We start from the raw sequence: 113,037 nt of genomic DNA, 5'->3' as shown, positions 1-113,037 counted from the left end.
GTACCTTCCGCTTCACCGCCATGGTGAACCAGCTCGATCGGGTCGGCTTCCGGGCCGTGCCGATCATCATGCTCATCACCTTCCTCATCGGCTGCATCCTGGCGCAACAGGGCATCTTCAATTTCCGGCGCTTCGGCGCGGAAATCTATGTGGTCGACATGGTGGGCGTGCTGGTGCTGCGCGAACTGGGCGTGCTCATCGTCGCCATCATGATCGCCGGCCGCTCCGGCAGCGCCTACACCGCCGAGCTCGGTTCCATGCGCATGCGCGAGGAGATGGACGCCCTGCGCGTGATGGGCTTCGACCCCATCGAGGTGCTGGTGGTGCCGCGCATCATGGCGCTGGTCATCGCCCTGCCGCTGCTCACCTTCATCGGCTCCATGGCGGCCATCTTCGGGGCCGGGCTGGTGTCGTGGGGCTATGGCGGCATCACGCCGGAAATCTTCATGCAGCGGCTGAAGAGTGCCATCGACCTCGACCAGTTCAATGTCGGCATGATTAAGGCGCCGTTCATGGCCGCCACCATCGGCATCGTCGCGTGCCTGGAAGGCATGCGCGTGGGTGGCAGCGCGGAATCCCTCGGCGCGCACACCACCGCATCCGTGGTGAAGGCGATCTTCCTGGTGATCGTGATGGACGGCGTGTTCGCCATGTTCTTCGCCGCGATCAATATGTGAGGCGGGGATGGATACGCAGCCCACTCCCGCCGCAGCCCCGCTCGCCAATGGCAAGGAGGCCATCATCAAGGTCCGCGACATCGTCGTGGGTTTCGGCGATCGCATCATTCTCAACCATCTGGATCTCGACGTGTACCGCGGCGAGATCCTCGGCTTCGTCGGCACCTCCGGTGGCGGCAAGTCGGTGCTCACCCGCACCATCCTCGGCCTGGTGCCCAAGCGCTCCGGCATGGTGGAGGTGTTCGGAGAGAACCTGGACGACCTCAACGAGAGCCAGCGCTCCGCCGTGGAGCGGCGCTGGGGCGTGCTGTTTCAGCAGGGCGCGCTGTTCTCGTCGCTCACGGTCAAGCAGAACATCCAGTTTCCGCTGCGGGAAAACCTGAAGCTCTCCCAGCGCCTGATGGACGATATCGCCTTCGCGAAGATCGAGATGGTGGGCCTGAAGCCGGATGTGGCGGAAAAGCTGCCCTCGGAGCTTTCCGGCGGCATGATCAAGCGCGCGGCGCTGGCGCGCTCGCTGGCGCTCGATCCGGAAATCCTGTTTCTGGACGAGCCCACATCGGGCCTTGATCCCATTGGCGCGGGCGATTTCGACGAGCTTATCCGCACACTGCAGCAAACTTTGGGACTTACCGTTTTCATGGTAACGCACGATCTGGATAGTCTGCACTCGGTCTGCGATCGCATAGCGGCCCTGGCAGAGGGGAAAGTGATCGCGCAGGGCACAATCGAAACCATGATGCAGGCGACGCATCCGTGGCTGCGGGCCTATTTTCACGGCTCGCGGGCGCGGGCGGTGCAGCGGGGACGTGGCTGATCTCGGCGCCAGGCGGCGGGCGAGCAAGGTCGGGGGCAGGGCAACCGAGAGCAAGGCATGGAAACACGGGCCAATTACACCATCATCGGAGCCTTCACGCTCGCCGTCATCGTGGCGGCGTTCGGCTTCGTGTACTGGTTCGCCGGGCCACAGGATTCCAGTGCCCGCAAGGTTTACGAGATCGTCTTCGACAATTCCGTCGCGGGCCTGCGGCAGGGCAATGCGGTGCTGTTCAACGGCATCCCGGTGGGTCAGGTGCAAAGCCTGCACTTGGTGCCCGACCAGCCGGGGCAGGTGCTGGTGCGCGTGAGCGTCGACAAGACTGTGCCGGTGCTGTCCGATGCGCGGGCCGGGCTGGAATCCCAGGGCATCACGGGCATCGTGGCCGTGGGCATCCGTGGCGGCAAGCCCGATGCGCCGCCTCTGCCCATCGGACCCGACGGCTATCCGCGCATCCCGGCGGACGGGGGCTCGGGCATTTCCGGCCTCGTGAACTCCGCGCAGGGCGTGGCCCGCAAGATCGAAGTGGTGCTCCAGGCCATCAATCCCGATGAGATCGCCTCCATCATCAAGAATGTGGATGTGTTTTCCAAGGCCGTGGCCGACCGTTCCAATGATGTCGGGGTGCTGATCGACCAGTCCAAGGCCCTGGTGACGCAGCTGAACGACGTCGCCACGAAGGCGGACGCCGTGGTGGCGAACCTGAAGAGCGCGACCGAGGACAAGAACGGCCTGCTGGCCCAGGCCACGGATGCCGCCTCTTCGGTGCGGCAGCTGGCCGATAATCTGGACCAGCGCACGGCTCTCCTGACCAGCGAGATCAGCCGCTTCACCGGTCCCGGCCTGCGCCAGTACGAGGCGCTCGCCGTGGACGGGCGCAGGACGCTTTCCGAGATCGAGCGCGTTCTGCGGAGCATCGAGCGCAATCCGCAGCAATTCATAACGGGCGGGGGCACTTCGGTGCCGACCTATAGGCGATGAGCAGGGCCATGACCGACGCGCGCGGGAACAGTTTCGCTTTTCTGAGCCGCCTTTTTGGGGGGCGCGGAAGGGCCTGGACCGCACAAGCGGGGGCGCTGGCGCTCGCGCTGCTGGTGTCCGCCTGTGGCTCGACGCCGACGCCCACCTTCAACCTTTCCGCGCCGCAGGGCTTCTCCGCCGGCGGCAGCGGCAACAGCCAGCTGGTGGTGGCGGCGCCCTATGCGCTCGCGGCGCTCAACACCGACAAGATTTTCGTGGAGCCCAGCCCGGGGCAGATCGCCTATCTCGGCGACGCCCAATGGGGCGACAATCTGCCCTCCCTGCTGCAGGCGCGCATCATCCAAGCCTTCGAGAATGGCAGCAAGCTGAAGCGCGTGGCGCGCCCCGGCGAGGGCGTGGTGGCAGAGTATCAGCTCACCACTGAAATCCGGGTGTTTGGCCTGCGCATCACGCCGGAGGGGCCGGTGGCCGTGGTTGAGCTGTCGGCGAAGCTGATCGGCAATCAGAGCGGACGCATTCTGGCGGCTCAGGTGTTCAAGGGGCAGGCGCGGGCCGCCGACTCCTCCGGTCCCGCTGCCACCGCCGCGCTGGATGAGGCCTCCAACCAGGTGCTAACCGCACTCGTGCGCTGGGCTTCCGGGAAGATGTGAGAGGCTCGATCGCCTTCGGGCGATGGCGGTGCTGCGGTCCCACGCGCTGAGGTGTGGGTATTGCACTCTTGTATGGTCGTGGAAGGAGCCCCGTTTTGGCGGCCTTCCGCCTTTTGAGGCGACGGCGGCCTGAATTGGCTCGGAAGTTTCCCGGCTACGGGAGCGGTGTGGCGAAAACGCTCAACACCGCGCTGGGAGCAAAGCCCGGATCACGTGCGAAACTGCTGTCGGGTGCCGTGGCAGCGGCAAAGGCCCCTTCCCGGAGGGAGACCGCCGCCTAATCCTCAGCGCGAAAGCTCCTTGGAGTAGGGACGGCATCTTCCGACGCTTGGCCGAGATATCGACGCGCGATGCGAGGGTGTTTCGCGGAACGGGCGGCTTTATGCTGGAGCCCCCGGAGTGCGTTGACCCGGCCGCTCACCCACCGGCTCCACGAGGGGACGAGCGTTCCGCACGCTATGTCTTCAACGGGGCTGCGGGAAGTCTTTGCTCCGATCTTCCCTGGTCAAGAAATCGCAGGGCCCGAGAAACCACAAGGCCGAGGATGCGCGGCCTCCAAGGCGATCTTTCCCCTGATGGAGAAAAAAGCACGCACAGGCGGACTCAGCGCGGGCCGGCAGTCCCTGCGCGTGCCCGCGAGAGACGGAGCAGAAAGCCGAGGGGCGGGCGCGGCTGCACCTGCCGGACGGCTTTTTTGCTGGGCGACATAAGGCCCATGACGGGCCGAGCGGCCCCGGCCCCACTCCGGACAGAAGGAAATCCAGCCACTGGCGGCAGAAGGCTGCCCTCGGCGCCGGGCGTCACACGGCAGGCAGTGCGGCCCGAAAACAGAAGGCCCCGCTGGAGCCAGCTCCGGCGGGGCCTCTGGAAAAGCGAGGCGCCGTTGGCGCCCCTGGTAAGGGCAGGCGGATCAGATGCCGACCTTGTTCAGCTCGCCATAGACCTCGTCGGCCCAGGTGCGCAGATCCATCAGGCCCGCATAGGCCGACCAGATCTCAATGCCGAACTTTTCCGCCAGCTCGTTCTCGGTGGAGGCGAGGGCCTCTTCAACGGGCGTGTAGGTGCGCTCCAGATGCGGCCACAGCTCGGAGGTGCAGCGGGGCATCTCGATGAAGTGGAGATTGCGGCCCGCGCCGGCCTTCTCGATGCGTGCGAAGGCCTGGCTGTCGAAGGTGCCGCCCACCGCATTGCGCACCACGATGATGTTGGAGACGGGAAGGGCCCCGCCCAGCACCACGTCCTCGATGAGGGTCGCGACATTGTCGATGGAGTGCGATTCCGGCTTGGTGATCACCAGCAGGTCGATTTCCGGCGAATTGCGCTGCTGCATGATGTGCGCGACGCGGCGGTGATGCGCCCACTGCACCAGCTGCGGCACCACGTTGGCGCCCAGGTCCAGCACCGCGCCGCCGGTGAGCAGCAGGCCGCCGAAGCGATCCCAATAGCGCAACGGCGCATTGGCGTCATTCTCGGTCTTGGAGGAGGCGAGGGAGGAGCCGATGCCCAGCTCGAGCACCTTGGTGGGGAAGAACTTGCCGATCTTGGAATGGCCGGTGCCGTCGGTGAAGTCCGCGGCCACGAGCTTGTAGGTTAGCTCGCGCTTGGTGAGGGCGGAATACACCATCTGAGCAAGGGTGGTCTTGCCCTGGCCGCCGGCATAAGCGGCACAAATATAGGTCTTCATGAGTGGAAGGCTCCCTGGCAGGCCTGTGCGGAATTCGCCTGGATGGGCCGGCGGCCAAGTGCACCGAAGGCCCGCTGCAAGTTCTACTCAGTGCCACCCGGCGGGCAGGATTGCCGCCGGGCAGCGGAGGGGGCCTCAATCGAGGCGCCCGGCCACATGGGCGAGCAGGGTATAAACCTTGCCCGTGTCAGAGGTGAGATAGGTGCGGGTCAGCGTCTCGCCCTGCTCTCCGGCGGCCACCTGCTCCAGCAGCCGGTCGAATTCGGAGATGTAACGGTCCACCTCCCCGTGGAAGGCGGCGTCATCGTGGTAACGCCGGCGTAGGGCCTCGAAGGTGCTGAGACCCTGGAGGGTGTAGATGCGGCGGGTGAAGGCGCCGTTCTGTCCCTTCAGCTTGCGATCCCAGCAGTCGGCGAGCGCGGTGCCATCCACCAGGCGGCCGATGTCGGCGGTCAGCGCGTCCAGCGTCTCGGGCACCTGGCGGGCGGCGGGGCGGGGCGCCGGCCGGCGCGGCGGCACCAGGCTTTCCGCACGGCGGCGGGGCGCCGCCTCCTGCTTGAGATCGTCGGAGGCGACGGCCAGCAGCTCGCTCAGCAGATCCTCGTGACTTGCCGTGTCGGCGGCGAGCACCGCAGGTTGCGCCTCCACTTCGGGAGCCGCGGTCGCGGCGGCGATGGGAGCGCTCTCGATTTCCGCTGCGCGCGGCGCGGGGGCCGGGCGTCGGGGTTCGGCCGGGGTGGCCAGCTCGCGAGCCACCGAGGCGCGGGCGATGTCCTGCGCCGCGGCGCGGGCGCCGGCTTCCACCACGTCGAAGGACTGGCCCTGGCGGGCGACGATCTCGTTCAGCTCCGCCAGCGCCTTGATCTGCTCGGCCACCGCGCGCCGCATGGTGGCGGCGCTGGCCTCGGTTTCCACCGGCAGGTCGAGAATGCCGCGCTTCATCTCGGCGCGGGCAAGCTCGATGGCCTGCTGCACGTCCTCGGTGGTGCGCTTCAGCTCGCGGGCGGCTTCGGTGAACTGGGCACCGGTCTCGCCGAACATGCGGTGCACGTCCTGCAGGGCGGCCTCGTAGGTCTGCCGCAGGGCGGCGGCCACCCGCTCGCGCTCCTGGTCGGCGGCGCCGCGCATGAGCTCGAACTGGGTTTCGATGACCTTGGTTGAACCGGAGGTGGCTTCGGCGACCACGCCGGCAATCTCCCGGGCGCGGCCCTGGGCGGCCTTGAAGGCATCCTCGAGCATGGCGTGGAAGTGCTGCATGCGGCCGTCCATGTCGGCCACGCGGGTGCTCATGGCGCCCGTCAGCTCCTCCAGGGCGGCGCGGCGGGCATTGAGGGTGGCCTCAACGCGCTCCTCGGTGGTGCCCAGGGCCTGCGAGGCGTCGGACAGGGCGCGGCTCTGCTGCTCGAGGCGGTCGGTGAGGGTGGTGATTTCCGACAGGGTGGTGCCGGAGAAGCCCTTCAGCGCCTTGATCTGGGCGTCGAAGCGCTCGGCCGTGGCACCGGCGGTCTCGCCGATGGTGCTGACGGTGGCGCTGAAGTCTTCCACCTGGCGCGCGAATGTGCCGGAGAAGTCGCCAAGATTGCTCACGGCGCTGGCCATGGCGCTCTGGAACGTCGAGTTGGCATCGCCCAGGCGCTCGATGATGGCCTGAACGTCGCCCTTCAGCGAGGTATTGGTGGCCGTGATCTCCGAGACCGCCCGCTGGCTGGTGCGCTCCAGCGCCACCAGGAAGGCGCCGTTCTTGTCGTCCATGAGATGGGCGATTTCGTTGAGGCGGGTGCCGAGTGCGTCGGCGACCTTCTCGGCATGGCCGGTGAGGGCCTGGCCCACATTGAGCGACAGGGCCGTGAGCGAACGCTCAACCTCGGTGGCATTGGCGCGCAGCGTGCCGGAGACCGCTTCCACGCGGCCGGTGAGGCTGTCGGCGATGGCACCGCTGCGGGCTTCCAGATCGGAGGCGACACCGTCCAGCCGGCCGAGCACAAGCTCCTCGATCCGGTGCACGCGGCCGTCCAGCAGGTTGGCGATTTCCTGGGCCCGGGTGCCGAGGGCGCGATGCACCACCTCGGCACGCTCCATGAGCACCTCGCCCAGGGCCTTGTTGCGGCTGGTGAAGAAGCCGTCCAGGGTCTCCACCGACTTGTCGAGGGCGGCGGTGGCGCTGGCCGTGCCATCGGCCAGGGTGCGGGCCAGATTGACGGTGCGGCTCGCCAGGGTCTCGGTCAGGCTCTGGGCGCGCTGGTCCAGGGTCTGCTCGATGCGGGCGATGCGCTGATCCAGCGTGCCGGCCACGTTGGAGGTGGTGGAGGCGAGGCGCTCGTCGAGATTGTCCACCGCGAGGCGGAGATTCTCGTTCACCTCGTTCACCCGCAGGTTGATCTGGTCGATCAGCTCGGGCGCCTGCACCTTCACGGTGTTGTCGAAGGCCTTCACGCCGTCATTGACCGCGCGGGCGAAGGTGGTGCCATCGTGGTGCAGGCGTTCGGCCAGCTCGGCACCCTGCACGGAGAAGGCCTCGTCGATGGCCTTGAGGCGGGTGTTGAGCATGTCCTTGATGGCGTCGCCCTTGGTGCCGATGCTGGCAACCAGGGTGTCGGCGGTCTCGCGGAAGGCCTCGGTGACCTTGCTGCCGCGCGCGCCGATGGCCTTGGTGACCTGGTTGCCGGCCACGGAGAGCCGGTCGGTGATGTCCGAGGTGGCGGCGGTGAGGGAGGTGGCGATCTCCTCGCCCTTGTCGGCGAGGGTGGCGCTGACCTGGGCCGCGGCGCGGTCGAGCGAGGCGGCGATGCGCTCGCTGGTTTCCGCCAGACGCTGGGGCAGGGCCTCGCCGCGCACGGCGATGGCGTCCACGATGCGGTCGCTGCTGGCCTCAATGCGGTCGGCAAGGTCGGCGCCCTGGCGGGCCACCGTATCGCTGATGATCTCGCCGCTCTTCTCAAGCTGCTGCACGAGGGTCGAGCCGCGCGTGTCGAAGTCGGAGATGGCGGCCTCGGCGGTGGCGCGGAAGGCGTCGGAGACGATGCCGATGCGGTCGGTCAGTTCGGCGCCGCGGCGCTCCATGGTCTCGCGCAGGGCGTCGCCGCTCTTCTCGAGCTGCTGCACCAGGGTCGTGCCGCGGGTCCCAAAGTCCGAGATGGCGGCTTCGGCCGTGGCGCGGAAGGTGTCGGAGGCGATGCCGATGCGGTCGGTGAACTCGGCACCGCGGCTGTCCATGGTTTCGCGCAGGGTGTCGCCGCTCTTCTCGAGCTGCTGCACCAGCGTCTCGCCACGGGTGCCGAAATCCGCGATGGCGGCTTCGGCCGTGCTGCGGAAGGCGTCGGCGGCGTCGGCGATGCGGTCGGTGAACTCTGCGCCACGGTTGCCCATGGTCTCGCCGATGGCCTCGCCGGTCTTTTCGAGATGGGCGACCAGCTCGGTGCCGCGGCTACCGAAGTCGGCGACGATGGACTCGGTGGCGGCGCGGATGGCGTCGCTGGCGGCCGCGATGCGGGCGGCGATCTCGGCGGTGAGGTTGCCGCCGTTCTCGGCCAGGGTGTCGTCGATATTCTTCTTCAGCCGGTCGATGTTGACGTTGACGTCCTCGCCCCAGCGATCGATCAGCACCGCCACGTCCGAGGTGGTGGACAGAAGGTTGGTGGCCAGATCGTCGGTGCGCGACTTCAGGGTCTGCACCAGGGTATCGGCGGAGTTGGAGAGGTCCTCGCGGATCTCGGCGCCGGTCACCTGCAGGCGGTCGATCAGCTCGGTGCCCTTGGCGGTGAGGCCGTCGATCATGGAGTCGCCCACGCGGGCGAGGGCGGAGGTGATGTGCTCACCCTTCTCGCCCAGGATCTCGGTGACGCGCTCGCTGGCGATGAGCATGGTCTCGTGGATGCGCGCGGAGGAGTCGCGCACCTCGTTGGAGAGCACGGTCTCGGCCCCGGCGATGCCCTCGCGCAGGCGCTCGGTTTCCAGCTGGATGTTGTGGCGTTCGGCCTGCAGCTCGTCGATCAGGGTGCGGATGCGGACTTCATTGTCCTCATAGGCGCGCTCCAGCAGCGAAACCTCGGTGCGCACCATGGCTTCCAGCTCGCCGGCGCGGGCGACCGCGCGGTCCAGGCCGTCACCCATGGCGGCGACTTCGCGGCGCACGGCCTGGCCCACATTCACCACCGTGTCGGTGGCGAGGGCTTCGGGCTCGGCAAGTCGCATCGCCACCTCGGTCATGGACCGGGCGATGCCCTGGAGCTCCTGGGAGCGACGGATCAGCACCGCCATGCCGAAGAAGGCGAAGGGCGGAACGAGGATGGAGGCGAACACGCCCAGCAGGGCCGGGGAGCTGGCCAGGGACTGGAGCCCCTCGGAATTCGCCATCAGGCCGCGATGATAGGTGTAAGCGAGGGCGACGCCCACGGCCACCCAGGCCAGCGAGATGGCCGCGGCCCACCAGTACGGCGCGCTCGAGGGCGGCCGGCGCAGCTGGTTCACCATCTGGCCGACGCCCTGGCGGTCATCATTGGCGGCACGCCGCTCGCCGGCGCGGCGGGCACCTTCGCGACGGCTCTCGGTCGCGCCATCCGTGCCGCGCGGGGCGCGGCGGCCGATGGGGCGGGCGCCCGGAGTGGGAAGGGGTCGATCGGGCGGCGGGACGGGGCGCTCCGCGATGGGGGAGGGCTCCGCGCCGGTCGCCTCGTCCAGCTCGGGCTCGACGGGCAGCGTGGGTTCGGGCGCCGCGGCCTGGGCTTCCTTTGCCTCCTGCGCCTGCTGGGCGTTGTCCAGCTCCAGCGTCAGGGCCTCCTGAATCGCCGAGAGGGCGACCTCGGTCGGATCCTGGACTTTCATCGGAGTCTTCATGTCGCCGTCGCCTTTGCCATCGGAGCAACACCCGGCAGGTGCTGCCGGCTCGCCGAAACCTTCGCCCCTGCGAAGCCGAGGCCGCCGCCGGCCACGCACTCAGGGCAATGGTTTACTCTTCCTTATCCTATCCAGGGATGCGAAGGCTTTGAACCGGTCGCGGCGCGAGAATGAAGATATCGTTAATTCGCTTCGCGCTTCAGCCCTGGCCTCAGCGGGATGTTGGAGCTATAGGGCGCAGCAGCCCCTCCCTGGAGGGCCTCCAATCCATTCGGCGCGGTTACGGCAGATCTATGGTCGCGATCACTTTCATTGAATTCAACGGAACCTCCCACCAGGTGGATGCCCCGGAAGGGGCCACCGCCATGGAAGCCGCCGTGCGCAACGGCGTGCCCGGCATTGTTGCCGAATGCGGCGGCGCCTGTGCCTGCGCCACCTGCCACGTCTACGTGGATGACGCGTGGAGGGAAAAGGTGGGCGAGCCTTCCGAAATGGAAGAGGGCATGCTCGATTTTGCGAGCGACGTGCAGCCCAATTCCCGGCTCTCCTGCCAGATCAAGCTGACGGCGGAGCTCGACGGCTTGGTGCTGCGCCTGCCCGAGAACCAGGGCTGAGCAGACCCCCGGCGGCAGGGGCGCTCATGTTTCCTTTACGGCGCGGCGCCACAATGTCGCCCGCGCCGTTGGGGATAAGCCATGACGTCCGTCACAGCTTCTGCCGAGAGATTTCAAGCCGTGCTGCCCGCATCCCATCCGGCGCCGACGATCCTCGTGTTCGATTCCGGTGTCGGCGGCCTGTCCGTGTTCCGCGAGGTGGCCCGTGCCCGTCCGGATGCACATTTCATCTATGCCGCCGATGATGCCGGCTTCCCCTATGGTGATTTGAGCGATCAGGCGCTGGTCGCGCGGGTAAACGAGGTGGTGGGGCGCCTCATCGCCCTCACCGCGCCGGCCCTGGTGGTGATCGCCTGCAACACGGCGTCGACTGTCGTTCTGCCGAGCCTCAGGGCGCGCTATCCCATTCCATTCGTGGGCACCGTTCCGGCGGTGAAGCCGGCCTGCGCCGCCTCCCTCAGCGGCCGCGTGAGCATCCTGGCGACGCCCGGCACCGTGCGGCGGGACTATACGGCCGGGCTCATCCAGCAATTCGCGGCCCAATGCGACGTGACCCTGGTGCCGAGCGTGCGCCTCGCGGCGCTGGCCGAGGCGGCCCTGGCCGGCGAGGATGTGCCCGATGCCGCCATCAGCGCCGAGATCGCGCCCTGCTTCGTGTCCGCCCAGGGGCGGCGCACCGACACCGTGGTGCTCGCCTGCACCCATTACCCGCTGCTGCTGGAGCGCCTGGAGCGGATCGCGCCCTGGCCGGTGTCGTGGGTTGATCCCGCGCCCGCCATCGCGCGGCGCGTGGTCCAGCTTCTTGGGCCCGCTCCGCAGAGCGGTGATCGCGAGGTGCCGGTGCAGGTCTACTCTACCGCGCGGGCTCTGGATGTCCGCCGCATCGCCGTCGTCATGGGCCGCCCGGTGGCGCGGCCGGAAGTTCTGGCGGCGCCGCTGGCCGTCGCCAGCTGACTAAAAGGGGAGGTGTCAATGGCCGTTCGGGTCGACCGTCGTGCCGTCTCGTTCGGCCTTTTGAGCAGCGCCCTGGTGGGTGCGGTCCCGGGGCTTCTGGGTGCCGGCCCCGCCTGGGCGCAGAAGGCGGCCAAGCCGTTTCCCGCATGGGTGGAGCAGTTCCGCGCCAAGGCCCGCGCCCGCGGCATCAATGATGCCACCTATGACGCGGTGTTTCGTGGCCTGAAGCCCGACACCAGCGTCTATGCTCAGGATCGGTCGCAGCCGGAATTCACAGAGCAGACCTGGCAATATCTCAACCGCCGCGTTTCCGACTGGCGCATTGCCACGGGCCAGGAGCGCGCACGCCAATATGCCGGCCTGTTCAGCCGCATCGAGGAGGCCTTCGGCGTCGATCGGCGGGTGATGCTGGGCTATTGGGGCATGGAGAGCGCGTTTGGCGACGTGCTGGACAATCCCAAGCACATGAAGCCCATCTTCCCCTCCCTCGCCGCGCTGGCCTGGGGCGATCCCCGGCGCCGCAGCTATTGGGAAGCCGAGCTTCTGAACGCGCTGGTCATCGTCCAGCGCGGCTGGGGCACGCCGCAGGAGATGACCGGCTCCTGGGCCGGCGCCATGGGCCACACCCAATGGATGCCCGAGGTCTGGCTCAACATGGGGGTGGACTTCGACGGCGATGGCCGCATCTCCCCCTTCGGCCGCCCCGACGATGCGCTGGCGGGCACCGCGAACTATCTGGTGAAGCGCGGCAAGTATCGCCGCGGCGAGCCCTGGGGCGTGGAGGCCAAGCTGCCTGCCGGCTTCAACACCGCCTTCGCCGACAACAAGTCACGCCGGCCGCTCTCTCAATGGGGCGACCTGGGGGTGACGACCGTGGATGGCCGCTCACTCTCCAGCTATGACGAGCCCGCGCGCTTGTGGCTGCCCGGTGGGCCCGGCGGGCCGGCCCTGCTGCTGTTCCACAATTTCTATGCGGTCCGCTCCTACAACCCCTCGTCCAATTACGCCCTAGCCGTAGTGCATCTGGGCGATCGGATCATGGGGGAGGGGGCATTCGTGACGCCCTGGCCCGGCGGCGAGCGGGCGCTGAGCTTGGCCGAGGTGCAGGAAGTGCAGCAGCGCCTCACGGCCGCCGGCTTCAGCACCGGCGGCACCGACGGCCGCGTGGGCACCGCCACGATGCGCGCGGTGCGGGCCTTCCAGCAGAAGGCCGGCATCAACCCCGCCGATGGCTATGCCTCGCTGGAAGTGCTCGCCGCCCTGCGGCAGGGGCGATAAAGCTCGCCCCTGCCGCCAAGGGCACCGTCAGCTCGCGATCACGGCCTTGAAGTTCGCGTAGAGCTGCTTCGCCGCGGCTTGGAACACGGACATCTTCTCCCGGGTCGCCGCCTCCAGCGTCGCCTGGCCTCCGGGGCCGGTGATGGCTTCCAGGGCGCAGCGGTATTCGGGAATAGCGCCCCATTCGGGCACCGTCGCGTCGGTCAGCTCCACATGGTACTGGATGCCGAAGGCCCGGCGGCCCACCTGGATGGACTGAACGGGGCAGTGGCCGTTTTCCGCCAGCACACGTGCACCCGCCGGCAGCTCCAGCACCGCGGCGCCGTGCCACTGCAAGGTGGGGAAGGTGGGGGCGAGCCCCTGGAACAGCGGCGCCGCCTGGCCCGCCTGGGTCAGCGAAACCTCGGTCACGCCCACTTCCGGCTTCGCCATGAGGCCGACCTTGCCCCCCAGGGCATCCGCCAGCAGCTGGTGGCCGAGGCACACGCCGAGATAGGGGCGATCCTTCGCGACCCATTCGCGAATGGCCGCCTTTTCCGGGACCAGCCATGGATGCTCGGCCTCCTGCCACACATCCATGGGGCCGCCGAACACCATCAGCGCGTCGAAGCCGTCCAGGGGCGGGATGGGCTCCCCCTCATCGAGCTCCACGGGGTGCCAGCTGATTCCGTCCGCCTTCATGAGATCGCGGAAGCTGCCGGGGTGCTCTGCGGCGACGTGCTGAAACACGAGAATCTTCATGGGGTGCAGCTCCGGTGAGGACGGGTGCAAGCTAAAAGGTGGCCGTGCGCCCGCAAGGCCAAATGAAGGGCAGGGCGGCCGCATTCCTGACCGCAAAGGCGGCAAACATTGACTTCCCCCGCGCGAGCCCTTATGAGGCGCGGACCTTTCGGGCCCAAAGTGGCCCGTTTGGCGTTTCACGCACCCGTGGCGTCTTGCGGCAGCGCGCTGCAAGAGCCTGTCGGCGGCGATACCGATTTTCGAATCGGCGTTTCCGCAGAGGAGGGGCGCGATCCCAACGCAAACTAGAACTTCAAGGATCCGCGTTACATGAGCAAGCGCATTGCGGCCAAGCACAAGATCGATCGCCGTATGGGCGAGAACATCTGGGGCCGCTCCAAGAGCCCTGTGAACCGCCGCGAGTATGGCCCGGGCCAGCACGGCCAGCGCCGTAAGGGCAAGCTGTCGGACTTCGGCGTGCAGCTGCGCGCCAAGCAGAAGCTGAAGGGCTATTACGGCTCCATCGGCGAGAAGCAGTTCCACGCCGTCTACGTGGAAGCCTCCCGCATGAAGGGCGACACCGGCGCCAACCTGATCGGCCTCCTCGAGCGCCGCCTGGATGCCGTGGTGTATCGCGCCAAGTTCGTGCCCACCATCTTCGCCGCCCGCCAGTTCGTGTCCCACGGTCACGTGAAGGTGAACGGCAAGCGCGTCAACATCCCCTCCTACCAGGTGAAGGTGGGTGATGTGGTCGAGGTGAAGGAAGCCTCCCGCCAGATGACCCTGGTGCTGGAAGCCCAGCAGCTTGGCGAGCGCGACGTGCCCGATTACATCGAGGCCGACGCCGGCAAGCTCGCGGTGCGTTTCGCCCGCGTGCCCGAGCTGAACGAGGTGCCGTATCCGGTTCAGATGGAACCGAATCTGGTGGTCGAGTTCTACTCGCGCTGAGCAATCGGCGACGAAAAAGAAAAAGGCCGCCTCTGGCGGCCTTTTTTATTGGCGCGGTCCACAGGGGCCGGCCGGGAGCGGGCCTGCGGCCCGTCCCGCGATGCCCGCGCTCAGCCCGCTTTCACCTCAAGGGTCGCGGCGGCGAGAAACTCTTCCATGTTCCGGCGAATCTGGTGGTCGGACACGACAACGCCCTTGGCGTCGAAATCTCCGCGCAGCTTACGGAACACATCTTCGTCGCCGGCTTCCTGGATATCGGCGATAACCACTTCCTTGGCGTAAGCCTCCGCTGCCTCTCCGGAGAGGCCGAGCATTTGTGCGGCCCAAAGGCCGAGCTTCTTGTTGCGACGGGCGAGCGCTTTGAAGTGGGTCTCCTCGTCCAGCGCGAAGCGCTTTTCAAACCCTTCTTCGCGCTTGTCGAACGTGGTCATGGCAGCCCTCTTCGTGACGATTTGGTGACCGGTTTGGGACCGGGATTGGTTAGCACGGTGCGCAAACGCAAGGTGTCGCCCGCGCGCGTGCCTTGAATATAGGGCACTTCTCCCTAGATCAACGGCAGTTAAGCGCTGCCCCATGTCGCGGCTACAAGGTGCGCCGCACCATTGTAACTGGCGAAGGATCTGCCTGGACGCCGCAAGGAACGGCACTTGGCCCGCGCAATTCGAGGCGGGGGCAGCGGCATACCGTTTGCTCCGACATCGCTGCGACATTTGCATGATTGACGCAGTCGCGTTGTATCCGGGCTCGTGATCGGCTAGTGTCCACACGGGTTCGGTGTGAACTGCACAACAGCCACCCGCGCCCCGCCGAGGAGCGTCACCAGAACGGAGCCTTGGCACACCCATGGATTTCCTCAATCGACGGTATACACCCATGTCGCGCCGCCGCCGCATTTACGAAGGCAAGGCGAAGGTCCTCTATGAAGGTCCGGAGCCCGGCACTCTCATCCAGCACTTCAAGGATGACGCGACCGCCTTCAACGCCAAAAAGCACGATGTCATCGATGGCAAGGGCGTGCTGAACAACCGGATTTCGGAGTATGTCTTCTCCCGGTTGAACGATATCGGCGTGCCGACTCACTTCATCCGACGGCTGAACATGCGCGAGCAGCTCATCCGCGAGGTGGAGATCATCCCGCTCGAGATCGTCGTGCGCAATGTCGCGGCCGGCTCGCTGTCCACCCGACTCGGCATCGAGGAGGGGACCCAGCTCCCCCGCTCGATCATCGAGTTTTATTACAAGAACGACGCGCTCAACGACCCGATGGTGTCGGAAGAGCACATCACGGCGTTCGGCTGGGCCACCACCCAGGAAATCGACGACATCATCGCGCTTGCGATCCGCGTCAACGACTTCCTGTCCGGCCTGTTCCTCGGCGTCGGCATCCGTCTTGTGGACTTCAAGATGGAATGCGGCCGCCTGTGGGAAAACGACATGATGCGGATCGTCGTGGCCGACGAGATCAGCCCCGATTCGTGCCGGCTGTGGGACATCAAGTCCAACGACAAGCTGGACAAGGACCGTTTCCGTCGCGACATGGGCGGGCTGGTCGAGGCGTACACGGAAGTGGCGCGTCGGCTCGGCATCCTCATGGAGAACGAGAACACCCAGGGCAAGGGCCCCGTCCTCGTCAAGTGAGGCATGCGCCGTGAGGCGCCCCGGCGCCTTGAGCACCGGCGGCAAATGATGCTAGGCGGGGGCCGTGAAGGCCCCCGTTTGCGTTCCGCGCAGGCGCTGGAGCCAGAGGCCCACGGGGCGCGACGAGAACAAACGCGCTGAGCGCGCGAAACGAGAGAAGGTCTCATGAAGGCACGCGTGATCGTCACACTGAAGTCGGCGGTGCTGGATCCGCAGGGCAAGGCCATCGAGGGCGCGCTGCGCTCCCTGGGTGTCAACGGGGTGCAGAGCGTGCGCCAGGGCAAGGTCTTCGACGTCGAGCTCGCCGGCAACGACCGTGACGCGGCCGAAGCGGCGCTGAAGGAAGCCTGTGAAAAGCTCCTGGCCAATACGGTGATCGAGACCTACCGAATCGAGTTTGCCTGAGTTGTGGTAAGCTTGCGCCCGGTGCCGCCGAGAGGACGCCATGGCTGACGTCACGAGCGAACTGAGCCAAAGCCGGATCCCGGTTCCGGTCTGCTTTGAGATTCCGGGCCTTTCCGATGGCGCGCGCCGCGGACAGAGTGAGTCGCGTGCGCAGCCATCCTTGCTCCGCCCGATCCGAGCCAGCCTCGAGCCGGCTGCAAATCCCCTCCACGGCGTCCCGGTCCGCCCCCGTGCGTGCCCCGCCCGTGGCGATGCCCCTTGGCCGACGCCCATTGAGAGATCATGAAACCTGCCGTCATCCTCTTTCCCGGCTCCAATCGTGAGCGGGATGCCGCGCGTGCCCTGAAGCTCGTCGCTGGCGCCAAGCCGAACATCGTCTGGCACGCGGAGCACGAGCTGCCGGCGGGCACCGATCTCGTGGTGCTGCCGGGCGGCTTCTCCTACGGTGACTATCTGCGCTGCGGCGCCATCGCCGCCCGTGCCAACATCATGAATGCAGTGCGCGCCCATGCCGCCAAGGGCGGGCTGGTGCTGGGCATCTGCAACGGCTTCCAGATCCTGTGCGAGGCGGGCCTGCTGCCGGGGGTGCTGGTGCGCAATGCGCGCCTGCGTTTCGTCTGCCGCGAGGTACTGCTGCGGGTGGAGCGCGCCGACACCGCCTTCACCAAGGCCTATCGCAAGAGCGACCTCATCCGCATCCCGGTCGCCCACGGCGAAGGCAATTATACTGCCGACGAGGACACCATCACCGAGCTGGAGAAGGAAGGCCGCGTTGCCTTCCGCTATGCCCGCCCCGATGGCCAGATCGACGAGACCGATGGGCCCAACGGCTCCATCAACGGCATTGCCGGCATTTATTCCGAGAAGTTCAACGTGCTCGGCATGATGCCGCATCCTGAAAACTACATCGAGCCGGAGATCGGCCCGACCGACGGGCGCGGCTTGTTCGAAAGCCTCGCCGGCGCCCTCAAAGCGGCGTGACGCCCGCCCCAATTCGGATCGACTCGCTGTGACCCTTCCCAACACGCCCCGCATCACTCCGGAACTGGTGGCCGAGCATGGCCTGAAGCCGGAGGAGTATGATCACTTCCTGAAGCTCATCGGCCGCGAGCCGAGCATCACCGAGCTCGGCATCGTTTCCGCCATGTGGAACGAGCATTGCTCGTACAAGTCCTCCAAGGTCTGGCTGCGCACCCTGCCCACGCAGGGACCGCGCGTGATCCAGGGGCCCGGCGAGAATGCGGGCGTGGTGGACATCGGCGACGGCCAGGCGGTCGTGTTCAAGATGGAGAGCCACAACCACCCCTCCTTCATCGAGCCCTATCAGGGCGCGGGCACGGGCGTGGGCGGCATTCTGCGCGACGTGTTCACCATGGGCGCGCGCCCCATCGCGGCGCTGAACCTGCTGCGCTTTGGCGATTGCCACAATGCCAAGACGCGTCGCCTGCTGGCGGGCGTGGTGGCCGGCATCGGCGGCTATGGCAACTCCTTCGGCGTGCCCACGGTGGGCGGCTCGGTGGGCTTCCACAAGCGCTATAATGGCAACATCCTCGTCAATGCCATGGCCGTGGGCCTCGCCAAGACCGATGAGATTTTCTACGCGGCGGCCACGGGCGTCGGGCGCGCCATCGTCTATCTCGGCTCCAAGACCGGCCGCGACGGCATTCACGGCGCCACCATGGCCTCGGCCGAGTTCGGCGCCGACGCGGAGGAGAAGCGCCCGACCGTGCAGGTGGGTGACCCCTTCGCCGAAAAGCTGCTGCTGGAAGCCTGCCTCGAAATCATGAAGGCGGGCTGCGTGGTTTCGATCCAGGACATGGGTGCCGCCGGCCTCACCAGCTCCGCAGTCGAGATGGGCGCCAAGGGCGGCCTGGGCGTGGAACTGGATCTTGATGCGGTGCCCTGCCGTGAAGAGGGCATGAACGCCTATGAAATGATGCTGTCGGAGAGCCAGGAGCGCATGCTCATGGTGATCGCCGACGGCAAGGAGGCCGAGGCCGAGGCTATTTTCCGCAAGTGGGGCTTGGATTTCGCCATTGTCGGCCACACCACCGACACCCTGCGCTTCGTGGTGAAGCACAAGGGGCGCGTGGAAGCCGACCTGCCCATCAAGGAGCTGGGCGACGAGGCGCCGGAATATCACCGGCCGTACGCGGAGCCGGCAGATCGGCCCATGATTTCTCCGTCCGAAGTGCGCACCTCGGCATCCGTGGCGGACGCGCTGGAACGGCTCATCGCTTCTCCCGACCTGTGCTCCAAGCGCTGGGTGTGGGAGCAGTATGACCACCTGATTCTCGGCAACACCGTGCAGCAGCCCGGTGGCGACGCCGCCGTGGTGCGGGTGGACGATGGGCCCAAGGCGCTCGCCTTCACCACCGACGTGACGCCGCGTTATTGCGAGGCCGGCCCCTTCGAGGGCGGCAAGCAGGCCGTGGCCGAGGCGTGGCGCAACCTGACCGCCGTGGGCGCCACCCCCATCGCCGCCACCGATAACCTCAATTTCGGCAATCCCGAAAAGCCGGAAATCATGGGTCAGTTCGTGGCCTGCGTGAAGGGTATCGGGGCGGCCTGCGAGGCGCTCGACTTCCCCATCGTTTCGGGCAATGTGAGCCTCTATAACGAGACCAATGGCCAGGCCATCCTGCCCACGCCGTCCATCGGCGGGGTGGGGCTTATCGACAATCTGGCCGAGTCCATGACTCTGGACTTCAAGGCCTCCGGCGAGCTGATCCTGCTGATCGGCAAGACCGTGGGCTGGCTCGGTGCGTCCGCCTTCCTCGCCACGGTGTGCGAGCGGGAGGAGGGGGCGCCGCCGCCGGTGGACCTGGTGGCGGAAAAGCGCAATGGCGACTTCGTGCGCGCGCTGATCCGCGACGGTGTCGCGACCGCGGTGCATGATATCTCCGATGGTGGCCTCCTCGTCGCCATCGCGGAAATGGCCATGGCGGGCCACATGGGCGCCTCGCTGGAAGCCCCGCCCGAGGGCATGGATGCCAATGCGTGGTGGTTCGGCGAGGATCAGGCCCGTTATGTTGTGACCGTGCCGCCGAGCCAGGCCGGCGAGGTCGTTCGCCACGCCCAGGCGGCCGGCGTGCCGGTAACGAAGCTTGGGAAGACCGGCGGTGACCGCTTGATCGTGCCCGACGACCGTTCGATCATTGTGGAATCGCTCCGGGACCGCCACGAGACGTGGCTGCCCATTTATATGGGCGCGTCCTGACAGCCCTTTTCCGGAGGATCGAACTGCCATGCCGATGCAGGCCCGCGACATCGAAGCGCTCATCAAGTCCGCTCTTCCCGACGCCTCGGTCATGATCGAGGACCTGGCGGGGGACGGGGATCACTATGCCGCCCGCATCGTCTCGGAGGCCTTCCGGGGCAAGAGCCGGCTGCAGCAGCACCAGATGGTCTACGCGGCCTTGAAGGGCTCCATGGGCGGAGAGCTGCACGCTCTGGCCCTGCACACGGCGGCGCCCGCGCAAAAGTGACAGGCGCGTCCTGACCGCCGCATTGGCGACGAATTGATGCCCGGGCTTGTCCCGGGCATTTTCGTTGGGGTGTGCAGATGCGAGAGCAGAGCCGGCGCGGACCTTGAACTTTGTGCCCGAAGCGCCGATCTTTAGCCGAGAGGGCCGGATGTTTCGGCCCGCCAGCTTGGATTCGATCTCATGGGCATTCGCGAAGACATCGATGGCATCGTCAAGTCGGGCGACGTGGTCCTCTTCATGAAGGGCACTCCGCAGTTCCCGCAGTGCGGCTTCTCCGGCCAGGTGGTGCAGATTCTCGACCACGTGGGTGTTCCCTTCAAGGGCGTGAACGTGCTCGAGAATGACGCGATCCGCCAGGGCATCAAGGACTATGCGAACTGGCCGACCATTCCCCAGCTCTACATCAAGGGCGAGTTCATCGGCGGCTGCGACATCGTCCGCGAGATGTTCCAGTCAGGCGAGCTGATTCCGCTCCTGCAGGAAAAGGGCGTCGCCATCCGCGACAAGGCCATCGGCTGATCGCGTGACACAGAATGTGGCTCAGGCGCCGGGGCCGGCTGCTCCGCTCGCGCTGAAGGTGGCCATCGCCCTCGGCCTTCTGGCCGATGCGGCTCTGGTCGTGCTGTTGCTTGGAATCTCAGGCTTCGTGTTCGGCGGCCCGGAAGGAGCGCAGGGCGCGGGGGCAGCTATCGCCGGGTGGGGGATGACGCTCGCGGTGTGCATCCTCTCGCCCTTGCTCGCGTGGCCCATGTGGCGGCGCGGGCGCCGGGATCTCGCTTTGGCGATGATCTGGCTTCCCGTCATCGCGCTGCTCCTCGGCCTGATCATCGGCACCCTATAGCCGCCCATAGATCGCCGAGCGCTGATGCGCACGCGCCCAAACAAAAAAGGCCCGCTTCGAAGCGGGCCTTTTCTTTTACGCGCGCTTCACCTCACAGGTGGCCGAACACCCGCTTGAAGATGGTGTCCACATTCTTCAGGTGATAGCCGAGGTCGAACTTCTCGTTGATGTCCTCTTCGGACAGATACTTGCGCACATCCGCGTCGCCCAGCAGGAAGGTGCGGAAATCGCCTTCGCCGCGCCAGACCTTCATGGCGTTGCGCTGCACGAGGCGATAGGCGTCCTCGCGGCTCGCGCCCTTCTGGGTGAGCGCCAGGAGCACGCGCTGGGAGTGGATGAGGCCCCCCAGCTTGTCCATGTTCTTCTGCATATTGTCGGTGTGCACCACCAGCTTGTCCATCACGCTGGTGAGGCGCGCCAGAGCGAAGTCCAGGGTCACCGTCGCGTCGGGGCCGATCATGCGTTCGACGGACGAGTGGGAGATGTCGCGCTCGTGCCAGAGGGCCACATTCTCCAGCGCCGGCGTCACGTAGGCGCGCACCATGCGGGCCAGGCCGGTGAGGTTCTCGGTGAGCACCGGGTTGCGCTTGTGCGGCATGGCCGAGGAGCCCTTCTGCGCCTCGGAGAAATACTCTTCCGCTTCCAGCACCTCGGTCCGCTGCAGATGGCGCACCTCGACGGCAAGCCGCTCCACGGAGGAGGCGACGACGCCCAGGGTGGCGAAGAACATGGCATGCCGATCGCGCGGGATCACCTGGGTGGAAACGGGCTCCACCGTGAGACCCATCTTGGCGGCCACATGCTCCTCAACCCGCGGGTCGATGTGGGCGAAGGTGCCGACCGCGCCGGAAATGGCGCAGGTGGAGATCTCCGCGCGGGCGGCCACCAGCCGGGCGCGGGCACGCTGGAACTCGGCACTTGCGATAGCGAGCTTCACGCCGAAGGTGGTGGGCTCGGCATGGATGCCGTGGGAGCGGCCCACCGTGGGGGTGAGCTTGAACTCGAACGCGCGGCGCTCCAGCACCTTCAGCAGAGCATCCACATCCGCGATCAGCAGATCGGCGGCGCGGGTGAGCTGCACGGCAAGGCAGGTGTCCAGCACGTCGGACGAGGTCATGCCCTGGTGCACAAAGCGCGACTCAGGGCCGATGAACTCGGCGAGATGGGTCAGGAAGGCGATGACATCGTGCTTCACTTCCCGCTCGATCTCGTCGATGCGGTCAATGTTGAACTCGGCCTTGCCGCCCAGCTCCCAAATCTTGGCAGCGGCCTCCTTGGGCACGATGCCGAGATCAGCCAGCGCATCGGCGGCGTGGGCCTCGATCTCGAACCAGATGCGGAAGCGGGCTTCCGGCGACCAGATGTCGGCCATCTGCGGCCGGCTATAACGGGGGATCATCGCATCACTCGTGAAATCTCAGGCGAGGGTGCGATCTAGCAGATCGTGACGGGAAAGAGTAGCGCCCGCCGCGGATGGGGGGCAAACGCATTGCTCAACCCGGCGCTCAACGCCCCTTGCGCCGGCCGCCATGGTCGGAGCCCAGCATCAGCCCGCGCGAGACCACGCCACGGCCGAACTTGGCCGTCAGGGCATCCATGGCGCTCTCGGTCGCCTTCAGGCGCTCCGTTCCGGTGTCGACCAGGTCGGCAGGATCGGCCTCGCTGGCCGGACACAGCTCGGAAACGCCCACGCCGATCAGGCGGAAGCGCGTGCCGTCAGCCTCCTTTTGCAGCAGCTCATGGGCCTGGGCATAGATGCGGCCGGCCAGGCAGGTGGCGCTGTCCAGCGTGCGGGAGCGGGTGCGCAGGCGGAAATCCGCCGTCTTCAGCTTCAGTGTCACGGTGCGGCCGGCGATCTCCCCCTTCTTCAAGCGCGAGCTGACTTCCTCGGCGAGGCCGTAAAGCGTCTGCTCCAGCGGTCGCAGCCCGCCGATATCGGTGTCGAAGGTGGTTTCCGCCGAAACGCTCTTGGCCTCCCGGTCGGGCTCCACCACCCGGGTGTCGATTCCCCGCGCCAGCCGCGCCAGTCGCAGGCCTTCGGCGCCATACCTCCGGGCAAGATCGGTGGCGTCGGCGCGCTGCAGGTCGGCAATGGTGTGGAACCCGTCGCGATTGAGCCGCGAGCCGAAGGCGGCGCCCACGCCCCAGATGAAGGTGACCGGCCGCGGGGCCAGGAACGCGGCGGCCTCCAGAGAACCCAGAACGGAGAAGCCGCGGGGCTTGTCGAGGTCAGATGCGGTCTTGGCCAGGAACTTGTTGGGCGCGAGACCGACGGAAACGCTGATCCCCACCTGCCGTTCAACGTCCTGCGCGAAGCGGGCAAGGGTGCGCGCGGGGCTGAGGCCGTGCAGGGCCTGCGTGCCCGAGAGGTCGAGGAAGGCCTCATCGATGGAGAGCGGCTCCACGAGAGGTGTCAGCGCCTGCATCATGGCGCGGACCTGGCGGCCGGCGATGCGGTATTTCTCCATGTTCGGCGGCAGCACCACGGCATCGGGGCACAGGGCCTTGGCCTTGAACATGGGCATGGCCGAGCGCACCCCCGCGATGCGGGCAATGTAGCAGGCGGTGGAAACCACGCCGCGCTTGCCGCCGCCGATGATGAGCGGCACATCCGCCAGCGCCGGATTGTCCCGCTTCTCCACGGCCGCGAAGAACGCGTCGCAATCCACATGGGCAATGGCGAGTTCGTCGATCTGTGGATGTCGGGCCAGGCGCGGGCTGCCGCAGGCGACGCAGCGCGGGCCTGCGCCGGAATCGGTGAGACAGTCGCGGCAGAAGCCTGGGGGAGGGGAGGCCATGGCACGATTCTGCCGCCGGCAGCGCCCCGGCGCAATGGCGCGCGGGGGCTTAGGGCGCGCTCCTCAGAGGGTATGGCGCACGTTCGAATCGGGGTCGTCGTGCGGGGTGAGGATGGCGCAGGCGCTCACCACATGCTTCGGCGTCAGCTGCTGCGACTCGGCAAAGGCGATCAGAAGCGGCTCATCGGAGAGCACATAGGCCAGCACGCCGGCGCCGAAATCGGCCTTGCTCGCGGCCTCGCGCAAATTGGCGGGGGAAAGGCCGGTTTCCGCAAGGAATCGCACCAATCGCTCACCATCGGCTGCGATGAAGGACAAGGCGGCCACGGCAACTTCCTGGGCTGCTGCACGCTGGGCTTGAAGGCCCTTGGGTTTCTCTTGAATTGGCATTTGCGCTTCCGCAACGAATGGGCTCTAGCTGTTGCCCATTCCAGCACGTTCGCGGCGGGCTGCGAAGCGCCAAGCGGGGATGGGCCCTATGACGAAGACAGTCATGATCGTGGAGGACAACGAGCTCAACATGAAGCTCTTCCACGACTTGCTGGAGGCACATGGCTACCGCACCGTGGAGACGCGCACAGGCGTCGAGGCGGTGGATCTTGCCCGCGCCCACCGGCCAGACCTCATCATCATGGATATCCAGCTGCCCGAGATTTCGGGCCTCGACGTGACGCGAAAGCTGAAGGCGGACCCCGAGCTGCGCGCCATCCCCGTGGTCGCGGTCACCGCCTTCGCCATGAAGGGCGACGAGGAGCGGATTCGCGCTGGCGGCTGCGAGGCCTATCTTTCCAAGCCCATATCCGTGGCCAAATTTCTGGAAACGGTGAAACAGTTTACCGGTGGTTGAAAACCTCTCCTGCTGCGCGAGCTGGATTCGAGAGCTTTCGCTTTGGTGGGCGTTACGCTAAGATTTAACGCAAAGGTAGCTATGGGCTACCGCCCGAGTCGCAACATATGCGCAGCGCTTCAAAATGCGGCAGAAGCGCTTGCCCACGGCGACAAAGGTCATCGGCGATACAGGTCCATCTGGGACAACCCTACGGAGTGCTCAGGTCCGCCGCATCTCCTGGGTCCGTGGGGTTTGGCCGGTGGGTGAGCGCTGACGGGAGGCCTCCCCGCGCGTTCCCCACCGGCCACCTATTCCCGTTCCCACTCGCCAATTCAGGCCTTTCAAGCAAGCCATGAAGCCCGTGCACCACTCTGTGCGCGCTTTCGTGTGCCTCTCGGCCACAGCGCCCTGCAGGCAGCGCGGCGCCGCAAGTCTGGCATTGGGCTCGAAGCGATCGACATCCAAGCAACATCGGCATCCCAGAGACGGGAAGAGGGGCGCGCTCTCTGCCTCTTGCGGAGCGTGACTGCGGCAACGCCGCTTCGGGTGTGTCCGGATCGGCACCCAAGCGCCAGCGGTGTTGACGCTTCCCGACGCGTTGTCCTTCACGTCCCTGCTGGACTTCATCCCCAGCGCCTAATCCTCCCAACGCGGCCCTAGCGGGCGCGAGAGGCAGCGCGGATGGGGGATTTGCTGGTCCAGAAACGGCCGCGCCGCATGGGCTACAGGTTCGATTGGTTGTGGCACTGCGACCGAGCGCTCACATCGATCGATTCTATAGGGCCCTGCGCGGCCTTCTCGCTTGGGACACGGGAGCGCGCGGCAGCCATCGCCTGGCGCGCTTCAAACCCTTGCCGTGAGCAGCATCGGAGCGGTCGTCCAGGCATTACGGCGCCGAAGACCAGTGAGAGAGGGTCGGGGCAAAAGAAAAGGGCGCCGAAGCGGCGCCCTTTCCTTCATGAAAGCACTGCGGGGCGGGGCCCCGCGCGCATCACTTGATCTTGGTCTCGCGGAACTCGACGTGCTTGCGGGCGACCGGGTCATACTTCTTCAGCACGATCTTGTCGGTCTTGGTACGGGAGTTCTTCTTGGTGACGTAGAAGGAGCCCGTGTCCGCGCTGGACAGGAGCTTGATCTTGATGGTTGCAGCCTTGGCCATATCTTGATCCCTGGTGCCGCTGGTGGCGCGCAATTCCTGGCGCGCAAGCCGAATGCCGGCAAAAAGAAACACGCACGCGCTGCCGGACCGGCGGCTCGTATACGCCGAAATGCCCTTAACAGCCCTTCATTGTCAAGGCCCGCGCGGCTTCAGCGCCTCATTGCCGACCATCAGGCGCACCGCCACCAGCAGCGCATAGCCGCCCAGCATGGCCGCGATGACATAGGCGAAGCCATAGGGGTTGTAGAGGTCCATGCCCTGGCCTGCGACGGGCGGCCCGACGATGAGGCCGAGCGAGTAGAACATCACGAAGGCGGCATTGGCGGACGCGAGGTTGGCGCCGTGGAATCGCGCGCCCAGATGCGCCAGCCCCACCGTATAAAGCGAGCCCACCACGCCCGTGGCCAGGAACACCGCCGCAAGGAAGGGCACGCCATCCACCGGCAGCTGTGGCAGAATCGCCGCGCCGATGGTGCCGACCAGCGAGCAGATGAACAGCAATACCCGCCGGTCCACGCGGTCCGAGATCAGGCCAAGAGGAATCTGGAACGCCACATTGCCCAGTACCGCCACCGTCAGCAGCAAGGTGGCGTCGCTGTCGCCCATGCCCAGGCGCACGCCATAGACGGGCAGGAAGCTCATCACCGAGGTTTCCATGGCGCCGAAGACCAGCGCGGCCATGAGGGCCGTGGGCGACTTGCGCAGGAAGGAGAGCACCCCGTGGTGCTCGCCATCATGGATGCTCGGCGTCATGCCGCGCGCCATTAGGATGGGGATGGCGCCCAGGCAAAGCACCACCGCGCCCGCGAGGTAAGGCGGCCAGCCCACGGTGCCGGTGACGCTGAGGATCACCGGGCCAAGGGCCGCGCCAACCGAGAGGGCTGTGGCGTAGATGCCCATGATGAGGCCGCGCCGGTGCTGCGGGGCCACCGCATTGATCCAGAACTCGCTGACCGCGAACAGCACGCACAGGGCCGCGCCCAGCACGAATCGCAGCGGAAACCACAGGACGAACGATTCGACAGCCTTGAAGGCCAGAAGGCTCGCCGCGCATAGCGCGATGGAGACCACCAGCAGCGCCCGCACCCCAAGCCACCGCACCAATTGGGGGATGAAGGGCGCCGTGGCGACGGTGGCGATGCCCGCCACCGCCGTGTTCACCCCGATGAGGGTGCCGGACACGCCCCGCGATTCCAGTTCCAGCGCCAAGAGGGGGATGGAGAGGCTGATCCCCACCCCGACCACCGTGATGGCGGAGATGGCGGCGGCGATCGAGGCCCTCCAGCTCGTCTTTTGAGCGGGGACCGCATTTGGGGCGTGCATCAGGAAAAAAGTCCGGTCAGTCGAGAAGCGTGCGTACGAATTGGCCGTGCCGCATGGCGTAGGAGGGAACGGGAAGGCGATGATGGAAGCCCGCCTCGATGCGGGCCGCCAATTCCTCCAGCACCACGCGGGTAACGGTGGGCAGGTCCTCGGCCTTCGTCTCGTCGAAGGTGAGCCACTTCAGGTCCACCAGCTCGGAGTTTTCACCGACCTTGCCCGGCTCCTCGTCGCACACCGCGCCGGCATCGGCAACGAAGAAGCGCGTGTCGAAGCGTCTCGGCCGCCGCGGCGGGGTGATGGCCCGGGCCACGAAGGTGAGGGCTTCCAGGTTGGGGAACACCTCGTGCGATTCGAAGGCCCGCCAGTCATCGCAGGGCGCTTCGGGGGCGCCGAGGTCCTTGGTGCCGACCATGAGGCCGGTTTCCTCATACATCTCGCGGATGGCGGCGGCCGCCAGCCCGCGCACCCGGCCGAGGGTGGGCCGCTGCACGCTTTGCATCAGGCGCCGCTCGCTGTCCGGATCGACGATGCCGTAGACGGGCATGGCCTTGTCGAATTTCTCCAGCCGGCCGCCGGGGAACACAAACATGTTCGGCATGAACTTGAGGCTGGGGTTGCGCCGGCCCATGAGCACGCGCGGCGCCTTGCCCGCGCGGTCCACGAGAATCAGCGTCGCGGCATCCTTGGGCCGCACGTTGGGGGAGTTCTGGTTCCGCTCGGCGGCGGTGAGACGGGTGGCGAAATCGGTCATGGTGCGAAAGAGGCCGCTGCGGAAGAGGGAAGGGGGCGCTCAGCGCCGTCGGGCGGAAGCTCGCGTTCCGGGCTGGTGGCGTCGAAGCCATGCATGCGCAAGGCCCATTGCAGGTTCACCAGCATGCCCTTCACGGGCGGCAGCAGAACCAGGCTCAACACCAGCGTGAGCGGCAGCCAGAGCGCCAGATGGGCCCATACGGGCGGCTGGAACAGCTCTTCCACCACCACCAGCAGCGGCACCACGATGTGGCCCACCGCCAGGATGACGGCGTAAGGCGGGGCATCGTCCGCCCTGTGATGGTAAAGCTCCTCGCCGCATTGCCCGCAGAAGGGCGAGATCTTCAGGTAGCGGGCATAGAGGCGGCCGGTGCCGCAGGCCGGGCACAGGCCGCGCGCGCCGCGCAGCAGAGAGGGCGTGACCGCGCGTGGCGGCAGCTGGGGCGGGGCCTGTGGCCCCAGAGGGGCGGGCGGCATGGCCCGCGTCGTCACTGTCAGTGTCATGGACGGGTTCGCCCTATCCTTTCCGGCTTCCGCCGGGTTTCCTCCCGCCCGTCTTGCCCCCAGGTCCGCCGGCGCGGGGCGCCGCACGGCCAGGGCCTTTTTTCATTCCTGCGGAACGGCGCAACGGTCCGGGCCGCCCGCGCGCACCCTTTACATACGTCCCTTCGGACAACAGCTCAAACCGAAGCGCGCCCGCGACCGGCGCAGCCTCCACCAGGCGCACCTCCACCCGGTCGCCGATGCGGTGCATTTCCCCGGTGCGCTCGCCCACCAGCGCCTGGCGCGCCTCGTCGAAGCGGTAATAATCGGCGCCGATGGTCGCGGCCGGCACAAAGCCGTCCGCCCCCGTCTCGTCGAGGGAGACGAACAGGCCGGCTTTGGTGGCGCCATTGATGCGCCCCTTGAACACCGCGCCAATCTGGTTGGCGAGATGATGGGCAATGAGCCGGTCGATGGTTTCCCGCTCCGCCGCCATGGCCCGCCGCTCGGTGACGGAGATGGCGGCGGCCACCTCGCCCAGGCTCTCCGCCGTCGCGTCCTCCGGCAGGCCGTCCTTGCCGAAGCCCATGGCGCGGATGAGCCCGCGATGCACCACAAGGTCCGCATAGCGGCGGATGGGCGAGGTGAAGTGGGCGTAGCGGCGCAGGTTGAGGCCGAAATGGCCGTAATTCTCGGAGGAATATTCGGCCTGGCACTGGCTGCGCAAAATCACCTGGTTCACCAGCGGCGCCGCGTCCGTGTCCTTCACCAGCGCGAGGATGCGGTTGAGGTGGGAGGGACGCACGGTATCGATTTTCGGCAAGGCGATGTCGAGCGTCTTCAGGAAGTCGCGCAGGGCCGAGAGCTTTTCCAGCGAGGGGGTGTCATGCACGCGGTAGATCAGCGGCGTGCGCTTGTCCTCCAGCGTCTCGGCGGCGGCCACGTTGGCCAGGATCATGAATTCCTCGATGAGCCGGTGCGCATCCAGCCGATCCGGCACCACCACCTTGTCCACCGTGCCGTCGGGATTGAGCAGGATCTTGCGCTCGGGAAGGTCCAGATCGAGGGGCTGGCGGTTGTCGCGCGCCCGCTTCACGCACTCATAGGCCGCGTAAAGGGGCTTCAGCACCTTTTCCAGCAATGGGTCCGTGGTGTCGTCGCCCCGCCCCTCGATGGCGGCCTGGGCCTGGGCATAAGCGAGCTTGCCGGCCGAGCGCATCATGATGCGGTGGAAGGCGTGGCTCTTCTTGCGCCCATCCTTGCCGATGACCATGCGCACCGCCAGGGCCGGCCGGTCTTCGTCGGGCCGCAGGGAGCACAGATCGTTGGAGATCCGCTCCGGCAGCATGGGCACAACACGGTCCGGGAAATAGACCGAATTGCCGCGAATGAGGGCCTCCCGGTCCAGCGCGGAGGCGGGCTGCACATAAGTGGACACGTCGGCGATGGCGACGGTGACGATGAAGCCGCCGGCATTGTCCGGGTCTTCGTCCGCGACCGCGTGCACCGCGTCGTCATGGTCCTTCGCGTCGGGCGGGTCGATGGTGACGAGGGGCAGCTTGCGCCAGTCCTCCCGGCCGCGGGCGGTGACCTTCTTGGCCGCTTCCGCCTCGCGCGTGACCGCATCGGGAAACTGGTGGGGAATGCCGTGGGCGTGCAGGGCGATGAGGCTCACCGCCTTCTCGCTCTTGAGCGAGCCGAGCCGTTCCTTCACCCGCGCCGTGGGCAGGCCAAACACCCGCTGGCGCATGAGCTCCACCGCCACGAGGTCGCCATCCTCGGCCTCGTGCTCGGCGCCCGGCGGGATCTGCAGCTCGCGGCCATGGGCCTTCTTGTCGATGGGCACGATGCGCCCGCCGCCTTGGGGCAGCGCATGGAAAATGCCCAGGGTCTGCTTGCGGGCCTTCTCCAGCACCTTGATGACCCGGCCCACATAGGTCTCGCCGGAGCCTTCCACGATGCGCACCAGGGCGCGGTCTGAAAGGCCGGGCGCGGGGCCACGGTTTCGGGCGGTGTGGCGCGGCGCCTGGAGGATGATGCGGGGCGCGTCCCCGTGCTCCTCGCTGTCCCACTCCACCGGCACGGCGACCAGCTCGCCATCGGCATCGCGGGTCACGATGTCCGCCAGCACCACGCCGGGCAGGGCGCCGGGCACGTGCAGCTTGCGGCTGCGCCGTTCCACCGTGCCCTCGTCCGACAGGTCGCGCAGCAGCTCCTTCAGCTCCACCTTCTGGGCGGCCGAAAGGCCGAAGGCACGGGCGATCTCACGCTTGCCGACGGTGCCGCTCTGGCTGGCGATGAAGGCCAGCACCTCCTTCTTAGTGGGCATTTCCCCCGTGGCGCGCGGGGCGAACACCAAGGCGTCGGCGCCCAGATGAGCATCGGCGGCGCGCTTGCGGCCGGCGCGGGTTTTGCCGGCGCGCGAGGGGGCGGGGCGCGATGAGGTTTTCGTGGGGCGTTTCGGCAAGGCTCAGCTTCCGTGGGGATGGCCGACGCTATCCGGAACGCCCGCGCGGAGCCAGAGCATTTTCAGACGATGCGGGAAACCCCGCCGCGTGCGGAAAACGCGTCCGCGCAGGTGCTTGGAAGGCGTCGTCGGCATGTGGCGCCAGGCTCAGGATAGGCGCCGCATATGTCGTTGAAACGAAAAGGACCGTGCCGACCCGCGGCGCGCGGCCTCACGGCTGGGTGTCCGGCGTCGGCGCGGGGGCGGAGAGTTCCGCCTGGAGGGCCGAAAGGTGCTGGCTGGCGGCCTCGGTCGCCGCCTGCTCGATAGCGCGGTAGCGCGTGACCACCGCGAGCCCCAGCGGGGTGAGGGCCGTGCCGCCACCGTGCTTGCCGCCGGTGCGGGCGGAAACCAGCGGCGTGGGGAAGAGCTTGTTCATCTCCTCCACCAGCTCCCACGCCCGCCGGTAGGACATGTTCATGGCCCGCCCGGCCGCGGAAATGGAGCCGAAAGCCGCAATCTTCTCCAACAGCTCGATCTTTCCCGGGCCGATGCGACTGCCGGGCCGCAGGTCAATTCTCACGCTCAGCGAAGCCATCGTGCCTTCCCGCCCGCCGGGCTCACCACCGGTGGCGGGCCCGGCGCCAGTCTATCAAATGCCGATGACGCTTGTCGCTATTCCCATGCTGGCATGGCGTGATGCCGGAGGCGCGTCGCGGCGAAGCCTCGCGTTCTGTGCCGGGCACGGTGCCCCGCGCCCGGCACTTTTTCGTCGAGTACTCCCACCACGGAGTTCATTCCGCTCCGCCATCCGCGCGACCAGAAGCCGGGCTGCGTGCGGGGCGTGTTGAATGTCACGCGATATATTCATTGAGATATAACGATGGTCAAGTGCGCGTTTGCGGGGCCGCCCGGGGCAGGAGCTGTAACAAGGGGCTGCGACAAGGGGCTGCGACCGCTCGCCATTGCGGCCCCACCTTCCCTCCGGACCGCAGGCGCTCTAGAACGTCTCTCATGCCGCTTCTCGACCTTGCCAACCCGGTCCGCTTCCTGAGCTTCTCAGCCCGTCTGCTGCCGTATCTGGCGGCGGCGACGCTGCTTGTGCTCGCCGCCGGCTTCTGGCTGGCCTTCCAGGCCCCGCCGGATTACCAGCAGGGCGAAACGGTGAAGATCATGTACATCCACGTGCCGTTCGCGTGGCTGGGCATGTTCGGCTACACGATGATGGCATTGTCCTCCATCGGCATCCTGGTGTGGCGCCATCCACTGGCGGATGTGGCCCACAAGGCGGCCGCGCCCATCGGCGCCACCTTCACTGCGCTGTGTCTCATCACCGGCTCGCTCTGGGGCCGGCCCATGTGGGGCACCTACTGGGTTTGGGACGCGCGGCTCACCTCCATGCTGGTGCTGCTGCTGCTCTATCTGGGCCTGATGGCCCTGCGGGCCGCCATCGAGGATCCGAATCGTGCCGGTCGCGCCGCTGCCGTGCTCACGCTGGTGGGCTTCATCAACGTGCCCATCGTGAAATTCTCCGTGGACTGGTGGAACACGCTGCATCAGCCCGCATCGGTGTTCCGCATGGGCGGGTCGACCATTGATTCGAGCCTGCTGTGGCCGCTGCTGACCTGCGCCGCGGGCTTCACATTGATGTTCGTGACGCTCCACATGGTGGGCATGCGCACCGAAATCCTGCATCGCCGGGTGCAGGCGCTGGAAGCGCGCGCCGCGGCCGAAGCCCTGGCCTAAGCTCGCCCGCAGGACCGCCCATGAGCCATCTTCTCTTCATCGCCGCATCCTACGGCGTCTCTCTTCTGGGTCTCGGCCTGCTGACCGGCTGGATCCTTCTTTCCTATCGGCGCGAGCAGCGCATGCTGCGCGAGCTGGAAGCGCGCGGCCTGCGCCGGCGGGCGCGTGCCGCAGCCCCCGCGCGGACCGCGACTGAGGGCGACACCGTGGTGAGAGTGAAATGAGCGAACGGTCTGCCCCCTCTTCCGCGCCCCGTCCGCCGGCCGCGCCAAAGCGGCGGCTGTGGCTGGTGGCCTTGCCGCTGGTGCTGTTCCTGGCGCTGGCCTCCCTGTTCTTTTCCCGCCTGGAGACCGGTGGCGACCCCTCGCGGGTGCCCTCCGCTTTGGTGGGGCGGGCGGCGCCGGAAGTGGTGCTGGAACCTCTCGCCGGCCTCAACCGGGCCGGCGTGCCCGTCCCTGGCTTCGACGTGGCCGACCTGAAGGGCAAGCCGACCCTGGTGAACGTCTGGGCCTCCTGGTGCGCGCCCTGCCGCGAGGAGCACCCGCTGCTGATGGAGATCGCGAAAGATCCCCGGCTGCGCCTGGTCGGCTTGAACTACAAGGACGCACCGGACAATGCCCGCCGTTTTCTGGGCCAGTATGGCTTGCCTTATGCGGCCGTGGGGGTGGATCCGAAGGGGCGCGCGGCAATCGACTGGGGCGTGTATGGCGTGCCCGAAACCTTCGTCCTCGATCGCAACGGTGTCATCGTCCACAAATTCGTCGGCCCGCTGACGCAGGAGACGGTGACGAACACCCTGATGCCCCTCATCGCCAAGCTCTCGGCTCCGGCCTCGTGAGGCGGGGGCCGGAGGCAGGCCATGGTTTTTTCCGCTGACGAAATCGAGCGCTATGCGCGCCATATCGTGCTGCGCGACGTGGGCGGGCCGGGCCAGCAGAAGCTGAAGGGCGCGAGCGTCCTGGTGGTCGGCGCCGGCGGGCTGGGCGCGCCGGTGCTGCTCTATCTCGCTGCCGCCGGGGTCGGACGTCTGATGGTGGTGGACGATGACGAGGTGTCCCTCTCCAATCTCCAGCGGCAGATCATCCATCGCACGGACGATATCGGGCGGCTGAAGACCGATAGCGCGCGCGATGCCATCGCCGCCCTCAACCCCCATGTGGCGGTGGAGGCGTACCCGCTGCGTCTCGACGCGCACAATGCTCCCGGCCTTGTGGCCGGCGCCGACGTGGTGGTGGATGGCTCGGACAATTTCGCCACGCGGTATCTGGTGTCCGACGCCTGCGTGCTCGCGCGCAAGCCTCTGGTGACCGCGGCGCTGGGCACTTTTGATGCCACCGTCACCACCATCCGCGCCCATGAGCGGCGCCCCGACGGCGTTTTGAACCCCACCTATCGCTGCCTGTTTCCGGAACCGCCGCCGCCGGGCCTCGTCCCTGCGTGCGCCGAGGCGGGGGTTCTGGGCGCCATGGCGGGGCTGGCCGGTTCCATCGCGGCGCTGGAGGTCATCCGCGCCATCGTCGGTTTCGGTGAGGGGCTGGTGGGCCGGCTGCTCATGATCGACGCCGCCGATATGCGCTTCGAAACCCTGACCTACAGCTGGGATCCAGACAATCCGCTCACCGGTGCGCACCCTACCATCACGGATCTATCCAGCCATTTGAAAGCCGGCTAATAATGCGTAACTTTAGGGGCCGACGGCCTTTGCGTGGCGCGTGAAGAGTTTGGCGTAAACTATTGAACTAAGTCGTATTTTGCATAATTGCATAGGGCGTCATCGGCCGCCGGGCGTCCCCTCCGGGCGCCGGCTGGCGGCACCCGGAGCAGCCCAATTCCTTGGCTGGCTATTGTCCCTTGCCGGCACCGGCCGCGAAGCGCACGGCCTCTTCGCCCGCGCGGAACAGGGCCTTGGCCTTGTTCACGCACTCCTGCTGCTCGCTTTCGGGAACTGAGTCGTAGACGATGCCGGCGCCGGCCTGCACGTACATGCGGCCGTCCTTCACCACCGCCGTGCGCAGCACGATGCAGGTATCCATGTCGCCAGTGGCGCTGAAGTAGCCGATGGTGCCCGCATAGATGCCGCGGCTGTCCTTCTCCAGCTCGTCGATGATCTGCATCGCCCGAACCTTGGGGGCACCCGAGACGGTGCCCGCGGGAAAGCCCGCCGCCAGCGCATCGAGGGCGTCGAACCGGGGATCCAGCTCGCCTTCCACGTTGGAGACGATGTGCATCACCTGGCTGTACCGCTCGATGAAGAAGCTGTCGGTCACCGAGACCGTGCCCACCTTGGAGACCCGGCCCACATCATTGCGGCCAAGGTCCAGCAGCATGAGGTGCTCGGAGCGCTCCTTCGGGTCGGCGAGCAGCTCGGTGGCCAGCGCCTCGTCCTCTGCCAGCGTGGCGCCACGGCGGCGCGTGCCGGCGATGGGGCGAATGGTGACCTTGCCGGCCTGCAGTCGCACCAGGATTTCCGGGCTGGAACACACCACGGCGAAGCCCGCAAAATTGAAATAGACCAGGAACGGCGCGGGATTGACGCGGCGCAGTGCCCGGTAGAGCGCGAACGGCGGCAGCGTGAAGGGGCTCTCGAAGCGCTGAGACAGCACCACCTGGAAGATGTCGCCAGCGCGGATGTATTCCTTCGCCGTTTCCACCATCGCGCGGTATTCCGTCGGTGTGGTGTTGGAGCTCGCCTCCACGGCGCCGTGGAACGGCTGCGGCGCGGGGTGGGCCACCGGGCCCTCCAGCGCGCGCACCACGTGATCGAGCCGCTCGAGCGCCGATTCGTAGGCCGCCTGGGGCGACACCCCGGCCTTCGGGCGCACAGGGGTGACGGCGGTGAGCTCGTCCTTCACCGAATCGAACACCACCATGATGGTCGGGCGCACCAGGAGCGCGTCGGGCACGCCCATGATGTTCGGCTTGGCCGCTGGCAGGCGCTCCATCTGCCGCACCATGTCGTAGCCGAGATAGCCGAACACGCCGGCCGCCATGGGGGGAGCCCCCTCCGGCAGGTCGATGGCCGATTCGGCGAGCAGCGCGCGCAGGGCCTGCAGCGGCGGTTCGGAGCAGGGGGCGAAGGCGTTCTCGTCCGCCTCCGGCGCGCGGTTGATCTCCGCCACGTCGCCCCGCACGCGGAACAGCAGGTCCGGCTTGAGGCCGATCATGGAATAGCGCCCGCGCGCCTGGCCGCCTTCCACCGATTCCAGAAGGAAGGCGTTGGGCATGTCCCCCGCCAGCTTCAGAAAGGCGGAAACGGGGGTCTCCAGGTCCGCCACCAGGGTGGTGGAAACCACCTGCGGCTCGCCCTTGAGATAGCGGGACGAGAACAGATCAAAATCGGAAGGTGCGTTCATCTTTCTGTTCCCGCTCAGTTCGTCTGCGCGCCCACCGACTGGGCATAGACGCGCTGATTGATCTGAACGCCGATCTGCTTTTGCAGCCCGCCGAGATACTGCATCAGGACATCATTCTGGAGCTGGCGGGAAAGGTCCTGGGCCACCCGGGCGTCGGCTTCGGTGGGCGGAGGCACGATGACCTTCGTCACCTGGAACACGATACGGCCCGGCGCCTTGGCGGCAGGCGCCTCGCCGAATCCGCCGTCCTTGGCGTCGAACACGGCCTGGAGGCTCTCGGGCGAGAAGTTACCATCTGCCCGGCCGCGACGCAGCGCGTCGGCTATCTGGATGGGCAGTTCCGCCTCGCCCGCCACCTGCGCCAGGGGCGTGCCCGATTCGGCCTTGGCCAGCAAAGCCTTGGCCTTGGCCTCGATGGCCTTGGCGGTTTCGTCCTCGGTCCAGCGGGCGGTCACGGCCGCCTTGGCCTCGTCGAAGGTCCGCTCGCGAGAGGGGGTGATGGCGTTGGTCTCATACCAGATGAAGCCGCCGTTCTGCGGCAGCTGAACGGTATCGGTCTCAACGCCCGGAGCGGCTTCGAACGCGCCGGAGACCACCTCCAGCCCGCCGGGGACCTCCACGGCGTCACCCTTCGGATCGCGGCCGGAGCGGTCGACAGCGTCGAACACCTGCAGCTTGAGGCCCAGCTTCTGGGCGGTCTCTGCCAGGGTAGCGCCGGAGGCGCGCTCGTCCTCCACCGCGTCGTGCTTGTCCAGCAGCTCGCGGCGCGCCTTAGAAAGGGCCATCTCCTGCATCAGCTCCGCCTTCACCTCGTCGAAGGGGCGGGTGGTGCCGGGCTCGATCTTGGCCACATGCACCAGAGCGACGCCGAATCGGCCCTGCACGGGCCCGCTGGTGGCGCCATCGGCCAAGCTGAAGGCGGCCTCGGCGATCTTCGGATCGATGATGGCGGACTTGGTGACGAGGCCCAGATCGGTGTCCTTCGCGGTCAGGCCGCGCGCGGTGGCGATGTCGGCGAAGCTGGTGCCCGCCTTGATCTTTTCAGACGCCTCGGCCGCCTCTTCGGGCTTGGCGAACACGATCTGCTGCACCTCGCGCCGTTCGGGCGTGCCGAAGTGGGCGATGTCGCGCTCGTAGGCGGCGCGGGCCTCCTCATCGGTGATGGTGATGCCGGCGGTCAGCGCCACCGGCGTCAGCGCCAGCACGGAAACCTTGCGGTATTCCGGCGCCCGGAAGGCCACCTTGTGGGCCTCGAAATAGGCCTGCAGCTGGTCGTCCGTGGGGGCGGGCAGGGCGCCGGCAGCCCCGGCGGTGACCAGGATGTAGGAGACGTTCCGCAGCTCGCCATCATAGCGGTGCAGGGCGTCAAGCAGGGTCTTCGGCGCCACGATGCCGTCGCCCAAGGCGTCGATTACCTGCTCGCGCAGCGCGCGCTTCTTCTCGCTGGCCACGAACCGCTGCTCGGTGAGGCCGTTGGCCCGCAGCAACTGGTCGAAATAAGCGGGCTCGAAGCTGTCGGCGCCCGGCCGGCGATAGTTGGGGTTGCTCTGGATTTCCTTGGCGATCTGCGCGTCGCCCACGGCGAGGCCCAGGCGACGGGCCTGCTCGTCGAGCGTGGCGTCGGCGATCATCTGGTTGAGCACCTGGCGGTCGAGGCCGAACGCACGCGCCTGCTCGGTGGTCAGGCCCTTGCCCGTGCTGCGGCCGATGCGCTGCACCTGCTCCAGGAAGGCGTTGCGGTAATCGGCCGCGGGTATGTCCGTGCCGCCCACGGTGGCGACCGTGCTCGCGCCGAAGCCGCGGAACACGTCGGCGATGCCCCAGACCACGAAGCTGAGCGTGAGCAGGAGGAGGAAGATCTTGGCGATCCAGCCGGAAGCACCCTTGCGGAGAGTCTGAAGTACCATCGTCCATTCGTTCGCTAGGCGCGGCCAAGGCCGGCGCGGAGGCGGCGCATCATAGGGAGGGGCAGGGGGCCCCGCAATGTCGCTTCAGCACGCAATTGCGCCCGTTTGCGGGCTTTTGCGGCCTCTGCTACGTGACGGCACGACAACAGAACTGCAACAAAGCCCTTCGGAGATGCCCATGTCTGCCACACGCCGCTGTCTGATCGCCGGCAACTGGAAGATGAACGGCCTGCGCGCCGCCAAGAGCGAGCTGCGGGCGATCCTCGCGGGGCTCGACCCGGCCTTTCAGTCCAAGGCGGACATTCTGGTGTGCCCGCCGGCGACGCTGCTGGCCGGCTTCGCCGCGGACGTGGCCGGCAGCCCGATCATGCTCGGTGGCCAGGATTGCCACTACAACGCCTCGGGCGCCCACACCGGCGACATTTCCGCCGAGATGCTGCAGGACGCCGGGGCTGTGGCCGTCATCGTCGGCCATTCCGAGCGGCGGGCGGATCATGGTGAGGGGGATGCCGTGGTGAACGCCAAGGTGAAAGCCGCCTGGCGCGCCGGCCTGCTGCCGGTGGTCTGCGTGGGCGAGACCCTGGACCAGCGCGAGGCGGGCGAGGCCCGGGCCGTGGTGACGCGACAGATTCGCCAGTCCATCCCCGAGGGCGCGACCGCCGAGAATATCGTAGTGGCCTATGAGCCCATCTGGGCCATCGGAACCGGCCGCACGCCCACCGTGGAGGACGTGGCCAAGGTGCACAGCACCATTCGCGGCGTGCTCGCGGAGCGATTCGGCGACGAGGCGAACGGCATGCGCCTGCTCTATGGCGGCTCGGTGAAGCCCGATAACGCGGCCACCCTGCTCGCCGTTCCCGATGTCGATGGCGCGCTGGTGGGCGGCGCCAGCCTGAAGGCGGCTGACTTCCTGGCCATCGCCCGCGCTGCCTTGTGAGCGGCCGAAGGGCAGGTTCCCTTCGCGCGCGGGGCGTGCCCGGGCGCGAAGGCCTCCAGGCGAGGGGCGCTGCACCCCTCGCCGCTGAACCCTAGGCCTCAGAAAGAGATAAGGCCGATGAGCTGCTGCACCAGGCTGAGGTCTTCGCCGCTGGTGGGCGTCGTCTGAGAGACGAAATCGAACACCTTGCCGTCCTTGAGCCCATATTGGGCGATGCGGGCCACACGCTGGTTCTTGTCGAAATAGATGGCCAGCACCTTCTGCTCGGTAATTTCCGGCTTCAGGAAGGCTACCTTCTTCTGGGTCTGCGAGATGTAATAGAACACCTGCCCGTTCAGCGTCGCGACCGTGGAGGGGGTGCCGAGCACGAGGAGAACCTGCTCCTGACTCGACCCCACGGGCACCTGGTCGAGCGCGCCTTCGCTCAGCACATAGCCGCGCTGATAGGTGCGGGTGATGCCGGAAACGCTGGTGCCGCTTCCGCCCACCACATTCGCGCAGGCGGATAGGGAGGTCGCGGCCAGGAGCAGGGCGAGCGCCGCGGGCAGCGTTGCCGGGCGCCGTTCACGAGCCGCCTCCGCCAGCCTCTGCGTCGTCGGCTGCGAGTTTCCGATGTGCCGTGTCACCACACGCATCCCCATAATTTGAAGCTCCAGGCCTGTGGCCGGCGCCCCCGCCCGATGGACATACCACACGGGTGCGAGCACCCGTGTTATGCTTTTTCCGTTCCGGCCGAAGGCCAGTCCGGCTGCGGCCGGTCCCAACTGCGAGGACGAGCCTTGCGCGACCGCCGGTGCCGCGTTACGCCGCTCGCGACATTTCCCTCGTCCGAGGGCCCGAGCGGCCTTTGGCGCATTCCGGCCGACCGTTCAAGGACGCGATGTTCAAACTGTTTCGTCCCTCAAAAAACCGCGAGAGCGTCGAGCGCCTGTATGGCGCGATCGTGGCACAGTCACGGCGAGCCGTGTTCTATACCGACTTCGGTGTACCCGACACGCTCGAAGGCCGCTTCGAGATGGTGCTTCTGCACACGATTCTCGTCTGCCACCGACTGAAGGACGGCAGCGAGGCCGAGCGTGCGCTTTCCCAGGAGGTGTTCGATACCTTCGCCTCCGACATGGATCGAACCCTGCGCGAAATGGGCGTGGGCGATCTTTCGGTGCCCAAGAAGATGAAGAAGATCGGCGGCGCCTTCTATGGCCGGGCCGCCGCCTATGACGCGGCCCTGGCAGCCGAGGACGACATCTTGCTGGCGCAAGCCCTGGGGCGCAACATCCTGGAGGTGGAGGACGCCGCCGACCTTCCCCACGCGTTGGCCGGCTATGTGCGCGCCACCGCGCGCAGCCTGGCCGCCACTTCGTTTGATGCCCTGGCGCGGGGCGAACTTGAACTGCCCGCCCCCGAGCTGCCCGCTCCCAAGGCGACGCGAGACTGAAGACCATGACCGAACAGCCCATGACCGAGCCGCCGATGATCGACCTGCCGTTTCGCCGCCCGCTCAGCGTGGCCGATGTGCCTCCGCATGGGCTCGACCTTCGCCTCGAGCCCAATGATCGCGAGCGCGCCGCGCTGGCCCGGCACCTCGGCGTCATTGCGGTGCCGGCCTTCGTCGCCCAGCTCCACATCGCGCCCGAGGGCGCCGAGGGACTGCATGTGACGGGCAGCCTCAATGCCTCGGTGGTGCAGGATTGCGGCGTGACGCTGGAACCGTTCGAGGCGCCGGTGAAGGAAATTCTGGACGTGCATTTCGTGCCCGCCGGCACCGCCCGGCCACCGGAGACGGAAGAGGACGAGAGTTACGATCCGCCGGATGAGATTGACAACGGCTCAATTGACCTGGGCGCGCTCGTGGCGGAATTCCTCGCGCTGGGCGTGGACCCTTATCCGCGCAAGCCTGGCGCGGTGTTCGAGGCACCGGCGGAAGACCCGGCTGCCGCCTCCCCGTTCTCCGCTTTGGCCCGGCTGAAGGGGAAGGACGAGGCGTGAGGACGCCCCCGCGCCCGCACGCCTTCCGCCGGCCTGTGCCGAGCACCCTTGCCTTGCGGCCGTGAGCCGCTATTGTCCGCCGGCCCTGACGCGGCGGCGCGTCGCGGCGCGCGGCAGCTCACCCAACCGTCGTCATCCGCTTCGCATGAAGGTATGAAGGTGCTGAGACTCAGATTGAGCGGCACCTGCGGCGCCATTCAATGGGGTTGCGCCGAGCCATTTCTGGCCGTCCGGCACGCACGAAACAAAAATGGGACTCGCTTTCTAAGATGACCGCATCCGTCCGCATCGCTCTCGACGCCATGGGGGGAGACCATGGCCCGGAGACGGTTCTTTCAGGTGCGGAGATCGCCCTCGGCCGCCACCCCGACATCACCTATGTCCTTTATGGCGACGAGCCGCGCCTGAAGCAGCTGCTGGAAGCTCATCCCAAGCTCGCCGCCGCTTCCCGCGTGGTTCACACCGAGGTCGTCGTGGGCATGGACGACAAGCCGAGCCAGGCACTGCGGCGCGGCCGCTACAAATCCTCCATGTGGCGCGCCATCGACGCCGTGAAGGTGAAGGACGCGGATGCCGCCGTCTCCGCCGGCAATACTGGCGCGCTCATGGCCATGGCCAATTTCAACCTGCGCACCATGCCTGGCATCAGCCGTCCCGCCATCGCCTGCATCTGGCCGACCCTGCGCGGTGAAAGCGTGGTTCTGGATGTGGGCGCCTCCATCGGCGCCACCTCCAAGAGTCTCGTGGAAATGGCGGTGATGGGATCCGCCATGGCGCGGGTGCTGTTCGACATTGAAAACCCCTCGGTGGGCCTGCTCAATGTGGGTGTCGAGGAGATCAAGGGTGTCGAGGAGGTGAAGGAAGCCGCGCGCATCCTGCGCGACGAGGACTGGGGCGTGAACTATCACGGCTTCGTGGAGGGCAACGACATCGGCGCCGGCACCGTGGATGTGGTGGTGACCGAGGGTTTTGCCGGCAACATCTCCCTGAAGACCGCGGAAGGCACCGCCAAGCAGCTGGCTTCCTACCTGCGCGCGGCCATGGGCCGCAGCCTGCGGGCCCGAATCGGCTATCTGTTCGCGCGCGATGCGTTCCAGGCGCTCAAGGAAAAGATGGATCCGCGCCGTTCCAACGGCGGCGTCTTCCTGGGCCTCAACGGCATCGTCATCAAAAGCCATGGCGGCACCGATGCGGAAGGCTTCGCCTCCGCCGTGGATGTCGCCTACGACATGGTGCGCTACGAGCTTTTGGCGCGCATCGAAAAAAGTCTCGTCGGCCATGCGGCATCCGCCGCCCCGGTGCCGCAGCCTGTTGGGGTGGAAGGTCAATCGTGAGCGGGATCAGGTCTGTCGCGCGGGGCATCGGCTCCTATCTGCCCGAGCGGGTCGTCACCAATGCCGAGCTTTCGGAGCGGATCGACACGTCCGACGAATGGATCGTCCAGCGCACGGGCATCCGTCAGCGCCACGTGGCCGCCGAGGGCGAGTGCACCTCGGACCTCGCACTGGTGGCGGCGCGGCGGGCTTTGACCGACGCCGGCTTCAAGGCCTCCGACATTGACCTCATCGTGCTTGCGACGGCAACGCCGGACCAGACCTTTCCGGCCACGGCCGTGACCGTGCAGGCCGAGCTCGGAATCACGCGCGGTGCCGCGTTCGACGTCCAGGCGGTGTGCTCGGGCTTCGTGTTCGCCCTCGCGACCGCCGACGCCTTGCTGAAGACGGGCGCGTTTGAGCGCGCCTTGGTGATTGGCGCGGAGACGTTCTCCCGCATTCTCGATTGGGAGGATCGGGGCACCTGCGTGCTGTTCGGCGACGGCGCCGGCGCCATGGTGATCGAGGCCGTTCAGGAGGACGACGCGCGCGGCGCGGGCGTTCTCACCACCCATCTGCGCTCCGACGGGCGCCACCGCAACAAGCTCTATGTGGACGGCGGCCCGTCCTCCACCGGCACGGTGGGGCATCTGCGCATGGAGGGGCGGGAGGTATTCAAGCACGCCGTGGGCATGATTACCGACGTGATCACCGATGCCTTCGCCGCCACGGGCGAGACTGCCGAAAGCATCGACTGGTTCGTGCCCCACCAGGCCAACCGCCGCATCATCGACGCGAGCGCCCAGAAGCTCGGCATCGCGCCAGAGAAGGTGGTGACCACGGTCGATCTCCATGGTAATACCTCCGCCGCCTCCATTCCCCTGGCCTTGGACGTGGCTTGGCGGGATGGGCGCATTCGGCGTGGCCAGCTGGTGCTGCTGGAGGCCATGGGCGGTGGCTTCACCTGGGGTTCCGCGCTGCTGCGCTGGTGACATTTTCGGGCATCGGAACGCGGGCTGCGTGGGTGAATTGCGTTGACCATTTCGCTACCACGCGGCTAGGCTTAGTCGGCAGTCGCACTCGGATATCCTGGAGTGGCGAGGTGATGGACAACGCGCCGTCATCATCGTGAATCCTTATCGAGTTGAAATCGGTAGGATCTGAGAGCCGGAGCCGTCGAGCATCGCCCCTAGCTTCGGCGGCGGGCTCTCCTGGGGTCGGGGAAACATATGGCTGGTCGGACAGTGACGCGGGCGGATCTGTGTGAGGCCGTCTATCAACAGGTGGGGCTTTCGCGCACCGAATCTGCCGCTTTGGTGGAGCAGGTGCTGAAAGAGATCGCCGATTGCCTCGCGCGGGGCGAAACGGTGAAGCTTTCCTCGTTCGGGTCCTTCGTGGTGCGGGAGAAGGGCGAGCGGATCGGGCGCAACCCGAAGACCGGTGAGGAAGTGCCCATCGAGCCCCGAAAGGTGATGGTTTTCAAGCCATCCTCCATCCTCAAGCACCGCATCAACGGCACCACCCCAGATGGGGCGGATGAGGATTGATAACCTTACACTTCACCTTACCTTTTCGCGTTATGCCGATGCCGATATGATTCCTGCATTCTAGACGCAGGCGGGCTCGATTCGGCCGAAACACGGCTGCTGAGCGAGACCGGCAGGCAAAGGGTGAGGCAAGGTGGGCGACGCGCGCGAGACGGAAAAGGATCCGGACGCCTTCCGGACCATCAGTGAGGTCGCCGACGACCTTCACTTGCCGCAACACGTGCTGCGCTTCTGGGAGACGCGCTTTCCGCAAATCAAGCCCGTGAAGCGGGCCGGCGGGCGGCGCTTCTACCGGCCCGAGGATATCGACCTGCTGCGCGGTATCCAGCAGCTCCTCTACCGTGAAGGCTACACCATAAAAGGCGTGCAGAAGATCCTGAAGGAACAGGGGATTCGGCATGTGCAGGATGTCGGCGTCGAGCGCGACGTGGCGGTGATGCGCTCCGCCGCGCCGGAGCGGCCTGCGCCTGCGTCGGATGGCGTCACGTTCGGTGGCCTGCTGGGGCTCTTGCCACGCCGGAGGCACAAGGACAGCGATGATTCCGCCCTGGGCGAGCTGCCGCGTGACGTCGAGCTGCCGCTTCCCTTTCCCGATGACGAGGCGGATCGGGACTTGGCGGATGACCGTGGTGAACCCCTGGCTCCCCTCGCGGCACGCGGCCGCACGCGCGAGCGGCGTCTTGCCGAGCGGCGCTATGACGCCGGCACCTATGAAGAGCGGATCTACGAAGAGCGCGATTTCGAGGAGCGCGATTTCCGTACCGAGCCAAGCCACCATCGCGAGCCGCGCCTGACCGAGGATTTCGCGCCGCGGGCACGCCGTGATGAGTCGTGGGACGAGCCGGAATCGCCGGCGCGTGCCGCCGCCGAGCGCAAGGAACGCCGCGCAGCTACCGGTCGCCGCACGGAACCTCCTGCGGAGTTTGAGGAATTCGAGGATATGGGGCCCGGCAACGCCGCGCCCTCTTTCGCGCCGCCGCAGGCTGTCCGCCCGGAACCGGTGATGCAGCGCCGGCCGACGCGGGGGCCGGCCGCGCGTGTATCCACCGCTCCGGTTGAGGAGCTCGATGACCCCTTGCTTCCGTTCATGGAACGGGACGCGCCTCCACCCGCCCAGGCCCCGCTCGAGGAACGCATCCGCCGGCTGAAGGAACGTGAGGCGGGCCCGCCCGAGGAATATCTGCCACCGAAGCTCCGCCGGCGCGCAGGCGAAGGGGCGCCCGAGCCTGAACACGCCCCGGCGCCCATTGAGCGCCAGCCGCGGGGCGCGGCCCCGGCTGCGCCTTCCGCCTGGCCGGAGCTGGCGCGCGCGGAAGCGGCCGCCCAGCGCGACCTTGCCGCCTGGCATGAGCAGATCGTGCCCACCGCGCCTCAGCAAGTGGCCGAGCCCTGGGCCGACAATGCGGCCTATGATTCACCCGACGACCTCGACGAAGAGTTCGATGCCACGGACGGCGACGAGTGGTATCCGGAGCCTGAGGACGAAAAAGCGCGCTTCGCCGATGGAGCGTCCGCGCCGCAGCATGGTGACGAAGCGGAGGATTGGCAGGACGAGCCCGGCGCGATCGAGGAGGGCGACGACGCCCCTTTCCCGCAGGCGGGCTTCCGTGTCAGCGCACCTGTTTCCGCGCGGCTGGGAATGGGAACCTTGGCGAGTGCCTCCGGTTTGGCGCCGCGTATGAGCCTTTCGTCCTCAAGCCCCATCGAGGCCGCGATGACATCTCCTTCCGCAACGCGCAGGGATTTGCACGGCACACCTCATGCGGTGCCCCAGCACGCTCCGGCTCCGCGCGCCCCGGCCGCTCCCGCGTCGCCGCCGCGATCAGCCGTGCCGCCTGCGGCACCGGAGGCTCCGCCGCGCCGCGTCGGTCCGCTGTCGGGTCCCATTGAGGAGGATGTCCCATCGGCACCGTTGGCGCCCCCCACGGCGGGGATGGGCCCTTGGGCCAATTCCGCTCACGGCGTGGCCCCGCGTGCGGCGGCCTCGCCAAATCCGGCCTTCTGGCAGGGACGTGAGCCCTTCGAGGCGCCCGCGCCTGAGCCCATCGATTCCTATCTGCCGCCGCACCTGCGCACCGACCAGCCGCGCCCATCGGGGCAGGGTGGGGTGCAGCCCGTACTGTCGCGGGACGATATCAATCGCCTGCAGGCGGCGCTGTATGAATTGGGTGAATGCCGCCGCCTTTTGCGGGACGCAGTCGAGCCCAAGGCGGACGCCGGCCAAAATTAAAAGGGCCGGGGAGGGGCATTCCCCCCGCCCGGCCCTTGTGGAACGCGTGACGACGCCTATCTCATTCGACGACGGCCAGATTGACGCGGGTGAGCCCGCGTCCGGTAAAGCCGAGATGGCTGGCGGCCGCCCGGGACACATCGATGATGCGCCCCCGGACATACGGCCCGCGGTCGTTGATACGCACGACAACGCTTTTGCCATTTCGCAGGTTGGTGACTCGCACCTTGGTTCCGAATGGAAGGGACCGGTGGGCGGCTGTCATTTCGCCCGGGTTGAACCGTTCTCCATTCGCGGTGCGCTGGCCTTGCCAATAATAAGAGGCGATGCCGGTGGAGTTGTCTGCGCGACTCGGGCTCGGCGCAAGCGCCAGCAAGCTCAAGGCCGCGCACGACAGGACCACGCGTTTCTTCATGCGCTCGGTCTTCCTGTGGTTGACGACCGTTCGCATTTGCCGGCGAAATGTGTTCACAATGTCCCGACTCAGGGCCATGGATGAGGCGAAATGGCTGAAATTGCCCAATTTACGCCATATTCACAGCCCCGCTCGTGGCGTTTAGGCTTTATTTTCCGCGACTTCTTTCCAAGCCTGGGGATGAATGGGGGAAGAAGCCGAATGGTGCTTGTGGTCCTCAAAACGATGGTCTAAGCATCCTCCCACGTCGGAGCGTAGCGCAGCCCGGTTAGCGCACTAGTCTGGGGGACTAGGGGTCGGAGGTTCAAATCCTCTCGCTCCGACCATTTCAATCTCGACATCTTGGAAGTTTCTGGCGCATTCGCGCCAGGGCGCGTGCGAGCCGCCTGGGACATGGCTGCCGGATGTTTGTCGAGCACGCCTTGCATGCCAGCTGCAATTCGCGAGGCTCCGGGGCAGGGGTCTCCCCTTTGTTTGAGCCGGCAGCAAAGCCGGTTTAGATGGTGCACCGACGGGATTCCGTTGGATCCGGTTCTGCACGCGCATCATCTGCGCGTTCGCGAGGTGCCCATGTCCTATCCCGCGTCCCTCAGGGTCACAATTCTCGGCTGCGGCTCGTCAGGCGGAGTGCCTCGCGTTGGCCAGGGCTGGGGGGCATGTGATCCACGGGAGCCGCGCAATCGACGCCTGCGCTGCTCCATTCTCGTGGAGCGCCTGACCGTGGGCGGTACCACGCGTGTGCTGGTGGACACCTCTCCCGATCTGCGCCAGCAACTGCTGGCCGCTGATGTGGGCGCCTTGGACGGCGTTCTGTTCACACACGCGCATGCGGACCATACACACGGCATCGATGATCTGCGTCCGCTGGCCATCGAGCACCGCCGGCGCATCGATATCTATGCCGACGATGACACGCTCGGCGCGCTGCATAAGCGCTTTGGATATTGCTTCCAGACGCCTCCGGGCAGTGGCTATCCGCCCATTCTCAATGCGCACCGCCTGGAGGACGGGCGGGAGATCGTCATCGATGGGCCTGGCGGCGCTATCGTGGCTCTGCCGTTTCGCCAGCATCATGGCGAGATCGACTCATTCGGGTTTCGCTTCGAGGGTGTGGCCTATTCGAGCGACGTCAACGGGCTACCGGAAAGCTCCATGAGCCGGTTGCGGCATTTGGACGTTTGGATCGTCGATGCCCTGCGCGAGCATCCCCATCCGTCGCATTTCACGGTGGCGGAGGCCCTGAGCCACATCCAGGCGCTCACGCCGCGACGCGCCATTCTGACGGATCTTCACACGGACCTCGACTACCGGACCCTGGCAGGAGTTCTTCCGGAAGGCGTCGTGCCCGCCTTCGATGGCCTCACCTTCACGGTGCCGGCCGGGCGCCAGAACCGGCTTGCGGTAGAGCAGGGCGAGACGCCCTGAACCGGCCATCGCAACACGGCGACGATTCGCCTGATGCTTCTAATGTCATCTATATCAGATTGTTTTTAAAAGATAATTTTGTGAATGCGCGCGGATGTCCTTGATACTCGGGGTGGCAGCGGCGATGGTCACTCGGGCGGTCAGGGAAACGGATATCGACTATTTATATTCCATAATATCTCTTCTGCGACTCATACCGTGAGCTTCCACAGCGTGCGCTTGTTGTATTAATTTACCGTGTCCGCAGGACCCTTCAGGTGTCGCGACCGGACGACAGAGCTATCCGGCAAGCGGTGGCGCGGAGCGGCTCTACCTGCCTGGTGGGCGGAGGCGCCATGGGACTGGGGCTGGGACGAGGCTCCCCGCCCTGCCCTTGCAGTCCCCGTCCGCGGCCTTATCAGCAGCGCTAACCCACGGATCCGCTGCGTGGATATACAGGCTTAATATCCACCAACGCGGTTCCGTCCACGCAATCAAGTCCGCGCACGGTAAGCGTGAGCTGATCGATCTTGAGTAGCGAAACGAAGGATGAGGCGATGGGGTTCGGTCGTGCCGGGGAGCGCAAGGCGAAGGTGCCGATCGGCGGCTGGCCCCGTGGGGTCTGGAGAACCAGGTCACGCCGCGCCTGCCCCATCCAGTATAGGATCTGGAGCCGTTCATTGCCTTCGATGCCCTTGAGGGCGTCCCGCCAGCGCGGATCGACCTCGATGGTGCAGATTGGCCCGGAAACGGAGTCGCCCTGCCGGGGGCATTCCGCGCGGAGGCTCCACGGCGTGCGGATGCGTCCAATGAAATAGATCTGTGCGTCGAACCCGCCGGGCAGATCAATGCGGAGCTCCCCGGCGCGCATGCCTCCAGCCATTGCGGGGTCTTCGGTGTCCTCAATGGCCATGGCGCGCTCCGGTTTGGCGTGGGAAACGGCTTCGCTTCCCCGCGCTTGGGAGCTTAAAGTGCGGCGCAAGTGCTTCAAGGAGAACCCGATGGAACCATCCCGCGACATTGCGCGCCTGATTGAGATCATGGCGGCGCTGCGGACCCCCGAGACGGGCTGCCCGTGGGACCTGGAGCAGTCCTTCGCGACCGTGGCGCCTTACACCATCGAAGAAGCCTATGAGGTGCTGGACGCCATCGCTCGCAATGATCTCGGGGATTTGCGGGAGGAGCTGGGAGACCTGCTGTTGCAGGTGGTCTTTCACGCCCGCCTGGCGCAGGAGCAGGGCGCCTTCGACTTCGGCGGCGTGGTGGAGGCCATCACGCAGAAGCTCATCCGGCGGCACCCCCATGTTTTCGGTGATGCGCGGAGCCTTTCGCCGGAACGGGTGAAGGCCCTGTGGGGTGAGATCAAAGCGGAAGAGAAGGCCGAGCGGGCGGAACGGCGCGCGGCAGCCGGGCTGGCGGAAGAAGAGGATGCGGGGACCCTGTCCGGCGTCCCCCTGCCCTTGCCTGCCCTCACCCGCGCCTTGAAGCTGCAGGAAAAAGCGGCTCGCGTAGGGTTTGACTGGGATGACGCCCGCCAGGTGCTGGCCAAGATCCGGGAGGAGGCAGACGAGGTGTCCGAAGCCCTCGACCAGGGGGGCCTGGACGCCGTGCGCGATGAAATCGGCGACCTGCTGTTCGCCGTGACCAATCTGGCGCGCCATGCCGGTGTCGATCCGGAAAGTGCCCTGCGCGGAACGAATGAGAAATTCGCCCGTCGCTTCCGTCATATCGAGAGCAAGCTGGCGCTGGACGGGATGACGCCCAGTGACGCCGATCTCCCGCGCATGGAAGCCCTTTGGGAAGACGCCAAGCAAAAGGAGCGAGGGGCGGCTTAAGCCGCCCCTGGAGGCAGCACAGGCTCGCTTGTCTAGGCGCCGTGGACGCTGCGGCTGCCGAAGCGCCGCTTCACCAGGCCGGCCTTTTCCGGTGCGACACGGATCTTCACCTGCATGGCGCCATCCGCGCTCAGGTTGCGTTCCAGCACCTCACCGTGGCGATAGAGCCAGCCCATGCCTTCGCCGTCTTCCGCAGGAAGCGTGACGGCAAGGGTGGCCCGCCCGGCGGTGATCCGCCGCTCCACCACATCGAGCAGGTCGGTCATCCCCTCCCCGCTCAGGGCGGAGACCACAACGGCCGCATCCGCTTCTGCCATGCGCCGCGCGCTGTTGAGCACGGCTTCGCGGGCGTCCGGATCTAGGCGGTCAATCTTGTTCCAGACCTCAAGGACACGGCCGCCGGGCTGGATCTCAACGCCGAGCTCCGCCAGCACATCGGCCACGTCCGCGGCCTGCGCCTCGGTGTCCGGGTGGGAGATGTCCCGCACGTGGAGGATGAGATCGGCTTCCAAGACCTCTTCAAGAGTCGCGCGGAACGCGGCGACGAGCTGGGTCGGCAGCTCCGAGATGAAGCCCACCGTGTCCGAGAGGATGACCCGCGTGCCGTGCGGCAGGTCGACCGCCCGCAAAGTGGGATCGAGGGTCGCGAACAGCAGGTCCTGGGCGGTCACGTCCGCCTGGGTCAAACGATTGAAAAGAGTGGATTTCCCAGCATTGGTATAACCCACCAGCGCCACCACGGGGTAGGGCACCCGCTTGCGGCTGGCGCGGTGCAGGCCGCGCGTGCGCTTGACCTGCTGGAGCTCCTTCTCGATCCGCACGATGCGCTCGCCGATGATCCGGCGGTCCGCCTCGATCTGCGTCTCACCCGGGCCGCCCAGGAAGCCGAAGCCGCCGCGTTGGCGTTCCAGATGGGTCCACGACCGCACGAGCCGCGAGCGCTGGTAATTGAGGTGGGCAAGCTCCACCTGCAACGCGCCCTCCTTGGTGCGGGCGCGCTGACCGAAGATCTCCAGAATCAGGGCAGTGCGGTCCACCACCTTGGTGGACCAGGCACGCTCCAGATTGCGCTGCTGAACCGGGCTCAAGGCCGCATCGAAGAAGACGAGATCGACACTCTCGGCCTTCACCACGCCCTCGATTTCCTCAACCTTTCCGGTTCCCAGATAGGTGGCCGGGCGGATTTCGGACAAAGGCACGAGGCCTGAATAAACGACACTGAGATTGTCGATCGCGGCGGCAAGCCCCACCGCTTCATCAAGCCGGGACTGGGGCTCGCGCCGCTCCGTGGCGCCGCGCAGGGCGCGCCGGGTCTGGTAGGGCGTGATCACCGCGCACCGCGTCGGCGGGGCCCGGCGATCCACACCAGCTCCGGAGGAACTGACCTCGGTCGAGGGGGCGGGCTCCCCGCCCCTCTTTTTCTGCTCATGAACGCCTGTCATGAACGCCTTTCAAGAACGCCACTCATCGGGAACACCGCTCCAGGTGCCGGGGATGCACCCGAGGGATGCACCTCAGGAACGCATCCTTGGCGGACCTTGTACAACGTCGGTCAGGCCTTTTCCGTTCCCTCGTCCGCCGGGTCGAACAATTGCACCGGGTGGCCGGGCATGATGGTGGAAATCGCATGCTTGTAGACGAGCTGAGAATGACCATCGCGCCGCAGCAGGACGCAGAAATTATCAAACCAAGTGACGACGCCCTGCAACTTCACCCCATTCACCAGGAAAATCGTGAGGGGAGTCTTATTTTTGCGGACGTGATTGAGAAAAGTATCTTGCAGATTCTGTGTCCGTTCCGCCGCCATTTTCGTATCCATTTGTTTCGGCGTTGAACCCACGGTCGATGCAATTATGCGTTGCCCGATGATCCATGGGAGTTATCAGCTTACAATGGCACAGACCGAGGGCAGCGCAATACTATTTTGCTGCGCAGCGACCGTGCACACCGCCGCAGTCACTGGGAAAACTCAGTGAAATCGTGGAATTTTCGCCTGAGCAGGGTGGCCACCGGGCCCGGCTTACCACTCCCCACGGGCTCCCCATCAATGGCGATGACAGGCATCACCAGCGTCGAGGCGGCGGTGATGAAAGCTTCCGCAGCGCCATGGGCCTCGGCCAGGGTAAAGGGGCGCTCTTCCAGCCGGTAGCCGAGGGCGCTCGCCTCCTCCATCACCACAGTGCGGGTGATTCCCCGCAGGATCCCCTCCTCCGCCGGGCGGGTTACGATGGTGCCGTCGGCCGTGACGATCCAGGCGTTTGTGGAGGCGCCCTCCGTCACATGGCCACTGGCATCGACAAACCAGGCATCGCGGGCCCCCGCTTCCTTCGCGGCCTGCTTGGCGAGCACGTTAGGCAGCAGGCCGACACTCTTGATATCGACGCGGGCCCAGCGATTTTCCGGCACGCTGATGACCTTGACGCCCGACGCGGCAAGGGTCTCCTGGCTCGCGAAGTCCGAGCGGCGGGCCGTTACCACCACGCTCGGTGGGGTCTGCGGCGCGGGAAAGACGTGGTCGCGCCGGGCGACGCCGCGGGTCACCTGAAGATAGACCATGCCGTTCACAACGCCGTTGCGCCGAACGGTCTCGTGCAGCACGAGCGAAAGCGCCGCACGGCTCATGGGAGCGGCAATGCGCAGCTCGCTCAGGGAACGATCCAGGCGATCGAGATGGCGCCGCTCGTCGATGAGGTGGCCGCCGCGCACCTCGCAGACCTCATAGACGCCGTCGGCGAACTGATAGCCGCGATCCTCCACATGGATGGAGGCATCTTGGTGAGGCACATAGCGGCCGTTGACATAGGCAATGCGGGACATGAACCAACCCGGACGATCAAGTTGCGGGACTTATAGCGGAAATCCGAGCCCTCAGGTGCGCCACACGGCGAGATGCAGCATGACGAAAAAGCCGATCACCTCAAGGCGCCCGGCGATCATGCCCAAGCCAGCGACCAGAACCGACGCGGTGGGCAGGCTCCCCAATGGGGGCCAGCTGCCGCCGGCGTCGTAAACCGGCCCGGTATTGCTGATGACGGCGGCGCCGGCCGCAAGGGCGGCATCGAAGCTGGGCAGGCCGGGGGCCAGGGCGATAATCAGCAGACCATAGACGGCGAACAGGGTGGCGGCGCCCACCCACACCCCGCGCATGGCCGAGCCGACCCCGCCTTCGCCCAGCGACGCCGGCTGCACCAGATGGGGATAGACGAGGCGCAACAGATCCCCCCTCGCGCGCAGCAGCATGGCCCGCAGCCGCAGCATCTTCAGCCCGCCCGCGACCGACAGCGCACCGCCGCCGAGCAGCACGACGGCAATCACCAACCCCAGGGGCAGGTTCGCATAGGTGCCGTCATGGGGGCCAATGCCGCTGGTGGAGATGAGGGAAGCGGCCGTGAACAGCCCGTCGCGCACCGCCGTCAGCGCCGGCATGCTGGAACCACGGAACAGAACCACGCCCAGCACCACGCCCAGCACCGCCCAATAGGCCAGGATGACGAGGCTTTCCTTCTGCTCCGGCGCGGCATGCACGCGGCGCGAGACGAGCGCGCGATGCCAGCGCACCGATGTGGCGCTCCACAGCAGGAAGGGCAGCAGCAGCCACTTGGGGCTCTCCTCCAGCGCCAAGGCGAGCTGGGCTTCCGGCGGCAGGTGCGCCCCCGCGGAAGCCACGGCGGTGGCCAGGGTGAAGGAGACATAAAGGCTGTGCCCGCCCATCAGCATCACCAGCAGGGCAAGGCCCGTCAGGGCGATGTAGAGCGGTGCCGTATCCAGCGCCACGGCCCGCAGGTCGAGGGCATCGAGGGCAACGCCGCCCGTGGCCGTGCGATCGGGCAGGCCGCCCAGGCCCGCCGGAGCCAGAACCGTGACCACCGACACAACGGTGAGCAGCCCGCCGCACCATTGCAGCAGCGCGAGCCAGACATAGAGGCTCTCCGGTCCGTGCCGCAGGGACGTGATGCCGGTGGTGGTGAAGGCGGAAACGGCTTCCAGCCAAGCCGCCAAAGGCGAAAGCCCGGAGACAACGGCCACCGCCGGTGTGGCCGCCAGGGGCAGCACCGCCCACAGCACGGTGAGCCCCGCCAGCCCATGGGCGCGGCGCAGCTGCAGCGACGAGCCATCGGTGGTGAAGCGCACCATCAGCGCCAGGAACAGGCAATAGCCGCTGGTGGCCAGATAGACCGCCAGATGGGTGCCCCCCTCGTGCGCCTCCACCAGTGCCGGAATGAGCGCCAGCAGGCCGATGGCGGCCAGCGCGGCGGCGAGCGGGCGTGCCGCATTGATCATGATGCGGCACCCTCTCGCGCATTGAGCCGACGCGTTTTCTTCACACCCACCGGCATACGGTTCGCTCGAAATGCCTCTCGCGCGTTTCTCGTTCCCATGTGATGCCGCCTGTTATGCCGCCTGCTCGGGGTGGTCGGGTTTGCACGGCTGCCTCACGCGCAGCGGAGCCGCTCGGCCAGCGCCCTAGAAGAACTCGAGCGCCACACGGAACAGCTGCTCCACCCGCTTGATGCGATCGCCCAGGGCGAAGAGCACGACCCGGTCATGGGCGCGGACAACGAAATCACCCCGCGGCTGCATCACCTGCCCCGCGCGGACGACGGCGCCGATGCGCAGCCCGTCCAGCATGTCGAGGTCGCGCAGGGTCTTGCCCACCAGCGGCGAGGTTTCCAGCGCCTCCGCCTCAATCATCTCGCCAGTGCCGTCGAGCAAGGCGTGAACACCGCGGATGCGGCCGCGCCGCACATGCTGGAGCACCTTGGAAACGGTGATCTGGCGCGGATTCACATGGGCATCGATGCCCAGGCCCCGGGCGAAGGCGGCATAGCCCTGCTCGTTCAGCAGCGCCAGGATGCGCTTGGCTCCGATCTGCTTCGACAGCAGGCAGGACAGGATGTTGATGCGGTCGTCATTGGTGAGGGCGATCATGGTGTCCGCCTCGCCGACGCCGGCCTCGTCCAGGATGGTCCGGTCGAGCGCATCGCCGTTCAGCACCACGGCGCGCGAGAGCACCTCCGCAATGCTCTGGGCGCGGTCCTTTGAGCTCTCGATCACCTTGATGCGGGCCGCCGGATTACGCCGCTCCAGCTCGCTGGCGACGTAGAAGCCGATATTGCCGCCGCCGGCGACCACGATGCGCTGGCCGGGCGCTTCGTCATGGCCGAACAAAGCGAGGGCGCGCTGCACTTGGTCCGCCTTGGAGACGAAATACGCGACGTCCCCCACTTCCATCTGGTCGGTGGAGCGCGGAACCATGGTGCGGCCCTTGCGGCTCACGGCCACGATGGTCGCCTGGACATCGGGGAAGAGCTGGGTGAGCTGGTTGAGCGGCGTGTTGATGATGGGGCACTCTTCGCCGCACAGCACGCCCACCACCACGATGGCGCCGTCAGCAAAGCTGACCGTGTCGATGGCGCCGGGCAGGGAAAGCCGGCGCAGCACCATCTCGCCCACCTCGATTTCCGGCGAGATCACCACATCGATGGGCAGGTGATCGCGCGAGAGCAGATCGCGCCATTCGGGCTGCAGGTAAGTCTGCGCGCGGATGCGGGCGACCTTGGTGGGCACATTGAACAAAGCGTGGCCCACCTGGCAGGCCACCATGTTCACTTCATCATGCAAGGTGACGGCAATGAGCATGTCCGCCTGCTCGATGCCGGCGCGGGCGAGGATGTCCGGATGCGAGCCCCAGCCCACAACGCCGCGCACATCGAGCTGCTCGGTGACGGACTGGATGCGGCGGGCGTCGGAATCGATGATCGAAACATCGTTCTGCTCCCCGGCGAGGCGCTCGGCGATGCCAAACCCCACCTGCCCTGCCCCGCAGATCACGACTCTCATGGAGTTCCCCTCGCCTACCGGAACCGGCCGGCCCCAGATCCCCGCACCTCGCTACCGCGCCGCAACGCGGGACAGCGGCGCACGCCCGCCCGATTCTGCCCGAAGCTAGGCGTTTCCCGCGCCGATGACGAGTCCGGCGGCGCGGGTTTCCAGAGGGGGCGGCGGTGCTCAGCCGACTCCCAGCGCCTTGAGCTTGCGGTGCAGCGCGGAGCGCTCCATTCCCACGAATTCCGCGGTGCGCGAGATGTTGCCGCCGAAGCGGTTGATCTGAGCCGCCAGATATTCGCGCTCGAACACCTCGCGCGCCTCCCGCAGGGGCAGGCCCATGAGGTGCTCGCCGCCATTGCCGTTGGGCAGGCTGGGCACGAGGGCGCCCACGTCCTGTGGCAGCATGGCGGCGGTGATGGTGGCCTCGGGGTCGCCGCCGGCGAGAATCAGCAGGCGTTCCACATTGTTGCGCAGCTGGCGGACATTGCCGGGCCAGTCGTGGCTCTGCAGCACAGCCATCGCGTCCTCGCCGATGGGGCGGCGCGGCATGCCGGTGGTCTGGGAGATGGTGTCGACGAAGAAGTCCACCAGGTCAGGAATATCCTCGCGCCGCTCCGCCAGCGGCGGCACGCGGATCGGCACCACTGACAGGCGGTGGTAGAGGTCCTCGCGGAAATGCCCCTTGGCGATCTCCTCTTCCAGGTTGCGGGCGGTGGAAGAGACGATGCGCACGTCGACGCTCAGCCGCTCGTTGGAACCGACGCGGGTGAAGCTCTGCTCCACCAGCACGCGCAGCACCCGGTTCTGGGTTTCGCGCGACATGTCGGCGATCTCGTCCAGGAACAGGGTGCCGCCGTGGGCCTCCTCCAGCGCGCCGCGCTTGGCCTCCCGGCCCTCCCCCTCGGCCACGCCGAACAGCTCGAACTCCAGCCGCTCCGGGGTGATGGATGCGGAATTCAGCACCACGAACGGCCCCTGAGCCCGCGCCGAGGCAGCGTGGATCATCCGCGCCGCAAGCTCCTTGCCCGAGCCGGAAGGCCCGACGATGAGGATCCGGCTGTTGGTGGGGCCGACGCGATCGATGGTCGACTTCAACTGCTGCACGGCGCTGGAGCGGCCCACCAGCATGCGGGCATTGGGCGCCAGCTGCTTCAGCTCTTTCAGCTCGCGCTTCAGGCGCAGGGTTTCCAGCGCCCGTTCGGCGATCATCACCAGCCGGTCGGCATTGAACGGCTTCTCGATGAAGTCATAGGCGCCGCGCTTGATGGCGGCGACGGCGGTCTCGATATTGCCGTGACCGGAGATCATCACCACCGGAACGTCCGGATGCTGTGTCTTGATCTCATTGAGCAATTCCAGCCCATCCAGGCGGCTGCCCTGGAGCCAGATGTCGAGGAAGATGAGGTTCGGGCGCCGCGTGGCGATGGCGGCGAGCGCGCCGTCGGCCTCGCGAGCGGTGCGGGCGGAATAGCCCTCGTCCTCGAGGATACCCGCGACAAGCTCGCCGATGTCGGCCTCGTCGTCGACGATGAGGATGTCCATGGCCATGTCTCAGGCTCTCCCGGAAGCAGGGGGGGAAGGCAGCGTCGCATCCGCCTTGGCGTTGCCGGCGGGCTGGCCGTCGACACGCAGGCGCAGGCGGATCCAGGCGCCGCGTCCTTCCGGTGAATCGTTGAGTTCGATGGAGCCGCCGTGCTCCTCCATGATCTTGCCCACGATGGCCAGGCCAAGGCCCGTGCCCTTCTCGCGGGTGGTCACGTAGGGCTCAAGCAGGCGGTTCCGCTTGTCCTGGGGAAGGCCCATGCCGGTGTCGACGATGTCGACCACCAGATCCTCGCCCACCTGCTCGGCCTTCACCTTGATGCGCGGCGTGCCGCGTTCATTTTCAGGAACACCATCAATGGCTTCGGCGGCATTCTTGAGAATATTGGTGAGCGCCTGGGAGATCAGGCGCCGGTCATAGCGGGCCGGCAGGGCGGTTGGCAGATCGGTTTCAAAGGTGATGGCAGGATGCCCCACCCGCATCAGGAAAACCGCCTGGCGGATGGTTTCGGCAAGGTCCTGCGCGTCCACCACGGGCTTCGGCATGCGGGCGAAGGAGGAGAACTCGTCCACCATGCGCCCAATGTCGCCCACCTGGCGGATAATGGTATCCGTGCACTGGTCAAACACGTCGCGGTCCTGGGTGATGTGACGCCCATACTTGCGCTTCAGCCGCTCGGCCGAGAGCTGGATGGGCGTGAGCGGGTTCTTGATTTCATGGGCGATGCGCCGCGCCACGTCGGCCCATGCCGACGTCCGCTGCGCGGTGATCAGCGCCGTGATGTCGTCGAGGGTGACCACCCAGCCGTGGTCGGCTTCGGACGACTGTTCGGTGGTGACGCGCATGGCGAACACGCGCTCGCGCCCGTCGCGCTGCAGTGTGATGTTGCCCTGCACGATGCGCTCGCCGGCATTCTCGGCCTCGGCGATCAGGTCCGCCGTTTCCGGCACCACTTCCGCCAGCTTGCGGCCGAGGGCCTCCGCCTCGGTCAGGCCCAGCAGGCGCTCGGCCGAGCGGTTGAGGATGGTGACGCGCTCATCGGCATCGAGGCCGATAACCCCGGCGCCGACGCCCGCCAGCACCGCCTCGGTGAAGCGGCGGCGGCTGTCGATCTGGTCGCGGGCGCGCACGATATCGTTGCGCTGGGTCTTCAGCTCCGAGGTCATGTTGTTGAAGGTCTCGCCCAAGGTCGCGAGGTCGCCTTCGGATTTATGCACCGGCACCTGCACGTCGAGATTGCCTGCCGCGACGCGGTCGGCCGCCCACATGAGCCGCCGGATGGGCGCCACCAGCCATTTCGAGAAGTTGATGGCCAGCCACACCGCCGAGAGCAGGACGATGAGTGTGATGAGCGCATACATCAGCGCGAAGGCGAGCTGCACATTGAAGCGCCGCTCCTCCAGCGCCCGGTAGTCCGCCAGCGTGTCGTGGGTGATTTTCAGGAAGCCGAAGACCCGCGGATCGATGGGCCGCGCCACATAGAGGTAGAGGTCGTTGAAATTGGAGAGCGGCACCACGGCGCCCACGAAATCCGCATCGGAGGGCAGATAGATGATGGGCTGCTCGGCGGTGGCCTCGCCGATGGCGATGTTGGCGGGCACCAGATATTCCCGCTCGGTGTGCAGGGCCGTCCGCTCCACGGTCGAGAGGTCGCGGCGGATGATTTGCGCGCCCGGCACGTTTCGCAGCGCGGCCTGGGCCGTGAAGATCTGCTGGAACTTCTCCTTGTCGCTGTCATAGAGGCTCTTCAGCCGGGAGATGTCATTGGCCATGGCCAGCGCATCGCCGCGGATGGAAAGCGCATGCTCGCGCACATAATTCTGCGCGACGGACCCGGCCGTGACGACAATGTTCTGTGTGCGGCTGGCAAAGTAGCGGTCCAGGGAGCGGTCCAGGGTCAGGCTGGCCACGATGGCGACCACCACGGTGGGCACGACCGCGATGACCGTGAACAGGCCGACAATGCGGATCAGCAGCCGCGCTGCCGCACGCCCCCGCGCCCGTTCCCGGAAAATGCCCCACAGCTCGCGGATGATGATGGCGAGCAGGATCAGCCCCGCCACGCCGCAGCTGGTGAGCACGCCCACCACCACCTGGGGCGTGGGCACGATCCGCGTCAGGCCCATCAGAATGAGGAAGGCGGCGACCGCCAAAGCGAGCGCGACCACCACCACCGTGGGGGCGATGAACCGCGCCAAATGCCTGCGGCGGGGCTTCGGCAGGCCCGGGGCGTCGTCGGCCGGCGCATCCATCATCTGTCTGTCGTTCCTCGCATTCGGCTGCGCAACGCGCACCGCGACTCACACGCGGACAAGTTCTCAGCGCGTGATGCAGTGGAACGACACTGGTGCAAAAATGTGACATGCGCCACGGGCGCATGAAGTTGTACCCGGGTTGATGCAAGCGGGCAGGTAGCCGGATCCCTGGATCCGGGAATGCCGACGCGATAGCGAGCCTGCCCCCAGTCCCCCGGCGGAACCAAAGAGAAAGGCGCGGACACCCAATGGGCATCGGGCCTGCCGCCCCCTCACCTTTCGCCCCCACATGCGGCGCGCGAGAGGCGCCTGTGTCATCGCGCCGAGATGATGCCCGGCGCCGATGCGGTCAATTTTCGGCGCCCCACATCTGTGGAAAGCAGGGCGACCGGCCCGCCCCTGGCCTGCGATCAGCGACTGGTGCGGATCACCTGGATATCCAGATCCCGGATCTTCTTGCGCAGAGTGTTGCGGTTCAGACCCAGAAGCTCCGCCGCCTTGATCTGGTTCCCCCGCGTGGCGGCAAGCGCCGCGGAGAGCAGCGGATATTCCACGTCCTTCAGGATGCGGTGATAGAGCCCGGGCGGCGGCAGATCCTCTCCAAAGCCGGCAAAATAGTTGTTGAGATGCCGCTCCACCGAGGCCGCCAATGTGGCGTCCACCGGGCCTTCCTCATTGAGAGGATTGGGCAACGGCTCGGACAGCTCCACATCGATGATCGCCGGGGTGATGACCTCCTGCGGATAAAGCGCCGCAAGGCGTCGCACCAGGTTTTCCAGTTCGCGCACATTGCCCGGCCAGCGGTAGCGCTTCAGCCGATCCAGGGCCGCGGCATCCACTTGCTTCGCCGGCAAACCTTCCCGTTCCGCCTGCAGGAAGAAGTGGCGCACGAGGTCCGGCACGTCCTCGGAACGCTCACGCAACGGCGGAAGACGCAGCGGCACCACGTTGAGGCGGAAGAACAAATCCTCGCGAAACAGCCCCTGCTGGATCAGCGTGCGCAGATCCTTGTTGGTGGCGGCGATGATGCGCACGTCGGTCTTGATGGGCGTGCGCCCGCCGACGGTCGTGTACTCGCCCTGCTGGAGCACGCGCAGAAGGCGGGTCTGCGCCTCCATGGGCATGTCGCCGATCTCGTCCAGGAACAGGGTGCCGCCTTCCGCCTGCTCGAAGCGGCCGGGATTGCGGGTGGTGGCGCCGGTGAATGAGCCCTTCTCGTGGCCGAACAGCTCGGATTCGATCAGGTCCCGCGGGATGGCCGCCATGTTGATGGCCACGAACGGTCCGGTGCGGCGCTTGCCGTAATCGTGCAGCGCGCGGGCCACCAGCTCCTTGCCCGTGCCGCTCTCCCCCACGATCATCACCGTGAGGTCGGTCTGCATCAGGCGGGCGAGCAGGCGATAGATTTCCTGCATGGCGGGCGAACGGCCCACCAGGGGAATATTGTCCTGCTCCTCAGGCAGCAGGACGCCATTGTCGCCCTTCTTGGGCTCGGCCAAGGCGCGGCCGACAATAGAGATCAGCTCCTTCAGGTCGAACGGCTTGGGCAGGTATTCGTAGGCCCCGCGCTCAGAAGCGCGGATGGCGGTCATGAACGTGTTCTGCGCGCTCATGACGATGACGGGCAGGTCCGGCCGCGCCTTCTTGATGCGCGGCAGGAGGTCGAAGGCGTTCTCATCCGGCATCACCACGTCGGTGATGACCAGGTCGCCATCGCCCTGGCTCACCCAGCGCCAGAGGGTCGCCGCATTGCCGCAGGAGCGGACCTCGTATCCCGCCCGTGACAGGGCCTGATTGAGCACCGTGCGGATCGCTGCGTCGTCGTCGGCGACCAGGATGCTTCCCGTGGGCATGGACACCTCAATTGGCCTCTTTGGCAGGACTCGTGCCGCGATACATGGGCAGGAGCACTCGGAACGTGGTGCGGCGCGGCTGGCTTTCGCATTCGACGATGCCGCCATGGTCGCCAATGATCTTCGCGACCAAAGCAAGTCCGAGGCCACTGCCCGTGGGCTTGGTGGTCACGAACGGGTCGAACAGGTGCGGGACGAGATCGTCCGGCACGCCCTTGCCGTTGTCGCGCACGCAGAACTCAAGCGGCAGGCTGACCCTGGAGGAGACCCCGGGGACCGTGAGCCGCACGCCGGGGCGGAAGGCGGTGGTGAGCTGGATCTCCCCATCCGGGTCACCATCAATGGCCTCTGCCGCATTCTTCACCAGATTGAGGAACACCTGGATGAGCTGATCCCGATTCGCGAGCACCGGCGGCAGGGAGGGGTCGTAATCCTCCACGAAGCGGATGTTGCGGCCGAAGCCGCTCATGGCCAGCGTGCGCACATGCTCCAGCACGGCATGGATATTCACCGGCTCGCGCTCCACCGGGCGCTCGTCGGAAAACACCTCCATCCGGTCCACGAGCTTCACGATGCGGTCGGCCTCGTCGCAGATGAGGCGGGTCAGCGCCCGGTCCTCATCCCCGGCGGACTGCTCCAGCAGCTGGGCCGCGCCGCGAATACCCGAAAGCGGGTTCTTGATCTCATGCGCCAGCATGGAGGCGAGCGCGCTCACCGAGCGGGCGGCCCCGCGATGGGTGAGCTGGCGGTCCATCTTGTCGGCGATGGTACGCTCCTGGAGCATCACCACCACATGGTCCGGCCGCTCCGCCACCGGCGCCACGTGGATGTCCACGATCCGCTCGCCGCCATTGCGGGGCGTGCCGAGGTCCACGCGATACTCGTTCACGGGCGCGCCGCGCTGGCGCACCTGCTCGATCAGGCCCAGCAGCGGCGTGCCGAAGGGCACGAATTCCGTGAATGGCCGGCGCCGCAGCAGCGGCGCGCTCACCTCGAAAAATGCCTCCGCCGCCACATTGGCGTCCACCACATGCCCGGTATCGGAGATGGTGAATAAAGGGTGGGGCACGGCATCCAGGATCGCGCGGGTCAGGCACTGGTCCTGGTCTTGCTGGGAAGACTTGGTCTTGCTGGTCATTTTTCTGGCTTCGGCCGTCATGCCGCCGCCCTCCACATCAGTTCGTCATAGGCGGCCGCGATGCCGGCCTTTACCGCCGCCGGATCCTCGGCGGTGAGCAGGCGCGCGCGCCAACTGCGTGTCCATTCCTCGCCCTGCCCGCCCGCGGCATCGAGCGCCCAGCCCAGGTGCTTGCGCGCCTGGCGCAGGCCCAGTGCCGCGCCGTAGAGGGACAGCCAACCGTCATAGAGCTCCAGCAGCACGTCCCGCTGCTCCGCGAGGGGCGGGTCCTCCGCCACCGTGCCGTCCGCCAGCATCCGTGCCACCTGGCCCGGAAACCAGGGGCGGCCCTGCGCGCCGCGCCCGATCATCACCCCATTGGCGCCGGATGCCGCGAGCATGGCGGGCGCATCCTCCACCGCCGTCAGGTCCCCATTCGCGATCACCGGAATGGCCACGGCGTCCGTCACCGGCCGGATGGCCGCCCAATCGGCCCCGCCGGTATAGAACTGGCACCGGGTGCGGCCATGTACCGTGACCATGGCGAGGCCCGCCTCTTCCGCCATGCGCGCCAGCTGCACGGCGGTGGGGCTCGTCCCGTCCCAGCCGAGCCGGGTCTTCACCGTGACCGGCACCGAGACCGCGGCGCGCACCGCCTCCAGAATACGCCGCGCCAGCGGCAGGTCGCGCAGCAGGGCGGCGCCGGCCGCGCCGGTGGTGACGCGCTTGGCCGGGCAGCCCATATTGATGTCGATGAGGCCGGCGCCCGCGCTCTCGGCCATCCGCGCCGCTTCCGCCATCCAGTAGGCGTCGTTGCCGGCAATCTGCACCGCGTGCAGCGCCACGCCCTCCCCCTCGGCGCGCAGCATCATCTCCGGATGGCCTTCGAGTAGGGCATTGCTGGCCACCATTTCGGAAATGGTCATGCCAGCGCCATATCGCAGCGCCATGCGCCGCAAGGGCGCATCGGTGATGCCGGCCATGGGCGCGAGCAGAACCGCGTTGGGCAGCACATGGGGGCCGATCCGCAGCACCGTCGGCGGCGGGGCGGGCGTCGTCATGTGCGAAAGGGCGTCGTTTTGATGCACAGAAATTGGGCCAGGTCAGTGTTGCCTAGATCTTAGACATTTGCGGCGCCCGTGCAAGTGCAGTGTGCGCAGATGTGCGGCGCAGCACCAAATAGGGTCGATCACGCTTCCGTGGCTATCGCCCCTTGCGCGGGCCGGGAAGGCGCGCTTCAACACACCTTCGATGAACCCTGCGGCGCTCGGCACATGGCGCCCCAAACCGCATGCGTGCAACGAAAGACGTCCGGAAAGATCCGCTCCATGAACACTTCCCGGCGCTGCATCGCCGTTGTCGTCGCCGCTGGCCGGGGCACCCGCGCGGGCGGCCCTCTGCCCAAGCAATACCGCCTGATCTCCGGCGAGCCGGTGCTGCGCCATACCCTGCGCCGGTTCGCGGAGCATCCGGGAATCAGCGGTGTGCTGGCCGTTATTCATAAAGATGATTCTGACCTCTTTGCGGAAGCTGCCGCCGATCTGCCCAAGATGCTGGCACCGGTGGCGGGCGGCGCCACCCGGCAGGAATCGGTGTGGGCAGGGCTTCAGGTCCTCACAGCCCAAACTCCGTGCAGCGTCCTCGTTCATGATGCGGCCCGGCCCTTTGTCTCGCCGGCGCTCATTTCCCGCGCCATTGCCGCGGCCGAGGCGCATGAGGCGGCGATTCCGGTGCTGCCCGTCACCGACACCATCAAGGTGGTGGGCGAGGATGGCCTCGTCAGCGCCACCCTCGATCGTTCCGCCCTGCGCACCGTGCAGACACCCCAGGCATTCGACCTTGCGGCCCTCGTCAACGCCCATCGGGCGGCGGCCGCCGCCGGTATCGTGCACCTCACCGACGATGCGGCGGTGATGGAATGGGCCGGCCGCTCCGTGGCGACGTTTGAAGGGGAGCCCGCGAATATGAAGCTCACATCGGCCGAAGACCTGGCCCGCGCCGCGCAGGAGGCGCCGGGCGCCGGCCTGTTCGCACTACCGGACGTGCGCATGGGCACCGGCTTCGATGTCCACGCCTTCGCGCCCGGCGATCATGTGATCCTCGGCGGCGTTGCCATTCCCCACGCCTTCGCCCTTGCCGGCCATTCGGACGCGGATGTGGGCCTGCACGCCTTGACCGATGCGGTGCTGGGCGCGCTGGGTGATGGCGATATCGGCTCCCACTTCCCGCCGTCGGATCCGCAATGGAAGGGCGCCGCGTCCGATCGCTTTTTGGCCCATGCGGTGGACCTGGTGGCGGCGCGCGGTGGGCGCATCGCCCATCTCGACCTTACCCTGATCTGCGAGGCGCCGAAGGTGGGGCCGCACCGGGAAGCGATCCGCGCCTCCATCGCGCGCATTGCCGGCGTGCCGGTGAGCCGTGTGAGTGTGAAGGCGACGACCACGGAGAAGCTGGGCTTCACCGGGCGCCGCGAGGGCATCGCCGCCATGGCCAGCGCCACCATCCGCCTGCCCGCCTCGGAGGACGCATGATCGACGCAGACACCTACGCCGCCGCCGAAAAGGTGCTCAGCGCCTTCCGCGCCAAGGGCTGGACGCTGGCGACCGCCGAATCGTGCACGGGCGGCCTGGTCGCCGGCGCCCTCACGGCCGTTCCCGGATCATCGGATGTGGTGGACCGTGGCTTCGTGACCTATTCCAACGGCGCCAAGAGCGCCATGCTTGGCGTGCCTGAAGCGACCCTCGCCGCCCATGGGGCGGTTAGCCGGCAAACCGCGTGCGCCATGGCCGAGGGCGCGCGCGCCGCTGCGGGCGTGAGCGCGGCGGTGTCCATCACGGGTGTCGCCGGGCCGGGCGGGGGCTCGGCGGAAAAACCGGTTGGCCTCGTGCACTTTGCCTGTGCACGGCCGGACGGCACCACGCGGCACTGCGAGATGCGCTTCGGCGATCTGGGGCGGGCGGAGATCCGCCGCCGGTCGGTGCTGGTCGCCCTGTCCCTGCTCGCGGAAGCCGCGGCCTGACGGGCCAGCGCCGGAGGACTTGACAGGATACCTTCGCCCCGCCTTCCTCCCTGGCATAAATCACATGCAATGGGAGGACTTTTCATGCCCCAGACCATCACCCGCGGCTACAAGGCCCTGCTGGCGGACGCCAATGCGCGCGTGGAGGCGCTGAGCCCGCTGCAGGCCGCGGAGCGCATGGCCCAGGGCGACACGGTGCTGGTGGACGTGCGCGACCCACGCGAGCTGGAGCGCGAGGGACGCATTCCTGGTGCCTTCCACTGCCCGCGTGGCATGCTCGAATTCTGGATCGACCCGGAAAGCCCCTATTTCAAGCCGGTCTTCGCGGAGGACAAGACCTTCATCTTCCTGTGCGCGGGCGGCTGGCGCTCGGCCCTCAGCGCTGCGACGGCGATGGACATGGGCCTGAAGCCGGTGATGCACGTGGAAGGCGGCTTCAAGGCCTGGAAGGAAACCGGCGCGCCCTTCGAACAGAAATAGCCGTTCCAGCCGCGTTTGCGGCGCCGGGCTCAGACGGCGCCGTAGACCTCATTGGCCCGCGCCTCAAAGGCATCGGCGAAGCGGCGGAAGGCGGCGTCGAACATGGCGCCCATCAGCAGGCCCAGCGCGCGCGAACGGAACTCATACGAGATGAAGAATTTCACCTCGCACTCGCCCTCCCCGCGCGCCACAAACTCCCAGCGGTTGTCGAGCCGGCTGAAGGGGCCGTCGAGATATTCCACATGGATGGCGAGGCGCGGGCGGTCCAGCATGACGCGTGAGGTGAAGGTCTCGCGGATCATCTTGTAGGCCACGGTCATGTCGGCCACGAGGATCTCGACGCCGTCATCCGATCGGGCGCGCCGCTTCACTCGCAGCGCCGCGCAGAGGGGCACGAACTCCGGGTAATGCTCCACATCGGCCACGAGATCGAACATGTGGGCAGCGGTGTGCTTCACCCGCCGCGCATTGGAAAAGGACGGCACGGCAGATCAGGCCCGCCGCAGCTTGGCCGCACGCGCCTCGCGCAGCTTGGCGAAGTCCTCGCCCGCATGATGGGACGAGCGGGTGAGCGGGCTCGAGGACACCATCAGGAAGCCCTTGGCGAACGCCACCGTCTCATAGGCCTTGAACTCGTCCGGGGTGACAAACTTCTCCACCTTGTGGTGCTGGCGGGTGGGCTGGAGATATTGGCCGATGGTGAGGAAATCCACATCCGCCGAGCGCAGGTCGTCCATCAGCTGGAGCACCTCGTTCCGCTCCTCGCCCAGGCCCACCATGATGCCGGATTTGGTGAAGATGGTGGGGTCGATCTCCTTCACCTTCTGCAGCAGGCGCAGGGAGTGGAAGTAGCGCGCGCCCGGCCGCACCGTGAGGTACTTCGACGGCACGGTTTCCAGATTGTGGTTGAACACGTCGGGCTTGGCCGCGACCACCACCTCCAGCGCCCCGTCCTTGCGGAGGAAATCGGGGGTGAGGATCTCGATGGTGGTCTTGGGACTGGCGGCGCGGATGGCGCCGATGGTGCGGGCGAAATGCTCCGCCCCGCCATCGGCCAGGTCGTCCCGGTCTACCGAGGTGATGACCACATGGGAGAGGCCCAGGCTGCCCACGGCGTCCGCCACCTTCTGCGGCTCGTCCTGGTCCAGCGGACCGGGCATGCCGGTGCGCACATTGCAGAAGGCGCAGGCGCGGGTGCAGGTGTCGCCCATGATCATCATGGTGGCGTGCTTCTTTTCCCAGCACTCACCAATGTTCGGGCAGCCGGCCTCCTCGCACACGGTGTGCAGGCCATTGGCGCGCACGATGCCCGCCGTCTCCGACCAGCCGGCCGAGCCGGGCGCCTTCACGCGGATCCATTCCGGTTTGCGCTGCACCTCGGTGAGCGGGCGGTGGGCCTTTTCCGGGTGGCGGGGACGGTTCAGCGTGTTGATCACATTGACCATGGCGTGTTCCACTTCGCGCGGCCCTTTGCGGGCCGAACCTCTGCCGCCGCGCCCCGGCGGGGAAGCGGCATCTGCCCCGCAATCCGCGCGGGGATGACCCAACGTTCGGGGAAGTGCTTCCCCATATAAGCGAGGCCCATGCCGCGCGCCACTCGCCGTGGCGACGCGGTTTCAGCGCCCTATCGCGATCGGATGGCCCGCCAGACCCACAGCAGGATGATGGCGCCGACAATGGCCGCCACCAGGGTGCGGAAGAAGCCGAACACCGGAATGGCGAGCTGCTGCGCCAGCCAGCCACCGACGAACGAGCCCAGCACACCCACCAGCAGATTGGTGAGCAGGCCGTGATCGCTCTCGGTCACCCGCTCGGCCACCCAGCCGGCGATGATGCCGATGATGAGCATGGAGAAGAAGCCGACGCCCGGCTGGTTCAGAACCGCATAGGTTTCACTGCTCATGCGTGCCCCCGCCATCCGCCCCGGCATGGGGCGGCTCCTTCTCTTAGCTCAATTTGCGACCCGGCGCAGCGCCAAGGCCATGTCAGATGTGAATGGCGCGGCCATAGGCGGCCATCACGCTCTCATGCATCATTTCCGACAGGGTCGGGTGCGGGAAAACCGTGTGGATCAGCTCTTCCTCGGTGGTCTCCAGGTTCATCGCCACCACGAAGCCCTGGATCAGCTCGGTCACCTCCGCCCCCACCATGTGGGCGCCCAGCAGCTCGCCGGTCTTGGCGTCGAAGATGGTCTTCACGAGCCCGTCCGGCTCGCCCAGCGCGATGGCCTTGCCGTTGCCGATGAAGGGGAAGCGGCCCACCTTGATCTGGCGCCCGGCTTCCTTCGCCTTCTTCTCGGTAAGGCCCACGGAGGCGATCTGCGGCATGCAATAGGTGCAGCCGGGGATCTTACCCTTATCCATGGGGTGGGTGTGAAGGCCCTTGATGGTCTCCACGCAGATCACGCCTTCATGCTCGGCCTTGTGCGCCAGCATAGGCGCGCCGGCGATGTCGCCGATGGCATAGACGCCGGACACATTGGTGCGGCCATAGCCGTCGGTGGCGATGATGCCGCGCTCGTGCTTCACGCCAATGGCCTCCAGGCCCAGGCCTTCCACATTCCCCACCACGCCCACGGCGGAAATCATCCGCTCAACATTGATGTCGTGCTTGGCGCCCTTCTCGTCCACCACATGGACGGTGAGGCTGTCGGCCTGCTTGGTGACGCCCGTGACCTTCGCCCCGGACATGATCTTCATGCCCTGCTTCTCGAAGCGTTTGCGGGCGATGGCGGCAATCTCCTCATCCTCCACGGGGAGGATCTGGGGCAGCACTTCCACCACCGTCACCTCGGCGCCCATGGTGCGATAGAAGGAGGCGAATTCGATGCCGATGGCGCCCGAGCCCATGACCAGCAGGCTCTTGGGGGTCTTCTCCGGTACCAGAGCGTCGAAATAGGTCCAGATCAGCTTCTTGTCGGGCTCCAGGCCCGGCAGCGCGCGCGGACGGGCGCCGGTGGCGATGATGATGTGCTTGGCCTCATAATCGCCGCCGCCCTTGGCGCCCTTGGGCGGGTTGGCGGCGGCTTCCACCTTCAGCTGGCCGGGAGCGGCGAAGGTGGCCTTGCCCCAGATCACATCTACCTTGTTCTTGTTCAGGAGGAAGCCCACGCCCGTGGCGAGCTGGCTCGACACCCCGCGCGAGCGCTTCACCACGGCGGCGATGTCATAGGAGATCTTCTCCGCCGCCAGGCCGTAATCCTTGGCGTGCTCCATATAATGGTAGATCTCGGCGGAGCGCAGCAGCGCCTTGGTGGGAATGCAGCCCCAGTTGAGGCAGATGCCGCCCAGGTGGCTCTTTTCCACCACGGCCGTCTTGAAGCCCAGCTGCGCGGCGCGGATGGCGGCCACATAGCCGCCCGGCCCGCCGCCGATGACGATGATGTCGTAGGTCTCTGCCATGGGAGCCTCCTCGAAATGCCTTTTCGCCGCGTGCAGTCCGGCGGAAAATCAGGATGAAGGGGCAAGCCGCCCCGCCGCGCGGGCCTCGGCCAGCGCCTGGAGCACCTGCTCGAACAAAGTGAGGTCGCGGAACGGGTCTTCCGCGTGGGTCTCGGCCTGGATGACCGGCAGGCAGCTGGATTCCAGCGCCTCCGCCAGCATCAGGTTGTCGAAATGGCCGAAGTCCTCCACATGGAGCCCATCGGCAAGAAACGTGTGGGCCCGCCCCTCGCCTTCCGCCGGCCCGATGGCGGCGTGGGCGCGGTGGAGCAACTCGCCAGGCGCATTGCTGTAGGCGGCCACGGCCTTGCCCAGCGCGAACGCGAAGCCGAGCTCGAATGCCGTGCCCGGGTCGGCGCTGATGCCACGAAATGGCGTGAGGTTGGCAACGACCGCGTCCGCCGACCGCATCAGCGAGAGGTTGTTGGCGAAGATGGTCCGCGCCAGCGTGCCGCCTTCATCCACCAGCAGCGGCTCGCCATCGATGGGGAAAAGGCCGGTAAAGCCGAAGTCGGCGCACAGCTCCAGCTTGAGCCGCCCGATCTCGCGCGCATCGTCGAGAAACACTTCCGGGCCGGCAAGATAGAGCTTCATCCAGGTCGCCCTTTCGTCGGCGCGCACCCGCGCCATGCTGAGCCCCTTGGCGGCGGGGCGCCGGACCGTTTGAGCGCGCGGCGCGCGCTTCAGCTCCCGCAAATCTGTGTCAATCGTCGCCCGGGGCCTGCCCGCGCCGGGATTCGGCGCCACCGAGCGTCCAAGGTCCGCGCCGCCGTCCCGGATGGGGAGCGGCGTGCGCGGCCGAAGGGGAGACGGGCCAAACCCGCCTCTTGCTGGCGAGGCGCGCGGGCTCAGGAGCCCGGCGCATCACCGGCCGAAGATCACTTCGAGAAAATGGCGTAGAGCTCGTCCTTGAGCTGCATGCGCTCGCGACGCATGGTCTCCATTTCCTCGTCGCCCGTGGGCTCGACGTCGGTCTCGGCGCGATGCACCTTGCCGTTCACCTCGTGATAGGCATCGTAGAGCTTGGCGAAATGCGTATCGCTCGTCTTCAGGGCCTGGATCTTCTCGGCATATTCCGGAAAATCGGCGACGAGTTCGTGGGGCGTATTGCTCATCTTCGTTTCACCTGTGTTGGGCACCGCGGCGTCGGCGAGACGCGGCGGCACCAGTCCTGTCACGCGCCCAAACGGGCGCAGGCGCTCGCGACGCGAGCCGCGCCTGCCTTACACCAGCCGGCCCATCGGCAACACCCGGGCCAGCCCGTAACCCCCTACTCAGACCAGCATGCTCAAACGAGCATGCTCATGGGCTTCTCAATGAAGCCCTTGAAGGAGGCGAGCAGCTCGGCACCCAGGGCGCCGTCCATGACGCGGTGGTCGCAGGTCATGGTGACGGTCATCTGCGTCACGATCTTCATCTCGCCGCCGCGCGCCACCACCCGGCCCTCGGACGCGCCGATGGCGAAGATGGACGACTGCGGCGCGTTGATGATGGCGGTGAAGTTGCGAATGCCCATCATGCCGAGGTTCGACACGGAGGAAGAGCCACCGGAATACTCATCCGGCTTCAGCTTCTTGTTGCGGGCGCGGGTGGCAAGATCCCGCATCTCGTTGGAGATGACGGAGATGGTCTTCTGCTCCGCCTTCTTCACCACCGGCGCATAAAGGCCGCCATCGATGGCCACCGCCACGCCCACGTCCGAGTGCTTCATGCGCAGGATGCGGTCTTCGGCCCACACCGCGTTGCAGGCCGGCACCTTCTGCAGGGCCAAAGCCAGCGCCTTGATGATGAAGTCGTTGACCGAGACGCGGTAGGCGGCCTTGCCGTCCTTGTCCTTGGGCGCGTTGGCGTTCACCTGCTCGCGCAGGGCCATCAGGTCGTCCAGGTCGCAATCCACCGTCAGGAAGAAGGTGGGCGTGACCTGCTCGCTTTCCACCAAGCGGCGGGCGATGGTCTTGCGCATGCCATCGAGCTGGACTTCCTCATAGCTGTCCGGCTCGTACATGGCCTTGATCTGATCAACGCCCGGGGCGCTGGCCAACGCCGCCTTCGGAGCTGCGGCCGCGGCTGCGGGAGCTGCGGCGGCGGGCGCAGGAGCCGCCTTGGCGCCAGGCTGCGCAGCCTCGACGTCGCGCGCGATGATGCGCCCATGGGGACCCGTGCCGGCGACGGCATTGAGATCCAGGCCCTTGTCCTTGGCAATGCGGCGGGCCAGCGGCGAAGCGAACACGCGCGCACCCGCGGCCTGCGGAGCGGGAGCCACCGCCGGGACGGGCGCTGCGGCGGGAGCCGCGGCCGCCACTGGAGCCGGAGCGCTGGGCACCGGCGCGGCCGCAGGGGCACCGCCCTGCCCGGCGGAAGCGGCGACGGCCTTCACGTCCTCGCCCTCCGCCGCGAGCACGGCGATGAGCTGATTCACCGGAACGTCCTGGGTGCCTTCCGGCACCAGGATCTTGGCGAGCACGCCCTCGTCCACGGCCTCCACTTCCATGGTGGCCTTGTCGGTCTCGATCTCGGCAATCACGTCGCCGGACTTGACGGTGTCGCCCTCTTTCTTGACCCACTTGGCAAGGTTGCCCTTTTCCATGGTGGGCGAGAGGGCCGGCATCAGAATATCGACGGGCATCGCGGGCTCCCCCTCAGCGATAGGTCACGGCGTGCACGGCCTCGATCACCTCGGCGACCGTAGGCAGGGCCAGCTTCTCAAGGTTCGCGGCATAGGGCATGGGCACGTCCTTGCCGGTGATGCGCAGCACCGGGGCGTCGAGATAGTCGAAAGCCTTGTCCATCAGCTGGGCGACGATCTCGGCGCCGACGCCGGATTGCGGCCAGCCCTCCTCCACCGTGACGCAGCGGCCGGTTTTCTTGACCGAGGCGACGATGGTTTCCACGTCCATGGGGCGGATGGTGCGCAGGTCGATCACCTCGGCCTCGATACCCAGCTTGGCCAACTCGTCCGCCGCCTTCAGGGCATAGGTCATGCCGATGGAGAAGGAGACGAGCGTCACATCCTTGCCCGCCCGCGCGACCCGCGCCTTGCCGATGGGCAGCACGTAGTCATCCAGCTTCGGCACCTCGAAGGAGTGGCCGTAAAGGATCTCGTTTTCCAGGAAGATCACCGGGTTGGGATCGCGGATGGCGGCCTTCAGCAGGCCCTTGGCGTCGGCAGCCGAATAGGGCGCGATCACCTTCAGGCCGGGCACATTGGAATACCAGGCGGTATAATCCTGGCTGTGCTGGGCCGCCACGCGCGCAGCGGCGCCATTAGGACCGCGGAACACGATGGACGAGCTGACCTGCCCGCCCGACATATAATGGGTCTTGGCGGCCGAGTTGATGATCTGGTCGATCGCCTGCATGGCGAAGTTGAAGGTCATGAACTCGATGATGGGTTTCAGCCCCGCGAAGGCCGCGCCCACGCCCACGCCCGCAAAGCCGTGCTCAGTGATGGGGGTGTCGATGACGCGGCGGTCACCGAACTCCTGGAGCAGGCCCTGGGTGATCTTGTAGGCACCCTGGTATTCGGCAACCTCCTCGCCCATCACGAAGACATCGCCGTCGCGGCGCATCTCCTCGGCCATGGCATCGCGCAGGGCCTCGCGTACGGTCATGGTGACGTATTCGGTGCCCGCGGGCACTTCCGGATCGCTCGGCGCGACCGCTACCGGCTCGGCGACGGCCGGAGCCGCGGTGGCGGGGGCGGCAACGGCGGGAGCAGCCACCGGAGCGGGGGCCGCGGCCGGAGCGGCGCTCACGTCCTCGCCCTCGGCGGCGATGATCGCGATGGGCGTATTTACGGCCACGTCCTGGGTGCCTTCCGGCACCAGGATCTTGGCGAGCACGCCCTCGTCCACGGCCTCCACTTCCATGGTGGCCTTGTCGGTCTCGATCTCGGCGAGCACGTCACCGGATTTGACGGTGTCGCCTTCCTTTTTCACCCATTTGGTGAGGTTGCCCTTCTCCATGGTGGGAGACAGGGCCGGCATGAGGACGTCAGTGGCCATGGCAGTCAGCTCTTGCTCGGCGGCGCTGCGGACGCGGGCGGATAACGCCTCGCGAACGCGCGCGAATGGTTCAAGGGAATGGACGCGTAAGGCACCGGGGTAGCGGCCATCACTCTGGTCGCCACCGGCTGCCGGGAACGGCGGGACAGGCGGACGGGGAGCCCCTCACCCTGCCCTTCCAGCCGGTGCCCGGTCGCCAATTGGGGGCACGCATGGGCCACACCCACGCGCCGTCCCGCCTTTACCGCCGGAGCGGTGGGCGTGGGGAGCGCGGGCGCGGCCATCGTCGCGCCCTCAGCGCAGCACGTCGGTGTAGAGCTCGGCGGGATCCGGCTCCGGATCGTGGGAGGCGAAATCGGCGGCGGCGGCGACAATGTCGCGAACCTCGGCGTCGATCTTCTTCAGCTCCTCCTCGGTCGCCCCGTGATCGTTCAACAGGCGCGCGCGGACCTGCTCGATGGGATCGTGCTCGGTCCGCATCTTCTGCACCTCCTCCTTCGACCGGTACTTCGCCGGGTCGGACATGGAGTGGCCGCGATAACGGTAGGTCTGCATTTCCAGGATGTAGGGCCCGTTGCCCTCGCGGGCGAAGGCCAGAGCACGCTCGGCGGCAGCGCGCACGGCGCGCACGTCCATGCCGTCCACCTGCTCACCGGGAATGTTGAAGGACACGCCGCGCTTGGAGAAATCCGGCTGCGCGGAGGAGCGGGTCACCGAGGTGCCCATGGCGTACTTGTTGTTTTCGATCACGTACACGACGGGCAGCTTCCAAAGCTCCGCCATGTTGAAGCTCTCATAGACTTGGCCCTGATTGGCCGCACCGTCGCCGAAATAGGTTACCGAGACGGCGCCGTTACCTTTGTAACGGTCAGCGAAGGCCAAGCCCGTGCCCAGCGAAACCTGGGCGCCGACGATGCCGTGACCGCCGAAAAACTGCTTCTCGATGCTGAACATGTGCATCGAGCCGCCCTTGCCCTTGGAGTAGCCTCCGCGGCGGCCGGTGAGCTCGGCCATGACGCCGTCAGGGTTCATGCCGGCGGCCAGCATGTGGCCGTGGTCGCGGTAGCCGGTGATGACCTGGTCACCATCCTTCATGGACATCTGCATGCCCACCACCACGGCCTCCTGGCCGATATAGAGGTGGCAGAAGCCGCCAATGAGGCCCATGCCATACATCTGGCCCGCCTTCTCCTCGAAGCGGCGGATCAGCAGCATCTCGCGATAAGCGAAAAGCTCATCGTCTTTCGTGAAGGTTGCAGTCCCGCCCGCGGCTGCGGCGGCGCGTGCGGCGGATTTCCTGGGAGCCATCGGCGACCTCTGGATGCGCTGAAATCGCGGACTCTCTAGCGCACCTTCCCGCACACGCAAAGCGGGAATTGAAAATATTGCACCGCAACACCTTGCAAACTCTTGATTCTGAAGGAATGAACCAATTATAAGTTCATACCTCATATGAACCAAAATTCAGTTCATTTGCTGCGAAGCAATACGAGATCCTTGGGGTGGATGAAGTTCAGCTGGCGGCGGCCTTCCTCATCCAGCATGTCGGGATCGAGGCGCGTGGCGGCAAGCAGCGACACCTTGTTTTCAAGGGCCATGCGCTGAGTCTTGAGCTCCGCAAGCTGGGCCTCGAGGCGTTGAGTCTCCTGCTCATACGTGCGCTGGGCCACAAGGCCATGGTCGCCCGTATAGGCATTGTAGGCGAAATAGGCGATGAGCCCGGCCGCCCCGATGTGCAGGGCCAGGGTCGCTAGAGCGGATCGAAGGCGGGAGCGGCTTTGCATGGGCGCGATTGTTCCACGCCCTGGTTTCCATCGCATTAAGGCGCGGCGGCCGCGTCATGTTTGCATTTTTGCATAAATGGCTTGCGGATGAATGTCTGGTAAGCGTCAGAATTGCACGTCAAAAAGGGGCCGAACGAACCACCGACCCAACCTTGGGGAGACAAATCATGTCGAAGCCCGTTGTCGCCATCGTCTATCACTCCGGCTACGGCCACACGAAGGCCCAGGCCGAAGCCGTGCTCGCCGGCGTAAAGGAAGTGGAAGCCGTGGACGGCGTTCTCATCTCCGTCGACGATGTGGATGCCAATTGGGAAGTGCTGGACGGTGCCGCCGCCATCATCTTCGGCTCGCCCATCTACATGGGCAACGTTTCCGCCGCATTCCAGGGCTTCGCGGAGAAGAGCTCCAAGCGCTGGATGTCGCTGGCGTGGAAGGACAAGCTGGCCGCCGGCTTCGTGAATTCCGGCAGCCAGAACGGCGACAAGCTTCAGGGCCTGCAGGCGCTCATCACCCTGTCCCAGCAGCACGGCATGATCTGGGTGGGCCTGGGCCTGCATCCCGGCAACAACTCGTCCACCGCTTCGGTCAACGACCTGAACCGCCTGGGTGGCTTCGGCGGCGCCTTCGCGCAGTCCAACGTGGACCAGGGCGCGGACGTGATGCCCCCGGAGGCCGACCGCAAGACCGCCGCTCATCTTGGCAAGCGCGTGGCCGAGGCCGCTGTGCGCTGGACCAAGGGCGCCTGAGCAGCCGCAGTCTTGAGTTAGCGTAGGATCGAAAAGCCCGGGCCGTGCCCGGGCTTTTTGCGTTCGGGATGGTCTTTGGCGCTCAAGGACAGTTTTGGCGCCAAGCCAGAGCCTCGCTTAATCCTCCGCGCCAAGGCCGTGGCGCGCCATGTCCAAGCGCTCCGCATAGCTGCGAAGGGCATGGGATTCGCTGAGCAGGCCTACGAGCTGGCGCGACTCGATATCGCTCACCACCGGCAGTTCCTCTGCCCCTGCCGCCTCGAACGCCTCGGCCGCTTCCTTCACGTTCATGGCTGGCAGCAGCATGCTCTCGCCGTGCCGGGCGATGACGCGGACGGGTTCCGCCACGTCCCGGCGCGCGGCATATCCTTCGGAAACGCGCACGAGACCGGCATAGGCCCCCGCCCCGTCCACCAGCACCACCACGCGGACGGAGCCCAGAGGAAAGGCCGTACGCAGCGCGCCGATGGTCCCATCATGGGGGAAGGTGCGCATGTCGGTGCGCATCATCGCGGCCACGGTCAGGTCACGCATCCAGCCCACGTCCTGGGCGCTGCGGATGGTTTCGCCGCGCAGGTGCAGCCGCCAGGTGGAGAAGGAGTAGCCGAAGGTTTCCCGCACCATCAGCGAGGTGACGGCCGCCGTGCTCACCACCAGCCCGGTCAGGGTGAGATCCCCCGTCATTTCCAGAACCAGGAAGCTCATGGTCAACGGGCCGCCGATGACGCCCACCGCCAAGGCCCCCATGCCCACGACCGCCGCCAGCGCCGGCGCGAGCCCGAGGCCGGGAAAGAGCAGCTCGAGCCCGGCCGCATAGAGCTTGCCCATCACCGCCCCCAGGAACAGGGATGCGAAGAACAGGCCCCCGCGAAACCCCGACCCGACCGATAGTGCGGAAGCCACCATCTTCAAGCCAAACACGATGGCCACCGACCATGTGACCGCGCTGCCCACCTGCTCATGCAGCGCGCCGTGGCCATCGGACAGCACCTGCGGCGAATAGAGGGCGAGGCACCCTACGGCGAGCCCGGCCAGGGCCGGGCGCAGGGGCGCGGGAAGCCGGCTGTGGGCGAACAGCCATTCCACCGTGGTGACGAGCCGCATGATGACGATGGCCACCACGCCCGCCACCAGGCCCAGGAGCGCGAACAGCAGCACCTGGCTCGGTTCCGCCGGCGGCAGGTGGGCGATGGCCAGCGGCTCCACATGCAGGCCCAGGGTGCGCGCCGTGAGCACGCCCCCCATGGCGGCGGTCAGCACCGGCACGGCCGCGGGAATGGAATAGGTGCCGATGATCAGCTCGAAGGCATAGAAGGCGCCCATCAGCGGCGCATCGAACACCGAGCCGAGCCCGGCCGCCGTTCCCGCCCCCACCAATATGCGCAGATCGTTGCGACGCAGATCGAAGATGGCTCCCAGACGCGAGGCGATGCCGCCGCCAATCTGGCTATAGCCCGCCTCGAGCCCCAGCGATGCGCCAAACCCGTTGGACACCATGGTTTGCAGGGACAGGATGATGCTGTCGGTCAGGGACATCTGCCCGCCGTGCAGCGCATTGGCCTCAATGGGGTCGACGATGGGATGGGGCCGCCAGCGCTTCAGCCCCAGGGCAATGAGCCCCATCATCAGTCCCCCCGCCGCCGGCACCAGGACGAGCCAGGGCGAGATCAGCGCCGGCGATGCGCTCAGGCGCTCCCCGGCCGGCAGGGCGAACAGCAGTTCATGGAGGAATTGGGTGCCGAAACTCATGGCGGTGGCGACCGCCCCCGCCGCGATGCCGATCACCGCCGAGAGCACCACAAGGAACACCTCGCGGGCCCGCACCTGGGTCCGCACCGCCAGCCATAGGGGCGCGAGAGGGCCCCGGGTAGGCGCGCGCGGCGCGCCTTCGGCTTGGTCAGGTGGCGCGACCATGCCGAAGGCAGCCGCTCAGGAGAACTTGTTGGTGCGCGGAAAGCCCTTCGGCGGCAGGCGGCCGGCGGTCGCCCGCTCGCCCTGCCAGTCGAGAAGCTCGGTAACGGTCCAGGTGCGGCCGGAGGAATCCTCCCAGGTGAGGCCGCCGGAAATGGGGAACACCTTGATGTCGGAAAGCCCGCCCTCGCGATAGCGCTGCAGCCGCACGCCACGGCCGCGCGTCATTTCCGGGATCTGGTTGACAGGAAATAGCAGCAGCTTGCGATTATCGCCGATCACCGCCACCCAGTCGCCTTCTACGAAGCGCACCCCCAGGGCTGCATCCGGCGGGTCGGTCACCAGCACCTGTTTGCCCTTGCGGGTGGTGGCCAGGCAATCGTCCTCCGCCACCACGAAGCCCCGGCCTTGTCTGGAGGCCACCAGCAGCTTGCGTTCCGGCTGGTGGGCGAAAACGGAGACGATCTCCGCCTCCTGCTCCAGGTCGATCATCATGCGGATGGGCTCGCCATGGCCGCGCCCGCCCGGCAGCTTTGAGGCTTCCAGCGTGAAGAAGCGGCCATTGCTAGCGAACACCATGAGCTTGGAGGTGGTTTCCGCGAAGAAGGCGTGACCGAGCGCATCGTCGGTCTTGAACTGGAGGTTGGACAGGTCCTGCTGGTGCCCCTTCAGGGCGCGGATCCAACCCTTCTGCGAGACCACGACGGTGATGGGCTCGCGCTCCACCAGCGCCTCAGTGAAGGCCTCCTCGCCCAGCTCCGGAGCGGCGGCGAAGGTGGTGCGGCGCTTGCCGAGCGCGGTCTCGGGCCCATAGATCTTGCGGGTCTCGCGGATCTCCTTGGCGATGGCCTTCCACTGCGCCCCTTCGGAGCCAACCAGCTTGGTGAGCGCGTCCTGCTCCTTGGACAGGGCGTCGTGCTCCTTGCGGATCTCCATCTCCTCCAGGCGGCGCAGGGAGCGCAGGCGCATGTTGAGGATGGCTTCCGCCTGCACGTCCGTCAGCTCGAAGGTGCGCATCAGCTCCTGCTTGGGCTCGTCCTCCTCGCGGATGATGCGGATGACCTCGTCGAGGTTGAGATAGGCGATGAGATAGCCGCCCAGCACCTCCAGGCGATGGGCGATCTGGTCCAGCCGATAGCGCGAGCGGCGCAGCAGCACCTCGCGGCGGTGGTCCAGCCACTCGCGCAGCGCCTCCGCCAGGGAGAGCACCTTGGGGACCTGGCCGCGCACCAGTACGTTCATGTTAAGCGGGACGCGCGCTTCCAGATCGGTGAGCTTGAACAGGCTCTCCATCAGCACTTCGGCGTCCACCGTGCGGGAGCGGGGCTCCAGCACCACGCGGATATCCTCGGCGCTCTCGTCGCGCACATCCGCCAGCAGCGGCAATTTCTTGTCGGTGAGCAGCTCGGCGATCTTCTCGATCAGCCGGGACTTGGCGACGCCATAGGGGATCTCGGTGACCACCACCACATAGGTGCCGCGGCCCGTCTCCTCCTTGTTCCAGCGCGCGCGCACCCGGAACGAGCCGCGCCCGGTAGCATAGGCCTCCGCCACCCCCACCGGATCGTCCACCAACACGCCACCGGTGGGGAAATCGGGACCCGGCACGTATTTCAGGAGATCCACGGCGAGCGCGTTGGGGTGCTCCACCAGATGCAGGGCCGCATCCAGCAGCTCGGCCGCATTGTGGGGCGGAATGGACGTGGCCATGCCGACCGCAATGCCCTGGGAGCCGTTCGCGAGCAGGTTGGGGAAGGCCGCCGGCAGCACCACGGGCTCTTCCTCGGAGCCGTCATAGGTGGGGCGGAAATCCACCGCATCCTCGTCGATGCCGTCCAGCAGCAGGCGGGCGGTCTCGGTAAGGCGGGCCTCGGTGTATCGCATGGCGGCGGCGTTATCGCCGTCCACATTGCCGAAATTGCCCTGCCCATCCACCAGCGGATACCGCTGCGCGAAATCCTGGGCGAGGCGCACCAGCGCGTCATAGACCGACTGGTCACCATGGGGATGGAATTTGCCGATTACGTCGCCCACCACGCGGGCGGACTTCTTGAACGCCTGCCCCGGATCCAGCCGCAACTGGCGCATGGCGTGCAGGATGCGCCGATGCACGGGCTTCAGGCCGTCGCGCGCGTCCGGCAGGGCGCGGTGCATGATGGTGGACAGAGCGTAGGCAAGGTAGCGCTCTTCCAGCGCCGCCTTCAGCGCGACGTTCTCGATATTCCCACCGGGAGGCGCGGGGGGCGGAAGGGTACGGGTGGCCATAAGCAGGCAGTACCGCGCGCGCGAAGGCACGACAAGGCGATTATGCGCCCACCCCTTCGCAGGCGGGCGGCTCGCCCGCCCCCGCTTCGGCCTCCGGGCCGCCCGACACTGGCGCCGCGCGGGCGGCGGGGGGCGGAGGTGCCGGAAGGCACACAAGCGCCGCAAGGGTAAACAACGGTTCATCGAAGCGGTAGGCAAAGACCGATTTATCGTTCATTTGCATACCGTTATACCAAAACTGGCCTAACTGCCGCCGCCCTCCTCCGCTAGGGTTTTCAAGGCATGGGCGCGGGGTGGACGACGCCCTGTGCCTGCTGATGCACAGGAGAGTGTGATGCGAAAGATCCTTTGGGCGGCAGGAGGCATCGTCGCGCTCGGCTTGCTGGGTGCGCACATACCGGCGGCGTCCGCCGGCACGCTCGGTAACGCGGCTCCGGCTCTGGCGGGGCCCGCCGATCTTCAGGTGAAGCCGGAAAATGTCTACTGGGTGCGCCGGTGCTGGCGCGAACGGCGGTGGTGGGGCGGGCGCTGGCACTGGGTGACCCGCTGCGGCAGCATCTGGGTTGAGCCGCCGAGGCCGCGCCCGTTCTGGGGACCGCCGCCGCCCCGGCCCTATTGGTGGTGATCAGCCAGCAGGCATCTCCCGGCGCCAGGAGGCAATAAAATGGCCGCGCGCCTCGGAAAAGCCGAGGCCGCGCGGCTCCAGCACCCGGCGCTGGAGGAAGTAAGCGGTGAGGCGCAGGGCATCCTCCACCTCCGATGCGGACGGATGGGTACCCTGCCCCACCAAAAAGGCGGGCAATGGCAGCAGGCGCGGCGCATAGGGCTCGCCCGCCTCCCTGCAGACCGCCCGCCCGCTCTTCGGCGAAACGTAGATGAGGTCGTGCCGCTGGCCGGTGGCCGCGCAGGCTTCCAGCTCCAGCCCGAAGCCCAGTTCCCCCAGCAAGGCCAGCTCGAACCGCGCTAGCAGCATGCCGGCGGCAGGCGCAGCGTCGAAGGCGTCCAGGATTGCGCCCAGTGTGGCGTAGAGACCCTCCTGCGGGTCCCGTTCCGGCAGCAGGCGCAGCAGGTGCGCCATGTGGGTGATGCCATAGGCGCCGTGGGGCGCGCGCATGAGGGCTTCGGCGCGAATCACGAGCGGTTCCAGGGCGAAATTGCCCATGTGCTCGTCCAGCCGCGCGCGCCAGGTGGCGCTCACCGTGTTGCCGGGCTGGAGCATGGGGGCCTGCCGGCGCGAGGCCCCACCCCGCACCATGCCCAGATGCCGGCCACGCCGGGCGGTGAGCAGCTCGACGATGGCATTGGCCTCGCCGTGGCGCCGCACGCCCAGCACGATGCCCTCGTCGTTCCACTCCACGGCATCAGCCTTTCGGGCCGCCAGACCGCTTCAGTGTTTCAGCGAAACGGTCCGTCCCCTTGCTTTCACGCATTTCCCCGCGCGAGCGGATTCCCACTTCGCGCGGAAACGCCTTAGTCCCCGCGGGGGAATTCCAGCCCCATCTCACGATAGCGCTCGGGGTCGTTGGCCCAGTTCTCGCGCACCTTCACGAACAGGAACAGGTGCACCGGCACTTCCAGGATCTCGGCGAGCTCGGCGCGCGATTCCGAGGAGATGGTCTTGATGGCCGTCCCGCCTTTGCCGAGCACGATCTTCCTTTGGCTCTCGCGCTCCACATAAATGGTCTGCTCAATGCGCACGGAGCCGTCCCTCAGCTCCTTCCAGCTCTCGGTTTCCACCGTGGAGCGGTAGGGCAGCTCGTCATGCAGGCGCATGAACATCTTCTCGCGGGTGATCTCGGCCGCCAGCATGCGCATGGGGGCGTCGGAGATCTGGTCCTCGGGATAGAGCCAGGGGCCGAGCGGCACCATCTGCGCGAACCAGGTCCGCACATCGTCCACCCCATCGCCGGTCAGGGCGGAGACCATGAAGACGCGCTCGAACTGGAGGCGCTCGTTGAGCTCCGTCACCAGGGCCAGCAGGGTGTCGCGGCGGATGAGATCGATCTTGTTGAGGATCAGCGCGCGCGGACGGCGGATCTCCGAGAGCGGCGCGATCAGCGCCTCGATCTCCTCATCCACCCCGCGCTTGGCGTCCACCAGCAGGGCGATGACGTCGGCATCGGCGGCATGGGTCCAGGCGCTCGCCACCATGGCGCGCTCCAGCCGCCGCTTGGGCGCGAAGATGCCGGGCGTGTCCACCAGCACCACCTGGGACGAGCCCTCGATGGCGATGCCCCGCACGATGGAGCGCGTGGTCTGCACCTTGTGGGAGACGATGGAGACCTTCGTGCCGACCAGGGCATTGGTCAGGGTCGACTTGCCCGCATTGGGCGCGCCCAGCAGCGCGACGAAGCCGCAGCGCGTGGGGCCGACCGGCTGGGGAGCCTCCTCGGCCACCGGCTCGTCATCGTCGAAATCGTCATCGTCGTCGAAGTCGTCGGCCTCGGCGGCTTCCAGGCGCTGCTGCTCGCGCAGGGCCTCCTCGTCCGCCTCCGTCCGCCCCGGCGCCGGGGTCTTGCTGGGCACGGCGTGTTCGCCCGGATCACGTGGCTTGTTCGTCATGCTCAGCTCGCATTCTTTTCCCACACGCCTTCCCGTACCAGGAAAGCGGAGGCGGCGGCCTTCTGCGCCGCCTGCTTTGATGATCCTTCCGCCTCCACCGGGGTCAACCCCGGCAGATCGACGGCCACGGTGAAGCGGGGCGCGTGGTCCGGGCCGCAGCGCGCCACCTCGCGGTAGGAGGGCGGCGGCAGCCCGCGCCCCTGTGCCCATTCCTGAAGCACGGTTTTCGCATCGCGCAGCGGCCGGCGCGGAGCTTCCAGCCGGTGGCGCCAATAACGCTCCACCAGAACGTTGGCAGCGCCGTAGCCGCCATCGAGGAACACCGCGGCCACCACGCTTTCCGTGACATCGGCCAGAATGGCGCGCCGCTTGTGGGTGCCGGACTGGGTCTCGCCCGGGCCGAGGCGGATGTGGGCGCCCAGATTCATGTCCGCCGCGACATCCGCACACGCTTCCTCGCGCACCAGCTCGGCCAGGCGGCGCGAAAGCTCGCCCTCCTCCGCGCCGGGAAAGGCCGCATAGAGCATGTGCGAGACCACGGAGCCCAGCACGTGGTCCCCAAGGAATTCCAGGCGCTGATAGGAGCGCAGGCGCGGCGCCTCACCCTTCACAGCGCTGATGTGGGAAAGTGCAAGGTCGAGCAGCGCCCGATCCTTGAACGCATAGCCGATCCGCTCTTCGAGGCCGGAGAGATCTTCGAACACTCTGGTCAATTCACCATTTTGAACAGCCGGTCCCATCGCACCGTCCAAGGCCATGTCCACACCTGCCAGGCCGACGCGCCCTCATCGATAGAGAAGAAAATCATCTGCGCCTTGCCGATGAGATTCTCGAACGGCACGTAGCCGACCTGGCTCAAGACACGACTGTCGGCCGAATTGTCGCGGTTGTCACCCATCATGAAATAATGGCCCAGCGGGACTTCATAGACAGGGGTGTTGTCGTAGAAGCCGTTGTCCACCAGGTCGAGCGTCTCATAGGAGACGCCATTCGGCAGCGTCTCGCGCCAGCGCTTGACGGGGACGGGCCGGCCGGTGCCGTCGTCCTCGGTCACGTCGGGAAGGCGCTCGCGCTTCACAGGCACGCCATTGATGTGCAGCCAGCCGTCAATCATCTGGATCTTGTCGCCCGGCAGGCCAATGACGCGCTTGATATAGTCGGTCTCGTTGTCGCGCGGCAGCTTGAACACCACCACGTCGCCCCGGGTCGGCTGCTCGCCGAAGATGCGGCCGGAGAACAGGTTGGGCGAGAACGGGATGGAGAAGCGCGAATAGCCGTAGCTGTACTTCGAAACGAACAGGTAGTCGCCGATCAGCAGCGTATCCTTCATGGACCCCGAGGGGATGTTGAAGGGCTGGAACAGGAACGTGCGGATCAGCAGAGCGATCAGCAGGGCCTGGACGATCACCTGGACGGTTTCGAGGAATCCGCCGTCCTTCTTCGAATCGCTGGTCGCGGTCATCGAGGGTCCGAAAAAATGAGAACGGTGCGCAGGGTGCAGCAAACTGCGCCGAAACTGAGGACGGCGCGGCCGAAAGCCACCCCGGCCAAATGCGTTCGCACCCTATAGAGGCTTCCCGGCGCGGCGGCAACGCGCACCCCTGCGTCAGGACCGGATTTGGTCGCTCGCGGGCCTCACGCTTTGTTGCGCGCGGCCTGTCGCGCCGTCTCGCCCTTGGCCGGCGCCTGCCAGGGCCAGCGGCCCTCAATCTCCACTTCCAGTGAGAAGGAGAGGAAAGTTCGGATGACCACGATGCCCGCGAGCACGGCGAGGCTTTCCAGGCTGGGCTCAATGGCCACGGTGGAGATGATGTCCGCCGCCACCAGCAGTTCCAGCCCCAGCAGGATGGCCATGCCCAGGGACGACCGGCAGGAACGGAAAGCCTCCGCGCTCGACCGGCCGCGAATAAGATCGCGCGCGAAGGCATAAGCGGCCATCAGGATGCCGAACACGATGACCACCGTGCCCGCCACCTCGATGCCGCGGGTGGTCCAGTGCAGCAGCCCGCTCAGAAGATGATCCATCGCCCCCCGCCCGTTTCCCGCCTTTCGGCCTTAGCCGCGCGGCACCGCCGAGATGATGACGTAGGCGGCCGAAAGGGGCCCCTCGTCCGTCAGGGTGAGGTGGATGCGCGGCTCGAACCCCTCCGGCACCATGGCCGCGAGACGGCGGGCGGCGCCGCCGGTCAGCTCCAGGGTGGGCTGGCCGGTGGGCAGGTTCACCACGCCCATGTCGCGCCAGAACACGCCCTGGCTGAGGCCCGTGCCCAGGGCCTTGGAGCAGGCTTCCTTGGCGGCGAAGCGCTTGGCATAGGTCTCCGCGCGCAGCTTGCGGGCGTCGGCCTTGGCGCGTTCCACCGGGGTGAAGACCCGCTCCAGGAAGCGTTCGCCATAGCGCTCGATGGACTTGGCGATGCGGCGGGCGTCCGTGAAGTCGGAGCCGATGCCGAGGATCATCATGCCGCCGCTCCGGTACCGGCGCGGGCCCGGCCGCGGGCAATGGCTTCCTTCATGCTGCCAATAGCGGCCCGAAGGCCCACGAACACCGCCTCGCCCACCAGGAAGTGGCCGATGTTCAGCTCCATGATCTCTGGCAGCGCTGCGAGGCGCTCGGCGGTGGCGAAATCGAGCCCATGGCCGCCATGGACCTCAAGCCCCAGCGTCTCGGCCTCCCGCGCGCCGATGGTCAGGCGCGCAAACTCGGACTCCGCTTCCGAAAAGCGGCCTTCCGCGATGGCGTCGCACCAGGCGCCGGTGTGCAGCTCCACGATATCCGCTTCCAGCGCCCGCGCGGCGGCGATCTGGGCCGGCTCGGCGGCGATGAAGAGCGACACGCGAATGCCCGCCTCCTTCAGCGCGGCGATGCGCGGGCGCAGCTCCTTTTCCTGGCCGGCGGCGTCGAGCCCACCCTCCGTGGTGCGCTCCTGGCGCTTTTCCGGAACCAGGCAGCAGGCGTGCGGGCCGATGCGGGTGGCTATGGCCACCATCTCCTCGGTACAGGCCATCTCGAAATTCAGCGGCAGGTCCACCTCCGCCTTCAGCCGCTCCATGTCGGCATCGCGGATGTGGCGGCGATCCTCGCGCAGATGGGCGGTGATGCCGTCGGCCCCGGCCGCCTTGGCCAGAAGCGCCGCGCGCACGGGATCCGGCAGCGCGCCGCCGCGCGCGTTGCGCAGGGTCGCCACATGATCCACGTTCACCCCAAGCCGCACCGGCGTTGCCCGTTCCATGGCTGTGCTCCTTGAAGAGAGGCCGTATCAGTCGTTCACGCGCTCGACGCTGGATACCACGTCGCGGGCCTTCAGGTCCGAGATGATGCCGTTGAGATGGCGCAGGTCGAACACCTCGATATCGATCACCATCTCCGTGAAGTCGGCCGAGCGCGAGCGCATCTGCAGGCCCTCGATATTACCGCCCCGGTCGCCGATGGAGCTCGCCACCTGGGCCAGCGAGCCCGGCTCGTTGCGCGCCGTCACGACGATGCGCGCGGGAAAGCGGCCATCGGAGAGCTCATCCACGTCCCAGCGCACGTCGAGCCAGCGCTCGGGCGCGTCCTCGAAGCTTTGCAGGGACTGGGACTGGATGGGATAGATGGTGATCCCTTCTCCGGGCGTGAGAATGCCGACGATCCGGTCCCCCGGCACGGCCCCGCCATTGGGGGCGAAGCGCACCGGCAGCTCGCCAGTGATACCGCGAATGGGGATGGCGTCGAGCCGCTCCTGCGATGCGCCTTCCGGGATCTTGAACTTGAGATTGTGCCCGCGCTTCAGCTCGAACCACCCTTCGGCGGTGGAGGTGCCGCCATTGGCGCGGTCCTCCGGGCGCGGCGGCACCCATTCGGGATAGGCGGCGCGGATGAGATCCTCCGTCTTGATCTCGCCCCGGCCCACGGCCGCGAACACATCCTCTGCCGCCGTCCGCGCCAGGCGCGGCACCGCGCGGCCGATAACCTCCTCAGAAAAGGACTTGCCGGCCTTGGCAAAGGCCCGCTCCGCGATCTTGCGGCCCAGCCCCGAATATTGTGCGCGCACGGCCGCGCGCGTTGCCCGCCGCACCGCCGCCCGCGCCTTGCCCGTCACGGCGATGGTTTCCCAGGCCCCCGGCGGCGTCTGCGCCTTGGAGGTGATGATTTCCACCTCGTCGCCGTTCTTCAGCTCCGACACCAGAGGCGCCACGGAACCGTTGATCTTGCAGCCCACCGCCGTGTTGCCGACATCGGTGTGCACGGCATAGGCGAAATCGATGGGGGTCGCCCGGCGCGGCAGGGCGATCAGCCGGCCCTTGGGGGTGAAGCAGAAGACCTGGTCGTGGAACAGCTCGAGCTTGGTGTGCTCCAGGAACTCCTCGGGCGAGAGGCCCTGCGAGAGGTTCTCGATGGTCTTGCGCAGCCAGGCATAGGCCCGCGTCTCGCTGGAGAGCATTACGCCCGGCGCGCCCGAGGGATCCTTGTACAGGGCGTGGGCCGCGATGCCGTATTCGGCGATTTCGTCCATGTCCTGCGTGCGGATCTGAAGTTCCACGCGCTGGCGGCGCGGCCCCACCACCGTGGTGTGCAGCGAGCGGTAATCGTTCGGCTTGGGGGTGGAGATGTAGTCCTTGAAGCGCCCGGGCACGATGGCCCACCGGGTGTGCACCACACCGAGCGCGCGATAGCAGTCCTCCAGGCTCCCCACGATCACGCGGAATCCGTAGAGGTCCGAGAGCTGCTCGAAACCGATGGCCTTGCGCTCCATCTTGCCCCAGATGGAAAAGGGCCGCTTCTCGCGCCCCTTCACCTCGGCCTGGATGCCGCGCTGCTCCAGCGCCTCGCGCAGATCGCGCTCGATCTCCTGCACCAGCGGCCCATTGTGCTGCCGCAGCTCGGAAACCCGGGTGGTGATGCTCTCGTACGCCTCCGGGGACAGCTGGCGGAAGGAGAGGTCCTCCAGCTCCTCGCGCATGTCCTGCATACCCATGCGGGCGGCCAGGGGTGCGTAGATGTCCAGGGTCTCCTGGGCCACGCGGTCGCGCTTTTCCGGCGGCACCCACTTCAGGGTGCGCATGTTGTGCAGCCGGTCCGCCAGCTTCACCAGCAGCACCCGCACATCGTCGGCGATGGCCAGCAGCAGCTTGCGCAGGTTTTCCGCCTGCTTGGCCTGCTTGGACACGAGGTCCAGTTTCTTGATCTTGGTGAGCCCCTCCACCAGCGTCGCGATCTGCGGCCCGAACAGGCGCTCGATCTCGGCCTTTGTGGCGTCGGTGTCCTCGATGGTGTCGTGAAGCAGCGCCGCCACGATGGTGGCGTCGTCCAGCTTCAGGTCCGTCAGGATGGCCGCGACTTCCAGCGGATGGGAGAAATAAGGATCGCCCGACGCACGCAGCTGACTGCCGTGCGCCTTCATGGCGTAAACATAGGCGCGATCGAGCAGCGCCTCGTCGGTGTTGGGATTATACCGTCGAACGCGCTCGACGAGTTCGTATTGGCGCATCATGGCCGGAACGGTCCGTCGCAGCACGGGCAGGGCAGATTCCGGCGGAACGCGGGCCACCCCTTCCTTATGAGTGAGGTACATATCGGACGGAAGCGGGACTTGCGCAAGGTGTTGGTTCTGCTTCTTTTCGGCGAAAATGCAGGGCGCGCGCACGCCGCTCCCGCCGCGCCGCATCGCTTGCATGCGAATAGTTCAGGGCTGGGGCCCCGCGGGCCTGCTGCCGTCAGGGCAGCAGCAGGGTGGAGCCGGTGGTCTTGCGCGATTCGAGGTCCTTGTGGGCCTTCTGCACGTCCTTCAGGGCGTAGGTCTGGTGCACGGGGATCTTCACCGCGCCATCGAGCACCACCTCGAACAGGTCGTTCACCGTCGCCAGCAGGTCGCTGCGCTTGGCGACGAAGGTGGCAAGCGTGGGGCGGGTGGCGAACAGGGAGCCCTTCTGCGACAACAGCAGCAGGTCGAAATTCTTGATGGCGCCGGAGGCATTGCCGAAGCTCACCCATAGGCCCAGCGGCTTCAGGCAATCGAGGGAGGCCGGGTAGGTCGCCTGCCCGACGCCGTCATAGACCACGTCGCACATCTTGCCGCCGGTGATCTCCTTCACCTTGTGAACGAAATCCTCCTCCCGATAGAGGATGACGTGGTCGCAGCCATGGGTGCGCGCCAGCTCCGCCTTTTCCTTCGAGCCTACGGTGCCGATGACCGTGGCGCCCAGGTGCTTCGCCCACTGGCACAGGATGAGGCCCACGCCGCCGGCCGCGGCCTGCACCAGGATGACGTCGCCGGGCTTCACCGGATGGGTGCGGCGCGCGAGATACTGGGCCGTCATGCCCTTCAGCATCATGGCGGCGGCGGTTCGGTCGTCGATGGAAGCCGGCAGGTGCACCAGCAGCGCGGCGGAAACGTTGCGCACCTCGCTATAGCCGCCGAGGCTCATGGCATAGGCCACCCGGTCGCCTTCGTGGAAACCGGACACGTCCGGCCCCACGGCCATGACGACACCCGCGCCCTCATTCCCCGGCACGAAGGGCATGGTGGGGGCCTTGTAGAGGCCGCTGCGGAAATAAACGTCGATGAAGTTGAGGCCGATGGCCGTCTGGCGGATCTGCACCTCGCCCGGGCCCGGCGGCGGCACGGTGACTTCCTCGTAGGTCAGCACGTCCGGCCCGCCCGTGTGATGCACCTGAACCGCGTGGACCATGACGCCTCCCCTTTTCCCAATCGCGAGCATTCCCCGGCCGGGATCATAGGGGCCGGCGCGCCGCCCGCAAGGGCCGTCCACAATCTGGCGCGGGCCCGTGCGAGGCTTCACATGAACACGCGCGCGCTTCGGCTATGATGGGTCAACAGACCGCGCCCCCGGATGGCTCCTCCTGAGCTAGGTTCGGAGCGCGAACCGAAGGTGCGCGCGGGGCCGGAGCTTTGCCCCATCTCATGGAATCGGGACCGCGCTCCGGGTATCGAGTTGACGCGTTTTCCATGCGCGGGCCGGCAGTGCCGTCCGTCGCCCGAAGGCGCCCTAAGGTGGAGGAGATCATGACGACGCAAGCCTCGGAGAGCCTGAGCGCGCCGCACCATGCGGACGATCTGCACGACGTGGTCGTGGTGGGCGGCGGGCCGGCCGGGCTCGTCATGGCCCTGGGGCTCGCGGCGCGGGGCGTCTCCACCGCCCTCGTCACCGGGCCGGACCGGGGCGTGGACCATCGCACCACGGCGCTGCTCGACGGTTCGGTGCGCATCCTCGAAAGCCTCGGCCTCTGGGAGGTGCTGGCGCCCAAGGCGACTCCGCTGCGCGACATGCGCATCGCCGACGCGACGCGACGCCTGTTCCGCGCGCCGGAGGTCACCTTCCGCTCGGCGGAGATCGGGCTCGACGCCTTCGGCTACAATGTCGAAAATGACCCGCTGCGCCTCACGCTCATGGAAGCGGCGCTGGCGCAGCCGCGGCTCCACATCGCGCGCACCAGCCTCACCGCCGTCACCGTGGGTGACGAGGCGGCCCGCCTGGAGCTGGCCGATGGCACGGTGCTGCGCGCCCGATTGGTGGTCGGCGCCGATGGGCGCGGCTCCACCGTGCGCGCGTCGGCGGGAATCGGCACTGTCACGCGGGCTTATCCGCAGGTGGCCTTCACGGCCATCGTGCGCCACACCCGCCCGCACGAGGAAATTTCCACCGAATTCCACACCGAGAGCGGTCCCTTCACCCTCGTGCCCCTGCCCGGCGAGCGCTCCAGCATCGTGTGCGTGGTGAGCGAGCGCGAGGCCCTGCGCCTGCTCGGCCTTTCTGACGAGGCACTCTCGCGCGAGCTGGAGGCCCGGGCCTCCTCCATCCTCGGCCGATTCGAGGTGGAGCCGGGCCGCGGCGCCTTCCCGCTTTCGGCCGAGACGGCGGAAAAGCTCACCGCCCCACGCATCGCGCTGATCGCGGAAGCCGCCCACATCATGCCGCCCATCGGCGCGCAGGGCCTGAATCTCGGCCTTCGCGACGTGGCGGAGCTGGTGTCCCTGGTGAGCGAGGCCGCCGCCAGCGGCCGCGACGTGGGCGGCCCCGAGCTGCTGGAGCGCTACGCCCGCGCGCGGCGCAGCGACATTGAGGGGCGCATGCGCGCGGTGGACGTGCTCAATCGCTCGCTGCTGTCGGACTTCGTTCCGATCCAGGGCATGCGGGGCTTCGGCCTCTATCTGCTCGACCGGGTGGGCCCGCTGCGGCGCACCGTGATGCGCCTGGGTGTCGGCAGCCGGGCGGCCTGAGGCGAATCGGCCGCCCTCGCGAATCGCCCCTCGGTCCCCTCCGTTCAGTGGAGAAGATCGAGGGGGATGATCTGCGCCTTCAGCAGGAACAGCATGGCGGTGACGCTGAACACCGAGAGCACGGTGCCCACCAGCACGGCCGTGGACGCCTCCTCCATATAGGTATGGTACTGCCGCGCCAGCACGAAGCAGTTGAGCGCCGGCGGCAGCGCCGCCATCAGCAGCAGCGTCTGGGCCCAGGCGGGCGGCCAGCTCTGCGACCAGGACTGGGCGAACACGCCCACCACCGAGAGGGACAGCAGGGCGATGGCCGGCTGGCCCACCAGCTTCAGCCCCAGCAGCGGCGCCAGCTCCACGGGCAGGCGACGCAGCGGCCGCAGGGCCACCGTCACCCCCAGGGTGAAGAGGGCACAGGGCGCCGCCGCGTTCTTCAGCGCATCCAGCAGCCGCGACAGGGCTTCTGGCTCCTGGAAATGGAACGCCGCCGCCAGCACGCCCAGCAGGGTCGCGATATTGAAGGGATGGGTGAGCACGCGCCGCGCGATGAGGGCGAAGGTGGCGCCCAGGCTCTCGCCACGCCCACGCGTCGCCATCAGCAACGGCACCAGCGTGAAGAACAGCAGGCTATCGCAGGCGAAGATGAGGGCCGCCGGCGTCGCCGCCCCCTGCCCCAGCGCCGCGATGCTGAGGCCGGGGCCCATATAGCCCACATTGGCATAGGCCCCGACCGTGGTGGCAATGGCGGCCTCCCCCACATTCCCGCGTCGGAACCACAGCCCGACGCCGAGGGCGATGGCCGAGGCCGTCGCCGTGGAGGCCACCACAGCCAGGATGAAGGCGGGGTTGGCCAGCTCCTCGAATGGCGTCTGCGCGACGATTCGATAGAAGAGGGCCGGCAGCGCGATGTAGATGATGAAAAAGGTGAGCCAGGCGAGCCCGGCTTCCGGCAGTTTCACCAGCTTTCCGCAGAAATAGCCAAGGAAGATGAGGCCAAAGAAGGGAAAGACGAGGCCGACGAGATCGCTCATGAACGAATTCTGGGCGCAGGGCCGCGGTCGGGACGCGACGAGGGCGGGCGCCCTCCCCTCCCTTCAGCAGGCGGATGGAGATCAGGCGGCGGCCCCGGCCCGGTTTCGCACCCGGCCGGAACGGACCACCCGTCTCCGACTAAAGACCAAGCGACCGCCTGACAAGCGGCTGTTTCAGGAGGCCGCCCGGTTCCGCTCCTCCTCGATCAGCTCTTTCTTGGAGAGCTTGCCCACCATGCTCTTCGGCAGGCTTTCGCGAATCTCCACCGCCTTGGGCATCTCGATCTTGGAGATCTGGGCGGACAGGAAGGAGAGCAGTTCCTCGGGCGTGGCGTTCATCCCCTCCCGCAGGGTCACGAAGGCCTTGGGCGCCTGGCCGCGATAGGCATCGGGAACGGCGATCGCGACCGCCTCCGACACCGCCGGGTGCAGATAGAGCGCCTCCTCGATCACCCGCGGATAGACATTGTAACCGCCGCACAGGATGACGTCCTTGATGCGATCCACCAGGAACAGGTAGCCGTCCTCGTCCAGATAGCCCACGTCGCCGGTGCGCAAGGCGCCGTCGAGGAAGGTATCGAGGGTCTCCATGGGCCGATTATAATAGCCGCGCATCACCTGCGGGCCGCGCACGCACACCTCGCCCTTCTCCCCCACGGCGCACAGGCGCTTGGGGTCCACCAGGTCGTGAATCTCGATCACCGTCTCAGGCAGGGCGGTGCCCACGGAGCCGTCCTTCACCAGCCCCAAAGGCGGGTTGGCGGTGAGCACGGGCGAGGTTTCGCTGAGGCCATAGCCTTCCACCAGCTTGCAGCCCGTCAGCCCCTCGAAGCGGTGGCGCACCTCCCCCGGCAGCGGCGCGCCGCCGGAAATGCACAAAGTGAGGGACGACAGATCGCGCTTCTCGATGGCCGGAAAGCCGTTGATCGCCGCGAAGATGGTGGGGACGCCGGGAAACATCGTGGGCTTGGCCTGCTCGATCACGTCGAGCACATCCGCGAGGTTGAAGCGCGGCACCAGGAGGATTTCGGCACCCAGGCAGATGGGAATCACCATCACCGTCTGCATGGCGAACACATGGAACAGGGGCAGCACCCCCAGCACGCGCTTCACCCCGATGCGCCGGCACTCAGCATGAATCATCACCTGCTGGGCATTGGCCGAGATGTTGGCATGGGTGAGCATGGCGCCCTTGGGGACGCCGGTGGTGCCGCCCGTATATTGCAGCACCGCAATGTCCTTGAGCGGATCGATGACCACCGGCTGCGGCCGGTCCCCATGTCCCACAAGGGCGCTGAAGGGCATGTGCAGACCGTCGGTGAGCTGGTATTCGGCCTGCTCGCTGCGCTTGAAGAGGGTGAACAACATGCCCTTGATCCAGGGCAGCACCCCCGCCATGGGGCACACGATGATGCGCCGCAGACCGGCTTCATGGGCCACGGCGACGATGCGGGAGTGAATCAGCTTCACATCCGGCACCACCATGATTGTGGTTCCCGAATCGCGGATCTGGTGGCGCAGCTCGCGCTCCACATAGAGCGGGCTGAAGTTCACGACCGTGCCGCCGGCCTTCATGACGGCAAAGAAGAAGATGACCGAATAGGGCGTGTTGGGCAGGCAGAGGCCCACCTTGGTTCCCGGCCCCACGCCTTCGGCCTGAAGGCCGGTGGCAACCTTATCCACCAGCGCGCCGAGTTGGGCATAGGTCCATTGCCGGCCGAAAAAGTTCAGCGCAGGCTGGCTGCCGTGTTCGGCGACGCTGGCATCCAGCAGATCGGGGACGGGTTTGGGGACGATGGGAGCGCTATTGGTTCGCTCGAGCATGGGCGTTCTCCCGCAGGCAGCGCGCCGAGGCCGTTTGCCGGCTCTTCAGGCGCCAGGCTGCCGCATGTCTTTCAGTTCGCCGTGGGGGAGCCCTGGCATTGGCCGGGGCTCCCCGCAATCAGGTTCGGTCGCGATTGCGCCGAGATGGGGGCGCAGGCCTACTTGGTGATCAACGCCGCCGGCTGGGTCGCCTCGCCAAACTTGTAGCGCACGCCCAGGGAAACGATGTCCACGTAGCCGTCGTTCACCTCGCCAATCAGCACCCCGCGCAGCGCATTGCCCGCCTCGTAGGGATACTGCTCGATCGGGCTGTTCTGCCCGAAGATGTGGCTATAGGCGAAGTCCATGGAAAGCTGCTGGGTCACCGCATAGGTGAAACCGGCCGAGAGCCACAGGCGGTTGGTGTCGGGCAGCCGCGGCGAGCGCGTCTCGTCAGGAACCGGCGTCAGCTCGTAGCCGATGCCCGCGCGCAGAGCGAGCTTGGGATCCCACTGATATTCGACGCCGCCGGAGAAGAACCAGCCATCCTTCCACTGCAGGTCGAGGACGCTGGCGACGCTGGTAGGCGTGCGCACCACCAGATCGGTCATGGTGGACCAGTCCGTCCACTCCACGGTGCCGAGCACCGTCCATTGCGGTGCCACCTGCGAGCGCAGGGAGGCGGTGATCTGCCCCGGCAGCGTCAGCCCCGCATTGGCGATGTAACTGGCAAGCTGCGCCTGCACCAGATAGACGCCCAGCGTGCCCGCCAGGTCGTGGTCCATGGACGACTTGTAGCCGACGCCGATGGTGGTTCCCGCCCACGGGGTGAGCAGCACGCCGACGCTGAAACCAACGCCGAGATCGTCGCCATCCACCTGGCCATAGAGATTATTGGTCGGCGGGGTGAGGCCCGCGAAGACGGCATTGCTCAGCCGCGCATCGATGTAATTGACGCTGACGCCCGCGCCCACCGTCAGCCACTCATTGACCTTGTAGGCCACGGTGCCCTGAACGTTCATGTCGAAGATGCGGCTGTAGCAGCCGTAATAGCGGCCGGACCAGTCGCAGGGGGCGTCCGAGATCAGGCCGAAGGGCACCGTCACGCCAAGGCCGATGGCGAAGTTTTCCGAGCCGTAGGTGATGAAGGTGGTGGGCAGAAGGGCGTCATCGATGATGTCGCCGACCCCAACATTGCCGAGATTGCCGCCGGTGATCGGGGCGCGGGCCTGCGTCACGTCGACGGAGGCGTGCGGCATGATGTAGGTGAAGTTGCCCTCAAAGTTCAGGCCCGGCGAAAAGCTGGTCGCGGCCGGATTCCAGAACATGGAGGCGAGGCCTTCGCCGCCCGCGGCAGTGCCGGCGAAAGCCGAGCCCTGGAAATAGGCGCTCTGCTCGCGAAGCCCGAAGCCGCCCGCCTGTGCGGCCCCGGTGGCCAGCAGGGTGGCGAAAAGAGGCAGCGCGACGCTCCCGGCACGACTGACCATGGCGGTGGATCTGGACATGGGTCCCCCTTGCTCGGCGCTCCCCCGGGTCGGCGTTTCCCGGTGGCGCTTTCGATGTGGCGTTTCCTGGGGCACGGCGCGCTGCGGCGCACTATAGGTTTTTATGGTGCCCTATACGTCATCCAGCATGCCTAAACGCACAGCTGCGTCAACTGGGATTGTCGCCTTCCGGCCCTCACCACTAAAAATATACCCATGCGTTGCAGGAACAGCACGATGGAATGCTCCAGAAGTCCGGTTTCCTGTCAGAATAAATCAATACCATGATAGATTTTTGCCACTGCGCGCGGCGCATTTGAAGAGCTGCCGCCGCTTGTTTGAAGAGCTGCCGCCGCTTGCGTTTTCCCACTGGTGCTGAAAACCCTTCGCCACACGGCACGCGCGGCCATTGCTGCTTTGCAGCACCGAAAACCCCAAGCAGGGGACTTGCGCCGAAGGTCAAAGCATGTATCGTCAGGGCGACTAGGTGACGTATAGGTGAACTTGTGGCAGCGACAGGCAAACGCAACACCGGTGCCGGTTTGACGGACACCTTCTTCACGGTGACCGAGCTGGCGCGCGACCTTGCCGTCACGCCGCGCACCATTCGCTTCTATGAGGACAAGGGCCTCATCACGCCCCGCCGGGCGGGCACCATGCGCGTCTACACCAAGCGCGACCGGGCCCGGATGGTGCTGATCCTGCGCGGCAAGCGGCTGGGCTTTTCGCTGCGCGACATCAAGGACTATCTCGACCTTTACGACATGGACCCCACCCAGTCCGAGCAGATGCGCATGCTGCTGAAGAAGGTGGAGACCCGGCTGGAGATGCTGGAGGACCAGCGCCTGGCGCTGGAGGAAACCATCGTCGAGCTCAAGGAAATTCAGGAACAGACCCTCGCCGGCCTCGCCACGTCCAGCGGCGAGAGCAAGGCCGCCGGCTGAGCCCGGTTGCGGCGAGACAGTCTCCGGCCCGCGCGGAAAATGCACGCGGGCCCAATGGGTTCAAGCGGCCTGCGCCATGCCGGGCCGTGTGAAAGCCGGAATTGGCGGAACCAAGAACAGACCCGCGGCGTCGCCTCATGCGGGCAATATCTATCAGGCAGGAGCGCTCATGCAGAACGTCGTGATTGCGGGCTATGCCCGCTCGCCCTTCACGCTGGCCAAGAAAGGCGACCTTGCGCGCCTGCGGCCGGATGACCTCGCCGCCCAGGTGGTGGCTGAGCTTATCGCCCGCACCAAGGTGAAGGTGGAAGACATTGAAGACCTGATCGTTGGCTGCGCCTTCCCCGAGGCCGAGCAGGGCTTCAACATCGCCCGCCTCATCGGCATGATCGCCGGCCTGCCACAGTCCGTGGCCGGCACGACGGTGAACCGCTTCTGCGGTTCGTCCATGCAGTCGGTGCACATGGCCGCCGGGCAGATCCAGCTCGGCGCTGGCGACGCCTTCATCTGCGCCGGCATCGAAAGCATGAGCCGCGTGCCCATGACCGGCTTCAACCCCATGCCGAATCCGGCGCTCTACGCCAGGATGCCCTCCGCCTACATGGGCATGGGCGAGACCGCCGAGAACGTCGCCAACAAGTGGCAGATCACCCGCGCCGATCAGGATGCCTTCGCCCTGAAGAGCCAGGAAAAGGCCACCCGCGCCGAGGCCGCCGGCCACTTCAAGGCCGAGATCGTGCCCGTTCATGTGAACGGCAAGGTCAACAAGACCGTGGACACTGACGGCTGCATCCGCCGCGATGCGACGCTCGAAGCCCTCGCCGGCCTGAAGCCCGCCTTTGACGAGAACGGCACCGTCACCGCCGGCACCTCCTCTCCCCTCACCGATGGCGCGTCCGCGGTGCTGGTGTGCTCGGAGAGCTATGCGGAGAAGAACGGTCTTGAGCCGCTCGCTCGCCTGAAGAGCGTGGCGGTCGCCGGCTGCGCGCCGGAGATCATGGGCATCGGCCCGGTGGCCGCCACCCGCAAAGCGCTGACGCGGGCCGGCATCACCATCTCCGACATCAATGTGGTCGAGCTCAACGAGGCGTTCGCCTCCCAGGCTATCGCCTGCCAGCGGGAGCTGGGCATTGCGGATGAGACGCTGAACCTGGATGGCGGCGCCATCGCGCTCGGCCACCCGCTGGGCGCCACCGGCGCGCGCATCGTGGGCAAGGCGGCCGCGCTCTTGAAGCGCGAGGGCGGCAAATATGCCCTCGCCACCCAGTGCATCGGCGGCGGCCAGGGCATCGCCACCATCCTCGAGCGCGTCTGAGGGAGGCGCGCATGAACACGACCACACCGTCGTTTGAAATCAAGAAGGTCGCCGTCATCGGCGCCGGCGTCATGGGCGCGGGCATCGCGGCCCATGTGGCCAATGCGGGCATCGAGGTGCTGCTGCTCGACATCGTTCCCGAGGGCGCGGCCGACCGCAACATGGTCGCGCAAAAGGCCATCGACAAGCTGCTGAAGGCGGACCCCGCCGCCTTCATGTCCAAGCGGGCGGCCAAGCTCGTCACCCCCGGCAATATCGAGGACAATCTCGCCGATCTTTCCACATGCGACTGGATCGTCGAGGCCGTCATCGAGCGGCTCGACATCAAGCAGGCGCTCTATGCGAAGATCGAGGCCGCGCGCCGGCCCGGCTCGGCGGTGTCGTCCAACACCTCCACCATCCCGCTGGGTGATCTCACGGCAGGCCTGCCGGAGAGCTTCCAGCGCGACTTCCTCATCACCCACTTCTTCAATCCCCCGCGCTACATGCGCCTGTTGGAGATCGTGGCCGGACCGCAGACGAACCCCGAGACGGTGGCGGCGGTCGCGCGCTTCGCGGATGTGAAGCTCGGCAAGACGGTGGTGACCTGCAAGGACACGCCCGGCTTCATCGCCAACCGCCTCGGCACCTATTGGCTGCAGCTCGCGGTGGGCGAGGCGTTCGCCCTCGGCCTCAAGGTGGAAGAGGCGGATGCGGTGATGGGGCGGCCCTTCGGCTTCCCCAAGACCGGCGTGTTCGGCCTGATCGACTTGGTGGGGCTCGATCTCATGCCCCACGTCCAGGGCTCGCTGAAGCGGGCGCTGCCGGCCTCCGACCCCTTCCACGCCACGTTGCGCGACGAGCCTCTGATCTCGAAGATGATCGAGACCGGCTATACGGGCCGCAAGGGCAAGGGCGGCTTCTATCGTCTCAATCGCGAAAACGGGCAGAAGCTGAAGGAAGCCATCGACCTGGCCTCGGGAGAATACCGCGCGCAGGTGAAGGCGCAGGTGCCGGAGCTGGAGGATGGCGGCGGCAAGGATCTCGCCGCTCTCATGTCCGCCCCCGGCCCGGCGGGGCGCTATGCCCGCGCCGTGATGGCCCGCACTTTGGCCTATGCCGCGCGCCTGGTGCCGGAAGCCGCCGACGATATCGTGGCGGTCGATGACGCCATGCGCCTCGGCTACAATTGGAAACTTGGCCCCTTCGAGCTGATCGACAAGATCGGTGCTGCCCGTCTCGTCGAGATGCTGGCGGCCGATGGCGTGGAGGTTCCGGCTCTCCTGAAGCTGGCGTCGGAGCGGCCCTTTTATCGTGTGGAGAACGGTGCGCGCCAATATCTCGGCACCGATGGCGCCTATCGCGACATCGTGCGGCCCGAAGGCGTGCTGCTGCTCTCCGACATCAAGCTGAAGTCGCAGCCCCTTCTCAAGAATGGCTCCGCCTCTCTGTGGGATATCGGCGACGGCGTGGTGTGCCTGGAGTTCACCTCCAAGAGCAATTCCCTCGATGAGGGGATCATCACCTTGCTCTCAAAGGCCTTGAAGCTGGTGAAGGAGAAGTACAAGGCTCTCGTTATCTATAATGAGGGCTCGAACTTCTCCGTGGGCGCCAATCTGGGCCTTGCCCTGTTCGCCTGCAATATCGGCGCTTTCGGCGAGGTGGAAAAGCTGGTCGCCACCGGCCAGAAGGCCTACCAGGACATGAAATACGCCCCCTTCCCCGTGGTGGCGGCCCCCTCGGGGCTGGCGCTGGGCGGCGGGTGCGAGATCCTGCTGCATGCCGATGCGGTGCAGGCCCATGCAGAAAGCTATATCGGGCTTGTGGAATGCGGCGTGGGCGTGCTGCCCGCCTGGGGCGGCTGCACCGCCATGCTGGAGCGCTGGCAGAGCGACAAGACCTTCCCCAAGGGGCCCATGCCCGCGCCCTCCAAGGTGTTCGAGACGGTGTCCACGGCGACGGTGGCAAAGTCCGCCGCCGAGGCAAAGGAACTGAAGTTCCTGCGCGAAAGCGACGGCATCACCATGAACCGCGATCGCCTCCTGGCCGATGCCAAGGCCCGCGCGCTGGCACTGGTGGAAGGCTATGTGCCGCCCAAGCCCATCGAGCTCACTCTGCCCGGCCCGTCCGGCAAGGTGGCCATGGAAATGGCGGTGGAAGGCTTCGCCAAGCGCGGCCTTGCCACCCGGCACGACCAGGTGGTGTCGTCCACCTTGGCCGAGGTGCTCACGGGCGGCGATGCCGACCATATCGAGCCGGTGAGCACGGCCCGCCTGCTGGAACTGGAGCGGGAGGGCTTCATGAAGCTCATCCGCACCAACGCCACCCTGGACCGCATCGAGCACATCCTCGAAACCGGCAAGCCACTGCGGAACTGAAGCCCGCCGCCAAACTCCCTCTCCCGCTCGCGGGGGAGGGCTGGGGAGAGGGAACCCCTTTCCGCAACAGGAACATAAGGGTGGCGCGGGCACGATGCCCCCACCCTGCCCTCTCCCGCAAGCGGGAGAAGGTTCGGCGCGCCAAGCCATTCAACGCGCCGCACACCCTAAGAACGATCGGGAGCCAAACGCCATGCAGGTCTATACCCCGCCGCTCCGCGACATGCGCTTCGTGCTGCACGAGCTGCACGGCAGCGACGAGCTGCAAAACCTCGATGGACTGGAAGAGGTCACCCCCGACCTCATCGACGCTGTGCTGGACGAAGCCGCCAAGCTCGTCACCGAAGTGCTCGCGCCCCTGAACCAGAGCGCGGACCTGGAAGGCTGCACCTATGAGAATGGTGTGGTCCGCACCCCCAAGGGCTTCAAGGAAGCCTACGCCACCTTCATCGAAGGTGGCTGGAACGGCATCGCCTGCGATCCGAAATATGGCGGCCAGGGCCTGCCGGCCTCGGTGAACAAGCTGGTGGAGGAGATGCTGTGCTCGGGCAACCTTGCCTTCGGCATCTGCCCGGGCCTCACCCACGGCGCCTATGAAGCGCTGATCCATCACGCCTCCGATGAGCTGAAGGACCGCTTTTTGCCGAACATGGTGGCGGGCACCTGGTCCGGCTCCATGTGCCTCACCGAGCCCCAATGCGGCACTGATCTCGGCCTCGTGCGCACCAAGGCGGTGCCGCAGGCGGATGGCAGCTACAAGATCACCGGCAACAAGATCTTCATCTCCGCCGGCGAGCAGGACCTGACCGAGAACATCATCCACCTTGTGCTCGCGCGCCTGCCGGACGCGCCCAAGGGCATCAAGGGCATTTCCTTGTTCCTGGTGCCGAAATTCCTGCCCAAGGAAGATGGCACCTTGGGCCCGCGCAACGGCGTCCTGTGCACCGGCATCGAGCACAAGATGGGCATTCATGGCTCGTCCACCTGCCAGATGTCTTTCGAGGAGGCCACAGGCTGGCTGGTGGGCGAGCCCCACAAGGGCATGCGCGCCATGTTCTCCATGATGAACTCGGAGCGCCTGTCGGTGGGCACCCAGGGCCTCGGCCTGGGCGAGGCCGCCTATCAGGCCGCCGTGGTCTATGCCAAGGAGCGCCTGCAGGGTCGCTCCCTCACCGGCGCGAAGCATCCCGACAAGCCGGCCGACCCCATCATCGTGCACCCGGACGTGCGCCGCACCCTCATGACCATGCGGGCCTACAATGAAGGCTGCCGGGCGCTGGGCGGCTGGGTGGCGCGCACGCTCGACATCATGGAGCACGCCACCGACCCGGAGGAGCGCCGCCGCGCCGAGGATTTCACGGCGCTGATGACGCCCATCGTGAAGGCGCTGTTCACGGATATGGGCTTCGCCACAGCCTCCATGGGCATGCAGGTCTATGGCGGGCACGGCTATATCCGCGACCATGGCATGGAGCAGTATGTGCGCGATGCGCGCATCGCCATGATCTATGAGGGCACCAACGGCGTTCAGGCCCTCGACCTCGTCGGCCGCAAGCTGCCGGCGCATATGGGGCGCTATCTGCGCTCCTTCTTCCACCCGGTGCTCGCCTTCATCGACGCCAAGATGGACGACGACAATCTGGCGCCCCTCGTCGGCCCGCTGGGCAAGGCCTTCGGCGCGCTCCAGCTCGCCACGGCCCACATCGCCGAAAAGGGCCTGAAGGATCCGGAGGAGGCCGGCGCCGCGGCCACCGAATATCTGCGCCTCTTCGGCCTGGTGGCCCTGGGATACATGTGGGCGCGGATGGCGGAAGTGGCGTTTGAGAAGCGGCCGACCGCCAATGGCGATGCCGCCTTCTATGATGCCAAGATCGCCACGGCGCGCTTCTACATGGAGAAGCTGCTTCCCGAAGTGGCGGCCCTGTGGGGCTCCATCAAGGCCGGCAAGGCCGCGACGATGGGGCTTGAGGAAGCCATGTTCTGAAACCGGTGGCCGGCTGCGGCCGGCCATTGCCGATCCTTCCACACTCCTCCGCCCCGATCCCGCCGGGGCGGCTTTTTTGTGAGGTGACCGCCATGGCAGACGTTTCCGCCCTCATCGAATCCATGCGCGAGCGCGCCGACGCCCTCGCAGAGCTGGGCTACAAGGTGCGCTTCGACCTGACCGACAAGAACGAATCCCTGCTGCTCGACGCCACCGGCGGCGCCGTCTCCCTTGAGGAGGGCACCGGCGAGGCCGACGCGGTTCTGAAGCTGTCGTCCGATACCCTGGACAAGCTGGTGGCCGGGCGCCTCGGCGCCATGCTGGCCTTCTCGACGGGACGGCTGAAGGTGGAAGGCTCGCGCGGCGTTGCGCTGAAGCTGGCGAGCCTGCTCGGCGACGAGTGATCACCCGCCGGCGCGAAACCGGCACGCTCCGGCCGCAAAAAGCGGAGCAACCCCCACCCATCCTTTCCGCCGGCGCAACGCGCCGGCGGAAAGGGCTCAATTCTCGGCACCTCTCACGGCCGAAGCCGCCTTTTCCTGTTCCGGCGCCGGGTCTGTCGCCGGCGCCACGCGGGCGTCCCGGCCCAGCAAGGCCAGGATGGTCTCGCGAATGATGGGGCTCTGCATGATGCGGCCGGCCCCGCTGCGGGACAGGTGGTTGCTGTCGCTGAAGAAGAAATGCGCGTCATCGGCGGCGTGACAGCTCTTTTCATCGCAGAACAGGCCGGCCAGCTCCACCACCTCGGTGCCCGGCACCTCCCGCGCCACCTTCTGCAGCTCCGCGGTGTTGGCGCCGCTGATCCTCGTCACCACATCAAGCCCTTCCACCAGGCAATGGGAGGAGTCGCCCCCGAAATGCTCGGCACGCACGGTGCAGGCCGCCGGACCGATGGGGAATTCCGGCGCCTGCGCCACCAGGAGCACATTGGAACCCGCCCTGCGGATCGCCTCCACCGTGCGCCGCAACGCCACGGGGAACGCGGCGCGGCTGCCGTCGCCCGTCGGCAGGCGGGCTTCCGGCAGGTCCGGCATGGTCAAGGCCAGGGTCGGCGCGGCATAGGTCGTCCACAGCGCCCAGCGGCCCACCAGCACCACGAGCTTCGGTGGGTGTTTCTCGATCTCTTCGATCACCGCCGTGTTGAAGATCGCGCAGTCGGTGCCCCATTTGGTCTCGCGCGGGGTCGAGATGCCGATCAGGGGCGGGCACCCGCGCAGCGCCAGCAGCCGCGTACCAACGCCTTCGCGCGCCAGGAGAGCGGAGAAGCCGGAGAAGCTGGCGGAAGCGTGGGAATCTCCCCACACGAGTACGTCATAGGTGCCCTCCGCCCCCGGGGGCGAGATCGTGCACCCATCCGACCCCGTTCCGAAGTCAGCGCTTGGAACGCAGACGTCCTTGAACATGGACACGCGCATGGCGGCGTCGGCAATTTTGCCCAAGGGGGAAATGGGCCAGAGGAACCCTTCCCTGTTGGTCAGGAACTGCGCGCAGCCAATGAAGAGCAGGATACCGACGGCGGCCGCCCCGAAGTGGGCGACGCGCAGCCCCTTGAACCAGTTGGCCCGGCGGGCGGGCATTTCCACGTAACGCAATGACAGGGCGGCCAGGACCACAGCCGCTGAGATGAGGACAAGCGCCAGGATCGCTGTCGGCCGACGGTCCCGATAGGCATAGGCCAGCGCCAGCAGCGGCCAATGCCAAAGATACAGCGAATAGGAAATCCGCCCGACATAAACCATGCCCGAATGGCTCAACAGCCGTGCGACCGGCCCAGCAGGAGCATGACGGCCGGAATAGATGAGCAGCACCGCGCCGAGAACCGGCGGCAGCGCGGCCACGCCGGGAAAGGGCGTGTCGCGGGTGTAGGCGAAGATCGGCAGCAGCAGCGCCGCCAGCCCGACGAGCCCCAGGCCCATTGCGATCCGGGTCCGCAGGGCCGGCAGCGGCGCCAGCGCCAGGAGCGAGCCCGCAAGCAGCTCCCAGGCCCGCGATGACAGCAGGAAAAAGGCGCGGCGCGGCGCCTCCTGCAGCTCCATCTGGGCGAGCACCAGAGAGCCGAGGGCGACAAGGAGCAGCCCACCAACCGCCAGGCGTCGACCGCCGATGCGCATCAGGGCGAACAGCACGAGCGGAAAGATGATGTAGAATTGCTCTTCCACCGCCAGCGACCAAAGATGCAGCAGCGGCAGGGCTTCAGCAGCAGGCGCAAAGTAGGACTGCTGGTGCATGAAATAAACATTGGCGAAGAAGAGAACCGACGGAATGAGCGACTCGCCCAGGTCGCTCATCTGCTTCGGCAGCAGGATGAAGACCGAAAGCACCACCGTGGCGAGCAGCACAACAAAGAGCGCCGGCAGGATTCTGCGGATGCGGCGGTCATAAAAGTCGATGAGGGAAAAGCGACCACGCTCAATGTCGCCCACCATGATCGACGTGATCAGAAAACCGGAGATGACGAAGAAAACATCGACGCCCACGAAGCCGCCGCGGAACGGCGAAAAGCCTCCATGGAACAACACGACGCTCCCGACAGCGATGGCCCGCAACCCATCGATGTCGGGCCTGTAGGCCAGACTCATCATCGCCCCCTGATCGTGCGCGCCCCCTTCGGGACGCGTACCGCCGCAGAGATGATTAGACCAGCCAAACAGATGCCGCAAATGCCGGCTGCAGGCCGTGGTTGCAGCCGGCGCCCTGGCCCCTCAAAAAGCCTTGTAGGTGATGATGGTGTATGTGTCCTTGATCCCGGGAATGACCTGCACCTTCTGGTTCACGAACTGCCCGATATCGGTGCCCGGCTCCACGTAGAACTTGACGAGGAGATCGAAGTCTCCGGCCGTGGAATAGATCTCGGATGCGATCTCGGCATCCGCAATGGCGTCGGCCACCTCATAGGACTTGCCGAGCTGACATTTGATCTGCACAAAAAACGGGATCACGGTGCACTCCGCTCAAGAACACGGAGCCCGCCCGAAGGCGAGCCCCTCATTCCTTCTAGCCGGGCAGCGCCGCCGCCCCGCCGAAGGCGCCAAGGTGGACAAAACCGGGGCCTGGCGCAAGGGTGGCGCCGAGGCCGCGACCGCATCATGCCCGGTTTCGCTGCGCCCCCGGAATGCGCCAGCCATCTGCCCGTTTCACGGAATCGCCGCGATGCTCTAGCTTGTTGCGCAGATGGGTTTTCCGCATGCGAACCTGTCGCCTTCGCCCCGGAACGCTCCAGGCCGGCTTCAGCGCCTGCTGGTCCCGCTCATCCCGCTTTGTGAGGTTGCCTTGTCCCATCGCGCGCCGCCCATCGCCCTCACCATTGCCGGGTCCGATTCCAGCGGCGGGGCCGGCATCCAGGCGGATCTCAAGACGTTCTCGGCCCTCGGCGTTTACGGGGCCAGCGTCATCACCGCCCTCACCGCGCAGAACACCCGTGGCGTCACCGGCATTCATGATGTGCCTGACGATTTCATCGGCGCGCAGATGGATGCCGTGTTCAGCGACCTTGCGGTGAAGGCGGTGAAGATCGGAATGCTCTCGCGTCCCGGCACCATCAGGGCCGTGGCCGCCGGGCTCGATCGTCATCATGCCCACCCGGTGGTGCTGGATCCCGTGATGGTCGCCGCGTCGGGCGCGAAGCTGCTTGGGGACGATGCGGTTGAGAGCCTGATCCAGGAGCTTCTGCCCCGCGCCGACCTCATCACCCCCAACCTGCCCGAAGCCGCGGCCCTGCTCGGCACTGCTGCCGCCGAGAGCGAAGCGCAGATGCACGAACAGGCCGAGCGCCTGATGGCCCTGGGCGCGAAGGCGGTGCTCATGAAGGGTGGCCATGCCAGCGGCGCGGAAAGCGTGGATCTGCTGGTGACGGCCGCGCACATGGCCCGCTTCACCTCTCCGCGCCATCACACGCGAAACACCCACGGCACCGGCTGCACCCTGTCGTCGGCCATCGCCGCGCGGCTGGCCCTGGGGGATGATCTTGCCGCAGCCGTGGGGGCGGCGAAGACCTACATCACTGGCGCCATCGCCGCGGCCGACCGCCTGCAGATAGGCTCCGGCCATGGTCCGGTGCACCACTTCTTCGCCCTCTGGCCCGATTGAGCAGGCCTCTTTGTCAGGCGCGGAATCCACGGTATCGTCCGGAACAGCGAACGTGCGTTCGGATGAAAGGATTTCACGCCATGGCAGTGAAGGAGCGGGGGGCCTCCCCCCTCGAATCGGGCGCGCAGGCGATTACCGGCCAGCTGGGCAAGACCATCCAGAGGCTGCGCAAGGCCTACAATCTCTCGCTCTCCGATTTGGCGGAACAGTCCGGCGTGGCCAAGTCCATCATCAGCCAGATTGAGCGCAACGAAACGAATCCCACCCTGGCCACGGTCTGGCGCCTTTCACAGGCGCTCGACATGTCGGTGGAGCGGGTGCTCGCCTCCTCGGACGAGACCCCCATCGTCGAGAAGCTGACGCGGGCGGACACCCCCATTCTCTTGTCCGAGGACGGGCTGTGCCGGCTCTCCATCATCGGCTGGATCAAGACCGTGGAGTGGCTGCAATATTACGATTTCCACGCCGAACCTGGAGGCGAGCTGGATTCCGATGGGCACCAGCGCGGTTCCATCGAATGTCTCACCGTTATGTCCGGGGCGTTGGAAGTGGATGTGGGCGGGGTGGTGGAGAGCGTGAAGGAGGGCGAGACCGTGCGGTATCGCTGCGACCGCCGCCACATCATCCGCAATCGCGGGACAGTGCCGGCGCACGCCTTCATGGTCTGCCTGCTGAAGGCCGCCGTTCTGGACTGAGGCGGCGAACGGGCGCGGTCCTGAGTGCGCCATACGCCTTCCGGCAAGGCGGATGACGCTTGGCTCGGTCACGCCCTACAGCAGGCCGAGCTGCTGCAGCTCGCGCCGCATGTCCTCCGGCATGGCCATGGCGCCGTCGCCATCCACGGAGGCGAGGTCCCGTGGCGCCTCGTTGTCCTTCAGGTAGCGCCAGCCCTGGAACGGCCGGGCTGGCCGCGGGCGCACCGGAACGACCTCCTCATCGAGCACCAGCGCGCAGCGGCGCACGCCGTCCACATCCATGAACGGCCGCACGTCGAGCAGGCGCTGGCGGGCGGCCACGTCGCCCCGAATGACCCAATAGAGCGAGCCGCCATCCCGCAGTTCGTCGACCCGCGTGGGCACCATGCGCGTCACGTGCACCTGCTCGAAGGGCACGCCCGCGCGCGCGGCGTCCGCCCGCCGGTCGGCGATCCAGTTTCGCAGGTCCTCGATGGACGTGGCGCCAACACACAGCTTGATGAGATGAAGAGGCATGGCACGCTTATAGCCCATCGCCGCCCGCTCCGGGGCCTCGACGCGCAGGGCTGCCCCTTCATTGGGGCGGATCGGGCACGATGGGCTCAGGCGCGGTATTCGCGGGCCGAGGTGTGGGCCGTGGCACGGCGGGCTGAACGCGCGTGACGGAGGGAATCGCGGGCCGGGCGGGCGGAAGCGGCGCCGCTGCGGTCGGCGCTGGGGGCTCCGCAGGGGCGGCATGTGGCGCGTCGACACTCTCGGTCGCGACCGGTGGCGCGGCTGGTTCCGGTGTCGATGGAGCTTCGCGCGCTGGCGGGGACGGCTCGGCGGCCGGGGTCGTCCGGGGCATGCTTTCCACCGGTGTGGCGGACGTGGGCGCGGTCCACTTCGCCTGATGAGCGGCGTAAAGCGTTTCGAACCGGCGGCCGCTCACATTGGCCGCGGCCTGCGAGCCCTCGCCGAGCATCCGTGCTGGCATGCACTGATCGTCGGGGCAGGAGAAATCCTCTCGCAGCACCACGGCCACAAGGCCGAACGGGTCGCGGGCCAAAGGCTGGCGCCAGGTTTCCAGCAGGGCTGCCAGATCCGCCGAGGGCGCCCGCCGCAACAGGTCCTCGCCATCCTTCAGCAGCATCAGGCGCGCGCGCACCAGGGCGCGGGCCGCCGCCACACTCTGCGGGCGGGCGAACACCACCTCCTCGCAGCTCGCGGCCATCTCGGCCAGGGCATCGATGCAGGCCAGGCCGCTGGCCGCCAGAGCGCCGTCAAGCGCGGTCGCGCGCGCGGAAATGCCCTGCTCTTCGGCCTGCAGGGCCTGTTCGTCCAGCTTTCGTTCGTAAAGGAGAATGAGCGCATAGGCCACGACGAGCAGGCCGATCAGGCCCAACACCAGTACGGGCACGCGCAGGCTGTCGGAACGCAGCAGCAAAACGAACACCGCGACCGCCACCGCCAGGGCGGCCCCCAGCACCAGCCAGCCCGGCACGGAGCCGGCGCCACCAGCGGCAAGGGTGAGGGCGTTCATCGCGTCGGCCTCCGGCTCCGCCTCCTTCTGGCCTCAAGGGCAGGAGGCGTCTCCATCATGGCCCGCATGTCGCTTCAGGGCAACGCGGGAAGAACCACCGATGCGACAAGAAAACAAAACGGATGAGATGCGCCGGGCACCGTTACGGTACCCTGGCGCGGGGATCCGTCGCCGGGAAAGCGCGCGTCAGTTCGCGAGCGCAACGGCAGGCTCAAACCCACCGAAGAGATAGACGACGGTAACACCCAAGAGAAACGCGGTCAGCGCCACGCGCGCCGTACCCCAGCAGGAGCGAGTTCCAGACAGGTGCATGATTGGTCTGATGAGATCCCTGTTTTCGGTGCCCTCTCCAGCCGGAGAAGTCACCGCGATGTCATGGGCTTTAGGATTTTCTCAACCTTGAAACAAGAGGTGACGCGTCGCCTCTCGCCATGCCGCAATGCCACCGCAATCACCCCGAAATCGCCACAATGCCGCGACGCAGCGAGTAACATTATGTTTCAACGGACATTTTCGCCGCTGCGCAGCTGCGGGGCCCCGTCGAGCGGGGGCCTTCTTTTTTTTTGTTTTTCCCCTACCAAGAGGCCATGACTCGCGACTCGTCCCCCCCGACATCCGACGAATCCCGCGCTCCGCGGGGTTTCGACCCAGAGGCTGTTGAGCGCACCATCCTCGATCTGGCGGCCGGTTGCGGCCCGGATCGCACCCTTGCGCCGGCCGATGTGGCCCTTGCCATCGCCCCCGGCGAGCACTGGCAAAGGGCCCTGCCCCAGGTGCGGCGCAGCGCCGTGGCGCTGGCGCTGGCGGGCCGCCTGCTCATCTATCGCAAGGGCAAGGTGATCGATCCGGCGGAGCTGCGCGGCGTCTACCGCCTGGGCCTGCCCCGCAACGATTGAGCTTGAGCCGGGAAGCGACGGCTTAAGGCCCGGGAAACAGGGTGTGCGTCTTGCCGCCGAGATAGTATGCGACAAGACCCACCCACTCCTTGGCGCCCACGTCGGTGAAATCAAGGCCGCTGGCGGCGCGGGAGAATGGCGCGTTCAGCGCGTTCGGCCCCACGGTGCGGAAATCCACCGGATAGGCCTCCACGGGAAAGTCCACCGCGCGAAAGCACCCCATGGCGCGCGGCATGTGGAATGCGCTGGTTACCAGCAGCCACCGCTCGCCGGGCTGCGGCTTCAACAGCGACTTGGCGAAGGCGGCATTCTCAGCCGTGTTGCGGGACTTCTCCTCAAACTCCACGCGGGCGGGGTCGATGCCCAGAACGCCAAGGCTGCGGCGCATCATCTCCGCTTCCCGCCCCTCCCCCTCCGGCATCAAGGCGCCGCTGCCACCGATGAAGGCGAGCCGCGCCTGCGGAAAGCGCCGCGCCAGATCCGCAAAGGCCAGCACCCGCTCACCGGCCTCGGAAAATGCCGGCTGGCCGCGCGCGAGACCGATCTCCGGCAATTCCGCGCCACCCAAAAGCAGAATTCCGGTAATGGGCTTTCCATCGTCGTGGAACTGCGGAAAACGCTCCTCCAGCGGGGAGAGAATGTGGTTCGCCACCGGTGAGAAGCCGAACACCAAAAGCCCGGCAACGCTCGCCAGCAGCAGGCCCCAGCCCGCGCGGCGCAGGCCGAGAAGCAGCGCCAGGACCGCCACAACCAGAAGGATCACCAGCGCATTGGAGGGCGCGGCCACAAACCACGCCATCTTCGACACAGTGAAGAACGAATCCATGCGCCCGCCCCTTTCAGCGTTTCCGCCAGGAAACACTCCAGCCCAATACCCTCAGGCATAGCCGACCCCTTCGCCCCTGCGAAGGGCGAAGGCGGCGACAAGGCACGGCGACGGGCTCGCCATCAGCTTCCGCGTGACGGCGACCAGTGTTGGCGCGAGGTCAGATCAGGCTGTCTTTTCAAAGAGCTGGCGGCCAATAAGCATGCGGCGGATTTCGCTGGTTCCAGCGCCGATCTCATACAGCTTGGCGTCACGCAGCAGGCGGCCGGTGGGATAATCGTTGATATACCCGTTTCCGCCCAGCGTCTGAATCGCCTCCAGCGCCATCCAGGTCGCCTTCTCGGCGGCGTAGAGAATGGCCCCGGCCGCGTCCTCGCGGGTGGTGGCGCCACGATCGCAGGCCTTGGCCACCGCATAGACGTAGGCACGGGTGGCGTTCATGGTCACATACATGTCTGCAATCTTGCCCTGCATCAGCTGGAAGGTGCCGATGGGCGCGCCGAACTGCTTGCGCTCGTGGACGTAGGGCATCACCACGTCCATGCACGCCTGCATGATGCCGATGGGGCCGGCGGCCAGCACCGCGCGCTCATAGTCCAGGCCGCTCATGAGCACATTGACGCCCTTGCCCACGGCGCCGAGCACGTTCTCCTCTGGCACCTCGCAATCCTCGAACACCAGTTCGCCGGTGTCGGAACCGCGCATGCCCAGCTTGTCCAGCTTCTGGGCGGTGGAGAAGCCCTTGAAGCCCTTCTCGACGATGAAGGCGGTCATGCCACGCGGGCCGGCGGCCGGGTCGGTCTTGGCGTAGACCACCAGGGTCTCAGCGATGGGGCCGTTGGTGATCCACATCTTCGAGCCGTTGAGAATGTAGCGGTCGCCCTTCTTCTCGGCCCGGGTGCGCATGGACACCACGTCCGAGCCGGCGCCGGGCTCCGACATGGCGAGCGCGCCCACATGCTCACCGGTGATGAGCTTGGGCAGATATTTCGCCTTCTGCTCGGCGCTGCCGTTGCGGCGGATCTGGTTGATGCAGAGGTTGGAATGGGCGCCATAGGACAGGCCCACCGAGGCGGAGGCGCGGGAGATCTCCTCCACCGCAATGACATGCTCCAGATAGCCAAGGCCCGAGCCGCCATACTCCTCTTCCACCGTGATGCCGTGCAGGCCGAGCTCACCGAGCTTGGGCCACAGGTCCCGCGGGAACTGGTTGGTGCGGTCGATCTCGGCGGCGCGGGGGGCAATCTCGGCATCCGAGAAATTGCGCACGGTGTCGCGCAGCATGTCGGCGGTTTCGCCGAGGTCGAAATCGAATCCGGCGGGACTGTTCGGCAGCATGTGTTTCCTCCCTCGCTCCCCGTTCTTGGCGGCGTGCCGATACGGCAAGGCCGGGGGAGTCGCCGCTAGAATAAAACGGTTGTCCGTTTATTCAATGGGGCAAGTGCAAGGGAGATGAAGGACACCTTGGAGGCGGAAAGAGACGGGGGCGGGCGGGAGCCACGGCCTGCGCCGCGGCCCCCACCATGCTCAGGGCCGCCAGGCGTCGCGGGGCTCGGCTTCCTTCTCCTCGCCGCGGGCCTCCTCGACGATGGAGAGCAAAGCGCGCAACGCTTCCTGCACCCCCTGGCCCGATTGGGCGGAAAGCAGCAGGGGCGTTTTCTTCGCGGCGCGCTTCAGGCGCTCCTTCTGCTGCTTGAGCAGCTCGGGAGACAAAGCGTCGATCTTGGAGAGGGCGACGATTTCCGGCTTCTCATCGAGCCCGTTGCCATAGGCCGCGAGCTCTTCGCGCACGGTCTTATAGGCCTTGCCCGCGTGTTCGCTCGTGCCGTCCACCAGGTGCAGCAGCGCGCGGCAGCGCTCCACATGGCCCAGGAACCGGTCGCCGATGCCCACGCCCTCATGCGCGCCCTCGATCAGGCCGGGAATGTCCGCCAGCACGAATTCGCGCCCGTCCACCCGCACCACGCCGAGGCCGGGATGCAGGGTGGTGAAGGGATAATCGGCGATCTTCGGCTTGGCTGCGGTCGTCGCGGCGAGAAACGTTGATTTGCCCGCATTGGGCAGACCCACGAGACCGGCATCGGCAATGAGCTTCAGGCGCAGCCAGATCCACCGCTCCTGGCCTTCCAGGCCCGAATTGGCGCGGCGGGGCGCCTGATTGGTGGAGGTCTTGAACTGGGCATTGCCGAAGCCGCCATTGCCCCCTTCCAAAAGCTTGATGCGCTGGCCCGCCTCGGTGAGGTCCGCGAGCACGGTTTCCTCATCCTCGTCCAGGATCTGGGTGCCGGCCGGCACCTTCAGCACCACATCGGCGCCCTTGGCGCCGGTGCGGTTGGCGCCCTTGCCGTGGTCGCCCTTCTTAGCCTTGAAATGCTGCTGGTAGCGATAGTCGATCAGCGTGTTGAGGCCGTCCACGCATTCAATCCACACATCGCCCCCGCGTCCGCCGTCCCCGCCGTCGGGGCCGCCGAACTCGATGAACTTTTCGCGCCGAAACGAGACGCAGCCGGCACCGCCGTCGCCCGAGCGCACATAGACCTTGGCTTGATCGAGAAATTTCATGGCCGTCGAGGTAGACGCGCCGCCAGCGGAACGCAAGGGGCGGCGCGCGTTCCTCGCATCACGACATCAAGCGGCGAGGAGGGCGGCGATTTTGCGGATAGTGCCCCAATTGCGCCCTGTGCCCACCAGCCCGCCCCGCCCGGACGACAAGCCAGCGGCGAGACGTGAGCGCCCAAGCCCTTTGGGGAACTGGCCATAAAGCACATCGCCCCGCAGTTCGAGCCGCTCCCCGCCGGCGGCCAGAGCCGTCAGCTTCTCCAGGGTCTGCAGACCAGGCGGCTCTTTCAGCAGCATCACGAGAAACGCACTCGGTGCGGCCTCCGCCGCCTCGGCCATGGGGTTTTCCGCCATCAGCCGGGTCCAGGCCGCAGGGCTTCTTACAAAGACATCGGTGGTCAGCCCCGCTTGCGAGGCCAAGGCCAGCTGCAGCCGCGCCTCCAGCTCGCCCGATGAGTCATCACCGTTCTCGAAGACGAGGTTGCCGGATTGCAATACGGTTTGCGGCGCGCCGAAGCCAATCGCGGCGGCAATTTCCCGCAGGCGCGCCATGGGGAGCAGCCCCGCTCCGCCGACATTGACCGCACGCAGAAGAGCGACGTGGCGGCTCATGGCCACGAAGGCGCGCCGCTCACGCGCGCCGTCCGTTGTGACCGGAGAAGATGCGCAGAGCGCCAAGCCCGAGGGCCACCGCGCCCGCCACCGCCAGCATCACCGGGAAGTTGTTCACCCCCGGCGGACCACCCGCGGAAGAACTGCAACGCCGCCCGCCGGCCCAATCTCCGCGTCCCCCGCGAGGCGCCGCGCCGGCGGCGGTGCTGCCCAGGCGGGCCGCAGCACGCTGAAAGGCGGGGAGATGGCGTGTGCCCGAGGCCGCCTTCAGCTCGCGGAACACGGCCACCGCGTCGGGCGGCATGGGATAGGAGAGGAAGTTGTCATACATGGCCACGTTCTCGATCTCGTCCGCGACGCCGGCGGCGGCACATTCGGCGAGGGTGGCGGGCAGGCGCACCTTGCCGGGCCAATCGTTCACCGGCTCCGGCACGCCATAACGTGCACACAAGCGCGACAGCGCCCGCGAGTGGGCTGCCTCCGAATGCACGATGTTGGCGAACGGCCGCACGGGGCCGAAACGGCGGATCACCGCGTCATACACCACTAAAGCGTGCCATTCGTCGTAAAGGCCGATGCGCAGCGCCTGCGCCAGGGGCGGGCGCTGATCGGACGGATCGATGCGGCGGGAGGCGAGAAGGCGCGCGTCGGCATTGCTCATGGCTGCACTCCTTCCCTTAGGTCTACCGCCGGCGGGAGTTCCCATGCACGCGGAAACAGTGCCGCTGCGACTGCACGTCCCAACCGCGGACTTACCCCTTTGACGTTTGCCCGGGGCGCGACCAATAAGACGGCCATGAGCATGTCCACCGTCGATGTCCTGCTGCCCCTCGGCCTCGACACCCCCTATTCCTATCTTCGTCCGGACGGCATGAGCCTGTCGCCGGGCGACCTCGTCCACGTGCCGCTG

104 protein-coding genes, 1 tRNA gene and 1 pseudogene (2 of these 106 running past the window's edge) are annotated in these 113,037 nt (G+C 66.9%); 45 read left to right on the top strand and 61 right to left on the bottom strand.

Going from position 1 to position 113,037, the window contains the following annotated elements:
* The 4 genes in view from L0966_RS03190 to L0966_RS03175 are tightly spaced (at most 57 nt apart) and all read left to right on the top strand, a layout consistent with a single transcriptional unit that may run on beyond the window.
* Window positions 1–677: the 3' portion of an MlaE family lipid ABC transporter permease subunit gene (locus tag L0966_RS03190; RefSeq protein WP_370640606.1), read on the top strand. The gene continues 451 nt to the left of window position 1, outside the view; 677 of the gene's 1,128 nt are visible here — the last part of the coding sequence; the start codon falls outside the window, past its left edge; it ends in the stop codon at window positions 675–677.
* A 7-nt stretch (window positions 678–684) separates the two neighbouring features.
* Window positions 685–1,494 (top strand): ABC transporter ATP-binding protein, encoded by an 810-nt coding sequence (locus tag L0966_RS03185; protein WP_234050389.1) that lies wholly within the window; start codon window positions 685–687, stop codon window positions 1,492–1,494.
* Between the two features lie 57 nt (window positions 1,495–1,551).
* Window positions 1,552–2,475, top strand: coding sequence for an MlaD family protein (locus L0966_RS03180; RefSeq protein WP_234050388.1), 924 nt, complete (start codon window positions 1,552–1,554; stop codon window positions 2,473–2,475).
* Between the two features lie 8 nt (window positions 2,476–2,483).
* Window positions 2,484–3,125: an ABC-type transport auxiliary lipoprotein family protein gene (locus tag L0966_RS03175; protein ID WP_234050387.1), complete on the top strand. Its 642-nt coding sequence runs from the start codon at window positions 2,484–2,486 to the stop codon at window positions 3,123–3,125.
* A gap of 910 nt (window positions 3,126–4,035) precedes the next feature.
* Here the strand turns inward: L0966_RS03175 and L0966_RS03170 are convergent.
* Together L0966_RS03170 and L0966_RS03165 are read right to left on the bottom strand one after the other, a co-directional pair.
* Window positions 4,036–4,809 carry a hypothetical protein gene (locus tag L0966_RS03170; protein WP_234050386.1) on the bottom strand — a complete coding sequence of 258 codons (774 nt, stop codon included), beginning with the start codon at window positions 4,807–4,809 and terminating at the stop codon, window positions 4,036–4,038.
* A gap of 135 nt (window positions 4,810–4,944) precedes the next feature.
* Entirely contained in the window at window positions 4,945–9,642 is a 4,698-nt protein-coding gene (locus L0966_RS03165; RefSeq protein ID WP_234050385.1) for a hypothetical protein, read from the bottom strand.
* Between the two features lie 293 nt (window positions 9,643–9,935).
* Between L0966_RS03165 and L0966_RS03160 the strand changes: the two genes are divergently transcribed.
* The 3 genes from L0966_RS03160 (at window position 9,936) to L0966_RS03150 (ending at window position 12,488) form a co-directional block, all read left to right on the top strand.
* Entirely contained in the window at window positions 9,936–10,256 is a 321-nt protein-coding gene (locus L0966_RS03160) for a 2Fe-2S iron-sulfur cluster-binding protein (protein ID WP_234050384.1), read from the top strand.
* Between the two features lie 81 nt (window positions 10,257–10,337).
* Window positions 10,338–11,210, top strand: a complete 873-nt coding sequence (murI, locus tag L0966_RS03155) for a glutamate racemase (protein WP_234050383.1) — start codon at window positions 10,338–10,340, stop codon at window positions 11,208–11,210.
* 18 nt (window positions 11,211–11,228) lie between these two features.
* On the top strand, window positions 11,229–12,488 hold the full coding sequence (locus tag L0966_RS03150; RefSeq protein WP_234050382.1) for a lytic murein transglycosylase: 1,260 nt from the start codon (window positions 11,229–11,231) through the stop codon (window positions 12,486–12,488).
* A 27-nt stretch (window positions 12,489–12,515) separates the two neighbouring features.
* Here the strand turns inward: L0966_RS03150 and L0966_RS03145 are convergent, their stop codons facing one another.
* Window positions 12,516–13,229, bottom strand: coding sequence for a type 1 glutamine amidotransferase (locus tag L0966_RS03145; RefSeq protein WP_234050381.1), 714 nt, complete (start codon window positions 13,227–13,229; stop codon window positions 12,516–12,518).
* Window positions 13,230–13,538: 309 nt separating this feature from the next.
* Here L0966_RS03145 and rpsD point away from each other — a divergent pair, with 309 nt between their 5' ends.
* Window positions 13,539–14,156, top strand: a complete 618-nt coding sequence (gene rpsD / locus L0966_RS03140) for a 30S ribosomal protein S4 (protein ID WP_234050380.1) — start codon at window positions 13,539–13,541, stop codon at window positions 14,154–14,156.
* A gap of 110 nt (window positions 14,157–14,266) precedes the next feature.
* Here rpsD and L0966_RS03135 read toward each other — a convergent pair whose 3' ends face one another.
* Window positions 14,267–14,587: a DUF1476 domain-containing protein gene (locus L0966_RS03135; protein ID WP_234050379.1), complete on the bottom strand. Its 321-nt coding sequence runs from the start codon at window positions 14,585–14,587 to the stop codon at window positions 14,267–14,269.
* 412 nt (window positions 14,588–14,999) lie between these two features.
* On the opposite strand from L0966_RS03135, the gene purC reads away from it, so the two are divergent.
* The 7 genes from purC (at window position 15,000) to L0966_RS03100 (ending at window position 20,528) form a co-directional block, all read left to right on the top strand.
* On the top strand, window positions 15,000–15,794 hold the full coding sequence (gene purC / locus L0966_RS03130) for a phosphoribosylaminoimidazolesuccinocarboxamide synthase (protein WP_234050378.1): 795 nt from the start codon (window positions 15,000–15,002) through the stop codon (window positions 15,792–15,794).
* Between the two features lie 165 nt (window positions 15,795–15,959).
* Entirely contained in the window at window positions 15,960–16,199 is a 240-nt protein-coding gene (gene purS, locus L0966_RS03125) for a phosphoribosylformylglycinamidine synthase subunit PurS (protein ID WP_234050377.1), read from the top strand.
* A 282-nt stretch (window positions 16,200–16,481) separates the two neighbouring features.
* Window positions 16,482–17,180 carry a phosphoribosylformylglycinamidine synthase subunit PurQ gene (gene purQ / locus L0966_RS03120; RefSeq protein ID WP_234050376.1) on the top strand — a complete coding sequence of 233 codons (699 nt, stop codon included), beginning with the start codon at window positions 16,482–16,484 and terminating at the stop codon, window positions 17,178–17,180.
* A 28-nt stretch (window positions 17,181–17,208) separates the two neighbouring features.
* A complete protein-coding gene (gene purL, locus L0966_RS03115) occupies window positions 17,209–19,419 on the top strand; it encodes a phosphoribosylformylglycinamidine synthase subunit PurL (RefSeq protein WP_234050375.1) in 2,211 nt (736 codons plus the stop codon).
* Window positions 19,420–19,447: 28 nt separating this feature from the next.
* Window positions 19,448–19,687, top strand: a complete 240-nt coding sequence (locus L0966_RS03110; protein ID WP_234050374.1) for a BolA family protein — start codon at window positions 19,448–19,450, stop codon at window positions 19,685–19,687.
* 180 nt (window positions 19,688–19,867) lie between these two features.
* The gene (gene grxD, locus L0966_RS03105) at window positions 19,868–20,206 is read left to right on the top strand and encodes a Grx4 family monothiol glutaredoxin (protein ID WP_234050373.1); all 339 of its coding nucleotides are present in this window, start codon (window positions 19,868–19,870) and stop codon (window positions 20,204–20,206) included.
* 4 nt (window positions 20,207–20,210) lie between these two features.
* On the top strand, window positions 20,211–20,528 hold the full coding sequence (locus L0966_RS03100; RefSeq protein WP_234050372.1) for a hypothetical protein: 318 nt from the start codon (window positions 20,211–20,213) through the stop codon (window positions 20,526–20,528).
* A gap of 91 nt (window positions 20,529–20,619) precedes the next feature.
* Here L0966_RS03100 and purB read toward each other — a convergent pair whose 3' ends face one another.
* The 3 genes from purB to L0966_RS03085 all read right to left on the bottom strand — a co-directional run bounded on the left by purB (window position 20,620) and on the right by L0966_RS03085 (window position 23,716).
* Entirely contained in the window at window positions 20,620–21,927 is a 1,308-nt protein-coding gene (gene purB / locus L0966_RS03095) for an adenylosuccinate lyase (protein ID WP_234050371.1), read from the bottom strand.
* A gap of 106 nt (window positions 21,928–22,033) precedes the next feature.
* Window positions 22,034–23,326 carry a DNA polymerase IV gene (locus tag L0966_RS03090; RefSeq protein WP_234050370.1) on the bottom strand — a complete coding sequence of 431 codons (1,293 nt, stop codon included), beginning with the start codon at window positions 23,324–23,326 and terminating at the stop codon, window positions 22,034–22,036.
* Between the two features lie 63 nt (window positions 23,327–23,389).
* Entirely contained in the window at window positions 23,390–23,716 is a 327-nt protein-coding gene (locus L0966_RS03085) for a DUF3572 domain-containing protein (RefSeq protein WP_234050369.1), read from the bottom strand.
* Between the two features lie 88 nt (window positions 23,717–23,804).
* Here L0966_RS03085 and L0966_RS03080 point away from each other — a divergent pair, with 88 nt between their 5' ends.
* Entirely contained in the window at window positions 23,805–24,173 is a 369-nt protein-coding gene (locus L0966_RS03080; RefSeq protein WP_234050368.1) for a response regulator, read from the top strand.
* A 973-nt stretch (window positions 24,174–25,146) separates the two neighbouring features.
* Here the strand turns inward: L0966_RS03080 and rpmG are convergent.
* The 6 genes from rpmG to L0966_RS03050 all read right to left on the bottom strand — a co-directional run bounded on the left by rpmG (window position 25,147) and on the right by L0966_RS03050 (window position 30,914).
* Window positions 25,147–25,314 carry a 50S ribosomal protein L33 gene (rpmG, locus tag L0966_RS03075; protein WP_234050367.1) on the bottom strand — a complete coding sequence of 56 codons (168 nt, stop codon included), beginning with the start codon at window positions 25,312–25,314 and terminating at the stop codon, window positions 25,147–25,149.
* Window positions 25,315–25,446: 132 nt separating this feature from the next.
* A complete protein-coding gene (locus tag L0966_RS03070; protein WP_234050366.1) occupies window positions 25,447–26,637 on the bottom strand; it encodes an MFS transporter in 1,191 nt (396 codons plus the stop codon).
* A gap of 16 nt (window positions 26,638–26,653) precedes the next feature.
* Window positions 26,654–27,388 carry an NUDIX hydrolase gene (locus tag L0966_RS03065; RefSeq protein WP_234050365.1) on the bottom strand — a complete coding sequence of 245 codons (735 nt, stop codon included), beginning with the start codon at window positions 27,386–27,388 and terminating at the stop codon, window positions 26,654–26,656.
* Entirely contained in the window at window positions 27,385–27,891 is a 507-nt protein-coding gene (locus L0966_RS03060) for a DUF983 domain-containing protein (protein ID WP_234050364.1), read from the bottom strand. The genes L0966_RS03065 and L0966_RS03060 overlap by 4 nt, the downstream gene beginning before the upstream one ends.
* 13 nt (window positions 27,892–27,904) lie before the next feature.
* Window positions 27,905–30,199, bottom strand: a complete 2,295-nt coding sequence (rnr, locus tag L0966_RS03055) for a ribonuclease R (protein WP_234050813.1) — start codon at window positions 30,197–30,199, stop codon at window positions 27,905–27,907.
* Between the two features lie 349 nt (window positions 30,200–30,548).
* A complete protein-coding gene (locus L0966_RS03050; protein ID WP_234050363.1) occupies window positions 30,549–30,914 on the bottom strand; it encodes a winged helix-turn-helix domain-containing protein in 366 nt (121 codons plus the stop codon).
* A 416-nt stretch (window positions 30,915–31,330) separates the two neighbouring features.
* On the opposite strand from L0966_RS03050, the gene L0966_RS03045 reads away from it, so the two are divergent.
* Genes L0966_RS03045 through L0966_RS03030 form a run of 4 tightly spaced genes read left to right on the top strand, consistent with a single transcriptional unit; the run spans window position 31,331 to window position 33,734 of the window.
* A complete protein-coding gene (locus tag L0966_RS03045; RefSeq protein WP_234050362.1) occupies window positions 31,331–32,062 on the top strand; it encodes a heme ABC transporter permease in 732 nt (243 codons plus the stop codon).
* Between the two features lie 20 nt (window positions 32,063–32,082).
* On the top strand, window positions 32,083–32,286 hold the full coding sequence (gene ccmD / locus L0966_RS03040; protein ID WP_234050361.1) for a heme exporter protein CcmD: 204 nt from the start codon (window positions 32,083–32,085) through the stop codon (window positions 32,284–32,286).
* Window positions 32,283–32,900: a DsbE family thiol:disulfide interchange protein gene (locus tag L0966_RS03035; protein WP_234050360.1), complete on the top strand. Its 618-nt coding sequence runs from the start codon at window positions 32,283–32,285 to the stop codon at window positions 32,898–32,900. The genes ccmD and L0966_RS03035 overlap by 4 nt, the downstream gene beginning before the upstream one ends.
* 21 nt (window positions 32,901–32,921) lie before the next feature.
* Window positions 32,922–33,734: a molybdopterin-synthase adenylyltransferase MoeB gene (locus L0966_RS03030; protein WP_234050359.1), complete on the top strand. Its 813-nt coding sequence runs from the start codon at window positions 32,922–32,924 to the stop codon at window positions 33,732–33,734.
* A gap of 169 nt (window positions 33,735–33,903) precedes the next feature.
* Here L0966_RS03030 and trpE read toward each other — a convergent pair whose 3' ends face one another.
* Window positions 33,904–35,415 carry an anthranilate synthase component I gene (gene trpE / locus L0966_RS03025; RefSeq protein ID WP_234050358.1) on the bottom strand — a complete coding sequence of 504 codons (1,512 nt, stop codon included), beginning with the start codon at window positions 35,413–35,415 and terminating at the stop codon, window positions 33,904–33,906.
* A gap of 14 nt (window positions 35,416–35,429) precedes the next feature.
* Entirely contained in the window at window positions 35,430–37,322 is a 1,893-nt protein-coding gene (locus L0966_RS03020; protein WP_234050357.1) for a peptidylprolyl isomerase, read from the bottom strand.
* A gap of 178 nt (window positions 37,323–37,500) precedes the next feature.
* Here L0966_RS03020 and tpiA point away from each other — a divergent pair, with 178 nt between their 5' ends.
* Window positions 37,501–38,259 (top strand): triose-phosphate isomerase, encoded by a 759-nt coding sequence (gene tpiA, locus L0966_RS03015; protein ID WP_234050356.1) that lies wholly within the window; start codon window positions 37,501–37,503, stop codon window positions 38,257–38,259.
* Between the two features lie 98 nt (window positions 38,260–38,357).
* On the opposite strand, the gene L0966_RS03010 is transcribed toward tpiA, so the two are convergent.
* Window positions 38,358–38,894, bottom strand: coding sequence for an outer membrane protein assembly factor BamE (locus tag L0966_RS03010; protein WP_370640635.1), 537 nt, complete (start codon window positions 38,892–38,894; stop codon window positions 38,358–38,360).
* A 212-nt stretch (window positions 38,895–39,106) separates the two neighbouring features.
* Here L0966_RS03010 and L0966_RS03005 point away from each other — a divergent pair, with 212 nt between their 5' ends.
* From L0966_RS03005 to L0966_RS02980, 6 genes and pseudogenes are all read left to right on the top strand, one after another.
* On the top strand, window positions 39,107–39,694 hold the full coding sequence (locus L0966_RS03005) for a ubiquinol-cytochrome C chaperone family protein (RefSeq protein ID WP_234050355.1): 588 nt from the start codon (window positions 39,107–39,109) through the stop codon (window positions 39,692–39,694).
* A 5-nt stretch (window positions 39,695–39,699) separates the two neighbouring features.
* Window positions 39,700–40,245, top strand: a complete 546-nt coding sequence (locus L0966_RS03000) for a DUF177 domain-containing protein (protein WP_234050354.1) — start codon at window positions 39,700–39,702, stop codon at window positions 40,243–40,245.
* A gap of 269 nt (window positions 40,246–40,514) precedes the next feature.
* Window positions 40,515–41,579 (top strand): phosphate acyltransferase PlsX, encoded by a 1,065-nt coding sequence (plsX, locus tag L0966_RS02995; protein WP_234050353.1) that lies wholly within the window; start codon window positions 40,515–40,517, stop codon window positions 41,577–41,579.
* On the top strand, window positions 41,576–42,550 hold the full coding sequence (locus L0966_RS02990) for a beta-ketoacyl-ACP synthase III (RefSeq protein ID WP_234050352.1): 975 nt from the start codon (window positions 41,576–41,578) through the stop codon (window positions 42,548–42,550). The genes plsX and L0966_RS02990 overlap by 4 nt, the downstream gene beginning before the upstream one ends.
* Before the next feature lie 237 nt (window positions 42,551–42,787).
* Complete coding sequence (locus L0966_RS02985) at window positions 42,788–43,105, top strand: integration host factor subunit alpha (protein ID WP_234050351.1); 318 nt, start codon at window positions 42,788–42,790, stop codon at window positions 43,103–43,105.
* A 133-nt stretch (window positions 43,106–43,238) separates the two neighbouring features.
* Window positions 43,239–43,511: pseudogene (locus L0966_RS02980) on the top strand (MerR family transcriptional regulator); the annotation flags it as partial.
* Window positions 43,512–45,396: 1,885 nt separating this feature from the next.
* Here L0966_RS02980 and L0966_RS02975 read toward each other — a convergent pair.
* Window positions 45,397–45,750, bottom strand: coding sequence for a septal ring lytic transglycosylase RlpA family protein (locus L0966_RS02975; RefSeq protein ID WP_234050350.1), 354 nt, complete (start codon window positions 45,748–45,750; stop codon window positions 45,397–45,399).
* Window positions 45,751–45,998: 248 nt separating this feature from the next.
* Here L0966_RS02975 and L0966_RS02970 point away from each other — a divergent pair.
* Window positions 45,999–46,076: transfer RNA gene (locus tag L0966_RS02970), tRNA-Pro, on the top strand.
* A gap of 67 nt (window positions 46,077–46,143) precedes the next feature.
* On the top strand, window positions 46,144–47,175 hold the full coding sequence (locus tag L0966_RS02965) for an MBL fold metallo-hydrolase (RefSeq protein WP_370644259.1): 1,032 nt from the start codon (window positions 46,144–46,146) through the stop codon (window positions 47,173–47,175).
* Window positions 47,176–47,581: 406 nt separating this feature from the next.
* On the opposite strand, the gene L0966_RS02960 is transcribed toward L0966_RS02965, so the two are convergent.
* Complete coding sequence (locus L0966_RS02960) at window positions 47,582–48,067, bottom strand: SAM-dependent methyltransferase (protein WP_234050348.1); 486 nt, start codon at window positions 48,065–48,067, stop codon at window positions 47,582–47,584.
* An 88-nt stretch (window positions 48,068–48,155) separates the two neighbouring features.
* On the opposite strand from L0966_RS02960, the gene mazG reads away from it, so the two are divergent.
* On the top strand, window positions 48,156–48,989 hold the full coding sequence (gene mazG, locus L0966_RS02955) for a nucleoside triphosphate pyrophosphohydrolase (protein WP_234050347.1): 834 nt from the start codon (window positions 48,156–48,158) through the stop codon (window positions 48,987–48,989).
* A 32-nt stretch (window positions 48,990–49,021) separates the two neighbouring features.
* On the opposite strand, the gene hflX is transcribed toward mazG, so the two are convergent.
* The 10 genes from hflX to dusB form a co-directional block, all read right to left on the bottom strand.
* Window positions 49,022–50,431 (bottom strand): GTPase HflX, encoded by a 1,410-nt coding sequence (hflX, locus tag L0966_RS02950; protein WP_370640605.1) that lies wholly within the window; start codon window positions 50,429–50,431, stop codon window positions 49,022–49,024.
* A 110-nt stretch (window positions 50,432–50,541) separates the two neighbouring features.
* Window positions 50,542–50,796 (bottom strand): RNA chaperone Hfq, encoded by a 255-nt coding sequence (gene hfq / locus L0966_RS02945; RefSeq protein WP_234050345.1) that lies wholly within the window; start codon window positions 50,794–50,796, stop codon window positions 50,542–50,544.
* Between the two features lie 149 nt (window positions 50,797–50,945).
* Complete coding sequence (locus L0966_RS02940) at window positions 50,946–51,806, bottom strand: D-amino-acid transaminase (protein WP_234050344.1); 861 nt, start codon at window positions 51,804–51,806, stop codon at window positions 50,946–50,948.
* A 51-nt stretch (window positions 51,807–51,857) separates the two neighbouring features.
* Window positions 51,858–53,270, bottom strand: a complete 1,413-nt coding sequence (locus L0966_RS02935) for a hypothetical protein (RefSeq protein ID WP_234050343.1) — start codon at window positions 53,268–53,270, stop codon at window positions 51,858–51,860.
* Window positions 53,271–53,453: 183 nt separating this feature from the next.
* Window positions 53,454–54,830, bottom strand: a complete 1,377-nt coding sequence (gene trkA / locus L0966_RS02930; protein WP_234050342.1) for a Trk system potassium transporter TrkA — start codon at window positions 54,828–54,830, stop codon at window positions 53,454–53,456.
* A 168-nt stretch (window positions 54,831–54,998) separates the two neighbouring features.
* Entirely contained in the window at window positions 54,999–56,366 is a 1,368-nt protein-coding gene (locus L0966_RS02925) for a sigma-54 dependent transcriptional regulator (RefSeq protein ID WP_234050341.1), read from the bottom strand.
* A 3-nt stretch (window positions 56,367–56,369) separates the two neighbouring features.
* The gene (locus tag L0966_RS02920; protein ID WP_234050340.1) at window positions 56,370–58,616 is read right to left on the bottom strand and encodes a PAS domain-containing sensor histidine kinase; all 2,247 of its coding nucleotides are present in this window, start codon (window positions 58,614–58,616) and stop codon (window positions 56,370–56,372) included.
* 410 nt (window positions 58,617–59,026) lie between these two features.
* Window positions 59,027–60,469: a nitrogen regulation protein NR(I) gene (gene ntrC, locus L0966_RS02915; protein ID WP_234050339.1), complete on the bottom strand. Its 1,443-nt coding sequence runs from the start codon at window positions 60,467–60,469 to the stop codon at window positions 59,027–59,029.
* Between the two features lie 7 nt (window positions 60,470–60,476).
* A complete protein-coding gene (locus L0966_RS02910; protein ID WP_234050338.1) occupies window positions 60,477–61,607 on the bottom strand; it encodes a nitrogen regulation protein NR(II) in 1,131 nt (376 codons plus the stop codon).
* 17 nt (window positions 61,608–61,624) lie between these two features.
* Window positions 61,625–62,647 carry a tRNA dihydrouridine synthase DusB gene (gene dusB, locus L0966_RS02905; RefSeq protein WP_234050337.1) on the bottom strand — a complete coding sequence of 341 codons (1,023 nt, stop codon included), beginning with the start codon at window positions 62,645–62,647 and terminating at the stop codon, window positions 61,625–61,627.
* A 267-nt stretch (window positions 62,648–62,914) separates the two neighbouring features.
* Between dusB and L0966_RS02900 the strand changes: the two genes are divergently transcribed.
* From L0966_RS02900 to L0966_RS02890, 3 genes are all read left to right on the top strand, one after another.
* Complete coding sequence (locus L0966_RS02900; RefSeq protein WP_234050336.1) at window positions 62,915–64,117, top strand: bifunctional 2-C-methyl-D-erythritol 4-phosphate cytidylyltransferase/2-C-methyl-D-erythritol 2,4-cyclodiphosphate synthase; 1,203 nt, start codon at window positions 62,915–62,917, stop codon at window positions 64,115–64,117.
* On the top strand, window positions 64,114–64,605 hold the full coding sequence (locus L0966_RS02895) for a CinA family protein (protein WP_234050335.1): 492 nt from the start codon (window positions 64,114–64,116) through the stop codon (window positions 64,603–64,605). The genes L0966_RS02900 and L0966_RS02895 overlap by 4 nt, the downstream gene beginning before the upstream one ends.
* An 84-nt stretch (window positions 64,606–64,689) precedes the next feature.
* Complete coding sequence (locus tag L0966_RS02890) at window positions 64,690–65,085, top strand: rhodanese-like domain-containing protein (protein ID WP_234050334.1); 396 nt, start codon at window positions 64,690–64,692, stop codon at window positions 65,083–65,085.
* A gap of 29 nt (window positions 65,086–65,114) precedes the next feature.
* On the opposite strand, the gene L0966_RS02885 is transcribed toward L0966_RS02890, so the two are convergent.
* The 10 genes from L0966_RS02885 to L0966_RS02840 form a co-directional block, all read right to left on the bottom strand.
* Window positions 65,115–65,570 carry an SRPBCC family protein gene (locus L0966_RS02885; protein ID WP_234050333.1) on the bottom strand — a complete coding sequence of 152 codons (456 nt, stop codon included), beginning with the start codon at window positions 65,568–65,570 and terminating at the stop codon, window positions 65,115–65,117.
* Window positions 65,571–65,576: 6 nt separating this feature from the next.
* On the bottom strand, window positions 65,577–66,530 hold the full coding sequence (gene lipA, locus L0966_RS02880) for a lipoyl synthase (RefSeq protein ID WP_234050332.1): 954 nt from the start codon (window positions 66,528–66,530) through the stop codon (window positions 65,577–65,579).
* 179 nt (window positions 66,531–66,709) lie between these two features.
* The gene (locus L0966_RS02875; RefSeq protein WP_234050331.1) at window positions 66,710–66,988 is read right to left on the bottom strand and encodes a GlsB/YeaQ/YmgE family stress response membrane protein; all 279 of its coding nucleotides are present in this window, start codon (window positions 66,986–66,988) and stop codon (window positions 66,710–66,712) included.
* A gap of 82 nt (window positions 66,989–67,070) precedes the next feature.
* A complete protein-coding gene (gene lpdA, locus L0966_RS02870) occupies window positions 67,071–68,486 on the bottom strand; it encodes a dihydrolipoyl dehydrogenase (protein ID WP_234050330.1) in 1,416 nt (471 codons plus the stop codon).
* Between the two features lie 48 nt (window positions 68,487–68,534).
* Complete coding sequence (locus tag L0966_RS02865) at window positions 68,535–69,155, bottom strand: nucleoside 2-deoxyribosyltransferase (RefSeq protein WP_234050329.1); 621 nt, start codon at window positions 69,153–69,155, stop codon at window positions 68,535–68,537.
* Between the two features lie 248 nt (window positions 69,156–69,403).
* A complete protein-coding gene (locus L0966_RS02860; protein WP_234050328.1) occupies window positions 69,404–69,640 on the bottom strand; it encodes a YdcH family protein in 237 nt (78 codons plus the stop codon).
* A gap of 173 nt (window positions 69,641–69,813) precedes the next feature.
* Entirely contained in the window at window positions 69,814–71,151 is a 1,338-nt protein-coding gene (locus L0966_RS02855; protein WP_234050327.1) for a pyruvate dehydrogenase complex dihydrolipoamide acetyltransferase, read from the bottom strand.
* Window positions 71,152–71,164: 13 nt separating this feature from the next.
* Entirely contained in the window at window positions 71,165–72,529 is a 1,365-nt protein-coding gene (locus tag L0966_RS02850; RefSeq protein WP_234050326.1) for a pyruvate dehydrogenase complex E1 component subunit beta, read from the bottom strand.
* Window positions 72,530–72,823: 294 nt separating this feature from the next.
* Window positions 72,824–73,837 carry a pyruvate dehydrogenase (acetyl-transferring) E1 component subunit alpha gene (pdhA, locus tag L0966_RS02845; RefSeq protein ID WP_234050325.1) on the bottom strand — a complete coding sequence of 338 codons (1,014 nt, stop codon included), beginning with the start codon at window positions 73,835–73,837 and terminating at the stop codon, window positions 72,824–72,826.
* Between the two features lie 161 nt (window positions 73,838–73,998).
* Window positions 73,999–74,313, bottom strand: a complete 315-nt coding sequence (locus L0966_RS02840) for a septum formation initiator family protein (protein WP_234050324.1) — start codon at window positions 74,311–74,313, stop codon at window positions 73,999–74,001.
* Window positions 74,314–74,480: 167 nt separating this feature from the next.
* On the opposite strand from L0966_RS02840, the gene L0966_RS02835 reads away from it, so the two are divergent.
* Entirely contained in the window at window positions 74,481–75,059 is a 579-nt protein-coding gene (locus L0966_RS02835) for a flavodoxin family protein (RefSeq protein WP_234050323.1), read from the top strand.
* A 117-nt stretch (window positions 75,060–75,176) separates the two neighbouring features.
* Here L0966_RS02835 and L0966_RS02830 read toward each other — a convergent pair whose 3' ends face one another.
* A complete protein-coding gene (locus L0966_RS02830; protein ID WP_234050322.1) occupies window positions 75,177–76,895 on the bottom strand; it encodes a chloride channel protein in 1,719 nt (572 codons plus the stop codon).
* A 93-nt stretch (window positions 76,896–76,988) separates the two neighbouring features.
* Window positions 76,989–79,235 (bottom strand): DNA topoisomerase IV subunit A, encoded by a 2,247-nt coding sequence (parC, locus tag L0966_RS02825; RefSeq protein ID WP_234050321.1) that lies wholly within the window; start codon window positions 79,233–79,235, stop codon window positions 76,989–76,991.
* A gap of 334 nt (window positions 79,236–79,569) precedes the next feature.
* On the opposite strand from parC, the gene L0966_RS02820 reads away from it, so the two are divergent.
* Window positions 79,570–79,860: a hypothetical protein gene (locus L0966_RS02820; protein WP_234050320.1), complete on the top strand. Its 291-nt coding sequence runs from the start codon at window positions 79,570–79,572 to the stop codon at window positions 79,858–79,860.
* Here the strand turns inward: L0966_RS02820 and recO are convergent, their stop codons facing one another.
* From recO to L0966_RS02775, 9 genes are all read right to left on the bottom strand, one after another.
* Entirely contained in the window at window positions 79,861–80,592 is a 732-nt protein-coding gene (gene recO / locus L0966_RS02815; RefSeq protein ID WP_234050319.1) for a DNA repair protein RecO, read from the bottom strand.
* A gap of 113 nt (window positions 80,593–80,705) precedes the next feature.
* Window positions 80,706–81,692, bottom strand: coding sequence for a GTPase Era (era, locus tag L0966_RS02810; RefSeq protein ID WP_370640634.1), 987 nt, complete (start codon window positions 81,690–81,692; stop codon window positions 80,706–80,708).
* A gap of 107 nt (window positions 81,693–81,799) precedes the next feature.
* Entirely contained in the window at window positions 81,800–82,501 is a 702-nt protein-coding gene (gene rnc / locus L0966_RS02805) for a ribonuclease III (RefSeq protein WP_370640604.1), read from the bottom strand.
* Between the two features lie 5 nt (window positions 82,502–82,506).
* On the bottom strand, window positions 82,507–83,259 hold the full coding sequence (gene lepB / locus L0966_RS02800; protein ID WP_234050317.1) for a signal peptidase I: 753 nt from the start codon (window positions 83,257–83,259) through the stop codon (window positions 82,507–82,509).
* 173 nt (window positions 83,260–83,432) lie between these two features.
* Entirely contained in the window at window positions 83,433–83,822 is a 390-nt protein-coding gene (locus L0966_RS02795) for a DUF1622 domain-containing protein (RefSeq protein ID WP_234050316.1), read from the bottom strand.
* 30 nt (window positions 83,823–83,852) lie between these two features.
* Window positions 83,853–84,254, bottom strand: coding sequence for a holo-ACP synthase (gene acpS, locus L0966_RS02790; RefSeq protein WP_234050810.1), 402 nt, complete (start codon window positions 84,252–84,254; stop codon window positions 83,853–83,855).
* Complete coding sequence (locus L0966_RS02785) at window positions 84,254–85,027, bottom strand: pyridoxine 5'-phosphate synthase (protein ID WP_234050315.1); 774 nt, start codon at window positions 85,025–85,027, stop codon at window positions 84,254–84,256. Before L0966_RS02785 ends, acpS begins: the two co-directional genes overlap by 1 nt.
* A gap of 27 nt (window positions 85,028–85,054) precedes the next feature.
* Window positions 85,055–87,268, bottom strand: coding sequence for a bifunctional (p)ppGpp synthetase/guanosine-3',5'-bis(diphosphate) 3'-pyrophosphohydrolase (locus tag L0966_RS02780; protein ID WP_234050314.1), 2,214 nt, complete (start codon window positions 87,266–87,268; stop codon window positions 85,055–85,057).
* A gap of 223 nt (window positions 87,269–87,491) precedes the next feature.
* A complete protein-coding gene (locus L0966_RS02775) occupies window positions 87,492–88,466 on the bottom strand; it encodes a quinone oxidoreductase (protein ID WP_234050313.1) in 975 nt (324 codons plus the stop codon).
* 335 nt (window positions 88,467–88,801) lie between these two features.
* Here L0966_RS02775 and L0966_RS02770 point away from each other — a divergent pair, with 335 nt between their 5' ends.
* Entirely contained in the window at window positions 88,802–90,016 is a 1,215-nt protein-coding gene (locus tag L0966_RS02770; protein WP_234050312.1) for a UbiH/UbiF family hydroxylase, read from the top strand.
* Window positions 90,017–90,060: 44 nt separating this feature from the next.
* Here the strand turns inward: L0966_RS02770 and L0966_RS02765 are convergent, their stop codons facing one another.
* The 3 genes from L0966_RS02765 to L0966_RS02755 form a co-directional block, all read right to left on the bottom strand.
* Window positions 90,061–91,044 carry an AEC family transporter gene (locus tag L0966_RS02765; RefSeq protein WP_234050311.1) on the bottom strand — a complete coding sequence of 328 codons (984 nt, stop codon included), beginning with the start codon at window positions 91,042–91,044 and terminating at the stop codon, window positions 90,061–90,063.
* 174 nt (window positions 91,045–91,218) lie between these two features.
* Entirely contained in the window at window positions 91,219–92,868 is a 1,650-nt protein-coding gene (locus L0966_RS02760; protein ID WP_234050310.1) for a long-chain fatty acid--CoA ligase, read from the bottom strand.
* Window positions 92,869–93,026: 158 nt separating this feature from the next.
* Complete coding sequence (locus L0966_RS02755) at window positions 93,027–94,352, bottom strand: OmpP1/FadL family transporter (protein ID WP_234050309.1); 1,326 nt, start codon at window positions 94,350–94,352, stop codon at window positions 93,027–93,029.
* A 485-nt stretch (window positions 94,353–94,837) separates the two neighbouring features.
* Here L0966_RS02755 and L0966_RS02750 point away from each other — a divergent pair, with 485 nt between their 5' ends.
* From L0966_RS02750 to L0966_RS02730, 5 genes are all read left to right on the top strand, one after another.
* Window positions 94,838–95,275: a MerR family DNA-binding transcriptional regulator gene (locus tag L0966_RS02750; protein ID WP_234050308.1), complete on the top strand. Its 438-nt coding sequence runs from the start codon at window positions 94,838–94,840 to the stop codon at window positions 95,273–95,275.
* Window positions 95,276–95,444: 169 nt separating this feature from the next.
* Complete coding sequence (locus tag L0966_RS02745) at window positions 95,445–96,590, top strand: thiolase family protein (protein ID WP_234050307.1); 1,146 nt, start codon at window positions 95,445–95,447, stop codon at window positions 96,588–96,590.
* An 11-nt stretch (window positions 96,591–96,601) separates the two neighbouring features.
* Window positions 96,602–98,947: a 3-hydroxyacyl-CoA dehydrogenase/enoyl-CoA hydratase family protein gene (locus L0966_RS02740; protein WP_234050306.1), complete on the top strand. Its 2,346-nt coding sequence runs from the start codon at window positions 96,602–96,604 to the stop codon at window positions 98,945–98,947.
* Between the two features lie 193 nt (window positions 98,948–99,140).
* Window positions 99,141–100,931: an acyl-CoA dehydrogenase C-terminal domain-containing protein gene (locus L0966_RS02735; RefSeq protein ID WP_234050305.1), complete on the top strand. Its 1,791-nt coding sequence runs from the start codon at window positions 99,141–99,143 to the stop codon at window positions 100,929–100,931.
* Between the two features lie 92 nt (window positions 100,932–101,023).
* Window positions 101,024–101,335, top strand: coding sequence for an SCP2 sterol-binding domain-containing protein (locus L0966_RS02730; protein ID WP_234050304.1), 312 nt, complete (start codon window positions 101,024–101,026; stop codon window positions 101,333–101,335).
* A 96-nt stretch (window positions 101,336–101,431) separates the two neighbouring features.
* Here the strand turns inward: L0966_RS02730 and L0966_RS02725 are convergent, their stop codons facing one another.
* Entirely contained in the window at window positions 101,432–103,513 is a 2,082-nt protein-coding gene (locus tag L0966_RS02725; protein WP_234050303.1) for an acyltransferase family protein, read from the bottom strand.
* Between the two features lie 120 nt (window positions 103,514–103,633).
* Window positions 103,634–103,870: an Lrp/AsnC ligand binding domain-containing protein gene (locus L0966_RS02720; RefSeq protein ID WP_234050302.1), complete on the bottom strand. Its 237-nt coding sequence runs from the start codon at window positions 103,868–103,870 to the stop codon at window positions 103,634–103,636.
* 331 nt (window positions 103,871–104,201) lie between these two features.
* Here L0966_RS02720 and thiD point away from each other — a divergent pair, with 331 nt between their 5' ends.
* Window positions 104,202–105,017: a bifunctional hydroxymethylpyrimidine kinase/phosphomethylpyrimidine kinase gene (thiD, locus tag L0966_RS02715; RefSeq protein ID WP_234050301.1), complete on the top strand. Its 816-nt coding sequence runs from the start codon at window positions 104,202–104,204 to the stop codon at window positions 105,015–105,017.
* Window positions 105,018–105,097: 80 nt separating this feature from the next.
* On the top strand, window positions 105,098–105,712 hold the full coding sequence (locus L0966_RS02710) for a helix-turn-helix domain-containing protein (RefSeq protein ID WP_234050300.1): 615 nt from the start codon (window positions 105,098–105,100) through the stop codon (window positions 105,710–105,712).
* 75 nt (window positions 105,713–105,787) lie between these two features.
* Here the strand turns inward: L0966_RS02710 and L0966_RS02705 are convergent, their stop codons facing one another.
* The gene (locus L0966_RS02705) at window positions 105,788–106,228 is read right to left on the bottom strand and encodes a DUF1489 family protein (protein ID WP_234050809.1); all 441 of its coding nucleotides are present in this window, start codon (window positions 106,226–106,228) and stop codon (window positions 105,788–105,790) included.
* A 58-nt stretch (window positions 106,229–106,286) separates the two neighbouring features.
* Entirely contained in the window at window positions 106,287–107,234 is a 948-nt protein-coding gene (locus L0966_RS02700; RefSeq protein WP_234050299.1) for a hypothetical protein, read from the bottom strand.
* 587 nt (window positions 107,235–107,821) lie between these two features.
* Between L0966_RS02700 and L0966_RS02695 the strand changes: the two genes are divergently transcribed.
* Window positions 107,822–108,130 (top strand): DUF3253 domain-containing protein, encoded by a 309-nt coding sequence (locus L0966_RS02695; RefSeq protein ID WP_234050298.1) that lies wholly within the window; start codon window positions 107,822–107,824, stop codon window positions 108,128–108,130.
* Between the two features lie 22 nt (window positions 108,131–108,152).
* Here L0966_RS02695 and L0966_RS02690 read toward each other — a convergent pair whose 3' ends face one another.
* The 5 genes from L0966_RS02690 to L0966_RS02670 form a co-directional block, all read right to left on the bottom strand.
* Window positions 108,153–108,956: a YdcF family protein gene (locus L0966_RS02690; protein WP_234050297.1), complete on the bottom strand. Its 804-nt coding sequence runs from the start codon at window positions 108,954–108,956 to the stop codon at window positions 108,153–108,155.
* Window positions 108,957–109,121: 165 nt separating this feature from the next.
* On the bottom strand, window positions 109,122–110,294 hold the full coding sequence (locus L0966_RS02685; RefSeq protein ID WP_234050296.1) for an isovaleryl-CoA dehydrogenase: 1,173 nt from the start codon (window positions 110,292–110,294) through the stop codon (window positions 109,122–109,124).
* A gap of 189 nt (window positions 110,295–110,483) precedes the next feature.
* Window positions 110,484–111,518, bottom strand: coding sequence for a GTPase ObgE (gene obgE, locus L0966_RS02680; RefSeq protein WP_234050295.1), 1,035 nt, complete (start codon window positions 111,516–111,518; stop codon window positions 110,484–110,486).
* Between the two features lie 66 nt (window positions 111,519–111,584).
* Window positions 111,585–112,127: a DUF1697 domain-containing protein gene (locus tag L0966_RS02675; RefSeq protein WP_234050808.1), complete on the bottom strand. Its 543-nt coding sequence runs from the start codon at window positions 112,125–112,127 to the stop codon at window positions 111,585–111,587.
* Window positions 112,128–112,146: 19 nt separating this feature from the next.
* Entirely contained in the window at window positions 112,147–112,788 is a 642-nt protein-coding gene (locus L0966_RS02670; RefSeq protein WP_234050294.1) for a hypothetical protein, read from the bottom strand.
* A 135-nt stretch (window positions 112,789–112,923) separates the two neighbouring features.
* Here L0966_RS02670 and L0966_RS02665 point away from each other — a divergent pair, with 135 nt between their 5' ends.
* Window positions 112,924–113,037: the 5' end (the start) of a primosomal protein N' gene (locus L0966_RS02665; RefSeq protein ID WP_234050293.1), read on the top strand. The gene runs 2,064 nt beyond the window's last position; the window shows 114 of its 2,178 coding nt (coding positions 1–114); it begins with the start codon at window positions 112,924–112,926; the stop codon falls past the right edge of the window.

This window comes from Xanthobacter sp. NM-59, assembly GCF_021401125.1.
GTDB lineage: Bacteria > Pseudomonadota > Alphaproteobacteria > Rhizobiales > Xanthobacteraceae > Xanthobacter.
This window is presented reverse-complemented; position numbering and strand designations above follow the sequence as displayed.

What these genes read in the sequence shown, in the direction of transcription:
- L0966_RS02780 (WP_234050314.1), bottom strand. Translation starts at nt 87,268, where the DNA reads ATGATGCGCCAATACGAACTCGTCGAGCGCGTTCGACGGTATAATCCC.
- L0966_RS03180 (WP_234050388.1), top strand. Translation starts at nt 1,552, where the DNA reads ATGGAAACACGGGCCAATTACACCATCATCGGAGCCTTCACGCTCGCC.
- L0966_RS02840 (WP_234050324.1), bottom strand. Translation starts at nt 74,313, where the DNA reads ATGCAAAGCCGCTCCCGCCTTCGATCCGCTCTAGCGACCCTGGCCCTG.
- L0966_RS03160 (WP_234050384.1), top strand. Translation starts at nt 9,936, where the DNA reads ATGGTCGCGATCACTTTCATTGAATTCAACGGAACCTCCCACCAGGTG.
- L0966_RS03090 (WP_234050370.1), bottom strand. Translation starts at nt 23,326, where the DNA reads ATGGCCTCCCCTCCCCCAGGCTTCTGCCGCGACTGTCTCACCGATTCC.
- L0966_RS02795 (WP_234050316.1), bottom strand. Translation starts at nt 83,822, where the DNA reads ATGGATCATCTTCTGAGCGGGCTGCTGCACTGGACCACCCGCGGCATC.
- ccmD (WP_234050361.1), top strand. Translation starts at nt 32,083, where the DNA reads ATGAGCCATCTTCTCTTCATCGCCGCATCCTACGGCGTCTCTCTTCTG.
- L0966_RS03065 (WP_234050365.1), bottom strand. Translation starts at nt 27,388, where the DNA reads ATGACCGATTTCGCCACCCGTCTCACCGCCGCCGAGCGGAACCAGAAC.
- L0966_RS02820 (WP_234050320.1), top strand. Translation starts at nt 79,570, where the DNA reads ATGCGAAAGATCCTTTGGGCGGCAGGAGGCATCGTCGCGCTCGGCTTG.
- L0966_RS02975 (WP_234050350.1), bottom strand. Translation starts at nt 45,750, where the DNA reads ATGAAGAAACGCGTGGTCCTGTCGTGCGCGGCCTTGAGCTTGCTGGCG.
- murI (WP_234050383.1), top strand. Translation starts at nt 10,338, where the DNA reads ATGACGTCCGTCACAGCTTCTGCCGAGAGATTTCAAGCCGTGCTGCCC.
- L0966_RS02910 (WP_234050338.1), bottom strand. Translation starts at nt 61,607, where the DNA reads ATGACCAGCAAGACCAAGTCTTCCCAGCAAGACCAGGACCAGTGCCTG.
- L0966_RS03060 (WP_234050364.1), bottom strand. Translation starts at nt 27,891, where the DNA reads ATGACACTGACAGTGACGACGCGGGCCATGCCGCCCGCCCCTCTGGGG.
- mazG (WP_234050347.1), top strand. Translation starts at nt 48,156, where the DNA reads ATGGAACCATCCCGCGACATTGCGCGCCTGATTGAGATCATGGCGGCG.
- L0966_RS02850 (WP_234050326.1), bottom strand. Translation starts at nt 72,529, where the DNA reads ATGGCCACTGACGTCCTCATGCCGGCCCTGTCTCCCACCATGGAGAAG.
- trpE (WP_234050358.1), bottom strand. Translation starts at nt 35,415, where the DNA reads ATGAACGCACCTTCCGATTTTGATCTGTTCTCGTCCCGCTATCTCAAG.
- hfq (WP_234050345.1), bottom strand. Translation starts at nt 50,796, where the DNA reads ATGGCGGCGGAACGGACACAGAATCTGCAAGATACTTTTCTCAATCAC.
- L0966_RS03000 (WP_234050354.1), top strand. Translation starts at nt 39,700, where the DNA reads ATGACCGAACAGCCCATGACCGAGCCGCCGATGATCGACCTGCCGTTT.
- L0966_RS03185 (WP_234050389.1), top strand. Translation starts at nt 685, where the DNA reads ATGGATACGCAGCCCACTCCCGCCGCAGCCCCGCTCGCCAATGGCAAG.
- L0966_RS02670 (WP_234050294.1), bottom strand. Translation starts at nt 112,788, where the DNA reads ATGAGCAATGCCGACGCGCGCCTTCTCGCCTCCCGCCGCATCGATCCG.
- L0966_RS03035 (WP_234050360.1), top strand. Translation starts at nt 32,283, where the DNA reads ATGAGCGAACGGTCTGCCCCCTCTTCCGCGCCCCGTCCGCCGGCCGCG.
- L0966_RS02745 (WP_234050307.1), top strand. Translation starts at nt 95,445, where the DNA reads ATGCAGAACGTCGTGATTGCGGGCTATGCCCGCTCGCCCTTCACGCTG.
- L0966_RS02925 (WP_234050341.1), bottom strand. Translation starts at nt 56,366, where the DNA reads ATGGCCATGGACATCCTCATCGTCGACGACGAGGCCGACATCGGCGAG.
- L0966_RS03080 (WP_234050368.1), top strand. Translation starts at nt 23,805, where the DNA reads ATGACGAAGACAGTCATGATCGTGGAGGACAACGAGCTCAACATGAAG.
- purB (WP_234050371.1), bottom strand. Translation starts at nt 21,927, where the DNA reads ATGATCCCCCGTTATAGCCGGCCGCAGATGGCCGACATCTGGTCGCCG.
- L0966_RS02985 (WP_234050351.1), top strand. Translation starts at nt 42,788, where the DNA reads ATGGCTGGTCGGACAGTGACGCGGGCGGATCTGTGTGAGGCCGTCTAT.
- L0966_RS03150 (WP_234050382.1), top strand. Translation starts at nt 11,229, where the DNA reads ATGGCCGTTCGGGTCGACCGTCGTGCCGTCTCGTTCGGCCTTTTGAGC.
- purS (WP_234050377.1), top strand. Translation starts at nt 15,960, where the DNA reads ATGAAGGCACGCGTGATCGTCACACTGAAGTCGGCGGTGCTGGATCCG.
- L0966_RS03085 (WP_234050369.1), bottom strand. Translation starts at nt 23,716, where the DNA reads ATGCCAATTCAAGAGAAACCCAAGGGCCTTCAAGCCCAGCGTGCAGCA.
- L0966_RS02965 (WP_370644259.1), top strand. Translation starts at nt 46,144, where the DNA reads ATGGCTGCCGGATGTTTGTCGAGCACGCCTTGCATGCCAGCTGCAATT.
- L0966_RS02960 (WP_234050348.1), bottom strand. Translation starts at nt 48,067, where the DNA reads ATGGCCATTGAGGACACCGAAGACCCCGCAATGGCTGGAGGCATGCGC.
- purQ (WP_234050376.1), top strand. Translation starts at nt 16,482, where the DNA reads ATGAAACCTGCCGTCATCCTCTTTCCCGGCTCCAATCGTGAGCGGGAT.
- rpsD (WP_234050380.1), top strand. Translation starts at nt 13,539, where the DNA reads ATGAGCAAGCGCATTGCGGCCAAGCACAAGATCGATCGCCGTATGGGC.
- L0966_RS02865 (WP_234050329.1), bottom strand. Translation starts at nt 69,155, where the DNA reads ATGGCGCGGGTGCGCGCCGACGAAAGGGCGACCTGGATGAAGCTCTAT.
- lipA (WP_234050332.1), bottom strand. Translation starts at nt 66,530, where the DNA reads ATGGTCAATGTGATCAACACGCTGAACCGTCCCCGCCACCCGGAAAAG.
- L0966_RS02690 (WP_234050297.1), bottom strand. Translation starts at nt 108,956, where the DNA reads ATGGATTCGTTCTTCACTGTGTCGAAGATGGCGTGGTTTGTGGCCGCG.
- L0966_RS03135 (WP_234050379.1), bottom strand. Translation starts at nt 14,587, where the DNA reads ATGACCACGTTCGACAAGCGCGAAGAAGGGTTTGAAAAGCGCTTCGCG.
- plsX (WP_234050353.1), top strand. Translation starts at nt 40,515, where the DNA reads ATGACCGCATCCGTCCGCATCGCTCTCGACGCCATGGGGGGAGACCAT.
- dusB (WP_234050337.1), bottom strand. Translation starts at nt 62,647, where the DNA reads ATGACGACGCCCGCCCCGCCGCCGACGGTGCTGCGGATCGGCCCCCAT.
- L0966_RS03170 (WP_234050386.1), bottom strand. Translation starts at nt 4,809, where the DNA reads ATGAAGACCTATATTTGTGCCGCTTATGCCGGCGGCCAGGGCAAGACC.
- L0966_RS02730 (WP_234050304.1), top strand. Translation starts at nt 101,024, where the DNA reads ATGGCAGACGTTTCCGCCCTCATCGAATCCATGCGCGAGCGCGCCGAC.
- L0966_RS02695 (WP_234050298.1), top strand. Translation starts at nt 107,822, where the DNA reads ATGACTCGCGACTCGTCCCCCCCGACATCCGACGAATCCCGCGCTCCG.
- acpS (WP_234050810.1), bottom strand. Translation starts at nt 84,254, where the DNA reads ATGATCCTCGGCATCGGCTCCGACTTCACGGACGCCCGCCGCATCGCC.
- L0966_RS02875 (WP_234050331.1), bottom strand. Translation starts at nt 66,988, where the DNA reads ATGAGCAGTGAAACCTATGCGGTTCTGAACCAGCCGGGCGTCGGCTTC.
- L0966_RS02765 (WP_234050311.1), bottom strand. Translation starts at nt 91,044, where the DNA reads ATGAGCGATCTCGTCGGCCTCGTCTTTCCCTTCTTTGGCCTCATCTTC.
- L0966_RS03110 (WP_234050374.1), top strand. Translation starts at nt 19,448, where the DNA reads ATGCCGATGCAGGCCCGCGACATCGAAGCGCTCATCAAGTCCGCTCTT.
- lepB (WP_234050317.1), bottom strand. Translation starts at nt 83,259, where the DNA reads ATGACCGCGACCAGCGATTCGAAGAAGGACGGCGGATTCCTCGAAACC.
- parC (WP_234050321.1), bottom strand. Translation starts at nt 79,235, where the DNA reads ATGGCCACCCGTACCCTTCCGCCCCCCGCGCCTCCCGGTGGGAATATC.
- L0966_RS02920 (WP_234050340.1), bottom strand. Translation starts at nt 58,616, where the DNA reads ATGATGGATGCGCCGGCCGACGACGCCCCGGGCCTGCCGAAGCCCCGC.
- lpdA (WP_234050330.1), bottom strand. Translation starts at nt 68,486, where the DNA reads ATGGCAGAGACCTACGACATCATCGTCATCGGCGGCGGGCCGGGCGGC.
- L0966_RS03070 (WP_234050366.1), bottom strand. Translation starts at nt 26,637, where the DNA reads ATGCACGCCCCAAATGCGGTCCCCGCTCAAAAGACGAGCTGGAGGGCC.
- L0966_RS02705 (WP_234050809.1), bottom strand. Translation starts at nt 106,228, where the DNA reads ATGCCTCTTCATCTCATCAAGCTGTGTGTTGGCGCCACGTCCATCGAG.
- L0966_RS02775 (WP_234050313.1), bottom strand. Translation starts at nt 88,466, where the DNA reads ATGGTCCACGCGGTTCAGGTGCATCACACGGGCGGGCCGGACGTGCTG.
- L0966_RS03050 (WP_234050363.1), bottom strand. Translation starts at nt 30,914, where the DNA reads ATGGCTTCGCTGAGCGTGAGAATTGACCTGCGGCCCGGCAGTCGCATC.
- rnr (WP_234050813.1), bottom strand. Translation starts at nt 30,199, where the DNA reads ATGCCCACTAAGAAGGAGGTGCTGGCCTTCATCGCCAGCCAGAGCGGC.
- purC (WP_234050378.1), top strand. Translation starts at nt 15,000, where the DNA reads ATGGATTTCCTCAATCGACGGTATACACCCATGTCGCGCCGCCGCCGC.
- L0966_RS02685 (WP_234050296.1), bottom strand. Translation starts at nt 110,294, where the DNA reads ATGCTGCCGAACAGTCCCGCCGGATTCGATTTCGACCTCGGCGAAACC.
- L0966_RS02755 (WP_234050309.1), bottom strand. Translation starts at nt 94,352, where the DNA reads ATGTCCAGATCCACCGCCATGGTCAGTCGTGCCGGGAGCGTCGCGCTG.
- L0966_RS02900 (WP_234050336.1), top strand. Translation starts at nt 62,915, where the DNA reads ATGAACACTTCCCGGCGCTGCATCGCCGTTGTCGTCGCCGCTGGCCGG.
- L0966_RS03175 (WP_234050387.1), top strand. Translation starts at nt 2,484, where the DNA reads ATGACCGACGCGCGCGGGAACAGTTTCGCTTTTCTGAGCCGCCTTTTT.
- L0966_RS02710 (WP_234050300.1), top strand. Translation starts at nt 105,098, where the DNA reads ATGGCAGTGAAGGAGCGGGGGGCCTCCCCCCTCGAATCGGGCGCGCAG.
- ntrC (WP_234050339.1), bottom strand. Translation starts at nt 60,469, where the DNA reads ATGCCCACGGGAAGCATCCTGGTCGCCGACGACGACGCAGCGATCCGC.
- grxD (WP_234050373.1), top strand. Translation starts at nt 19,868, where the DNA reads ATGGGCATTCGCGAAGACATCGATGGCATCGTCAAGTCGGGCGACGTG.
- L0966_RS03045 (WP_234050362.1), top strand. Translation starts at nt 31,331, where the DNA reads ATGCCGCTTCTCGACCTTGCCAACCCGGTCCGCTTCCTGAGCTTCTCA.
- L0966_RS03020 (WP_234050357.1), bottom strand. Translation starts at nt 37,322, where the DNA reads ATGGTACTTCAGACTCTCCGCAAGGGTGCTTCCGGCTGGATCGCCAAG.
- L0966_RS03165 (WP_234050385.1), bottom strand. Translation starts at nt 9,642, where the DNA reads ATGAAGACTCCGATGAAAGTCCAGGATCCGACCGAGGTCGCCCTCTCG.
- pdhA (WP_234050325.1), bottom strand. Translation starts at nt 73,837, where the DNA reads ATGGCTCCCAGGAAATCCGCCGCACGCGCCGCCGCAGCCGCGGGCGGG.
- L0966_RS02700 (WP_234050299.1), bottom strand. Translation starts at nt 107,234, where the DNA reads ATGAACGCCCTCACCCTTGCCGCTGGTGGCGCCGGCTCCGTGCCGGGC.
- L0966_RS02760 (WP_234050310.1), bottom strand. Translation starts at nt 92,868, where the DNA reads ATGCTCGAGCGAACCAATAGCGCTCCCATCGTCCCCAAACCCGTCCCC.
- L0966_RS02725 (WP_234050303.1), bottom strand. Translation starts at nt 103,513, where the DNA reads ATGATGAGTCTGGCCTACAGGCCCGACATCGATGGGTTGCGGGCCATC.
- L0966_RS02940 (WP_234050344.1), bottom strand. Translation starts at nt 51,806, where the DNA reads ATGTCCCGCATTGCCTATGTCAACGGCCGCTATGTGCCTCACCAAGAT.
- L0966_RS02770 (WP_234050312.1), top strand. Translation starts at nt 88,802, where the DNA reads ATGACGACGCAAGCCTCGGAGAGCCTGAGCGCGCCGCACCATGCGGAC.
- L0966_RS03145 (WP_234050381.1), bottom strand. Translation starts at nt 13,229, where the DNA reads ATGAAGATTCTCGTGTTTCAGCACGTCGCCGCAGAGCACCCCGGCAGC.
- L0966_RS02740 (WP_234050306.1), top strand. Translation starts at nt 96,602, where the DNA reads ATGAACACGACCACACCGTCGTTTGAAATCAAGAAGGTCGCCGTCATC.
- L0966_RS02835 (WP_234050323.1), top strand. Translation starts at nt 74,481, where the DNA reads ATGTCGAAGCCCGTTGTCGCCATCGTCTATCACTCCGGCTACGGCCAC.
- hflX (WP_370640605.1), bottom strand. Translation starts at nt 50,431, where the DNA reads ATGACAGGCGTTCATGAGCAGAAAAAGAGGGGCGGGGAGCCCGCCCCC.
- tpiA (WP_234050356.1), top strand. Translation starts at nt 37,501, where the DNA reads ATGTCTGCCACACGCCGCTGTCTGATCGCCGGCAACTGGAAGATGAAC.
- L0966_RS02735 (WP_234050305.1), top strand. Translation starts at nt 99,141, where the DNA reads ATGCAGGTCTATACCCCGCCGCTCCGCGACATGCGCTTCGTGCTGCAC.
- L0966_RS02895 (WP_234050335.1), top strand. Translation starts at nt 64,114, where the DNA reads ATGATCGACGCAGACACCTACGCCGCCGCCGAAAAGGTGCTCAGCGCC.
- L0966_RS02935 (WP_234050343.1), bottom strand. Translation starts at nt 53,270, where the DNA reads ATGATCAATGCGGCACGCCCGCTCGCCGCCGCGCTGGCCGCCATCGGC.
- obgE (WP_234050295.1), bottom strand. Translation starts at nt 111,518, where the DNA reads ATGAAATTTCTCGATCAAGCCAAGGTCTATGTGCGCTCGGGCGACGGC.
- rpmG (WP_234050367.1), bottom strand. Translation starts at nt 25,314, where the DNA reads ATGGCCAAGGCTGCAACCATCAAGATCAAGCTCCTGTCCAGCGCGGAC.
- L0966_RS02675 (WP_234050808.1), bottom strand. Translation starts at nt 112,127, where the DNA reads ATGAGCCGCCACGTCGCTCTTCTGCGTGCGGTCAATGTCGGCGGAGCG.
- L0966_RS03010 (WP_370640635.1), bottom strand. Translation starts at nt 38,894, where the DNA reads ATGCGTGTGGTGACACGGCACATCGGAAACTCGCAGCCGACGACGCAG.
- L0966_RS03030 (WP_234050359.1), top strand. Translation starts at nt 32,922, where the DNA reads ATGGTTTTTTCCGCTGACGAAATCGAGCGCTATGCGCGCCATATCGTG.
- L0966_RS02860 (WP_234050328.1), bottom strand. Translation starts at nt 69,640, where the DNA reads ATGAGCAATACGCCCCACGAACTCGTCGCCGATTTTCCGGAATATGCC.
- L0966_RS02855 (WP_234050327.1), bottom strand. Translation starts at nt 71,151, where the DNA reads ATGCCCGTCGATATTCTGATGCCGGCCCTCTCGCCCACCATGGAAAAG.
- L0966_RS02890 (WP_234050334.1), top strand. Translation starts at nt 64,690, where the DNA reads ATGCCCCAGACCATCACCCGCGGCTACAAGGCCCTGCTGGCGGACGCC.
- trkA (WP_234050342.1), bottom strand. Translation starts at nt 54,830, where the DNA reads ATGAGAGTCGTGATCTGCGGGGCAGGGCAGGTGGGGTTTGGCATCGCC.
- L0966_RS02785 (WP_234050315.1), bottom strand. Translation starts at nt 85,027, where the DNA reads ATGGAACGGGCAACGCCGGTGCGGCTTGGGGTGAACGTGGATCATGTG.